104 protein-coding genes and 1 riboswitch (2 of these 105 cut by a window edge) are annotated in these 115,343 nt (G+C 69.4%); of the genes, 46 read left to right on the top strand and 58 right to left on the bottom strand.

Going from position 1 to position 115,343, the window contains the following annotated elements:
- Both AB0I35_RS22255 and AB0I35_RS22250 read right to left on the bottom strand, forming a co-directional pair.
- Window positions 1-1,495 carry the 5' portion of a GMC family oxidoreductase N-terminal domain-containing protein gene (locus tag AB0I35_RS22255; protein ID WP_357398065.1) on the bottom strand. 461 nt of this gene lie to the left of the window's left edge, so 1,495 of the gene's 1,956 nt are visible here — the first part of the coding sequence; its start codon is at window positions 1,493-1,495; its stop codon lies off the left edge, out of view.
- A 104-nt stretch (window positions 1,496-1,599) separates the two neighbouring features.
- On the bottom strand, window positions 1,600-2,019 hold the full coding sequence (locus tag AB0I35_RS22250) for a hypothetical protein (protein ID WP_357398064.1): 420 nt from the start codon (window positions 2,017-2,019) through the stop codon (window positions 1,600-1,602).
- Between the two features lie 199 nt (window positions 2,020-2,218).
- Between AB0I35_RS22250 and msrA the strand changes: the two genes are divergently transcribed.
- Both msrA and AB0I35_RS22240 read left to right on the top strand, forming a co-directional pair.
- Window positions 2,219-2,731, top strand: a complete 513-nt coding sequence (gene msrA / locus AB0I35_RS22245; protein WP_067496036.1) for a peptide-methionine (S)-S-oxide reductase MsrA — start codon at window positions 2,219-2,221, stop codon at window positions 2,729-2,731.
- A gap of 118 nt (window positions 2,732-2,849) precedes the next feature.
- Entirely contained in the window at window positions 2,850-3,959 is a 1,110-nt protein-coding gene (locus tag AB0I35_RS22240; RefSeq protein ID WP_357398062.1) for a hypothetical protein, read from the top strand.
- A 51-nt stretch (window positions 3,960-4,010) separates the two neighbouring features.
- Here the strand turns inward: AB0I35_RS22240 and AB0I35_RS22235 are convergent, their stop codons facing one another.
- Window positions 4,011-4,262, bottom strand: coding sequence for a hypothetical protein (locus AB0I35_RS22235; RefSeq protein WP_067643043.1), 252 nt, complete (start codon window positions 4,260-4,262; stop codon window positions 4,011-4,013).
- A 119-nt stretch (window positions 4,263-4,381) separates the two neighbouring features.
- Between AB0I35_RS22235 and AB0I35_RS22230 the strand changes: the two genes are divergently transcribed.
- Window positions 4,382-5,413 carry a hypothetical protein gene (locus AB0I35_RS22230; RefSeq protein WP_357398061.1) on the top strand — a complete coding sequence of 344 codons (1,032 nt, stop codon included), beginning with the start codon at window positions 4,382-4,384 and terminating at the stop codon, window positions 5,411-5,413.
- On the opposite strand, the gene AB0I35_RS22225 is transcribed toward AB0I35_RS22230, so the two are convergent.
- The 3 genes from AB0I35_RS22225 to AB0I35_RS22215 all read right to left on the bottom strand — a co-directional run bounded on the left by AB0I35_RS22225 (window position 5,403) and on the right by AB0I35_RS22215 (window position 7,955).
- Window positions 5,403-6,047 carry a hypothetical protein gene (locus AB0I35_RS22225; RefSeq protein WP_357398060.1) on the bottom strand — a complete coding sequence of 215 codons (645 nt, stop codon included), beginning with the start codon at window positions 6,045-6,047 and terminating at the stop codon, window positions 5,403-5,405. The two genes, AB0I35_RS22230 and AB0I35_RS22225, sit on opposite strands and share 11 nt — an antisense overlap.
- 89 nt (window positions 6,048-6,136) lie before the next feature.
- The gene (locus tag AB0I35_RS22220) at window positions 6,137-7,687 is read right to left on the bottom strand and encodes a phosphatase PAP2 family protein (RefSeq protein ID WP_357398059.1); all 1,551 of its coding nucleotides are present in this window, start codon (window positions 7,685-7,687) and stop codon (window positions 6,137-6,139) included.
- Window positions 7,688-7,781: 94 nt separating this feature from the next.
- The gene (locus AB0I35_RS22215) at window positions 7,782-7,955 is read right to left on the bottom strand and encodes a hypothetical protein (RefSeq protein ID WP_357398058.1); all 174 of its coding nucleotides are present in this window, start codon (window positions 7,953-7,955) and stop codon (window positions 7,782-7,784) included.
- Window positions 7,956-8,056: 101 nt separating this feature from the next.
- On the opposite strand from AB0I35_RS22215, the gene gcvT reads away from it, so the two are divergent.
- Together gcvT and AB0I35_RS22205 are read left to right on the top strand one after the other, a co-directional pair.
- Complete coding sequence (gene gcvT / locus AB0I35_RS22210) at window positions 8,057-9,157, top strand: glycine cleavage system aminomethyltransferase GcvT (protein WP_357398057.1); 1,101 nt, start codon at window positions 8,057-8,059, stop codon at window positions 9,155-9,157.
- A gap of 26 nt (window positions 9,158-9,183) precedes the next feature.
- On the top strand, window positions 9,184-10,281 hold the full coding sequence (locus AB0I35_RS22205; protein WP_357398056.1) for a branched-chain amino acid aminotransferase: 1,098 nt from the start codon (window positions 9,184-9,186) through the stop codon (window positions 10,279-10,281).
- 50 nt (window positions 10,282-10,331) lie between these two features.
- On the opposite strand, the gene AB0I35_RS22200 is transcribed toward AB0I35_RS22205, so the two are convergent.
- The 6 genes from AB0I35_RS22200 to AB0I35_RS22175 all read right to left on the bottom strand — a co-directional run bounded on the left by AB0I35_RS22200 (window position 10,332) and on the right by AB0I35_RS22175 (window position 16,125).
- Window positions 10,332-11,045, bottom strand: coding sequence for an MBL fold metallo-hydrolase (locus tag AB0I35_RS22200; protein WP_067643314.1), 714 nt, complete (start codon window positions 11,043-11,045; stop codon window positions 10,332-10,334).
- A gap of 135 nt (window positions 11,046-11,180) precedes the next feature.
- Window positions 11,181-11,930, bottom strand: coding sequence for an adenosylcobinamide-GDP ribazoletransferase (locus AB0I35_RS22195; protein WP_357398055.1), 750 nt, complete (start codon window positions 11,928-11,930; stop codon window positions 11,181-11,183).
- Window positions 11,931-12,333: 403 nt separating this feature from the next.
- Window positions 12,334-13,401 carry a nicotinate-nucleotide--dimethylbenzimidazole phosphoribosyltransferase gene (gene cobT / locus AB0I35_RS22190; protein WP_357398054.1) on the bottom strand — a complete coding sequence of 356 codons (1,068 nt, stop codon included), beginning with the start codon at window positions 13,399-13,401 and terminating at the stop codon, window positions 12,334-12,336.
- A gap of 73 nt (window positions 13,402-13,474) precedes the next feature.
- The gene (locus AB0I35_RS22185) at window positions 13,475-14,005 is read right to left on the bottom strand and encodes a bifunctional adenosylcobinamide kinase/adenosylcobinamide-phosphate guanylyltransferase (protein ID WP_357398053.1); all 531 of its coding nucleotides are present in this window, start codon (window positions 14,003-14,005) and stop codon (window positions 13,475-13,477) included.
- A gap of 57 nt (window positions 14,006-14,062) precedes the next feature.
- Window positions 14,063-14,968, bottom strand: coding sequence for an alpha/beta hydrolase family protein (locus AB0I35_RS22180; RefSeq protein WP_357398132.1), 906 nt, complete (start codon window positions 14,966-14,968; stop codon window positions 14,063-14,065).
- A 194-nt stretch (window positions 14,969-15,162) separates the two neighbouring features.
- Window positions 15,163-16,125 carry a helix-turn-helix domain-containing protein gene (locus AB0I35_RS22175; protein ID WP_357398052.1) on the bottom strand — a complete coding sequence of 321 codons (963 nt, stop codon included), beginning with the start codon at window positions 16,123-16,125 and terminating at the stop codon, window positions 15,163-15,165.
- Window positions 16,126-16,210: 85 nt separating this feature from the next.
- Between AB0I35_RS22175 and AB0I35_RS22170 the strand changes: the two genes are divergently transcribed.
- Window positions 16,211-16,378, top strand: coding sequence for a hypothetical protein (locus AB0I35_RS22170; RefSeq protein ID WP_357398051.1), 168 nt, complete (start codon window positions 16,211-16,213; stop codon window positions 16,376-16,378).
- A gap of 57 nt (window positions 16,379-16,435) precedes the next feature.
- Here the strand turns inward: AB0I35_RS22170 and AB0I35_RS22165 are convergent, their stop codons facing one another.
- Window positions 16,436-17,038 (bottom strand): DUF3043 domain-containing protein, encoded by a 603-nt coding sequence (locus AB0I35_RS22165; protein ID WP_357398131.1) that lies wholly within the window; start codon window positions 17,036-17,038, stop codon window positions 16,436-16,438.
- Between the two features lie 314 nt (window positions 17,039-17,352).
- On the opposite strand from AB0I35_RS22165, the gene erpA reads away from it, so the two are divergent.
- Complete coding sequence (erpA, locus tag AB0I35_RS22160; protein WP_067496006.1) at window positions 17,353-17,709, top strand: iron-sulfur cluster insertion protein ErpA; 357 nt, start codon at window positions 17,353-17,355, stop codon at window positions 17,707-17,709.
- A gap of 175 nt (window positions 17,710-17,884) precedes the next feature.
- Window positions 17,885-18,853: a carbohydrate kinase family protein gene (locus tag AB0I35_RS22155; protein ID WP_357398049.1), complete on the top strand. Its 969-nt coding sequence runs from the start codon at window positions 17,885-17,887 to the stop codon at window positions 18,851-18,853.
- A gap of 52 nt (window positions 18,854-18,905) precedes the next feature.
- Here AB0I35_RS22155 and asnB read toward each other — a convergent pair whose 3' ends face one another.
- On the bottom strand, window positions 18,906-20,876 hold the full coding sequence (gene asnB, locus AB0I35_RS22150; protein WP_357398047.1) for an asparagine synthase (glutamine-hydrolyzing): 1,971 nt from the start codon (window positions 20,874-20,876) through the stop codon (window positions 18,906-18,908).
- Between the two features lie 552 nt (window positions 20,877-21,428).
- Here asnB and AB0I35_RS22145 point away from each other — a divergent pair.
- Both AB0I35_RS22145 and AB0I35_RS22140 read left to right on the top strand, forming a co-directional pair.
- Entirely contained in the window at window positions 21,429-22,427 is a 999-nt protein-coding gene (locus AB0I35_RS22145) for a cytochrome c oxidase subunit II (RefSeq protein ID WP_225282223.1), read from the top strand.
- Window positions 22,428-22,437: 10 nt separating this feature from the next.
- On the top strand, window positions 22,438-22,854 hold the full coding sequence (locus AB0I35_RS22140) for a cytochrome c oxidase subunit 4 (protein ID WP_067495990.1): 417 nt from the start codon (window positions 22,438-22,440) through the stop codon (window positions 22,852-22,854).
- A 75-nt stretch (window positions 22,855-22,929) separates the two neighbouring features.
- Here AB0I35_RS22140 and AB0I35_RS22135 read toward each other — a convergent pair whose 3' ends face one another.
- The 7 genes from AB0I35_RS22135 to AB0I35_RS22105 all read right to left on the bottom strand — a co-directional run bounded on the left by AB0I35_RS22135 (window position 22,930) and on the right by AB0I35_RS22105 (window position 34,353).
- A complete protein-coding gene (locus AB0I35_RS22135; protein WP_357398046.1) occupies window positions 22,930-23,076 on the bottom strand; it encodes a hypothetical protein in 147 nt (48 codons plus the stop codon).
- 884 nt (window positions 23,077-23,960) lie between these two features.
- The gene (locus tag AB0I35_RS22130) at window positions 23,961-24,713 is read right to left on the bottom strand and encodes a hypothetical protein (RefSeq protein WP_357398045.1); all 753 of its coding nucleotides are present in this window, start codon (window positions 24,711-24,713) and stop codon (window positions 23,961-23,963) included.
- 3 nt (window positions 24,714-24,716) lie between these two features.
- The gene (locus tag AB0I35_RS22125) at window positions 24,717-25,928 is read right to left on the bottom strand and encodes a cytochrome P450 (protein ID WP_357398044.1); all 1,212 of its coding nucleotides are present in this window, start codon (window positions 25,926-25,928) and stop codon (window positions 24,717-24,719) included.
- The gene (locus tag AB0I35_RS22120; protein ID WP_357398043.1) at window positions 25,925-27,382 is read right to left on the bottom strand and encodes an acyl-CoA reductase; all 1,458 of its coding nucleotides are present in this window, start codon (window positions 27,380-27,382) and stop codon (window positions 25,925-25,927) included. The genes AB0I35_RS22125 and AB0I35_RS22120 overlap by 4 nt, the downstream gene beginning before the upstream one ends.
- Window positions 27,382-28,782 carry a hypothetical protein gene (locus AB0I35_RS22115; RefSeq protein ID WP_357398042.1) on the bottom strand — a complete coding sequence of 467 codons (1,401 nt, stop codon included), beginning with the start codon at window positions 28,780-28,782 and terminating at the stop codon, window positions 27,382-27,384. Before AB0I35_RS22115 ends, AB0I35_RS22120 begins: the two co-directional genes overlap by 1 nt.
- Window positions 28,779-33,716: an SDR family NAD(P)-dependent oxidoreductase gene (locus AB0I35_RS22110; protein WP_357398040.1), complete on the bottom strand. Its 4,938-nt coding sequence runs from the start codon at window positions 33,714-33,716 to the stop codon at window positions 28,779-28,781. The genes AB0I35_RS22115 and AB0I35_RS22110 overlap by 4 nt, the downstream gene beginning before the upstream one ends.
- 70 nt (window positions 33,717-33,786) lie before the next feature.
- A complete protein-coding gene (locus AB0I35_RS22105; protein ID WP_357398039.1) occupies window positions 33,787-34,353 on the bottom strand; it encodes an EF-hand domain-containing protein in 567 nt (188 codons plus the stop codon).
- A gap of 538 nt (window positions 34,354-34,891) precedes the next feature.
- Between AB0I35_RS22105 and AB0I35_RS22100 the strand changes: the two genes are divergently transcribed.
- Window positions 34,892-36,025 carry an AraC family transcriptional regulator gene (locus tag AB0I35_RS22100; protein ID WP_357398037.1) on the top strand — a complete coding sequence of 378 codons (1,134 nt, stop codon included), beginning with the start codon at window positions 34,892-34,894 and terminating at the stop codon, window positions 36,023-36,025.
- Here the strand turns inward: AB0I35_RS22100 and AB0I35_RS22095 are convergent.
- The 14 genes from AB0I35_RS22095 to AB0I35_RS22030 all read right to left on the bottom strand — a co-directional run bounded on the left by AB0I35_RS22095 (window position 35,948) and on the right by AB0I35_RS22030 (window position 50,055).
- Window positions 35,948-37,222, bottom strand: coding sequence for an FAD-binding oxidoreductase (locus tag AB0I35_RS22095; RefSeq protein WP_357398036.1), 1,275 nt, complete (start codon window positions 37,220-37,222; stop codon window positions 35,948-35,950). The genes AB0I35_RS22100 and AB0I35_RS22095 overlap by 78 nt on opposite strands.
- A 51-nt stretch (window positions 37,223-37,273) precedes the next feature.
- Window positions 37,274-38,818: an alkaline phosphatase D family protein gene (locus AB0I35_RS22090; protein WP_357398034.1), complete on the bottom strand. Its 1,545-nt coding sequence runs from the start codon at window positions 38,816-38,818 to the stop codon at window positions 37,274-37,276.
- Window positions 38,819-38,933: 115 nt separating this feature from the next.
- Complete coding sequence (locus AB0I35_RS22085; protein ID WP_357398032.1) at window positions 38,934-40,310, bottom strand: AarF/ABC1/UbiB kinase family protein; 1,377 nt, start codon at window positions 40,308-40,310, stop codon at window positions 38,934-38,936.
- A gap of 56 nt (window positions 40,311-40,366) precedes the next feature.
- Window positions 40,367-41,233: a sporulation protein gene (locus tag AB0I35_RS22080; protein ID WP_357398031.1), complete on the bottom strand. Its 867-nt coding sequence runs from the start codon at window positions 41,231-41,233 to the stop codon at window positions 40,367-40,369.
- 84 nt (window positions 41,234-41,317) lie between these two features.
- The gene (locus AB0I35_RS22075) at window positions 41,318-42,046 is read right to left on the bottom strand and encodes a lysophospholipid acyltransferase family protein (RefSeq protein ID WP_067495956.1); all 729 of its coding nucleotides are present in this window, start codon (window positions 42,044-42,046) and stop codon (window positions 41,318-41,320) included.
- Window positions 42,047-42,163: 117 nt separating this feature from the next.
- On the bottom strand, window positions 42,164-43,153 hold the full coding sequence (locus tag AB0I35_RS22070) for an ROK family protein (RefSeq protein ID WP_357398029.1): 990 nt from the start codon (window positions 43,151-43,153) through the stop codon (window positions 42,164-42,166).
- Window positions 43,150-43,902, bottom strand: coding sequence for a hypothetical protein (locus AB0I35_RS22065; RefSeq protein ID WP_357398028.1), 753 nt, complete (start codon window positions 43,900-43,902; stop codon window positions 43,150-43,152). Before AB0I35_RS22065 ends, AB0I35_RS22070 begins: the two co-directional genes overlap by 4 nt.
- Entirely contained in the window at window positions 43,899-45,143 is a 1,245-nt protein-coding gene (locus AB0I35_RS22060; RefSeq protein WP_357398130.1) for an ArsA family ATPase, read from the bottom strand. The genes AB0I35_RS22065 and AB0I35_RS22060 overlap by 4 nt, the downstream gene beginning before the upstream one ends.
- A 26-nt stretch (window positions 45,144-45,169) precedes the next feature.
- Window positions 45,170-45,610: an SRPBCC family protein gene (locus tag AB0I35_RS22055; protein ID WP_357398027.1), complete on the bottom strand. Its 441-nt coding sequence runs from the start codon at window positions 45,608-45,610 to the stop codon at window positions 45,170-45,172.
- 12 nt (window positions 45,611-45,622) lie between these two features.
- Window positions 45,623-46,012: a polyketide cyclase / dehydrase and lipid transport gene (locus AB0I35_RS22050; RefSeq protein WP_067642979.1), complete on the bottom strand. Its 390-nt coding sequence runs from the start codon at window positions 46,010-46,012 to the stop codon at window positions 45,623-45,625.
- Between the two features lie 43 nt (window positions 46,013-46,055).
- Complete coding sequence (locus AB0I35_RS22045) at window positions 46,056-47,183, bottom strand: glycosyltransferase family 4 protein (protein ID WP_357398026.1); 1,128 nt, start codon at window positions 47,181-47,183, stop codon at window positions 46,056-46,058.
- Between the two features lie 63 nt (window positions 47,184-47,246).
- On the bottom strand, window positions 47,247-48,236 hold the full coding sequence (locus AB0I35_RS22040) for a hypothetical protein (protein ID WP_357398025.1): 990 nt from the start codon (window positions 48,234-48,236) through the stop codon (window positions 47,247-47,249).
- Window positions 48,237-48,240: 4 nt separating this feature from the next.
- Window positions 48,241-49,266, bottom strand: a complete 1,026-nt coding sequence (locus tag AB0I35_RS22035; protein ID WP_357398024.1) for an NlpC/P60 family protein — start codon at window positions 49,264-49,266, stop codon at window positions 48,241-48,243.
- Between the two features lie 219 nt (window positions 49,267-49,485).
- On the bottom strand, window positions 49,486-50,055 hold the full coding sequence (locus AB0I35_RS22030) for a C40 family peptidase (protein ID WP_357398023.1): 570 nt from the start codon (window positions 50,053-50,055) through the stop codon (window positions 49,486-49,488).
- Window positions 50,056-50,717: 662 nt separating this feature from the next.
- Between AB0I35_RS22030 and AB0I35_RS22025 the strand changes: the two genes are divergently transcribed.
- The 5 genes from AB0I35_RS22025 (at window position 50,718) to AB0I35_RS22005 (ending at window position 55,901) form a co-directional block, all read left to right on the top strand.
- On the top strand, window positions 50,718-51,950 hold the full coding sequence (locus AB0I35_RS22025; protein ID WP_357398022.1) for an ATP-binding protein: 1,233 nt from the start codon (window positions 50,718-50,720) through the stop codon (window positions 51,948-51,950).
- A gap of 10 nt (window positions 51,951-51,960) precedes the next feature.
- Entirely contained in the window at window positions 51,961-52,977 is a 1,017-nt protein-coding gene (locus AB0I35_RS22020) for a hypothetical protein (protein WP_357398021.1), read from the top strand.
- 110 nt (window positions 52,978-53,087) lie between these two features.
- Complete coding sequence (locus tag AB0I35_RS22015; RefSeq protein ID WP_357398128.1) at window positions 53,088-54,953, top strand: DEDD exonuclease domain-containing protein; 1,866 nt, start codon at window positions 53,088-53,090, stop codon at window positions 54,951-54,953.
- 137 nt (window positions 54,954-55,090) lie between these two features.
- On the top strand, window positions 55,091-55,621 hold the full coding sequence (locus AB0I35_RS22010) for a hypothetical protein (protein WP_357398020.1): 531 nt from the start codon (window positions 55,091-55,093) through the stop codon (window positions 55,619-55,621).
- Between the two features lie 4 nt (window positions 55,622-55,625).
- Window positions 55,626-55,901, top strand: coding sequence for an Lrp/AsnC ligand binding domain-containing protein (locus AB0I35_RS22005; RefSeq protein ID WP_181699185.1), 276 nt, complete (start codon window positions 55,626-55,628; stop codon window positions 55,899-55,901).
- Window positions 55,902-55,906: 5 nt separating this feature from the next.
- On the opposite strand, the gene trpD is transcribed toward AB0I35_RS22005, so the two are convergent.
- Both trpD and AB0I35_RS21995 read right to left on the bottom strand, forming a co-directional pair.
- Complete coding sequence (gene trpD / locus AB0I35_RS22000) at window positions 55,907-57,016, bottom strand: anthranilate phosphoribosyltransferase (protein ID WP_357398019.1); 1,110 nt, start codon at window positions 57,014-57,016, stop codon at window positions 55,907-55,909.
- A 112-nt stretch (window positions 57,017-57,128) separates the two neighbouring features.
- A complete protein-coding gene (locus AB0I35_RS21995) occupies window positions 57,129-57,548 on the bottom strand; it encodes a hypothetical protein (RefSeq protein WP_357398018.1) in 420 nt (139 codons plus the stop codon).
- 180 nt (window positions 57,549-57,728) lie between these two features.
- On the opposite strand from AB0I35_RS21995, the gene AB0I35_RS21990 reads away from it, so the two are divergent.
- The 4 genes from AB0I35_RS21990 to AB0I35_RS21975 are packed head-to-tail and all read left to right on the top strand — an operon-like array spanning window position 57,729 to window position 62,064.
- A complete protein-coding gene (locus tag AB0I35_RS21990) occupies window positions 57,729-58,340 on the top strand; it encodes a heme-copper oxidase subunit III (protein WP_067497399.1) in 612 nt (203 codons plus the stop codon).
- 58 nt (window positions 58,341-58,398) lie between these two features.
- A complete protein-coding gene (locus AB0I35_RS21985; RefSeq protein ID WP_357398017.1) occupies window positions 58,399-59,256 on the top strand; it encodes a cytochrome c in 858 nt (285 codons plus the stop codon).
- A 40-nt stretch (window positions 59,257-59,296) separates the two neighbouring features.
- On the top strand, window positions 59,297-60,436 hold the full coding sequence (locus AB0I35_RS21980; protein WP_357398016.1) for a ubiquinol-cytochrome c reductase iron-sulfur subunit: 1,140 nt from the start codon (window positions 59,297-59,299) through the stop codon (window positions 60,434-60,436).
- Window positions 60,433-62,064 (top strand): cytochrome bc complex cytochrome b subunit, encoded by a 1,632-nt coding sequence (locus tag AB0I35_RS21975; RefSeq protein WP_357398015.1) that lies wholly within the window; start codon window positions 60,433-60,435, stop codon window positions 62,062-62,064. The genes AB0I35_RS21980 and AB0I35_RS21975 overlap by 4 nt, the downstream gene beginning before the upstream one ends.
- Before the next feature lie 54 nt (window positions 62,065-62,118).
- Here the strand turns inward: AB0I35_RS21975 and AB0I35_RS21970 are convergent, their stop codons facing one another.
- Window positions 62,119-62,616, bottom strand: a complete 498-nt coding sequence (locus AB0I35_RS21970; protein WP_067642942.1) for a polyadenylate-specific 3'-exoribonuclease AS — start codon at window positions 62,614-62,616, stop codon at window positions 62,119-62,121.
- Window positions 62,617-62,809: 193 nt separating this feature from the next.
- Here AB0I35_RS21970 and AB0I35_RS21965 point away from each other — a divergent pair, with 193 nt between their 5' ends.
- Window positions 62,810-64,195: a class II 3-deoxy-7-phosphoheptulonate synthase gene (locus tag AB0I35_RS21965; RefSeq protein ID WP_357152318.1), complete on the top strand. Its 1,386-nt coding sequence runs from the start codon at window positions 62,810-62,812 to the stop codon at window positions 64,193-64,195.
- Window positions 64,196-64,297: 102 nt separating this feature from the next.
- Here AB0I35_RS21965 and pknB read toward each other — a convergent pair whose 3' ends face one another.
- Entirely contained in the window at window positions 64,298-66,217 is a 1,920-nt protein-coding gene (gene pknB / locus AB0I35_RS21960; protein WP_357398127.1) for a Stk1 family PASTA domain-containing Ser/Thr kinase, read from the bottom strand.
- 127 nt (window positions 66,218-66,344) lie between these two features.
- On the opposite strand from pknB, the gene AB0I35_RS21955 reads away from it, so the two are divergent.
- On the top strand, window positions 66,345-66,713 hold the full coding sequence (locus tag AB0I35_RS21955; protein ID WP_357398014.1) for an Rv2175c family DNA-binding protein: 369 nt from the start codon (window positions 66,345-66,347) through the stop codon (window positions 66,711-66,713).
- 226 nt (window positions 66,714-66,939) lie between these two features.
- On the opposite strand, the gene AB0I35_RS21950 is transcribed toward AB0I35_RS21955, so the two are convergent.
- The 4 genes from AB0I35_RS21950 to AB0I35_RS21935 all read right to left on the bottom strand — a co-directional run bounded on the left by AB0I35_RS21950 (window position 66,940) and on the right by AB0I35_RS21935 (window position 72,450).
- Window positions 66,940-67,998 carry a phytoene/squalene synthase family protein gene (locus AB0I35_RS21950; protein ID WP_357398012.1) on the bottom strand — a complete coding sequence of 353 codons (1,059 nt, stop codon included), beginning with the start codon at window positions 67,996-67,998 and terminating at the stop codon, window positions 66,940-66,942.
- A complete protein-coding gene (locus AB0I35_RS21945) occupies window positions 67,995-69,656 on the bottom strand; it encodes an alpha-(1->6)-mannopyranosyltransferase A (protein ID WP_357398011.1) in 1,662 nt (553 codons plus the stop codon). The genes AB0I35_RS21950 and AB0I35_RS21945 overlap by 4 nt, the downstream gene beginning before the upstream one ends.
- A 93-nt stretch (window positions 69,657-69,749) precedes the next feature.
- Window positions 69,750-71,345, bottom strand: a complete 1,596-nt coding sequence (gene crtI, locus AB0I35_RS21940) for a phytoene desaturase family protein (protein WP_357398010.1) — start codon at window positions 71,343-71,345, stop codon at window positions 69,750-69,752.
- Window positions 71,346-71,352: 7 nt separating this feature from the next.
- A complete protein-coding gene (locus AB0I35_RS21935; protein ID WP_067643284.1) occupies window positions 71,353-72,450 on the bottom strand; it encodes a polyprenyl synthetase family protein in 1,098 nt (365 codons plus the stop codon).
- A 431-nt stretch (window positions 72,451-72,881) separates the two neighbouring features.
- Here AB0I35_RS21935 and AB0I35_RS21930 point away from each other — a divergent pair, with 431 nt between their 5' ends.
- Window positions 72,882-73,823: a methylenetetrahydrofolate reductase gene (locus AB0I35_RS21930; RefSeq protein WP_357398126.1), complete on the top strand. Its 942-nt coding sequence runs from the start codon at window positions 72,882-72,884 to the stop codon at window positions 73,821-73,823.
- 33 nt (window positions 73,824-73,856) lie between these two features.
- Here AB0I35_RS21930 and AB0I35_RS21925 read toward each other — a convergent pair whose 3' ends face one another.
- From AB0I35_RS21925 to AB0I35_RS21880, 10 genes are all read right to left on the bottom strand, one after another.
- Window positions 73,857-74,441: a DUF2867 domain-containing protein gene (locus AB0I35_RS21925; RefSeq protein ID WP_357398009.1), complete on the bottom strand. Its 585-nt coding sequence runs from the start codon at window positions 74,439-74,441 to the stop codon at window positions 73,857-73,859.
- 98 nt (window positions 74,442-74,539) lie between these two features.
- A complete protein-coding gene (locus AB0I35_RS21920) occupies window positions 74,540-75,691 on the bottom strand; it encodes an LLM class flavin-dependent oxidoreductase (RefSeq protein WP_357398007.1) in 1,152 nt (383 codons plus the stop codon).
- Window positions 75,688-76,497: a DUF1684 domain-containing protein gene (locus tag AB0I35_RS21915; protein WP_357398005.1), complete on the bottom strand. Its 810-nt coding sequence runs from the start codon at window positions 76,495-76,497 to the stop codon at window positions 75,688-75,690. The genes AB0I35_RS21920 and AB0I35_RS21915 overlap by 4 nt, the downstream gene beginning before the upstream one ends.
- The gene (locus AB0I35_RS21910; protein WP_357398004.1) at window positions 76,494-77,861 is read right to left on the bottom strand and encodes an NtaA/DmoA family FMN-dependent monooxygenase; all 1,368 of its coding nucleotides are present in this window, start codon (window positions 77,859-77,861) and stop codon (window positions 76,494-76,496) included. Before AB0I35_RS21910 ends, AB0I35_RS21915 begins: the two co-directional genes overlap by 4 nt.
- Entirely contained in the window at window positions 77,858-79,018 is a 1,161-nt protein-coding gene (locus AB0I35_RS21905) for an LLM class flavin-dependent oxidoreductase (RefSeq protein WP_357398003.1), read from the bottom strand. The genes AB0I35_RS21910 and AB0I35_RS21905 overlap by 4 nt, the downstream gene beginning before the upstream one ends.
- Window positions 79,015-80,703: an ABC transporter ATP-binding protein gene (locus AB0I35_RS21900; protein WP_357398002.1), complete on the bottom strand. Its 1,689-nt coding sequence runs from the start codon at window positions 80,701-80,703 to the stop codon at window positions 79,015-79,017. Before AB0I35_RS21900 ends, AB0I35_RS21905 begins: the two co-directional genes overlap by 4 nt.
- Window positions 80,700-81,647, bottom strand: a complete 948-nt coding sequence (locus AB0I35_RS21895; RefSeq protein ID WP_357398000.1) for an ABC transporter permease — start codon at window positions 81,645-81,647, stop codon at window positions 80,700-80,702. The genes AB0I35_RS21900 and AB0I35_RS21895 overlap by 4 nt, the downstream gene beginning before the upstream one ends.
- Before the next feature lie 2 nt (window positions 81,648-81,649).
- Entirely contained in the window at window positions 81,650-82,675 is a 1,026-nt protein-coding gene (locus tag AB0I35_RS21890; RefSeq protein WP_357398124.1) for an ABC transporter permease, read from the bottom strand.
- A 16-nt stretch (window positions 82,676-82,691) separates the two neighbouring features.
- Entirely contained in the window at window positions 82,692-84,314 is a 1,623-nt protein-coding gene (locus AB0I35_RS21885; protein ID WP_357397999.1) for an ABC transporter substrate-binding protein, read from the bottom strand.
- Window positions 84,311-85,381, bottom strand: coding sequence for an LLM class flavin-dependent oxidoreductase (locus AB0I35_RS21880; protein ID WP_357397997.1), 1,071 nt, complete (start codon window positions 85,379-85,381; stop codon window positions 84,311-84,313). The genes AB0I35_RS21885 and AB0I35_RS21880 overlap by 4 nt, the downstream gene beginning before the upstream one ends.
- A 6-nt stretch (window positions 85,382-85,387) precedes the next feature.
- A riboswitch (SAM riboswitch) is annotated at window positions 85,388-85,484 on the bottom strand.
- A gap of 258 nt (window positions 85,485-85,742) precedes the next feature.
- On the opposite strand from AB0I35_RS21880, the gene AB0I35_RS21875 reads away from it, so the two are divergent.
- Window positions 85,743-86,450, top strand: coding sequence for a hypothetical protein (locus AB0I35_RS21875; protein ID WP_357397995.1), 708 nt, complete (start codon window positions 85,743-85,745; stop codon window positions 86,448-86,450).
- Window positions 86,451-86,534: 84 nt separating this feature from the next.
- Here AB0I35_RS21875 and AB0I35_RS21870 read toward each other — a convergent pair whose 3' ends face one another.
- From AB0I35_RS21870 to AB0I35_RS21850, 5 genes are all read right to left on the bottom strand, one after another.
- Window positions 86,535-87,707, bottom strand: coding sequence for a glycosyltransferase family 2 protein (locus AB0I35_RS21870; protein ID WP_357397994.1), 1,173 nt, complete (start codon window positions 87,705-87,707; stop codon window positions 86,535-86,537).
- A 1-nt stretch (window position 87,708) separates the two neighbouring features.
- Complete coding sequence (locus AB0I35_RS21865) at window positions 87,709-88,452, bottom strand: DUF3153 domain-containing protein (protein WP_357397992.1); 744 nt, start codon at window positions 88,450-88,452, stop codon at window positions 87,709-87,711.
- A gap of 97 nt (window positions 88,453-88,549) precedes the next feature.
- Window positions 88,550-89,365, bottom strand: coding sequence for a carotenoid biosynthesis protein (locus AB0I35_RS21860; protein ID WP_357398122.1), 816 nt, complete (start codon window positions 89,363-89,365; stop codon window positions 88,550-88,552).
- A 295-nt stretch (window positions 89,366-89,660) separates the two neighbouring features.
- On the bottom strand, window positions 89,661-91,238 hold the full coding sequence (locus AB0I35_RS21855) for an NAD(P)/FAD-dependent oxidoreductase (RefSeq protein ID WP_357397991.1): 1,578 nt from the start codon (window positions 91,236-91,238) through the stop codon (window positions 89,661-89,663).
- Window positions 91,235-91,870 carry an N-acetyltransferase gene (locus tag AB0I35_RS21850; protein ID WP_357152273.1) on the bottom strand — a complete coding sequence of 212 codons (636 nt, stop codon included), beginning with the start codon at window positions 91,868-91,870 and terminating at the stop codon, window positions 91,235-91,237. The genes AB0I35_RS21855 and AB0I35_RS21850 overlap by 4 nt, the downstream gene beginning before the upstream one ends.
- 100 nt (window positions 91,871-91,970) lie before the next feature.
- Here AB0I35_RS21850 and AB0I35_RS21845 point away from each other — a divergent pair, with 100 nt between their 5' ends.
- The 22 genes from AB0I35_RS21845 to ileS all read left to right on the top strand — a co-directional run.
- Window positions 91,971-92,420 (top strand): SAV_6107 family HEPN domain-containing protein, encoded by a 450-nt coding sequence (locus AB0I35_RS21845; RefSeq protein ID WP_067497449.1) that lies wholly within the window; start codon window positions 91,971-91,973, stop codon window positions 92,418-92,420.
- Window positions 92,421-92,545: 125 nt separating this feature from the next.
- Window positions 92,546-92,968 carry a DUF3040 domain-containing protein gene (locus AB0I35_RS21840; RefSeq protein ID WP_357397989.1) on the top strand — a complete coding sequence of 141 codons (423 nt, stop codon included), beginning with the start codon at window positions 92,546-92,548 and terminating at the stop codon, window positions 92,966-92,968.
- 429 nt (window positions 92,969-93,397) lie between these two features.
- Complete coding sequence (gene mraZ, locus AB0I35_RS21835) at window positions 93,398-93,829, top strand: division/cell wall cluster transcriptional repressor MraZ (RefSeq protein ID WP_067497455.1); 432 nt, start codon at window positions 93,398-93,400, stop codon at window positions 93,827-93,829.
- Window positions 93,830-94,021: 192 nt separating this feature from the next.
- The gene (gene rsmH / locus AB0I35_RS21830) at window positions 94,022-95,020 is read left to right on the top strand and encodes a 16S rRNA (cytosine(1402)-N(4))-methyltransferase RsmH (protein WP_357397988.1); all 999 of its coding nucleotides are present in this window, start codon (window positions 94,022-94,024) and stop codon (window positions 95,018-95,020) included.
- Complete coding sequence (locus AB0I35_RS21825) at window positions 95,017-95,925, top strand: hypothetical protein (protein WP_357397987.1); 909 nt, start codon at window positions 95,017-95,019, stop codon at window positions 95,923-95,925. The genes rsmH and AB0I35_RS21825 overlap by 4 nt, the downstream gene beginning before the upstream one ends.
- 119 nt (window positions 95,926-96,044) lie before the next feature.
- Window positions 96,045-97,805 (top strand): penicillin-binding protein 2, encoded by a 1,761-nt coding sequence (locus AB0I35_RS21820; RefSeq protein ID WP_357398121.1) that lies wholly within the window; start codon window positions 96,045-96,047, stop codon window positions 97,803-97,805.
- 57 nt (window positions 97,806-97,862) lie between these two features.
- Window positions 97,863-99,587, top strand: a complete 1,725-nt coding sequence (locus AB0I35_RS21815; RefSeq protein ID WP_357397986.1) for a UDP-N-acetylmuramoyl-L-alanyl-D-glutamate--2,6-diaminopimelate ligase — start codon at window positions 97,863-97,865, stop codon at window positions 99,585-99,587.
- Entirely contained in the window at window positions 99,584-101,083 is a 1,500-nt protein-coding gene (gene murF, locus AB0I35_RS21810; RefSeq protein WP_357397985.1) for a UDP-N-acetylmuramoyl-tripeptide--D-alanyl-D-alanine ligase, read from the top strand. The genes AB0I35_RS21815 and murF overlap by 4 nt, the downstream gene beginning before the upstream one ends.
- Window positions 101,080-102,156: a phospho-N-acetylmuramoyl-pentapeptide-transferase gene (mraY, locus tag AB0I35_RS21805; RefSeq protein WP_067497468.1), complete on the top strand. Its 1,077-nt coding sequence runs from the start codon at window positions 101,080-101,082 to the stop codon at window positions 102,154-102,156. The genes murF and mraY overlap by 4 nt, the downstream gene beginning before the upstream one ends.
- Window positions 102,157-102,206: 50 nt before the next feature.
- Window positions 102,207-103,643 carry a UDP-N-acetylmuramoyl-L-alanine--D-glutamate ligase gene (murD, locus tag AB0I35_RS21800; protein WP_181699293.1) on the top strand — a complete coding sequence of 479 codons (1,437 nt, stop codon included), beginning with the start codon at window positions 102,207-102,209 and terminating at the stop codon, window positions 103,641-103,643.
- Window positions 103,640-105,124: a putative lipid II flippase FtsW gene (ftsW, locus tag AB0I35_RS21795; protein ID WP_357397984.1), complete on the top strand. Its 1,485-nt coding sequence runs from the start codon at window positions 103,640-103,642 to the stop codon at window positions 105,122-105,124. The genes murD and ftsW overlap by 4 nt, the downstream gene beginning before the upstream one ends.
- 55 nt (window positions 105,125-105,179) lie before the next feature.
- The gene (gene murG, locus AB0I35_RS21790; RefSeq protein ID WP_357397983.1) at window positions 105,180-106,289 is read left to right on the top strand and encodes an undecaprenyldiphospho-muramoylpentapeptide beta-N-acetylglucosaminyltransferase; all 1,110 of its coding nucleotides are present in this window, start codon (window positions 105,180-105,182) and stop codon (window positions 106,287-106,289) included.
- Between the two features lie 125 nt (window positions 106,290-106,414).
- Window positions 106,415-107,857 carry a UDP-N-acetylmuramate--L-alanine ligase gene (gene murC, locus AB0I35_RS21785; protein ID WP_357398119.1) on the top strand — a complete coding sequence of 481 codons (1,443 nt, stop codon included), beginning with the start codon at window positions 106,415-106,417 and terminating at the stop codon, window positions 107,855-107,857.
- Between the two features lie 8 nt (window positions 107,858-107,865).
- Entirely contained in the window at window positions 107,866-108,543 is a 678-nt protein-coding gene (locus AB0I35_RS21780) for an FtsQ-type POTRA domain-containing protein (RefSeq protein ID WP_357398118.1), read from the top strand.
- A 131-nt stretch (window positions 108,544-108,674) separates the two neighbouring features.
- On the top strand, window positions 108,675-109,934 hold the full coding sequence (gene ftsZ / locus AB0I35_RS21775) for a cell division protein FtsZ (protein WP_067497477.1): 1,260 nt from the start codon (window positions 108,675-108,677) through the stop codon (window positions 109,932-109,934).
- 173 nt (window positions 109,935-110,107) lie between these two features.
- Window positions 110,108-110,839 (top strand): peptidoglycan editing factor PgeF, encoded by a 732-nt coding sequence (gene pgeF, locus AB0I35_RS21770; RefSeq protein ID WP_357397982.1) that lies wholly within the window; start codon window positions 110,108-110,110, stop codon window positions 110,837-110,839.
- Between the two features lie 37 nt (window positions 110,840-110,876).
- Window positions 110,877-111,614, top strand: a complete 738-nt coding sequence (locus AB0I35_RS21765; RefSeq protein ID WP_357397981.1) for a YggS family pyridoxal phosphate-dependent enzyme — start codon at window positions 110,877-110,879, stop codon at window positions 111,612-111,614.
- A gap of 107 nt (window positions 111,615-111,721) precedes the next feature.
- Entirely contained in the window at window positions 111,722-112,477 is a 756-nt protein-coding gene (locus tag AB0I35_RS21760; protein ID WP_357397980.1) for a cell division protein SepF, read from the top strand.
- Window positions 112,478-112,566: 89 nt separating this feature from the next.
- Entirely contained in the window at window positions 112,567-112,869 is a 303-nt protein-coding gene (locus tag AB0I35_RS21755; RefSeq protein WP_067497489.1) for a YggT family protein, read from the top strand.
- Window positions 112,870-112,929: 60 nt separating this feature from the next.
- A complete protein-coding gene (locus AB0I35_RS21750) occupies window positions 112,930-113,793 on the top strand; it encodes a DivIVA domain-containing protein (RefSeq protein WP_357397979.1) in 864 nt (287 codons plus the stop codon).
- Window positions 113,794-113,879: 86 nt separating this feature from the next.
- Complete coding sequence (locus tag AB0I35_RS21745) at window positions 113,880-114,080, top strand: hypothetical protein (RefSeq protein WP_067497495.1); 201 nt, start codon at window positions 113,880-113,882, stop codon at window positions 114,078-114,080.
- A gap of 269 nt (window positions 114,081-114,349) precedes the next feature.
- Window positions 114,350-115,343 carry the 5' end (the start) of an isoleucine--tRNA ligase gene (gene ileS / locus AB0I35_RS21740; protein WP_357397978.1) on the top strand. It continues 2,141 nt past the right edge of the window, so only the first 994 of its 3,135 coding nucleotides appear in the window; it begins with the start codon at window positions 114,350-114,352; its stop codon lies beyond the right edge, outside the window.

Raw genomic sequence — 115,343 nt, 5'->3', positions numbered from 1 at the left:
CGCGCGTGATGACGCCGATGGAGCTGGTGCGGGCGAATTCGAGCATGGCGTCGCGATGCTGCCGTGCGCCGCGCCAGTTCATGAACCCGGTGGCCAGGCCAGGGTGCACCGGGCCGGTCTCGTAGATGACGCCGAAGCCGTTGCCGTCGAGGTCGGCGTGGTGCCTGCTGATCCGCGCCTGCAGCGCGCCCTCCCAGGGCCGGATCTCGTCCTCGAACACCCCGAACACGGCGGCGGCGGGGTGCAGACGCAGGTGGCGGCCGATGTTCGGGTTGCGTAGACCCGATCGGCGCAGCAGCGCGGGCGTCTGCACGGCACCCGCGGCGACGACGACCGCGCGGGCCCGCACCGTGATCTCGACGCCGTCGGAGGTGCGGGCCGACACCGATTCCGCCCGACCGGCTTTCACCGTGACGGTGCGGACGTCGGCGTCGACGACCAGCCGCGCGCCGTGCTCGGCGGCGTCGCGCAACCAGGTCTTGGTCGTCGACTGCTTGGCGCCGAGGCGGCAGCCGTAGCCGCAGCGACCGCATTCGATCGCCGCGTCACAGGCGTCGCCGACATTGCGTGGCAGGGTGTCGACGTCCCAGCCGAGCGCTCGCGCGCCGCGTTCGAGGATTCCGTCGCGGGCCGAGATCGGCGATTTCGCGCGGGTGACGCCGATCCGCTCACTCACCACATCGAGCGCTGTGCCGAACTCGTCACCGGCGAACTGGGGGACGCCGAGGTCGGCCCATTCCGCGCGCACACGGTCGGGAACCGGCAGCGAGGTACTCCAGTTGACGACGGTTCCGCCACCGAGGCAGCTGCCCGCGACCAGCGTGAGCTGGCCCTCCGCCGTGGTCGCGGGGCCGGCCGCGTAGAGGGTGGTCAGCGCGGCGAGTTCGCCGTCGCCGAAGTCCTTGTCGTCGTAGTAGCGTCCGCGCTCGAGCACGACCACGTCGAGCCCGGCTCGCGCGAGCACGGCGGCCGCGGTGCCACCACCGGCGCCGGATCCGACGACGACCACATCGCAGTCGAGCGTGGTCGGCCGGGTGAACCGCTGCGGCTTCAGCTGCGGTGCCGCGGCGTCGGGTGCGGGCCCGGTCGGTGCCGGGTAGCCGATCCGCTCCCACAGCGGATTCGTGCCGGTCGGGCCGGGGGTGACGTTGTACGCCAGCAGGGAGGCCTGTTTCAGGGCTTGGAAGATCGCGCGGACCGGGGCGAGCCGGGAATCCGCGAGCCGCAGCAGGGCCGCCTCGCGCTGCGCCTGCGACAGGGTGGAGAACCGCCGGAATCCGGTACCGGTGAGCGCGCCGAACGCGCGGGTGTCCCACAGGTCGAGCAGGGTGGCGAACTGTTTGCGGTCGGCCTCGCGCGGGTTACGGCCGAGGATCGCGAGAATGGTCTCCACCGCGCCGAGGTCGGCGGCGCTGGGTAGTCCGGTCTCGTCGCCCGGTATGAACGTGTTGCAGATCGCGGCGAGCGTCGCGCGCTGTGCGGCCGTCGGTTCCATGAGGAAACCACCCCTTTTCCACTTCGGGTGATGTCTATCACGGACGGGGTGAACGCGCTGGGGGTCAACGGTTTTCGGGCCGGACGAATGCCCGGCCCGAACCGTCAGCCTGCGACGAAGCGGACCGTCTTGGTGCTCGGGGTGTCGAGAGCGACCTCGGTGGAGGTGATCGGCGCTACGTCGGAGTCGCGGGTGTAGGCGGTGAGCTGATAGCGGCCGGGCTGTAGGCCGCGGAAACTGGCCTGGCCGGAATTGCCGGTGAACAGGTGGCGGTGGATCGAATCGCCACAGGCGTCGACGCCGATCAACACCACCTTGCCGCCCGCGATCGGTGCGCGCGTGTCCGCGGCGACCAGCACGGCGTCGATCTGGCCGACCGCCGCGCGGGTGTAGCGGTCGTCGTACAGCGTTTCACCGCCGCCCTGCTCGCAGCTGGTCGTGGTCTGGCCGACGGTGTCGTCGGGACCGCCCGGATGGGCGAGGGCACCGCCCGCCGTGCCCGTGAGAAGAGCTGTCGCGATCACTGCGATCGCCGAACACTGTGAAACCCCGAACCGTGGCATTGCGCCGTATTCCTCCTCGAATGTGGGTAACACTGGGGTTGGTGTTGCGTGAACTCTCGGGGCGAGACTGTACTGAGCGGAATTCCGGGGATGAATCCGGCGTTCTACTCCCACGGTTGTGCGCTGTACGTGCGACCACGAGCTCTATCGAGGAGGATCTGTGAGCGAGACCCGCAAGGCGATTCTGGCCGGTGGCTGCTTCTGGGGTATGCAGGACCTGATCCGCCGTCAACCGGGGGTTCTGTCGACTCGCGTCGGTTACACCGGCGGCGAGAACGAGCACCCGACCTACCGCAACCATCCCGGTCACGCGGAGGCCGTCGAGATCGTCTACGACCCCGAGCGGACCGATTACCGCGCGCTGCTCGAATTCCTCTTCCAGATCCACGACCCGACCACCAAGGACCGGCAGGGCAACGACATCGGCTCGAGCTACCGATCGGCGATCTTCTATCTCGACGACGAGCAGCGGCGCATCGCGCTGGACACCATCGCCGACGTGGACGCCTCCGGGCTGTGGCCGGGCAAGGTGGTCACCGAGGTCACCCCGGCGGGGGAATTCTGGGAGGCCGAGCCCGAGCACCAGGACTATCTGGAGCGTTATCCCGACGGCTACACCTGCCATTTTCCGCGTCCGGGATGGAAATTGCCCAAACGTGAGAATGTGAGCTGATAAGCGACGCCGACATATGCCATGATCGGCCATGTCGGCGTGAGCGCGATGACGCCGGATCGGTATGACTCATGACGGCGGCCGCGGTCGCCGCAGACGATGAGGAGATGCGGTTCGGATGACGTATGGACAGCAGCAACCCGGATATCCTCCGGCGAGACCTGATCTCAGCGTAGGCGCCGCTCTCGGGTACGCCTGGGAGAAATACAAGAACAACGTCGTCGTCTGGATCGGTATCGTCCTGATCTTCGCCGTGATCCAGGTGGCGCTCAACTTCATCTTCGGGCTCGGCAATTCCACCGACACCGATTACAGCGGCAACTTCAGCATCGGATTCGGTGTCTGGCAGTTCATCGGCAGTGTGGTGAGCACCGTCGTCGGGTATCTGATCTCCGCGGCGATGGTGCGCGGCGCACTGGACGAAACCGACGGGCGCAAACCTGGATTCGGTGAATTCTTCAAGTTCACCAATGTCGGCGCGGTCATCGTGGCTTCGCTGCTCGTCGGTATCGCCACCGGTATCGGCTTCGTGCTGTGCATCCTGCCCGGCATCGTGATCGCCTTCTTCACCTGGTTCACGCTCTACTTCGTACTCGACCGGAATCAGGACGCGATCACCGCGATCAAATCGAGTTTTTCGGCGATCTCCGCCAATGCGGGGCCGCTGCTGTTGCTGGCGCTCGCGCTGTTCGGCATCAATATCGTCGGCGCGTTGCTGTGTGGTCTCGGTCTGTTGGTGTCGATTCCGCTGTCGGTGCTGGCAACGGCCTACGCCTACCGGGTGATCACCGGTGGGACGGTGGTCGGTCAGAGCGTCGCCGATCCGGGTTACCCGCCGTACGGCGGTCCCGCCGGTGGATTCGGTGAGCAGCCGGGGTACGGCGCTCCGGGTGCGGGTGGCTACGGTGAGCCCGGTTTCGGTGGACAGCAGCCCGGCGGGCCCGGTTACGGTGAGCCCGGTTTCGGTGGACAGCAGCCCGGCGGGCCCGGTTACGGTCAGCCCGGTTTCGGTGGTCAGCAGCCGGGTGGGCCCGGATACGGTGGTCAGCAACCTGGTGGGCCCGGTTATGGTCAGCCCGGTTTCGGTGGGCAACAGCCCGGTTACGGCGGGCCGGGTTCCGGTGACCAGGGTTACGGCGGGACGGGTGGCGGCCACGGCGGCCCGGGTTCGGGGCCCGATCTCGGTAAGCCCGACGACGAGGGCTGGGGCAGGCCCGAGAACCGCTGATCTACGCCGAGGGGCGTGCGACGATCCGTCATCGCACGCCCCTCGTGCTGTCTACTCGCAGCCGTATCCGTCGCCGTCGCGATCGAGGCCGTAGTCGTCGGGGCCGATGACCTTCACCTTGCCGGTGTAGACGGGTCCGTTGCCGCTGCCACCCTCGCAGTCGACGTCGCTGACGATGGGTAGGCAGGGGGAGTACGAGCCGTGGCAGTCCGAGGACTGCTGGGCGCTGGCCACGGCCGGGGTCGCGATCGCGAAGGCGAAAGCCGCGACAGCGGCGGACCCGAGGGTGACGGCGAATTTCATGTGGTGCTCCGTTCAGTTGTACAGCGGCGCACAGTGTTTCACGCGTGGGCGATTTGCCGGAAATTTCCCTGTCGGTACCTGCCGGTAGTATCGGGACGTCGTAGATCGGGGGAGGGACAATGCGGGGGAAGTGGCGGGCGTGGTCGTGGTGGATGCGTGGCGGCGTCGTCGTGCTCGCGCTGGTGGCAGTGGTATCGGTGCCGGTCGCGGGCATACTCACCGCGCTGCTGGTGCACAACGTCGGCGAGCAATCCGAGCAGGCGCGCAGCCGGGGTAAGGACGCGTTCTGGCTCGGCCACGCCTGGGTCGACGGGCGCCGCACCGACGCCGATATCGACGGGCTCGCGAAGTTGCTGGCGGGCACCGGCATCCGTGATCTGTACGTCCACACGGGTCCGCTGGAGCACGACGGGTCGTTGCGCGACGACCTGGCACCCAGGGCGCGCTGGTTCGTCGACGCGGTGCACACGAAGTTGCCCGGTATCCGGGTGCAGTCGTGGCTCGGCGATATCGTGCAGCCCGAATTCGACGGTCTCGACGTGGAATCGGCGTCGTCGCGGGAACGGGTGGTCGCCTCGGCGCGGCGAGTGCTCGGCTACGGGTTCGACGGCGTGCACTACGACCTGGAACCCATCCGATCGGGGTCGCCGGGGTACCTGGCCCTGCTCGAGCAGACCCGCGTGATGACCGCGGCGGCCGGGGTGGTCTTGTCGGTGTCGGCGCCGGTGATCGATCCGCTTCCAGGGTTGCACGCGGTGGGGATCGCGGTGGCCGATCACGGGAAGTGGTGGAGCCAGGCCTATTTCGCGGAGGTGGCGCGGCGGGTCGATCAGGTGGCGGTGATGTCCTACGACACCGCGATGCCGACGCGCGCGCTCTACAGCGGCTACGTCGCGCAGCAGACGGAACTGGCGCTGGAGGTGACGCCCGCGCAGGTCGATCTGCTGATGGGCGCGCCGGCGTTCTGGGCCGACGATCCCGGCCATCACGGGGCGGCGGAGACCGTGGCGGCGGCTGTGCGTGGGATCCGATCAGGACAGACGCGCACCGATGTGGGTCGCGCGAACTTCGGAGTGGCGTTGTATGTGGATTTCGCTGCTACGCCCCAGGATTGGGCCGACTACCGGCAGGAGTGGTGCGTCACTGGGTAGCCGAAGGGGCTGGTAGTTCGACCAGCCAGCGGTGGCCGGGGTGGACCCGGGTCAGCCAGTTGTGCAGCCGGGTCGAACGTTCCGGGGTGAGCAGGGGCAGGACGTGGTGGAAATCGGCGGAATCCTTGGGGCGGTCGGCTTTCGCCTTGAACAGCAGGACCGCTTCGGGGATCAGATAGGGGATACCGGTGGGGGTGGTGCGGATCAGGTCGCGGTAGGGGAGCGTGATGGTGGGGTCGCGTCGGCAGATCCAGGTGTCGCCGTCGTGCGGTTCGCGGAACACGTCCAGGTGGTAGGCGCCGGTGAACGGATCACGCAACCAGGTCTGGTGCAGGTCGGCGTTCTCGGCGGCGGCCGCGAACGACCACAGCGTGCCGTCACCGACGACATCCCACTCGTACTCGGGAAACGCCGCCGCGATCGTCGGGAAAGCCGCTCGGGGAACTGCGATTTCGATGTCGGCGTGAGCCCGGGAGATGGTCCCGGCGAACAGGTCGAGCGCCCACCCGCCTGCCACCGCCCACGGCGCCGTGCAGTCGGCGAGACGGGCGGCGACCACGCTCGGAGTCCAGGGGTCCCAGCGGCGGTCCGCTTCGAACGCGGTGATCGGACGTCCACCGTCCGGAAAGCTCATGATCCATCATGTGCACAGCCCGGCGCGGCAGCGCAAGGTTGTTGTGGGCGATGGTGATCGAGGTGAGACGGGTTCGTGAGAAACCCGGCTCAGCGGCGCCGATCGGTGATCCAGGCCAGCGGGCGACGGTGATGCGGGCGGGCCCGGTTCTCCCAGCGCGGGTTCTCCTCGTCGCGGCGGTACACCGTCACCCGGCCCGCCACCGAGAACCGCAGGGTGCTCGCCGTGCCGACCACCTCACCGTCGGCGGCCACCGCGATCGGCGACTTCGAGGTGATGGTGAGTTCGTGGGTCTGGCGTTCGCCGTACACCCGGCTGTGCCCGATCGCGGCCAGCATCAACGCGATCACCGCGCGGGTCCGGGAGAACCGCACGTCGGCACGGAGCCAGCGCACATCGAGCAGACCCTCGTCGAGGCGGGACCGGAACGCGGGCACCGCGCCGTGCGGGTGATAGGGGCCGTTGCCGATGAACAGGAACCACATGTCGTGCCAGCGGTCGTCGATGCGGATGTGGATCGGTTCGGCCCGGCGCAGGGTGACGACGAGGGCCGCGGCGAACGCGGGCCACTTGCCCCAGCGGTCCTCCCACTTCTCCCGCAACCGGACCAGTTCGGGGTAGGCGCCGACGCTGGCGGTGTTGATGAGGTGATGGGTGTGCGGTCCCTCGGGGGTGTCGAATTCGACCCCGGCGATGTCGACTTCGACGGCCTCGCCCGCACCGGTGGCGTCGGCCACCTCGCGCAGGTCGTAGACACCGAGGTCGCGCGCGAAGTGGTTGAGGGTGCCCGCGGGGACGACGACCAGCGGCAGGTCGTTGCGGATCGCGACGGCGGCGGCCGCGGCGATGGTGCCGTCGCCACCGGCGGCGCCGACCGCGAGCACCGACGGGTCGATCGCCTCCTGCAGTACCTCGGCGGCGTCGCGACCGGGCACGGTGTGCAGCAGTTTCGCGGCGGGCAGGGCCTCGGCGATATCGGGGGTCGGATCGTAGGTGGAGTCACCGGAGCGCGGATTGATCAGCAGCGCAAGGCCTTTGCCGTCGGCCAGGATCGGCGCGTCCTGCACGGCGTGTGCCTCGGCCTCGTCGGATTCGCGGATCGGCCACCAGCGACGGGTGGTGAGCGCGACGGCGGTGCCGACGCTCGCGCCGACCAGCACATCGGAGGGCCAGTGCGCGCCGGTGTGGATGCGCGAGTAGGCGACGGCGGCGGCGACGGGAGCCACGGCGAGCGCGGTGCGCGGGCTCTCCAGCGCGACGGCCGTGGCGAACGCGGCGGCATTGGCGCTGTGCCCGGACGGGAACGACGACGACACCGGCGCGTCGACGAGCCTGCGCCCGTGTGGCATCAGCTCGGCCGGTGGCCTGCGCCGGGGGATCAGCGTCTTGAGGACCAGATTCACCGCGATGCTCGTGCCCGCCAGGGCGATCACACCGCGCAGCGCGGCCCGGCGCGGCGGACCGGGTTTGGCCGCCAGCACCGCCGCCGTCGCCAACCACAGCCCGCCCGTGTTCGCCGAGCGGGTCAGGCGCAGCATGCCGCGATCGATGGCGGTTTCGGGAATGCGGGACACAGCCCGGCTCATGGTCTCGTCCATCCGGGCGACATGACCGAACCGGGCGCGGGGCAGATCACTCACACCGAGAACACTACCGCCGTTGCCCGTCTTCATCTTTCGCTCGCGACCGTCGCGACCCGTGCACCCCTCGAAGCCGGGTCACGACGGTTCCCGGTCAGGGGATCGGGATCGGGCTGCAGTCGGCGGTCGGGCTCTCTCCGGACAGCGACTGCAGGATGCAGCCCACATTGATCTGGCTGCTGCCGGTCTCGGCGTGCGCGACCGGCTGGGTCAGCAGCACCGACGCGCCGGCGAGCATCAGGACGGAGACGGGTCTACGGAGATTCATGGCGTGATCCTCGCACGCTCCGGCGTGCCGAGATGCCTGGTGAGAGCCCCCAAATGCAGGGGCACGCCGCGATGTCGGGACCGCCGGATAAGCTCGCTGGCATGACCGACAACGTCCTGCTCGAAGGCCCCATCCATGCCGTTCATGTCGAACTGGGGGCAACCTTCGCCCCGTTCGGCGGCTGGGAGATGCCGGTGCAGTACGCGGGCACCGTCGGCGAGCACACCGCGGTGCGGACGACCGTCGGCCTGTTCGACGTGAGCCACCTGGGCAAGGCGACGGTGGCGGGACCCGGCGCCGCGCGATTCGTGAACTCGGCGCTGACCAACGACCTCGGCCGCATCCGTCCCGGCAAGGCTCAGTACACACTGTGTTGCGCGCAGGACGGCGGCGTGATCGACGACCTGATCGCCTACTACGTCGGCGACGACGAGGTATTCCTCGTTCCGAACGCGGCGAACACGGCCGCGGTCGTCGCCGAGCTGCGCAAGACCGCACCCGAGGGCGTCACCGTGACCGACGAACACCGTGAGTACGCGGTGTTCGCGGTGCAGGGACCCAAGTCCACCGAGGTGCTCGCCGCGCTCGGCCTGCCCACCGACATGGAGTACATGGCCTACGCCGACGCCGAATGGGACGGTCGGCCCGTGCGCGTGTGCCGCACCGGCTACACCGGTGAACACGGCTACGAGCTGCTGCCGACATGGGACGACGCCGAGCCGGTGTTCCGCGCGCTGGTCGAACAGGTCCGCGCCGCGGGCGGTCAGCCCGCCGGACTCGGCGCCCGCGACACCCTGCGTACCGAGATGGGCTACCCCCTGCACGGCCACGAACTCTCCCTCGACATCACCCCCAACCAGGCCCGCACCGGGTGGGCCGTCGGCTGGCAGAAGCCGCAGTTCTGGGGCAAGGACGCGCTGACCAAGGAGAAGGCCGACGGACCGCGGCGCACCCTGCTCGGCCTCAAAGCGCTCGACCGAGGTGTGCTGCGCCAGGGCCAGACCGTCCTGCGCGACGGCGAACCGGTCGGCGAGACCACCTCGGGCACGTTCTCGCCCTCGCTGAAGGTCGGCATCGCGCTCGCCCTGCTCGACACCGACGCGAAGCTCGCGCCCGGCGACGAGGTGGAGGTCGACGTGCGCGGGCGCAGGTTGCGCTGCGAGGTGGTCAAGCCGCCGTTCGTCGACACCAAGACCAAGTAACAGTTACCGCCCGATAGGATCGCATCATGACAGTCGCTGCACAGTTCACCCGTATTCCGCACCCCGCGCCCATTTCGGCGCAGCAGCGGGAACAGGTACTGGCGGCGCCCGGTTTCGGGCGGTACTTCACCGATCACATGGTGTCGATCGACTACACCGACGGTCGGTGGGGCAACGCGCGGGTCGAGCCGTACGGTCCGTTGTCGATGGATCCGGCCACCATGGTCTTCCATTACGGACAGGCGATCTTCGAGGGCCTCAAGGCCTACCGTCAGCCCGACGGCAGCATCGCCACCTTCCGCATCGACGCCAACGCGGCGCGGTTCCGCCGTTCGGCGGCCCGCATGGCGATGGCGGAGCTGCCAGAGGAGCTGTTCATCGAGTCGGTGCGCCAGCTGCTCGAGGTGGACGCCGACTGGGTGCCCGCCGCCGGTGGTGAGGACTCGCTGTATCTGCGTCCGTTCATGTTCTCGACCGAGGCCGGTCTCGGGGTGAAGCCGGCCGCCGCCTACAAGTACCTGCTGCTCGCCTCGCCCGCGGGCGCGTACTTCCCGCGCGGCGTGAAGCCGGTGCGGGTGTGGTTGTCCACCGAATACGTGCGCGCCGCACCCGGCGGCACCGGTGAGGCGAAGGTGGCGGGCAACTACGCCGCCTCCCTGCTCGCCCAGGCCCAGGCCACCGAGAAGGGTTGCGACCAGGTGGTGTGGCTGGACGCCTGCGAGCGTCGCTACGTCGAGGAGATGGGCACCAACAACCTGTTCTTCGTGTTCGGCACCGGGTCGCAGGCGCGGCTGGTGACCCCGGAACTGTCGGGCTCGCTGCTGCCCGGCATCACCCGTGACTCGCTGCTCGCCCTGGCCGCCGACTCCGGTTACCCGGTGGAGGAGCGCAAGGTCTCGGTGGAGGAATGGCGCAAGGGCGCAGAATCCGGTGAGATCAGTGAGGTTTTCGCGTGCGGAACCGCCGCCGTGATCACCCCCGTCGGTTGGGTGCGTTCCCACGACGGCGAATTCGCGATCGGTGGCGGCGAGCCGGGCGAGGTGACGATGGCGCTGCGCGACACGCTCACCGGTATCCAGCGTGGCACGTTCGCCGACACCCACGGGTGGATGCGCAAGCTGTAATCGGCGAAAAAAGAGCGGGCCCCCGAGTGTGGGCCCGCTCTTCGCGCTTCTCAGCCCGGCATCAGGGCTTGCCACTGCTGCAGGGACTGGGGACGCAGCACGTAGTTGTTGTCGCGCACCGAGGACAGTTCGGCGCTGGGCGCCTCGGAGTACCAGTGGCCCGGGTAGACGACGGGATTGCCGTTCAGCCCGGCCAGGTGACGCAGGCTGCGGAACATCTCGTCGGAGTCACCGCCGGGGAAGTCGGTGCGGCCGCAGCCGTCGACGAACAGGGTGTCGCCGGAGATGAGGCGGCCGTCGAACAGGAAGCACTGGCTGCCGGGGGTGTGGCCGGGAGTGTGGAGCAGTTCGATGTCGAAGGCGCCGACCGAGACGGTGTCGCCGTTGTCGTGGCCCGTCAGTTCACTCGGGGCGATGCCGGTGGTCTTGGCGACCCAGTCCAGTTCGTGCTTGTTCACGTGCACGGGCACGCTGGTCTTCTCGAGTAATTCGCGCACACCGCCGAGGGTGAAGCCGAGCATGGTTCCGCCGACATGGTCGGGATGGTGGTGGGTGGCCAGCACGCCGCTCACGCGCATGCCGTCGGCAGCGGCCACCTCGACGAGGTCGGCGGCCTGGTAGGCGGGGTCGACGAGAAGGGTCTCGCCGGTCTCCCGATCGCCGATGAGATACGCGAAATTGCGCATCTGTGTCGCGATCGGATCGCCGACGGCGTAATCCCGGCCCGACAGCAGCTGACGGAAGTAGAGGCGCTCGGAAGACATGTCTTCCACTGTATTGCCACCGGTGTGCTGGCGATGCACCCGAGTACCGATGACCGGGCGGTCTGTGGGAGCGCACAACCGCCGAGCACCCCATTTGTGAACAGTGCTGGTTTCACATAGTCGCGCGGCGGGGAGTCAGAATGTCAGCGAGAAGCCAAGGGCGGCAAGAGAAGTCGTGATTTCCACCGTCGTGCCGAGAATGTCACCGGACATGCCGCCGAAGCGGCGCACGCAGTGGCGGGTGATCAGGACCGATCCGGCCAGGGCGGTGAGGACCACGACGGGGCCGAGCCAGAAGTTGCCGGGAACGACGAATGCCGAGCAGCAGAGGGCGAGGACAGACCAGACGGCCACTGCGGCGACCGGCTGGGTGCCTGCGACCAGGGTGCCGAAACCCGACCCCGGAGCGGCCGCAACGCCATGTCGGCAGGCGACGACCACCGCGACCCGGCCGAGCGCCACCGCGAGCACGATCGCCGCCCACCGCCGCTCGTCGACGAGCGCGGCGAAGGCGAATGCCTGAACCCCGATCGCGAAGATCAACGCCGCCACCCCGAACGGTCCCGCCGCACCGGACTTCATGATCTCGCGTGCCCGCTCGGGCGGCCCATAGCTGCCGAGCCCGTCGGCGGTATCGGCGAGCCCGTCGAGGTGCATACCGCGCGTGCACAGGGCGAGAAACCCCACGGCGAGCAGGCCGGCGAGCGCGCTGGTGAGCCCGGCCCGCTCGAACACCCACAGCGCGCCGGCCACCCCACCGCCCAGCAGCAGTCCGACCGACGGCGCGAGCGTGATCGCCCGCCCCGCGACGGCACTGTCGACCTGCGCCGGGCCGCGAACGGGTGCGACAGTGAGCCAGGAGATCGCCAATCGCACGGCGTTCACAACGGCCCCACCTTGCCGCTCGATCGGCCTGCGGCCGGTGCCCGAGTGGTGTCGGGGCACACCGTCCTGGTGGAGCGAAAGGTGCCCGTCACGGCAGCGGCGGCATCGGACGCCGGGCGGTGCTCACATGCGCCTGCGCCGCACGGGTGTCGGCGACCGCGTGGTGGAGTAAGGCCCGGTCGGTGGGGTGGACGTCGGGCCCGGTCGTGTGGGTATCGGCAACCACGCGGTGGGCGGCGCGTCGGTCCGGTGCTCCGTGTTGCGCGGTGAGTAGCCGACGGGCGCGGAACCGGTTCGAAAGGTCTTCCCCACCAGCACGATTCGGCCAGGGCTATGGCGTGCCTGTGGCGGGGCCGACGCGGGCTTTCCTCGGACACGCTGGGGTGAACTGTGTTTCGCGGTGTCACTTGACGAGGTCGACAGGTGCTTCGTCGGGTGTGCTCACGCCCGCGTCGGCGAAAGTGGACATCTCCGAGAGGGTGGCGACGGCGGCGCGGAGGAGGGGGAGGGCGGTGAGGGCGCCGGAACCTTCGCCGAGGCGCATGTTCAGGTCCAGAAGTGGTTGCAGGCGGAGGTGTTTCAGGGCCAGGTCGTGGGCGGGCTCGGTGGAGCGGTGGGCCGGGAGCCACCACGCTTTGGCGCCCGCGGCGAGGTCCTCGGCGACCAAGGCGGCCGCGGTGACGACGACACCGTCGAGCAGGACGGGGGTGCGGCGGGTGGCGGCCTGGGCGAGGAACCCGACCATGGCGGCGAAATCGGCACCCGCCGCCACGCGCAGCAGTTCGACGGGGTCGGCGGCGACGGGGCGCGCGCGGCGCATGCCGTCGCGGATGGCGGCGACCTTGCGGATCCAGCCCGCGTCGTCGACACCGGTTCCGCGTCCGACGGCGGCGACCGGTTCGGTGTTGGTGAGGGTGGCGACGAGGACGGTGGCGGGGGTGGTGTTGCCGATGCCCATGTCCCCGGCGACCAGCAGATCCGCGCCCGCGTCGACCTCCTCGTCGGCGATCGCCCGCCCGGCGGCGAGCGCGGCGGCCACCTCGTCGTCGGTGAGCGCGTCCTCGCGGTCGATGGAGCCGGAGCCGCGGCGCACCTTGTGCTGGGAGACCGTCGGATCGGTGTCGCCGTCGACGGAGATGTCGGCGACGCGCACGGTCGCACCCGCGACGGCGGCCAGCGCGTTCACCGCCGCCCCACCGGCCAGGAAATTCGCGACCATCTGCGCGGTGACCTCGCTCGGATACGCCGAGACGCCGTGCTCGGCGACACCGTGATCACCGGCGAACACCACCACACGGGCACGTTCGAACTGCTTCGGCGGACACACACCCTGGCAGGCGGCGATCCAGTTGCCGAGTTCCTCGAGTCGTCCCAGCGATCCGGCCGGTTTCGTCAGCTGCGTCTGGCGCTGCTCGGCCGCGGCACGCACCTGCGCGTCGGGGGCCGCGACCGGGCCGAATCCGTGTGTCACTGGCAAGCCTTTCGACAAAGTGGTTCTTCGCTGCTCATCTTGCCCGGACCACGGTGTGCCGGGCGACCCCGGCTCATTTCAACCGGACCGGCAGCCCGGCCACGATCAGGAACGCCTCGTCGCACACCTGGGCCAGCCGTTGGTTCAGGGTGCCGATCTCGTCCCGGAACAGCCGACCCGACCGCGTCGCCGGAATGACACCCATTCCCACCTCGGGCGACACGATCACCAGCCGCTGCCGGTAGGCCGCGACGGCCGCCACGAGTTCGTCGCAGTCGGGGGTGACGGTGCCGCGCGGTGCATCCCAGGCGGCGCGGGCGTCGAGGCGGGCGGTGAGCCAGGTGCCGATGTCGTCGAGCAGGGTCGCGGGTGCGCCGGTGGTGAGAACCGTTGCCGGTTCGACGTTCTCGACGGTCGACCAGTGCGCCGGGCGCCGATCGCGATGGGCGGCGACGCGCTCGGCGAAGTCGTGGTCGGCGGGATCGAGGACGGCGGTGGCCAGATAGCGCACCTCGGTCGCCTCGGCCAGCAGTCCCTCGGCGAACGCGGACTTGCCCGAGCGGGCGCCACCCAGAACGAGGGTGCGTGAAGCAGTGGCCGACATGGCAGCACGGTAGCAATCGGCGCCATCGCGAGGCTCGGCGGTTGGGCCGCCGGGATCTCAGGCTTCGCCGAGTGCCTGCAGGATCATCGGCCGGGCGTTGGCCAGCGACTGCTGCCAGTACGGCCAGGTGTGGGTGCCCGCGGTGATGTCGACGCGGGCGGGGATGCCGAGGGCGGTGGTTCGTTCCCGGAAGATGCTGGCCGCGATCACGGCCAGCGACTCGATGCCCATCGCATTGACGGTGTTGCCCACCGCGGAACCGGCGTCGAGTGGGCCGGGCACGCCGTTGCCCGAGGTGATGTAGAGCGGCAGGCCGCGTAGCAGTTCGGCCTGGACGGTCGCGTCGTTGCGCCGCCAGGCGGGATCGCCGACCGGGCCCCACATGTCGTCGAGATTGAAGCGGCCCTCGTCGAGCATGGCGGCGCGCATCGTCAGATCCCAGCCGGGGAAGGTCGGGTTGAGGAAACCGGAGAACGCGCCCGCGAACCGGAACTGGTCGCGGTGGTGCGCGGCCAGCGTCAGCGCGGCGTTGCCACCCATGGAGGCGCCGACCACCGCGTTGTTCGTGCGTGAAACACCGTATTCGGCAAGGAAGTTTGGTAGTTCGCGGGTGAGGAACGTTTCCCACCGGTAGGTGGTGGCCTGTCCGTTGGTGCTGCTCGGGCGGTACCAGTCGGTGTAGAAGCTCGAATGCCCCCCGACGGGGAACACCAGAGTGACGTTGTCACCGGCGAATCGGTCGAGCACATCGGTATCGGTCGTCCACTGACTGTGGTCGGCGGGTGCCCGCAAACCGTCGAGCAGATACAGCGCGGCCGAACCGCCCCGCGCCGCCCACCGCACCTGCACCTTGATCGGCCCCATGCTCGACGGAACGAACAGTTCCTCGAAACCGCCTGCGGGCGTACGCGACACCCCAGGCACGGCCGCAGCCGTTGCCGAACCGACCGTCGACACCACCACGGCCGCCGTCACGGCCGCCAGAGCCGTCCTCAACCGCGCGAAACTTCCCCACCCGCTACGTAACACCGTTCCAGGTGACCAGGTTCCCTATCGCAGGTCAAGTCGCTGAGGCTTGTCGATGAACCCACGTGTTCGCAAATTGTGAGGCCTCACAGGCGAATCCGGAGCGAACAGCCCGGTAGTGATCCGGTCGATCAGTTCCCGGAGCCGAAGCGCCTGCGGTACTCGGTGGGGGCCAGGCCGACCTGGCGCTGGAAATGGTGGCGCAGCAGCGCGCCGGATCCGAAACCGCACTGGTCGGCGACGCGTTCCAGCGGCAGTTCGGTGGCTTCGAGCAGGTGTTTGGCGAACAGCACGCGCTGTGTGGTGAGCCATTTGACCGGGGTGGTTCCGGTTTCGGCGGCGAAGCGGCGGGCGAAGGTCCGGGTGGACATGCTGGCGCGGGCGGCGAGTTCGTCGACGGTGTGTGGGTGCGCCAGGTTCTCGCTGAGCCAGGCGAGCAGGTCCGACAGGCCCACCGCGTGGCATTCGGGGATGGGCTGCTCGATGAACTGGCGCTGACCACCGTCGCGCTGGGGCGGTACCACCATGCGGCGGGCGATACCGTTGGCGGCGGCCGTGCCGATCTCCCGGCGGACCAGGTGCAGGCAGGCATCGATGCCTGCCGCGGTGCCCGCGCTCGTGATGAGGTTGCCTTCGTCGACGAACAGCACGTCGGGGTCGACGGTGGCCTCGGGGTACTTCGCGGCGAGGGTGTCGACATAGCGCCAATGGGTTGTGCATTTGCGCCCGTCCAGCAGGCCTGCCTCACCTGCGAGGAACGCCCCGGAGCAGACGGTGAGGATGGTGGCGCCCGCATCGGAGGCCGCGCGGACCGCCTCGACGACGCCGGGCTGGTAGGCGTGCTCGGCGGTGAAGGGGAATGCGGGAATCGCGACGAGATCGGCGTGCAGGAGCTCGTCGAGCCCGTATTCGGGCGTCACGGTGACGCCGGGAGTCGTCGAGCGCAGCGGCTTACCCGGCTCCGCCCCACAGACCCGGAACTCGAAACCGGGCAACCCGTCGGCCGTGCGATCGAGCCCGAAAACCTCACAGACGACACCGAACTCGAACATCGCGAGCTTCTCGTTGAGGACGACCGCAACCCGGGACAACATCACCCCATCCTACTGGCCGAATTTTTACGCACAATGACAGAACAGCCACTTTCGGCTGAAAACCAACGCACGCAAAATTACTGCCATGCTTACTTTTCTGATCGCCCTCGCCGCCATCACCGCACTCGCCGTCTTCGCCGGACGTGGCACCGCGGGCGCCACCGGGGTCATCGACCGGGACGCTCAGCGCATCGATGCCGAGCTCCGCGCGATCGCCGGCTACTCGACCGAGATCCGTCCGGGTCACTTCTGAAACGCCGAATGCCGTCCCATCCGGGTGGATGGAACGGCATTCGCGCAGGTGGGGAAGTTATACCGCGTCGCCCGGGCCGACCCGGGGCTTCGGGGCACGCATCTTGCGGATCTGGGACGCGCGAACGAAGGCGTACCAGCCCAGCTTGAAACCGGTGTCGGTGGTCTCGGGGAACCGCGCGATCACCCGGTTGTTCACGATCTTGCCGAGTACGAAACCCTCGATGATCATGAACAGCATCATCACCAGCATGGCCAGGGTGACGATGCTCTGCAGCTGCGGCGCCACGAACATCGACAGGATGAGCACCAGCGCCATCGGCATGAACAAGCCCACCAGGTTCCGGCGCGCGTCGACCAGATCGCGCACATACGCGCGGACCGGGCCCTGATCACGCGGCAGCAGGTACTTGTCCTCGCCCGCCAGCATCCTGGCGCGCCGCTCCTGCACGGCCGCGCGACGGTCCGCGGCCGCCGCCTTGCGGTCGGCGCGGTTGCCCTTGGCCGCCTTGCGGCGGGCCCGCGCCTCCTTGGCCGTCATCGGGGCGGGCGCCACCGGGCCGCGTCGTTTGCCTTCGGCGTCACGCCTTTTCGGGGTCGGGCGACCCTTACCTGGCGTGGTCGATGCGGGTGCGGCGGCGGTCTTCTCGACGTCGGGCACCGAGGGGTCGACGGACTCGTCGATGGTGCTGGACTCGTCGCGACGGAACAATTTCACGTTCACCAGGCTATTCGATGGGGCCGAGCAGGGGGAAACTCGGTCTCCCCGGCGGTGCCGGTGGTCTCACCGTGGAACCGATGCGAGCTGGATCACACCCGGTAGGCGAGTAGTGTGGGCACGAGCACCCGGGGCGGGTCCACACGCGCCGGCATGGGTGGCAAAATGGAATAACGCAGCCGGTGCGATGTGTTGATTTCAGTCGTGCGCTGTGCACCTGAGGTCCGTTGACGGGCTGAGCCGAACTAGGAGTGTCCATGACTGTGCAGAACGAGACCGCCACCGAAACCCACGGTGCGACGCTGACCGACGCTGCCGCCGCCAAGGCGAAGGCGCTGCTCGACCAGGAAGGTCGCGACGACCTCGCCCTGCGGATCGCCGTGCAGCCGGGTGGCTGTGCCGGCCTGCGGTACCAGCTGTTCTTCGACGACCGTGTCCTCGACGGTGACATCGTCGTCGAGTTCTCCGGCGTGAAGCTGGCGGTCGACCGCATGAGCGCCCCCTACATCCAGGGTGCCTCGATCGACTTCGTCGACACCATCGAGAAGCAGGGCTTCACCATCGACAACCCGAACGCGACGGGCTCCTGCGCCTGCGGCGATTCGTTCAACTGAGGTCGGCTGCCGCGGGTTTGCGGGCTCCGTGAACCCGCGCTCACATGCGCCGCGACGACGTGGCGAGGTGACCAAGAGGTGAACTACCGGCGGTCACGCTTGCTACGGTTGAGGTCCGGGATCTGGTGATCCCGGGCTTCTTTGTTTCCGTCTAGCGCCGAAGGGGCTTCGCCTCGTGTCTGTAGCCGTGTCCGCGTCCATCGCCACCGACCACCTCATGCGTTTCCCCGGCAAATTCGCCGATGCGCTGCTCGCCGATCAGCTCGACCATGTGTCGCTGAGTTTCCTCGTCGACGATCTGCAGATCCGCCGCGGCGGTGTCGCGGGCAATATCGCCTACGCGATGGGCCTGCTGAAGCAGCGTCCGCTGCTCGTCGGCGCGGTCGGCGCCGACTTCGCCGAGTACCGGAAGTGGTTGGAGGACAACGGGGTCGACTGCTCGGCCGTGCACGTGTCGGCCAAGTCCCACACCGCGCGTTTCGTGTGCACCACCGACGAGACGATGGCCCAGATCGCGTCGTTCTACCCCGGCGCCATGAGCGAGGCGCGCGAGATCGACATCGCCGCGATCGCCGCCGATCACGCGGTGGATCTGGTGCTGGTCGGCGCGAACGACCCCGAGGCGATGATCGCCCACACCCGCCAGGCCAAGGCGCAGGGCATTCCGTACGCGGCCGACCCCTCGCAGCAGCTGGCCCGCCTCGACGGCGAGCAGGCCGCCGAACTCGTCGACGGCGCCGCCTACCTGTTCACCAACAAGTACGAGTGGGCGCTGCTGCAGTCCAAGACCGGCCTGAGCGAAGCCGAGATCACCGCGAAGGTCGGCATCCGGGTCACCACCCTCGGCGCCGAGGGTGTGCTCGTGGTCGACACCGACGGCACCGAGGTCCGGGTCGGCGTGGTTCCCGAGCTGAGCAAGGTCGACCCGACCGGCGTCGGCGACGGCTTCCGAGCGGGCTTCCTCACCGCCCACCGCGCGGGCCTGAGCCTGGAACGCGCCGCCCAGCTCGGCTCGCTCATCGCCGTCCTCGTCCTGGAAACCACCGGCACCCAGGAATGGACCCTCGACACCCAGGACGCCCTCGAGCGCCTAGCCAAGGCCTACGGCCCCGAAGCCGCCGACGACCTGGCCGTCCTCCTCTAGCTGATCTTGAAAAGGCGAACGCCCCCGAGATTTCCCGGGGGCGTTCGTGTTGTCAGAGGGAGACCGGGTAGGTCGGTTCCTGGATTTCGGGTTTGATGCGGTCTTCGACGAAGATGCCGTGCCAGACCATGAAGACCAGCAGGGTCCACAGGCGGCGGCTGTGGTCGGAGACGCCTGCCTTGTGGTCACGCAGCATCTGCAGGACGGCCGGCTTGTTCAGCAGGTGGTCGGTCTGGGACTCGGCGATCTGGGATTCGGCCCAGTCGTAGAGTTCGGTGCCGCGCAGCCAGTGGCGCAGGGGGACCGGGAAGCCGAGCTTGGCGCGGTTGAGGACGTGGTCGGGGACGATGCCGTCCAGGGCCTGACGCAGCGCGTACTTCGAGGTTTCCTTGGTGATCTTCTGGTCGTAGGGCAGACCCTGGGCGACCCGCATCACCTCGTTGTCCAGGAACGGCACGCGCAGTTCCAGGGAGTTGGCCATGGTCATCTTGTCGGCCTTGACCAGGATGTCGCCGCGCAACCAGGTGAACAGGTCGAGGTGCTGCATGCGCGCGACCGGGTCCCAGCCCCTGGACTGGGCGTAGATCGGGGCGGTGACGTCCTGGTGGGTCCACTCCGGGCGGAATTCACGCAGCACCGAACGCAGCTGGGCGTCGTTGAAACTGCGGGCATTGCCGTAGTAGCGGTCCTCGAGGGTGAGCGAGCCGCGCTGCAGCAGGGACTTGCCGCGCTTGCCGTCGGGGATACGGTCGCCCAGCTTGCCGACAAGCTTGCGCACTCCGGCGGGCAGGTACTCGAAAGGCTTGAGCGACAACGGTTCCCGGTAGATGGTGTAGCCGCCGAACAGCTCGTCGGCGCCTTCACCGGACAGCACGACCTTGACGTGCTTACGGGCTTCCTTGGCCACGAAGTACAGCGGAACGAGCGCCGGATCGGCGACCGGGTCGTCGAGATACCACACGATCTCGGGGATGGCGGCGGCGAACTCGGCGGGGGAGACCACCTTCACGATGTGACGGGCGCCGATCAGCTCGGCGCTCTCGGCGGCCACGTCGACCTCGGAGTAGCCCTCGCGCTCGAAACCGGTGGTGAAGGTGATGAGCTTCGGGTTGTGTCGCATGGCCAGCGCGGCGATGGCGGTGGAGTCGATACCGCCCGACAGGAACGAACCGACGGTGACATCGGCACGCATGTGCTTGGCGACGGAGTCCTCGAGGGCGGCGGCGATCTCCGCGTAGCGGGCCTGCTCGGCACCCTGCGCGAACGGGCGGACCCGGAAGTCGGGGCGGAAGTAGCGGGTGGCCTCGGGCTCCTGACCCACCCGCACGGTGGCGTAGGTGCCGGACTCGAGGCGGCGGATGTGCTTGTGCAGCGACTCGGGCTCCGGCACGTACTGCAGCACGGTGTAGTGCTCGAGGGCGCGCGGGTCGAGCTCGTCGGACACCCCGAGCGGGCTCAGCAGTTCGAGCACGCTCTTCTTCTCACTGGCGAACGCGGTGCCGCCGGGACCTGTGGCGTAGAACAACGGCTTGATGCCGAACGGGTCGCGCGCGAGGAACAGCTCCTGCTTCTCGGTGTCCCAGATGGCGAACGCGAACATGCCGCGCAGCTTGCGCACGGCCTCGGGGCCCCAGAAGTGGAAGGCGGCGACGATCGACTCGCCGTCGCCGTCGGTGGCGAAGATCTTGCCCTCGGGGAACTCCGCGCCATGTTCGGCGGCCAGCTGCTCGCGCAGTTCGAGGTAGTTGTAGATCTCGCCGTTGAAGGTCATCGCGTAGCGCTGCGGGTTGTCCGCGGGGCCCCAGCGCAGCGGCTGGTGCGAGTGCTCGATATCGATGATCGAGAGGCGGTTGAAGCCGAAGATCATGTGGTCGTCGAGCGGCCCCCGCTCGGAGGCGACACCGTGCCAGGTGCCTTTTTCATCCGGGCCGCGGTGGCGCTGGCAGTGCAGGGCGTCGTAGACCTGATCGACCACCTCGGTCGTCGCCGCATCAGCTGTCAGGAATCCGAGCAGTCCGCACACGTGTCGGCAACCTTCTCTCGTTCGATGTGCGCGTGAGCGACGGTGGTGCGACCACCTGGCAGGCTCGGCGCGTGGACGTCCGGCGCGACGGGATCGACCGGGGTTGCACTGAACTCTACCGACTCCGCCCGCCCGGTACCCAGGCGAGCGGGCATGTGCGCCGCGAAACCCGGTGCGGCGGTTCGCGCGTCCGCCCGAATCACCGGGTGGCGCGGACAGAACCCCAGGTCGTGCGGTCGCGTCCGATCAAGGCGGAGTGTCGAATCCGACCCCGCGACAAGACAGCACCCGCTTTGGTCTACGCTGCGTAGTACTCAGGTCCTTCTCAGGTGAACCGGCGTCGCAGCCGCGATACTCGGGACGGACCGAAACGTGCTGGAAAACGTGTCGGACGGGCGGATCGCGGCCCCGAAGACGCAAAGTGTCGGAATGTGTAGCGACCAGGAAGGCGTGAGCGTGGCGCACAAGGCGAGCGAAGAGATCGGGGCTCGACCCGTTCGGGGTCGGCAGGGCCGTATCCTTCGGCGGGCCGGGCTGGCGGTGTCCTTGGGGATGACTGCTCTCCTGGTCTCGGGCTGCTCGATCGACAATGTTTGGCTGCGGTTCGGCTGGCCCTCGGGCATCACGCCGCAGGCGACCCGGATGCGGGAGCTGTGGACCTGGTCGGTCCTGGCCGCGCTCGCCATGGGCGTGCTGGTCTGGGGTCTGACCTTCTGGACCGTCATCATGCACCGCAAGCGCAAGGACTCCCCGGAGTTCCCGCGCCAGACGGGCTACAACGTGTCGCTGGAGCTGACGTACACCGCGATCCCGTTCGTGATCATCGCGGTGCTGTTCTACTTCACCGTCGTCGTGCAGAACTACGTGCACGAGAAGACCGACAACCCGGACGTCACCGTCGACGTGACCGCCTTCCAGTGGAACTGGAAGTTCGGCTACCGCGACGTGGCCAACGTGGGCGGCCTCACCTGGAACGGCATCGACACCGAGCGGGAGCTGGCCAACGAGGAGCAGCTGCGCGGCTACGAGGAGCGCGAGGGCGACCACGGCAAGAAGCAGCCGGGCCCCCTGCACGGTAAGCCGGCCAACGACATCCTCTCGTACCTGCACTACGACAAGGTCGAGACCGTCGGTTCCAGCACCGAGATCCCGATCCTGGTGCTGCCCACCGGCAAGCGCATCGAGTTCCAGCTCGCCGCCGCCGACGTGATCCACGCCTTCTGGGTGCCGGAGTTCATGTTCAAGCGCGACGTGATGCCGAACCCGAAGGAAAACCAGTCCGACAACGTCTTCCAGATCTCCGAGATCGAGAAGGAAGGCGCGTTCGTCGGCCGCTGCGCCGAGATGTGCGGCACCTACCACTCGATGATGAACTTCGAGGTCCGCGCGGTCTCGCCGGAGAAGTTCGCCCAGTACCTGCAGGCGCGCATCGACGGCAAGACCAACGGTCAGGCCCTCGAGGCGATCGGCGAGTCCCCGGTGGCCACCTCCACGTACCCCTTCAACACCAAGCGCGATATCAAGAGCGCTTCGGTGAACGAGAGCAAGTGAGGATTCTGATATGAGGATCGAAGCACGGATCTTCGAACTGCTCACGGCGTTCTTCATCCTGGTGGGCATCGTCTACGGCTTCTTCACCGCGCAGTCGCGCACCGGCATCGAGTGGGCCGGTACCACCGCGATCGTGCTGACCGCGGGCCTGTCGCTGATCATCGGCACCTACTTCCGGTTCGTCGCCCGCCGCATCGACCTGCGGCCCGAGGACTTCGAGGACGCCGAGATCGTCGACGGCGCGGGCGACCTGGGCTTCTTCTCGCCCGGCAGCTTCTGGCCCATCACCCTGGCCGCCGCCGGTTCGGTGACGGCGCTGGGCCTGGCGTTCTTCCAGTTCTGGTTGATCGGTCTCGGTGTGGTGATGGTTCTCGCCGCTGCCGCGGGCCTGGTCTTCGAGTACTACCTGGGCGTCGAGAAGCACTGACGCGCTACGCACAATCGCCGCAATCCCGTACGGGATTGCGGCGATTGTCGTTTCGGGCCCTTCGGTAGGCCGGGCTCAGGAGCGGCGCGTCGCGGCTCTGGCCGCGCCCGCGCTGCCGATCACGAGCAGCAGGATGGCCAGTGCCCATCGTCGTTGCTCCTCGACGACCGGACGCGCGTCGACGACCTCGGATTCCCGTTCTCGCGAGGCCGGGATCCGCACCGGTGGCCTTGTCGGGACTGTCGAAGGAACCGCGGGCGGGCTGGTCGGTGTGCTGGGTCGGGGTTGTTCGGTGCGAGCCGGTGGTGCGGGGAGTGCGGGAGCCTCCTGGGGTGGAGCGGGCGCAGGCGGCTCCGGCACTGTCGGCGGTTGCGGGGGTATCGGGGCGGGAGCGATCGGCGGCGGGTCCGGGTTGGGCAGCGCCGGGGCCGGTATGTCGAACGGCGCGGGAGCGGGTGGGGGTATGTCGAACGGGGCGGGCGCCGGTGGTGGAAGGTCGGGCGGGACGGGTGCCGCTGGTGGTGGGACATCGGGCGGTGGCACAGGAACGGGAGCCAAGGGCATTCCGGGCTCGGCGTGAGGTGGCTCGGGTGGCACCGGGATTCCCGGCAGGTCGCCATGGCCCGGTGGGTCGGGTGGCGGAAGCAGCGGTGGCTCCGGCGCGGGGCCGGGGAGCCCCGGCTCGGGGACGGCAGGGGTAGGTGTCGTGCTCGGAGTTTCGGGGACCGGCGCGGGTGCGGGAGGCGGCGGTGCGGGAGGTGCGTCGCGCCTGGGGGCTGGTCCTGGGATGATGATCTGGGCGAATGGACCGTTCGCGCCGGGCTGGTTTTGTGAGTCACGGTCTGGTTCCGGGGCGGATACCTCGGGCGGGGCCGGCGTGTTCGGCGTCTGCGGGCGTGACGGCGCCGCGGGCCGCCCATCGATCGGGGCCGGTGGAACCGGGTACTCGTCGATCGGTCGGTCCGGCCGGATCCCACCGCCCGGGATTCCGCCGCCCGGCTCAGCGCCGGGGACGAACGGAAATCCGGGTGCGGCATCGACCGCACCCGGCAAGCACAGGCTGGCACCCACCGCGATCGCGCAGAATCCCGTGCGCATCGGTGTTCTCACGTGAGCTGACCCAGCACAGCGGTGAAGGCGTCCGGGCTGATCTCGGCAGCCCGCCCGTACGGGTTCTGCAACTGATAGATCGTGTAGATCATGAACGTGACCACGGCGGCGAAACTCGCCACGACCACGACGTGCACCCGGGCGCTGGTGCCGGCGAACAACAGCGACAGGCCGATCGACAGCAGCGCGCCGAGCATCAGCGCCACCCACATCATCGGCGACAGCGTGCTGCCCGCGGCTTCCACTCGGGTCTGACGTGCCTCGTAGACCTCCCACAGCCGGTCCGCCGCCGCGATCTGGCGGGAACGTTGCCATTCGTCGGCCGCCGGTGTGGCGGCGATGGCGGTGCGCACCTCACTGAGTTCGGTCCAGGCGGTGTCGTCGACCTCCTTGGCGGCCTTCATGGCGGGCCATTCCACCTCGATCACCTCGCCGGTGTATCGCCGCACCGAGGCGGAGATGGTGCTGCGGGCGGGCTCCGGCAGCGAATCGCCCGCCCATTGCAGGGCGAGTAGCCGGTCCGCTTCGTCCGAGACCGCTTTCTCGGCGGCGGAGTTGGTGTCGAGTACACCGATGAGCAGGAACGAGGCGAGCACCACCTGCAAACCGGCGACGAGGGTGAACACCTGGCCCACCGACTCGTTGACCGATTCGCCCTCATGGCCTTTCCCGCGCCTGCGCAGGTAGTACGCGCACGTGCCGGCCAGGCCGGCGATCAACACGACCCACAGCAGGGCTTCCCACAGCATGTCTCAGACGTCCTTCGTCGGATGATCGAATATGACCGGAAGTGAATCCAGGCAGATATGTCTGCCGTTCTCGAAGTAGCGGGTCGGTGTGCCCGCCAGGTGGTAATTCGGATACCTGGCGAGTTCGGCTAGGACCAAGGCGAATTCCTGCCGGGCGACGTGTGCGCCGAGGCAGAAGTGGATGCCGTGGCCGAAGGTGAGGTGCCGGATCGGACCGCGATCGAGCCGGAAGGTGTCGGGGTCGTCGAACCGGCGTGGGTCGCGGTTGGCGGCGCCGGTGAGCAGTACCACCCGCGCACCCTCGGGAATCACGCTGTCGCCGATGACGACCTCGGTGGTCGTGCGCCGGGTGCCGTGGTCGACCGGCGCCCACAGTCGCAATGTTTCCTCGACCGCGGCCGGGATGAGGGTGGGATCGGCCCGCAACCGGTCCTGCAGATCGGGTCGCCGGGCCAGCTGCCAGAGCAGGTGTGCGAGGGTGTTCATCGATGTTTCGTGGCCCGCGATGGCGAACGCCACCAGCATCACATGAAGTTCGTCGTCGGTGACGGGCCTGCCGTCGAACTCCGCACGGACCAGAGTGGAGAGGTAGTCGTCACCGGGTTCGTTTCTCGCCCTGGCGATCTCCTGCCGGAAGAGTGCGGCGAACGGCGGCCAGAACCCGTCGGCGTTGGGGTCGGCCGCCATCCGGTCCCAGGTGTTGGCGGTGAGATCGCGGATGCGCCGCTGTGCGTCGGGGGAGAAGCCGACGGCCATGCCGACCACCGCCAGCGGTAGCGGGACCGCCAGTTCACCCACCAGATCGGCGGACCCGCGCCGGGCCGCCGGCCGGATCAGTTCGGACACCGTGGCCTCGATGCGTGGCCGCAGTCTCTGTGCGGCCGCGAGCAGGAACGGTGGGCGCATCAGCGACCGGTAGTTGCCGTGCTCCGGCGGGTCGTACTCCAGCGGCGCGAAGCGTGGCGTGCCGTCGGCTTTCGGGAAGAAGACCCCTGCGGCCGAACTGTAGGTCTCGTGGTCGGTGAGGGCCGCGGCCACGTCGTCGTAGCGGGCGAGCAACCACATCCCGCCGTAGGCGGGGGAGTAGGTGACCCGGCTCTGTTCGCGGATCGTCCGATGCACCTCGATCGCCACATCGGGGGTGAAGGCCGGATCGTGATGATCGAATCGCTGGGCCAGACGGGCGAATTCGGACTCGGGAAGCAATGTGGTCATCGCGGCACCGCTTCCACAGCCGGGGCGAGCTGGGAGAAGGGGTGGATGCGGTGGGGGTCGTAGGTCTCGTCGACGACCCATTTGACCAGTCGGCGCATCGGTTCGATCCCGTCCTGCGGGGTGTCGGAGCGGAAGTGCGTGGCGAAACCGAGTGAGACCAACCGCTGCGCGCCCGCGTGTGGCGCCAGGTCACGCAGGGTGCGTTTGAGCGATTCCGGCCATACCCCGACGGTCTGGGTGTAGGCGTTCATCGCCTCCAGTGCTCGTTCCGGATGATCGATCGGGACGACATTGGCCACCCGACCGCTGAGCGAGACGTGGAAGTCGACCGGCTCGTCGGACAGCGAGACCAGCACCGCGCCTTCGTCGTTCGTTCCGCCGAAGACGCGGAAGAAGGCCGGGCTGGTGCGCAGGGCGGCGATATCGCGACGCAGCCCGGGGTCGAATCGGGTACCGGCCGTACTGACCGCCGGAGGCAGGGCCTGGATCTGTTCGTGGAGCAGTTCGCCCCACCGCACCGCTTGTGCGATGCCCGCCGTGTCCGTGCCGGTGCAGACGTAGACGACCCGGGCGTTGAAGCACGCGTCCTGATTGAGCAGGCCGACATCGGCGGCGGCGAGTGCCGCGGTCTCGTGCAGGGCGTCGTCGTCGGTGAACGCCTCGGGCCCGATGACCGTCGCGCTGAGCTTCGGATCGAGGGTGACCAGTTCCAGCCCCGGCTGCTGATAGCGGGTGAGGTGCCGGAGGGCCGCGAATCCGCCCCAGGCGATGAGCTTTTCGACATGAGTCGGCCGGTAGAGCTCATTTTCGAACCGCTCGTCCCCGCCGCGCCAATAGGCGACTGCCAGGTGGCGCACCAGCGGATGCGCCGGATCGACCTCGGCCATCGTCCGCGCGAGCGCGACGGCGGTGTAGGGGTCGTTGGCAGGCAGTTTCACCACCGCGTCGCCCCGGGTGAGGGCGTTGCGCACCAGGGTGATCGCGGCGATGATCGGGTTGTTGCCCGCGATGACGTGCACGGTCCTCGCCCCGAAGGCCCGCACCCGCGCCGGGCCCCATTCGGCCCAGCCGTCGAGATACCGGATGCCGATGGTGTTCTCGGCCAGGTCGAGGGTGGTCTCGCGGGCGAACAGTCCGGCCAGCTGAGCGTAGGTGGAGCGAAGCACCGGCTCGGTGAGCCCGGAGCACCCGACGAGATTGCCGAGGGCTTCCCGCAGGTAGGGGTTCTCGTCGGGGTGTAGCCGCTGTCCGACCTCGTCGAGGAAGTCGATGATGTCGGCGGTCGGGAGTTCGTGGATGTCGCGCATGCTCGTTGGGCCGGGGCAGACCAGGCCGGGAAGCAGGCGGTGTGCGTCGGGTGCCCGGAAGGCTGCGCTCCCGGCGCCGAATTCGGGGCCGTCGTCGTGCACGGTTCGCCCGCGCACGAACGCGGGAGCCGACGGTGTCCCCGTCATCAGAGCTCCCCGTTGAGGAAGGTCAGCGCCTCGTCGAGCGCTTCTGCGGTGGCGGCGCAGGTGATCTTGTCGTCCCCACCGGGACCGGCGAAGCGGCTGATGGCCGCGCCGATCCGCGGGGTGGTCCGACCGCAGACGCACGGTTCCCAGTCCACTGTCACCAGGTCTCCGGTGACGATGCCGCCCCAGTTCAGGTCCGCGGTCAGGTCGTAGAGGGCGACGCGGCCGGTCCTTGTTCCGGTGCGCGGCAGGACCGCACCCGTTTCCGGGTCGAGCAGGTACAGCACGAGCCACGGTTCGAGGTGATAGCCACCGGCACCGCACTGCAGGTTCAGCGACATCACCTCGACCATGGCGTAGACGAATCGCAGGGCGGGCACGCCCGCGAACCGGGCGGTGCGTTCGGCCCAATCCTGTGGCAGCGCACCGGCTTTGGACCCGCCACCGGCGAAGATCACCGAGTCCGGCGCGAAGACACCGGTGAGTCCCTGTTCGGTCGCGCTGTCGGCCATGCCGGACAGCACATCCCAGGTCGACAGGGCAGCTACCCGGGAACCGGCCAGATCGTCGGCGAGGCGCCGCACGAACGCGGTCATTCCCGGTCCGGTGGCGCGCAGCGCCTCGGTGAACTCGGCCCGTCGCAGCGCGAGCGCGGGCGGCACCTCCACGCGGCCCGCTTCGCCGCGGGCGGCGGCTGCCCGGAGCCTGCCCGCCAGGAACATGACATCGGCGGAGAGTAGTCCCGGGTGCAGGCAGTGCATGCGTTCGGGCGTCAACGCGATCTGTTCGGCCATGGCGGTCGCGTGCCGGGCGATGCCGCTGCGGCCGGTCCGGAAACTCGGCCACACCACGTCGATGCCGGTGTGGTCGTCGTCGGGGAGCACGTCCAGGCGCACGATGCGGTACAACCGGTCGTACTGGATCTGGGAGTGCGGGATGAACGACATGGTTCCGGTGGTGCCCGACGAATGTGCCAGGCGCAGTTCGGTTCGCTCGTCCACCGTCGCGAGCCAGTCGTCGATCGAGGTGCATCCCGCGACGTCGAGGCCGGTCAGGTCGACGGTGGTGAGGCGCGACATCCACGTGTTCATCCGGTCGAAGCGGTTGTCGACGAGCAGGCGTGTCGGGTACGCCTTGTAGACCGTGTGGGGGAACAGCAGGGGTGCCGCGTCGTCGATGGTGTCGATACCGTCGATGTGCTGTTCGGTGGCGAGCGCGTCGAGAACCGGTATGCGTGGCCGCAATTCGTCGAAGCGCAGGCGTAGCGCGTCCAGTTGGAGCGCGGTCAGCTCGGTGGGATCCATGGTGTGCATGGCGATGCGTGACCGGTCGAAGTAGGTGGCGGCGTCCTCGGCGAAGGTGCGCAGGTCGGCGGTGGTGGTAACGGGAGTCGCGGTCATCGATGGCTCCTCGAGAGCAGGTCGGCGAGCGCCCCGGCGGCGGCGTCGATCGTGGGGTGATGCCACAGCAGCGTGGCCGGAATCTGGTGTCCGAGTTGCACGGTCAGTTCGCGACGCAGGATCGCCGAGAGCAGCGAGTCGAAACCCAGCTCTGTCAGGGCGATTCCGAGCGGAACCTCCGCAGGGGATACGCCGAGCAGGGTCGCCACGGACGATCGCAGCAGGGTGACGAGCGCGGCCGGCAGATCGGCCGGGTCGAGCGCTGTCCACCCGGCACCCGGACTGCGGGCGGGGGCCGGGGCGAGGTCTGCCAGCAGCGGTGGGTGGGCCGGGTGCGGGACCACGCGCAGCACAGCGACATTCGCGCCGCCTGCCGTGATCGGGCCGTCGAGGGCGCGCAACGCCTGCTCCGGCGAGATGTCGGCGGTGCCGTGGACGGCGAGTTCGGCGGTGATCGCCGTCGAGGACGTCGACATGCCGAGCCCACGCCAGCTGGTCCAGGCGATGGCCCGGCAACCGCTGTCGCCGAGGGCGCGGCGATGGCGGGCGAAGCCGTCGACGAAGGCGTTGGCCGCGCTGTAGACCGGTTGACCCGGCAGGTGGAGCAGTTGGCCCGCCGAGGAGAACAGAATCAGGAAGTCGAGATCGCCGGGCGCGAACAGCGCACCGAGAGCGAGGGTTCCGGCTACCTTGGCGGCCAATCCCTGCTCGACGAGGTCGGGCCGCAGGTCCGTGACCGGCACGTTCGCCACGGTGCCTGCCGCATGGACCACGCCGCGCAGCGGTGGCAGACCGTGGGCGTCGGTGTCGAGGGCGGCGGCGAGCGCGGGCCGGTCGGCGAGGTCGGCGGCCACGGTTCGCACGGTGACCCCGTGAGCTTCCAAAGAACGTTGCAGGCGGTTCGACCGCCGTGGCGCCGCCCGCCTGCTCACGAGAATCAGCCGGCGGGCGCCGCGCTGGACCAACCACTGGGCGGTGATCGCACCCAGGGCGCCCGAGGCCCCGAGGACCGCGTAGGACGCTGCCGGATCGCAGCGCACACCCGATGTGCCGGAGTTCGACGGGACCGGTACCGCGCGCAGATGGTGCACATGGCCATCGATGACGGCGGCGATGTCTTCGCCGGAACCCGGTGGTGTGCGCAGGTGCCCGCGCAGCGCGGCCAGGTCGTCGGCGGTCGCGCGGGCGGGTAGGTCGACGACCCCGGCGAAACTGTCCGGGTATTCGGCGAGCAGAGCCCGGCCCGCGCCCCACAGCGCGGTCTGCGCGAGGTCGGCGGGAGTGACGGCTGTGGCTGCCCCGCGCGTGACGCACCACCACGGTCCGCGCCGGGTCCGTGCGGTCTCGAACAGTTCGGTGACCATTCGCCGCACCGACTCCTCGACGGATTCATGTGTTCGCGGCCTCGGCGCGTAGACCATGATCTCGGCACCATCGCGGCCTGAAAAGGCTTGTCTCAGTGTCGGATCGTCTCCGGTGACTGTGACGCCGGGGACCGTGGTGGTGCCGGGATCCGGCTCGGAGATCCGCCAGCACAGATCAAGAGTGGCGGCAGGCGACTCGGCGACGGTATCCGGCTCGGCGTAGCGAACTCCTGTCAGGCAGGCAAGCGATCTGCCGTCGGGGTCGGACAGATCGGCATCGACCCGCTGTCCCGCCCGGACGGTGACGGTGAGCACCACTTCCGCCGGTGGCGGTCCCGAGGGGAAGCGGCACTCGGTGATGTGAGCGGGCATGCGGAGCACAGGTGCCCCGGGGAAGACCACCGACGCCGCCGACAGGGCCGCATCCAGAAATGTCGCCCACGAATCAGGCGCGGCGGCAGTGCTTTTCACGCGGGCGGACAAACCCTGGTCGTTGCGCTCGGCCTCGATGATCTGCCAGTGCAAACCCATCGATGTCACGCCAAGCGCGGCGAGCCGGTCGATGACGAAGTCGGCGGGCAGGTGCTCGCCGCGGTACCACAGCACGGGAGATCGTCGGGTCCGGCCCGTCGCGCGCCGGTAGTGGGCCGTGGTGTGGGTTTGCCACGCGCCGTCGGTCCGGGAGGACAGGGTGAGCCTGCCCGCCGAAGCGGTGACCTGGATGCGTCGTGGCGGCTCCACGGTGACCGGTACCCGAAGGGCGATGTCGTAGAGCCGCCGGCCGGGCACCGCCGCGGCGAACGTGTGCAGCAGGATCGCGGCGGGCACGATCTCGCTGCCGCACACCGGGTGGTCACCCGGATAGGGTCGGACGGTTCGGTCCAGGTAGGTGTGCCAGACGCGGACCGGCGGTGTGGTGTCGACGACAGTCGGCTCGCCGCCGAGCAGGGTGGCGGAGGACGGGTCGTGGCAGGTGGTCGCGGTGGCCACGTCGTTTGTGCGCCGCCAGAAGTGCCGGTGCTGCCAGCGGGTGGTCGGCAGGTCGACCAGTGTGCCTTCGGGATATATGGCCGCCCAGTCGATCCGGGTGCCGAGGCGATACAGCTCCCCGGTCGCGGCGTGGAAGGCGGCGAGCTGGGGACGTTGTCTGCGCAGGGTCGGAACAGCCCGGAAGGTCTCGTCGATCTCGGCGAGGGAATGGGCGACGACCGGATGGGCCGAGATCTCGAGGAAGGTGCGGTGCCCGTCGGCCCCGGCAGCGGCGACGGCGTCGGCGAAGCGCACCGGTGCGGCCAGATTCGCCGCCCAATACGCGGCGTCGCGAGGCCGTGGATCGCGTGGATCGGTGAGGGCGGTTGTGTACAGCGGTATCCGGGCCGGGCGAGGCTCGAGATCGGTGAGTTCGCGCGTGAGCCGCTCGGCGATCGGGGCCAGCGAAGGGGTGTGGAAGGCGAGGTCGGATTCGACCCGGCGGATCGGGATTCCGCGTGCGGCCCATTCGTCGGCCAGCGCGTCGACCGCGCGGCGGGTGCCGGAGACCACCGTGCTGCCGAACGACGACCGAACGGCCGCACACACATCGTCGTAGCCGGCCAGTTCGGCTGCCACTTCGTCGAAAGCACGTGTCACCATGATCATGGCACCCCGGCCGGTGGCCGATTCGAGCAACCGGGATCGCACGCAGACCAGGCGCGCACCGGCCGCCGGATCGAGCACGCCCGCGACGACGGCCGCCGCGATCTCGCCGACCGAATGGCCGAGGACCGCAGCCGGCCGCACCCCGTGCGCCCGCCACATCGCCGCGAGCCCCAGCTGCGTCAGGAAGATCGCGCACTGTGCCGTCGGGGTGTGGGAGAGGTCTCCCTGGCGCAGCAGATCTTCGGCGCTGCACCCCCATTCGCTACGGAACACCGGTGACACCTCGGCTACGGCGGCTGCGAAAGCCGGGTCCGCGTCGATCAGCTCGGTACCCATTCCCGCCCACTGTGATCCGTGCCCGGAGAACACCCACACTGGATCGTGCGGCGGTGTCGAGCGGTCGTGCTCGGCCGTGACGGCGGCGTCGAGGCCTGCGAGGAGTTCGGCGGTATCCGCGGCGCGCACCGCCACCCGGTACGGGAGATGACTGCGATGCCGGGCCCGGGTGAAGCACACGTCGGCCGCATCGATATCGGGATTCGATCGCACGGCGGTGGCCAGCGCCCGCAGTTCGTCGCGCAGTCCCTCGGCCGAGGCCGCGCTGACAGCACAGAGGTGTTCGGCACGAGGGGAAGTCGTCGCAGGCGACACGGACGGCGCGGCATCGACGATGAGGTGACACAGTGTGCCGCCGTAGCCGTAACTCGCCACACCCGCGCGTGCCGGGTGCTCGGTCGACGGCCAGTCGAGGGTGGCGGTGGACAGGGCGATTCCGTTGCGGTGCCAGTCGATATCGGATCGAGGTCCGCTCGTGGTCCGCGTGGGCGGGATGGTCCGATGATGCAGTGCGAGAACGACTTTGACCAGACCGGCGATGCCCGCGGCGGCTTCGAGGTGGCCGATGTTCGGTTTGACGGAACCGATGAGGCACGGTTTCCCCGACGGACGCCCGGTGCCGAACACCTCGGCCAGCGCGGCCGCCTCGGCCGGATCGCCTGCCCTGGTCCCCGTCCCGTGCGCCTCGACATAGTCGACCGACCCCGGTGCCACTCCGGCGTCCGCGCACGCGGCCCTGGCCAGATGACGCTGGGCGGGACCGCTCGGCGTCATGATGCCGCTGGTTCGCCCGTCCTGACGGATCGCGCCGCCGCGTAGTACCGCGAGCACGCGTCGCCCGGCGGCGAGCGCGTCGTCGAGCCGCTCCAGGACGACGAAGGCACACCCCTCACCGCGACCATATCCGTCCGCGGCGTCGTCGAACGACTTGGACACCCCGTCGTCCGCGAGCACACCGGCCTCGGCAAGCGTGACCGACAGCGCGGCATCGCCCATCAGCATCACGCCACCGGCGAGCGCGAGCGGAACGGAACCGTCGCGCAGCGCCGACATCGCCTGATGCACCGCGACCAGCGACGATGAGCAGGCGGTATCGACGGCCACACTCGGGCCGCGCAGGTCGAGCGTGTGCGAGATGCGATTCGCCGCACCGCACAGCGCGGCACCGATACCGGTCCACGCGGTGACGGTCGACGGGTCGCCGAGCAGTCTGCGCCCGTAATCGTCGGAGCCGATCCCGGCGTACACCGCGGTATCTGTCCCCGTCAACGTGGTCGGGTCGATTCCGCTGTGCTGCACGGCTTCCCAGGCGACTTCGAGTGCAAGCCGGTGCTGGGGGTCCATGTGCTCGGCCTCGGCGGCCGGAATACCGAAGAACGCAGCGTCGAATCCCGCGATGTCGTCGAAATAGGCGCCGGGACGCAGCGCCCGCCGAACTGCGGGCACGTCACGATTGTCCGGCAGGCGTCCCGGTGGCTGCTCGCCGACGACGGTGCCGCCGCCGGTGATGAGCCGCCAATACGCCGACGGGGAGTCGATGCCCCCGGCGAACCGGCAACCCATGCCGATCACCGCCACCGGTGTGTGTCGTGTCATGCGTCCTCCCGAGCCGGGCGCCGACCGGAAGGTGTCCCGGCCGGCGCGAAAGAGCCTGTGCCGCCGACGATCAGGCCAGCGGGCCGATGTCTCCGTAGAGCCAGTTGCCGGGCGCCTGCGGATCGGGGCTGGTGTAGTACTCGTGCCACGCATCGAGCAGTTCTTCGACCGACAGCGAACCGCTGCCGTCGCGGTCGAGCCGCTCGAAAGCCAGCCGGCTGTTCTCGGGCGAGGTTCCGAAGGCACGCTGGTACTGGAAGAACTCCTCGGGGGAGACCTTGCCGTTGCCGTCGGCGTCGCACAGCGCGAACAGGGCCTCGGCGAGCGGACGGAAGCCCTCGCGGTACACGTCGCCATTGGCGGCGAACTTGCGCAGGCCTTCGCGCCATTCGGTCTTGCTGATCAGGCCGTCGCCGTTGGTATCGAACTCGGTCGACACGTTCTCCCAGAAGTTCTGGAAGGCGACGAGCAGCGCCTGGGCCTTGGGGGAGTCGAACGGCGCGTCGAGATAGGCGATGATGCGAGCCGCCAGGGCGATCACGTCCGCCCGTTCCATCACCCCGTCGCCGTTCTGGTCGCCGTGGCCGAAGCACACGTCGAACTTGCGGTCGAGAATTTCGGATACCACTGAAGTCATTGCTGACACCACCTCGTGAGTAAGGGGAGGGACACGAACTGTGGAATCCCGCGGCGAAATCGCAAGGGAAGCGGGCGATCTCGAAGTTAGACCGCGCCGATCAGTCGGTGCAATGGTCCAGTTAACGCCTCGAACGCGGGTCGCGACGTGCTCGTGACACCTAATCGCCAGGCCGCGGCGGGGTTGCCGAACTCGGGGCGGCGCTCCCGGGCGATCGGGTTTGGCACGGTTTTCTGGTGAAGATGGCACGGAAAATTGGGCTCGGCCGCTCGCGGTCCGAATGCGGCGAAAGCCCTCGAGAAGTAGCGAGTTCCCCTGTTATGCTTGTGTTTTCGCAGCTTGTGAGTTGTCGGCACAGTCGAGCTATCGGGGACAGGCGCGGAGGTGGGGTATGCGGATCTATGCGGGTGTGCGCGAAACCGATGAGCGGCAACACGATGGGCGAGATGCGCCCGGTGGACGCCGGGCGGGCCATCCGTCCGGCCGAACCGGCGATGCGGAGCCCGTCTCGTCTGGTTTGTCTGATTCTGGGCAATCGATGGGCGAACCCCCGCACCGGGAATTCGCGTGCCTGCTCGACACGGCAGGCCGCGGCGGCGGCGGGGGGATCGCCCTGCGCGGGCCGCGGGACCTGAACCGCGTGGCCTTCGGGTGCCGCGTGCGCGCCGACGAGGACTTCACCGCCACCCTCTGGACTTTGAGCACGGGCTCGGTGCTCATCGCCCGGCTGCGCACCTCGGGAATCACCGCCGAGCGCGACGGTGGCGCCGCCCATGATCATTACGGCCAGTACCTGCAGTTGAGCCTGGTGATCGATGGCCGGGTCGCCCTCGAACAACGGGGCGTTCGCTCCGTCGCGGCGTCGGGGCAGGCGTTCGCGGTCTGCCTGGACTCGCCGTTCCGGTCGGTGCTGTCGCGGGGTGAGGCGTGCGCCGTCGACGTGCTGCACCTGTACGTGTCGACGGGTGCGCTGACCGCCTGGGGTCTGGAGCACGCCGCGGCGGGCGGTCAGGTGTGGGCGCTGTCCGGTGCCGCGGTGTCGGCACTGCTGTTCGCGCGCGATCTCGCCTGTGGCGCAACGAGTCCCGCGCATCTGGGCATCGCCGCCCGGATCGACGAGATCGTCTTCCGTTCGGCCGTGGTCGCGCTGCTGGAACGTGACCTGGCCGGGGCCGCGATCCAGATATCGACCGAAGAGATGCTGCGCCGCCGCGCGATCGACGTGATCGACCGCGGTTTCACCGACCCGGCCATGAACCCCGACGCGGTGGCGCGACGACTGCACGTGAGCAGAAGGACGCTGTTCCGCGCCTTCGAGCTGCAGGGCCTGTCCGTCGCCGGACTCATCCGTACCCGCAGACTGGTCGCCGCGGCGACCGCGCTCGGCGAAAGCTCACGCAGTATCCGCGCGATCGCGGAGACCTGCGGATTCCGCACCGCCGACCAGCTCTCCCGCGCATTCCGGGCCGAATACGGCGTGCCACCCGCCGCGTACCGCACCGCACGACGCGCCGACACGCTCACCGCCCGGTGTGCGCCAACCGTTCGTGCACACCACCAGAACCGCGTTCTGATGCGGCAACGCGCGGAGGTGTCAGACGCTGTAGCGCAGCGCCTGCTCCGAACGGCAGATGTCGTCGATACCCGCGACGATCTCCCGGAGCTGCTCTGAGGGCAGGGCCGACGGACGCAGCCGACAGGTGAAGGTGATGAGGCCGTAGTCGGCGGGGGTCAGGCCGCGGGCGGCGGCCTCGGCCCGCAGGTACGGCGAACGCACACCGTAGGTCATCGCGGAGATGACGGTGAAGCATCCGGAGCGTTCGCGGTGCTCGGAGAACAGGTCGTGCAGACCATAGAACACCGAACCGTAGTTGGCCAGCGGTGCGAACACACCCACCCGGTAGGCGGGGCCGCGCTCGGAGGAGTTGATGACGGTGTCGGCCAGGTACTCGGCATCGCGCATGGTGAGCACCTTCGGCGCGAACATCAGCGCGCCCGCCGCCGCGTTGCGCACCGGCATACCGGCTCGTCCGCCCGCCGCCGAGGCGATGGCGCCCAACGACTTACGGGTGCGGGTGCCGACCTCGCGCCGCGCGCGCAGGCCACGGGTGGGAGCGGTGGGGTACAGGCTCGACCACTGCCCGAACCGGACCGCGCCGAGGGTGACCTGTCCGGTGCCGACAGGGCGGGTGACCTTCAGCGGCGCGGTGTCGACCCAGCGTCCCACCTGCAGCGCCGCGCTGCCGGGGTTGGTGATCTCGGCGGTCGCGTGCTCAACGAAGGAATCGAAGTCGAGGAAGCGGTCGGCGTCGGTGGTGAGCCAGGTGTGGTCCTTGTCGACCTCGACCACATCGAGGGTGAGGGCGGTGATGATCCCCGCGCGCCCGCCCGCGCCGAGGATGCGCTGGAACCGTTCGGTGTGGTGGCCGCGCCCGCAGGTGCCGATCCGCCCGTCGGGGTCGACGTACTCGAGATCGACGATCTGATCGATGAACATGCCGTAGCGGTGCGAGGCGGTGCTCACGCCACCGACGGAGGCGAAACCGCCCGCGGTGATGTCGCGGTGGTCGCCGACCACGGGCAGGCCGAGGCCGTGCGCGCCGAGGCGCCGGTCGATCTCCGACAGCTTCGCGCCGGCCTGCACCCGCACCGTGCGGCGACCGAGATTGATGTCGAGGACCGAGTTCATCTTGCGCAACGACAGCACGGCGCGCTGATCGGCCAGCCCGAACGCGGACTCTTCGGTCGGTTCGCCGCCACGTACCGTCAGACGTTCGGCTCGATCACGCGAATCACGCACGGTGCGAACGACATCCGCAGTGTCGGTGGGGAGATATTCTTCAGAGGTGACGGTATGCGGCGTGCCCATGACCGCATAGCTAACCACAGCGCGGCGATTCTGGCGACGGGTAGTTCCCACCTATTTCCCCGACGGCGGAAGTTGCTTGCTGAACAGGACTTTCCCGGTCGCGTCGCACAGGTCGACCGTCAATTCGCCGGTGCCACCGTCGATGCGGACCTCGCCGAAATGCTGGTACTCGAGATCGAGCGGCGAGGCGTTCGGCGCCGGGGGCGCGTGCACGAAAACGGCCTCGGGTCCGAAGGTCGGGTCGAGCGGGTTGGGGCCGAAAGCACCCGCGTTGAGTGGGCCGGAGACGAACTCCCAGAACTCGTCGAAGTCGGTGAAGTTCGCGCGCGCGGGCGAGTAGTGGTGTGCGGCGGTGTAGTGCACGTCGGCGGTGAGCCAGACGACGTCGCGCACCTTGTTCGCCTTGATCGCCGACAGCACCCGGGCGATCTCGGATTCGCGGCCCGACGGTGCGCCCGGCGCGGCATTGGCGACGCCTTCGAACGCGGTCTTGCCGTCGGGGACAACCACGCCGATCGGCAGATCGGCGGCGACGATCTTCCAGGTCGCCGTGGACTGCTTCAAACCATCGATGAGCCATGCCGTCTGGGCTGCGCCCAGCACCTGGCCCCCGGGTCCGGTGTTGGCGGTGTTGGCGTCTTTGTAGGCGCGCATGTCGAGGACGAACACGTCGAGCAGCGGGCCGTAGGAGATCTTGCGGTAGAGCCGCCCGTCGACGGCTTCGCGCGGTTCGAGCGGCATCCACTCGTGGAACGCCTGCCAGGACCGGGTGGCGAGGGTGTCCATGTCGCGCTCGGTGTAGCCCTTGTCGGCGGCGACCGTGCCGCCGGGCGACCAGTTGTTGGTGGTCTCGTGGTCGTCCCACTGCACGATCTGGGCGACCGAGGCGTTGAAGCGACGGTAGTTCTCGTCGGTGAGGTTGTAGGCGTAGTTGCCCCGGAACTGGTCGAGAGTCTCGGCGGGCTGGTTCTTGGCGTCGGCGGTGATATTGCGCCACACTCGGCCGTCGGGCAGCGTCACCGATTCCTTCAGCGCGTTGTCGGCGTAGATGACGTCACCGGAATGCAGGAACAGGTGCGGCTCGCGTGCGGCCATGGTCGCGAAGACCTTCATGCCGCCGACTTCGGGGTTGATGCCGAACCCCTGACCCGCCACGTCGCCGGACCACACCAGCGAGAGATCGGCGGGCGCGGTCGGTGCGGTGCGGAACACGCCGCTCAGCGTTTCCGAGTTCGCGCCGTCCTCGCCTTCCAGCCGCACCCGGTAGTGCACGAGCCGACCGGCGGGCAGGCCGTTCACCCGCACGCGACCGGTGCCGTCGGAGGCGGGAGTGAGCAGCGGGCCGGTGAAACGTCGTACGTCGTTGAACTTCTCGGTGGCCGCCGTTTCGACGACCAGCGTGGCGGGACGATCCGAGCGGGCCCAGATCAGCGCGCCGTCGCTACGCGGGTCGCCGACCGCGATGCCGTGGGTGAGGGTCGGCCTGGCCCGTACCAATCCGGGTCCGTCACCGCAGGCGGCCAGCGCGGGGCCGGTGAGCAGACCGAGAGCGGAGGCGCGCAGCAGCGTACGCCGGGACATCGCGAAGTCGACCATGTCCTGCACCGTGCCCGGACGAATCGAACGGCCGGTCGTGTGTACGGCAACAGCCGGTGAACGCTGCCGGACGGAAAGACGCACGTCCACCTGGGCGAAAAGGACTGTTCAGCGATCAAAGACCGACGGCGGCAGCGGTTTCGGGGTACCAGCGGGTGCATTCCGCACGGAGCGGGACGGCCGTCTGTAATTGGCACAGGATGGCGACGCCGCCGAGGAACGACCGCAGTAACGGCGTGTCGGCGGGCGGCATGGTGAGTTGGCGCAGGATGTTCGACAGGCTCAGATCGGTGGCCAAGCGGACCTGCTCGCGCAACCAGTCCGCCGACAGCGGGTAGGTGGGGGACATGAGCGCCTCGCGTACGGGACGCAGACGTTCGGCGACGGTCGCGATGTCGAGATCGCCGCCGGGGGCGACATAACCGTGGCGGCGCAGGGCGGTTTCGAGGTCGGCCACCGATTCGGCGACGACAGCGGCGCCCACGTCACCGGCGACGGTGAGGAACGCGGGCGTCCAGGGCGTGCACGCGCCGAAGTCGACCACTCCGAGCCGCCCGTCGGGCATGCGCAGGAAGTTGCCGGGGTGCGGGTCGCCGTAGATGAGCGAGGCGCGCGCGGGCGCGGAGAACAGGAAGCGCAGGATGAGTACGCCCAGGCGGTCGAGTTCGGCCGGGTCGGCACGAGTGATCAAGCGTGACAGCGGGATTCCGTCGAGCCACTCGGTGACCAGCACGTCACCGCGCTGCGCGATCACCCGGCCGACCACCACGTCCGGGTCGTGGCGCAGGGCGGTGCGGAAGTGCTCGAGGTTGGCGGCTTCGCGGGCATAGTCGAGTTCGGCGCCGATCTCCTCGCACAGTGCCTCGATCACCGGCCGGGTCTCGGCACCCGGCAGCAAGGCGGTGAACAGGGGAGTGGCACGGCGCAGGACGCTCAGATCCGCCAGCACCGCCCGGCGCGCACCGGGGTACATGACCTTCACCGCCACCGGTGTGCCGTCGTGCCAGCGCGCCCGGTGCACCTGACCCACCGACGCGGCCGCCGCGGCGCGGTCGTCGAATTCCAGGAACAGCGAACGCCAGTGCGGGCCCAGATGGTCGGCGAGTTCGGTGTGTACGGCCGTGGGCAGCATGGCGGGCGCCGAATCGTGCAGGCGCGCGAGGGCTTGGCGATACGGCTCGGCGAGATCGGAGGGCAGTCCCAGTTCCAACAAGCCGAGCAGCTGACCCAGTTTGGCCACGCAGCCTTTGAGTTCGCCCAGGACCTGGAAGAGGTGTTCGGCTGTGCGGGTGCGGATCTCGCGTTCCACGGTGGCCGGATCACGGCCCGCCACCCGCCTGCCGATGCCCGCGACGCGCCTGCCCGCGTAGGCGACGGGCACCGCGGCCAGCCGGGTGCCGCGGGCGATCCGGCCGGTCGGCGGGGTGCCTTCGCTTGCGGGTTTGCGGCGGGGGAAACGCACGACACGGCCGTCGGACTCGTCTGCGGCCATCTCCCACCTCCCCGTCGACGCCATCCGCACCCGTCGGCCTACATTTCCGGCACACGTTACCAACCGGGCGCAGCAGCGTCCCCCCAACCAGACGTGGGCCGCGGATGAAGCCTGGACGTCCCGCAATTCCTGCGGCTGGTGCAGGCGGGATCAGCCGAGGGCGCCGAGCCGGTGCAGGCTCTGGTGGATCTCCCGGGTCCAATCCTGGTGTGCCAGCTGGGCGTAATCGACCCAGAACATCCCGATCCCGTCGCGGGTTCCACGGAGCAAACCGCCCTGGATATCGGCTTCCAGACCACCGCCATGCCCTGTTCGGCGGCGACGAAGGTGACCTCGAGCTGGTTCACCCGGGGGAAATGCGGGGAGCGGCCGAATTCGAGTTCCTGATAGAACGGCAGCCGCTGCGGTGTGCGGTTGATCCGGCCCGCCTCCACATCGGTGCGCAGCAGCGGAAAACCCATGCGCCGCACCGCGTCGAGCACCACGTGCTGAGCGGGCAGCGCGCCGATGCCGATCGGATCGGTATCGGTGGAATCGACCGCACCGTGCAGATCGACCACGGTGCGCAGGGCCACCGCCGCGCCGGGCAGGTGGTGGCCGTCGAAGAAGGTGATCGGGGTTTCCAGCGGAACTGGTGCGGCGAAACGGAATTCGGCGGTCCGGCCGGCGCCGAGCGTGAACGGCCCGGTGACGGCTACGCGGCCGAACGCCTGATCGGCGACGCGCTCCTCACCGTCGGAGTATTCGCGCTCGACACGGGTGATGAACTCGACGGCCACCTGCCCGACCGTCTGGTCGACACGCCCGCCGCGCAACCGGATGACACCCTCGACGAGACCACCCGGCTGCACACCGGGAGTGAACAATTCGGTGTCGACCTCGGCGCCGCCGACACCGGCCGCGGCCAGCATTTGCTTGAACATGCGACCAGTCTGGCCGACGGCCCTTACGAGATGCTTATCAGGCGCGGCGGTGCCGAGCCGGCCTGCGGCACAGGAGGATCGGCGTCAGCTGGCGGCGCGGTCGGGGATGCGGGTGGCCTCGATCTGGTGATCGGTGGGCTTCACACCCTTCTTGAGGCTGTGGGCGTACACGTCGACGTATTCCTGACCGGTCAGGCGCATCAGCTCGTACATCACCTCGTCGGTGACGGCGCGCTCGACGAAACGGTTGCCGCTCATGCCCTCGTAACGCGAGAAGTCCAGCGGCGCACCGAACTTCAGCGTGACCCGGTGACGACGCCACTTGAACGGTCCGGGCGGGGACACCTTGTCGGTGCCGATCACCGCGACCGGGATCACCGGGACACCGGTCTCGAGCGCGAGCCGAGCCATGCCGGTCTTGCCCTTGTAGAGGCGGCCGTCGGGGGAACGGGTGCCCTCCGGGTACAGCCCGACCAGGCGGCCTTCGTCGAGCAGCTTCTTGGCCGCGTTGAGCGCGTCCTCGGCGGCGGTGGCGCCGCTGCGGTCGATCGGGTACTGGCCGGTGCCCGAGAAGAAGAACTTCTGCAGCCGGCCCTTGAAACCGGGGGTGGTGAAGTACTCCGCCTTGGCCAGGTAGTTGATGCGGCGCGGGCTCAGCAGCGGCGCGAACAACCAGTCGGCGAAGGAGAGGTGGTTACCCGCCATGATGGCCGGCCCGTCGGTCGGGATGTTCTCCACACCTTCCACAACGGGTCGGTTGTACAGGTGCATGAACGGTCCCACGAGTACGAACTTGAGCAGCCAGTAGAACATGGCGTCCTTTCCCCGGGGACCGGGATGGTCGTGTGCAGCCTCGTCGGAAACCGACTTTACCGCTGGTCGCAGGTCACAACCAACCAGGACGGTAGCCGACGGGCATGGGTGTGACCCTCATCTCCCGGTAGTACCCGCCAGTGGCGTTCCAATCGCCGCCCGGGCCAATTCGGCGGCCCCGATCATGCCCGCCGCCTCGCCGAGCTGGGTCGTGCGCAACCGCACGAGGGGGCGATGACCCGAGCCGGTGACGGCGCTCGCGTAATGCTCGCGGGCCTCGTCGAGGAACAGCGGGGCCGAACTGCTCACCCCACCGGCGATCACCACGAGGTCGGGGTCGAAGATGTCGCTGACGAAGGCGAGGCCGAGCCCGAGCCAGCGCGCGAAGTCCGACATCACCCGCACCGCGAGCGGGTCACCGTCCTGGGCGGCACCGGCCACCCGCCGGCCGGTGAGCGAACCAGGATCGCGGATCACATCGCGCGCGAGCACCGAACGCACGGGGTCGGTGGCGAGCATTTCGATCGCGGTGTCGGCCAGCGCGGTTCCGCTGCAATAGCGCTCCCAGCAGCCGCGTTTGCCGCACGCGCAGGCGCGGCCGTCGGGGACCACCTGCAGGTGGCCGAGTTCGGGTGCGACGCCGTGGCTGCCGCGGTAGAGCCGGCCGTCGATGAGCAGGGCCGCGCCGATGCCGGTGCCGATCGCCACGAGGACGACGGTGTGCCCTCCTGCTGCCGCGCCGAAGCGGTACTCGGCCCAGCCCGCCGCATTGGCGTCGTGCTCGAGGATCACCGGCAGTTCCAGGCGGGTGGTGAGCCGCTGGGCCACGGGCGCGTCCTGCCAGGGCAGGTGCGGGGCGAACCGGACGGTGGTGCGGTCGGCGGAGATGAACCCGGCCACCGCGAGCCCGACCGCCGCGACGGGATGTCTGCGGGCCAGTTCGCGCACGGATCGGTCGATGGCGGCCTCGAGCGCGCGGGCCGAATGCGGTGTCGGTGCCTGCACGGTGTCGAGCACCTCACCGTCGGCGTCGACCACGGAGGCGCGGATATTCGTGCCGCCCACGTCGACCCCGACGGTCAGTGGGTGGGTACTCGCCTGGCTCATCCCCGGATCGTGACCGGAATATCGACATAACGCGAGCGTGGCGCGCGGGCACCCGCGGGCCGCTCCTCGCCGTGTGCCGGACGTGTGCCGGAGCCTGCGGTGAACCGCCCTGTGCCCGACGCGGTTTCGTCCGGCGGTTCCGGGGTGATGTGCGGGGTGCGTGCGCTGAATTCGTCGACCCGGCGTGGACGGGGGGTCGGCTGTTCACCGAGACCGGTGGCCCGAGGGGAATCCTTGGGCGCGGCGGGCCTGTCCGACCGCGGCGAGGCGGGTCGATCGCCACGCGGGCCCGGGCCGCCCGGCGCGTGCGGGTTCCGCTGATCGCCGTGTGTGGCACCGGCACCGCTCGTCGGATGCGCCCCGGGCGCTTCGTCGGTCGGCTGGTATCGCTGTGCTCCCGTGGCATTCTCGCGCGTGTGACCGGGGTGGCCCGCGGCGTGATCTGCCCATTCCGGGGGCAGGACCGGTTCGACGGGGACGCCGGCGAGGGCTTCACGCAGGACCGTCACCATCGAGGTGCCGTGTTCGGCGAGGGCGGCGACGACGTCGTGGTGGTCGCCGCGGACCAGGGCCGCGGCCGCGCACACCGGGCACCAGGCGCAGCCGCCGAGGTCGGCCGCGCCGTCGGCGGCGGTGCGGCGCAGCACCGGTTCGACGCGGGCGAGCAGCACCTCGGCGAGCAGGCGCAGCTCCTCGGCGAACTCGGCGAAACCGTCGTGGTGGCGATCGGACTGCCTGTCACTGCTCATGTGCGCCTGGCCTTCGTGTAGTTCGGATCGGCGGGCCACACCTGCGGATCGGGCCGGAACCGGACAACGAGATGACCGTCGTCGAGCTCGGCGCCCGCCACCGTGCAGCGGCGAAGCACCGGCGCGAGGCGCACCCTGGTGCGCACCCCGTCAGCTCCCACGATCAGATCGTCCTCCACTCGGCCCAGCCGCAAGGTGCCGGGATCGACCACCGGCAGCCGCATCCGCATCGCGTACACGGAGTCGACGCCGGAGCCCGACTCCCATCGAACCATCGGTTCCCCCGATTCCGCAGCCCCGAGCGACGGGCGGGGCAGCGTGTCGACCGAATAGGAGAACGCGGACAGCGCGCTCAGCCCCACCGGTTCGGCCCCGGCGTGCTTGGCGACGATGATCGGGACATCGGTGAGCTGCTCGTGCAACCGCGCGACCACCTCGAGCTGTTCGGCGCGCCGATTCAGATACCAGTGCACCGCCGGGTGCGCGTTCTCGCCGGGCGGCGGGACGGGTGCGAGCACCTTGTTCACCACCACCGCGTCCAACCGCAAGCCGAGCAGTGCGGCGGCCGAACGCACCCGCCGCGCCTCGGCCACCGCGACCTGCTCCGGTCCGGTGATCAGGCGGGCACTGGTGCGGGCGCGGTCGGCGAGCAGGTCACGGACCTGGGTCACGGCGTTCACCACCCGCTCCACGGCCGCGGCGAGTACCGCTTTGCGCAGGTCGGTGCCGATCGCGCTCATCGTGCGAGCGTGCTTGGGCCAGAGCCGTTCCAGGTAGTTGAGCAGGGTGTCGGGGGCGGTGACGATCCGCAGCATGTCGGCCGAGGGCGGACAGTCGACCACGATGACATCCCAGTCGTTCTCCTCGGCGAACTGCCCGATCTCCACCAGCATCAGCAGTTCCTGCACCCCGGGCAGCCCGGTGAGCTCGGCGGGATCGAGTGCGGCCAGGTCGATGCCGTGATCGTGGCCGCTGCCCTTGTCCATCATCCGCACCACATCGCGGAACCGGTCCTCGAGCAGGGCGAGGGAATCGATCTCGATCACCTCGATACCCGGCGCAACCCGGGCGACCCCGGCCACCGTGCCCGGGTCGTGCGGGAAACGGAAACCCAGCGCGTCGCCGAGGGAATGCGCCTGGTCGAGCGAGGCGATGAGTACCCGCTCACCGGCGCGCGCGTAGGACATGCCCGTCGCGCAGGCCAGCGTCGTCTTCCCGACCCCGCCCTTGCCGACGAACAGTTCGACGCGGGTGATGCCCGGGGCGCTCAGCCCTCGACCCGCTTCTTCAGTTCGTTCAGCGCCGTATCGGTGATCACCTTCTCGGCCTTGCGCTTGAACATGCCGATCATCGGGATGGTCAAGTCGACGGTGAGCTCGTAGGTCACCTCGGTGCTGCCGTCGGGACGGTCGAGCAGCTCGTAGCTGCCGTCCTGGGCTTTCTGCAGGTCCCCCTCGAGCAGGTGCCAGCTCACCGCCTTGCCGTCGGCTCGCCAGGTGTAGCTGAGGGTGTAGGTGTCCTTGACGACGCCCGCGTCGAGCACGAAGCGCGCGGTCGCGGCCCGGCCCGCCGCATCGGTGCCGAGCACCTCGACCGATTTCGCCGCGGCCACCCATTCCGGGTAGGACTCCAGATCGGCGATTACGGCCATCACCTGCTGCGACGGCGCCTCGATGACGATCGATCTCTTGGTCCGGTCGGGGGCCATGGATTCCTTTCGTTACAGCGCCGAGGCGGGTGCGACGCCCGCGGGGCGGCCCGCTTCCAGCCGTGCCTTCAGTTCGAACGACATGTCCTTGCCCGCGACCCGCCGCGCGCGGTTGGCGGCGGCCAGCGCCCGCGGCGTGAGCGGCTTGCTCGCGGTGGGCTCGGCGTGCAGGAAGTAGTGCAGGATCGCGCCGTCGGCGACGGCCTCGAGCCACACCTCCATGGTGCCGGTCAGCGGGCCCGCGACCGTCCAGCGGATGCCCTTGTCGCCCCGGTCCTCCCGCACGTCGAGGTGCAGGTCGGGCCACCAGCGGCGCCAATTGTTCGGGGCGCCGAGCACCTCGGCGATCGCGGCGGGCGGCGCGGCGAGAAAGGTCTGATCGGCGACCTGGATACTGCTCACCTCGCTGAGAGTAATGGACGCGCCACCGCGACAGTCCGGGGTGTCATCCGAGCAGTTGCCGCAGACGGGCTCCCTGGCGATCCCAATGCCAGTCCCGCTGCACCCATTCGCGGCCCGCGGCACCCATGCGCGCGGCGTTGTCGCGGTCGGTGAGCAGCTCGACGATGGCATCGCTGATCTGCGGCAGCGAACGACCGTGCACCACCAGACCGGTCTCGCCCTCGCGCACCGTCTCCGGCGCCCCGCCGGAATCACCTGCCACCACCGGCACCCCGGTCGCGGACGCCTCGAGGAACACGATGCCGAGGCCCTCCACGTCCAGCCCGGCGCCGCGGGTGCGGCACGGCATGGCGAACACATCGGCGATGGTGTGGTGGGCGGCGAGCTCACCGGAGGGGACGCGGCCGGTGAACACCACGCTGTCACCGAGGTCGAGAGCCTCGGCCAAACCGCGCAACCGGTTCTCGTACGGTCCGCCGCCCGCGATGACCAGCACCGCGCCGTCGACCCGTTCCCTGATCTCGTTCATCGCGACGATGAGCATGTCCTGGCCCTTGCGTGGCACCAGCCGCGACAGGCACAGGACGGTCGGCCGATCGCCGAGGCCGTAGCGGGCGCGCAGCTCGGCGCGGGCACCCGGGTCGGGGCGGAATTCGGACGGATCGACGCCCGGGGGCAGATGTTCCAGCGCCGCGCGCGGGCCGAACGCCGAGGCGAACCGGCCACGGGTGTACTTGCTGACGTAGGTGACCACATCGGTGTTCTCGCCGATCGCGCGCAGCACCTGCCGCGAACCGGGCAGCATCGACCAGCCGACCTCGTGCCCGTGGGTGCTGGCCAGGATGCGTTCGGCTCCCGCTCGCCGCAGTGCGGGCGCCATCGCGGCCAGTGGCGCGGCGGCACCGAACCAGACTGTGTCGCAATCGTTTTCGCGCAGCAGTGCGCTTGCTCGCTTGATCACGGCTGGTGTGGGAAGCATGAGTGTGGTCGGGTGGCGGACCACGCGGAACTTCTGGGTGGCGTCGAACTTCTCGTGACTGTCACCGCGCCAGCGGGGGGCGTAGACGACGAGATCCTCGGGGGGCAGCTGCTGGGTCAGTGCCTGCAGATAGGACTGGATACCACCCGGCCGAGGTGGGAAATCGTTGGTAACCAGGAGAGTTCGGGCCATAGTGAACAACCTAATGTGTCGGTGCCTCGACGAGGGGCGGCGGTCGGGCGAGGTGGCCGGTGGTCAGACAGCGTGGGCGCGCAGCCAGGAGCGCCAGCCGTCGAGCAGCTGGGATCGGGAGGCACCGAGCACGGTGGTGAACGCCGCGTCCTGTGCGGCGGTCGACTGCGGGCCCTGCGCGAGCTGCCGGTACAGCTGGGTGAGCGCGGCGAGCCCGTGCTGGTCGGCGATGTAGGAGCACGCGCTCCACGCCGATTCGTAGGCGAAGGCGGCGTCGGTCCCGGTGAACTCGGCGTCGGTGACCAGGTCGGCAGGCAGCGTGCCCGCTCGTAATCGAGTGGTGAGTGTCGGGGCGATCTGCGAGAAGGTCTGACCGCTCGCGCGCTGGGCCACGTACTCGGCGAAACCCTCGAGCATCCACTGCGGCGCACCGTCGACGGTCACCGCACGGGTAGCGACGTGGGTGAGTTCGTGGCGCAACAGGGTGGCCATGCCTTCGTCACCGACGCGGCGACGGGCATCGGGGTTGAACACGATGCGCTGCTCGGTGGGTTCGGTACCGGGCGCGTAGGAGCCGGTCAACGACACCGCGGCCACGTCGGCGGTGGTCGACGCCCCCGCCCGGCGGGTCAACGCGGTGAACTCGGCGCTGTTGCTCGCGACCACGATGACCGGTGCCCGGTTCCACTCGGTGCCCCACACGGCGCTGACGTCGGCGATCGCGGGCGCGAGCTGCGCCTCGAGCACCTCGAGATCGGCTTCGTGGCCCGGATGGGCGACCACCAGCGCGGTGTCGATACCACCGGCCTCGACCTGACGCACCAGGATCGGGCCGAACGGCTGCACGTCGCGGCGCACCGGGGCCAGGCGCGGATCGTCGATACCGACGGTCGTGCCGAGCACCTCGGCCTGATCGGTGGCCAACTGCAGCGGTCCGGCGTTGCGCGGCACCAGGATCAGGGCGACGCACGCGCCGGTCAGCAGGGTGACCGAGGCCAACGTGAGACAGAATTCCAGTCGGCCACGCGCCGACAGCCAGGTGCGCACGTTCACGGCTTCAGTATCGCCGGGCCGAGTGATAGGGGGTGGTGTCGATGGGCGCGACGGCGACCGGCACACCGAAGGTGGAGGCGTGCACCATCATTCCGTTGCCCGCGTAGATCCCGACGTGCGAGATCTCCGGATAGAACAGCACCACGTCACCGGGTTGCAGATCTTCCTTGGCGACGGGCGTGCCGTACCCGGCCTGCGCGGAACTGGTGCGCGGAACGTTCTTGCCGACCTGCTTGAAGGCCCACTGCACGAGACCGGAGCAGTCGAACTGGTCGGGGCCCGTGGCACCCCACACATACGGGTCGCCGACCCGGGTGAGGGCGGCGGCCAGCGCGCTCGTTCCGCTCCCGGGAACGAGGCCCGCGAGCAGGCTGTCGCGATCGAAGCCGGGCGGGAAGGGGGAGCCGGCGAGCGTGGACTTGTCGCGCGCCGACAGCGCACCCCACGCCTCGACGACCTGGGTGGTCGCGGCCGCGAGGTCGGCACGTTTGCGGTCGACATCGGCGCGCACGGCCTCGGCGGCCGCGGTCGCGGCGCGGGCGGCATCGGCGGCGGTGCGGGCGGTGGTCTCGGCGGCGGTCGCCGCATGGGCGGCCTTCTCGAATTCGCGGACCGAGTCGGCGGTCTGCTGGGACAGCACGTCGAGGGTCGACATCTTGTCCAGCAGTTGCTGGGGGGAGTTGCTCGACAGCACGGCGAACATGCGGTCGGTGCGCGCGCCGGTGTAAGCGGCGACGGCGGCGCGGTCGATCATCGGCTGGAACTTGCGCACCTCGGCGCGGGCGGCGTCGGCGACGGCCGTCGCGGCGGCGAGCTTGGCGTCGACGTCGCGCTGGACGGCCAGTTTCGCGTCGAGTTCGGTTTGCGCCGTGAGCGATTCCTGGTTGACCACTTCGGCTTGCCGGGACAGGTCGACCATGCGGGCGATCGCGTCGCCGGCGGTGGTGGGGAGAGCGACCGGGTCGGCCGAGGAGGGGCCGGCTACGGCGGCGGTGCATACCAGAACGGTCGCGGACAGGGCTCCGGCCAATCCACGCGCTGCGTGAAATCTCCGGTGTTGTGATCTCACAGTGCCCCGTGCCCCGTTCTCTCGATATCCGACGATGCAAGCGCCTTACCTGAACCCGGACTTCCCCGTCCGCCACGAAGGTCTCGATCAGATTACGGAACGGCGAGGGTTCGTGTCCAGTGGGGCACGAAAGGGTCACGGTGCGCCCTTCCCCGAGAACGACGCACCGTGCCGGTTGGATCAGAAGCGGCGCGCACCCGCGAACGGCATCGAGTCGAGCGACGCGACGTGCACCGGCGAACCCGAGGTGGCGGCGTGGACGACATTGCCGTCACCGGCGTAGAGGCCCGAGTGGCCGCCGCCGTAGAACGACACCAGGTCGCCGGGGCGCAGGTCGCCGAGCGCGACCGGGGTGCCCGCGCCGAGCTGGGCGTCGCTGGTGCGGGGCAGCTCGATGCCCGCCTGGCGGTAGGCCCACTGGACCAGGCCCGAGCAGTCGAAGGCGTCCGGGCCCGCGGCACCGTAGACGTAGGGGGAGCCGACCTTGCTCAGCGCGGCATCGAGGGCGATGTCGGCGGCGGTGGCGGTGGGCGCGGTGAACACGTGCGGCGCGGCCGGGGCCTCGATGCCGGGGATGCCCGCCGGGATCGGGATCTCGTTGGGCACCTCGAAGGTGCCGATGCCGGGCACGGTGACGGGCGTCGCCGACGCGGGAGCGGCCGGCAGGAGGAACGCGCCGATGGTGGCAGCGCCGACGGCTCCGGCGGCAACGGCACGCTGCGCCTGACGCTTGACGGTGTTGGTCGCCATGATGCGGTACTTCCAATCTGCCCCACGACGCCCCATCCGTATGACGGGGCGGACTCCTCGCGCCGAGCCGGTGCCGGCCTGGCGGACTCCGTGAGGTCTCGAAAAGGTTACGAACCAATCACGGTGGTTTGTAAAGTCGGACATGCGTCCTGGAAGGGAATTCGTCGATTCGACCGGAACGAATGTGCGACGTGAGTCACACCTAATCACGAAAAGATAACGCCAGGTCGAATTTCTCGAGCGGGCCGACTGTCGCCGGGCGCGGCGCCGGGTCGGTGTGTCCATGCGACACGCCGAGGATTCTCAGTGAAGTCCCAGGTTGGGTCAGTGCGGCGCCGAGGCGACCCGCCCGTTGACGTCGAGTCGACACGCCGGGCGCGCCGTCCGCTGTCGCGGTCTGAATCTGGAAACGTCACTTATCCAATCGTTTCGACCGCAGTAATGCATAACTGCGATATCTGTGATGCCGGTCTCAATCGGGTTTGCTCGCGGTCATTTTGTTCGCATCGGTGCGAAATATTCGCGGCGAATGATCGGCATCGGGTCGGGCACCGGGCCGGCGGACCTGGTCCCGGTGGGTGGGACCGATCCTCGGCCGATTCAGCGAAACCCGTTGGGGCGGTTACGGTACGGTCGAATGTTCGCGGTTCGAAGGGGGAGAGGTGGCCGACGACCAGGTACTCACCGACATGCTGACGATGCTCGACCGCAGTCCGGGGGTGCTCGCGCTGCGCGTGTGCGTCATCGAGCTGCTGATCGAGCGGGAGCGGTACGCCGATGCGCTGACCCATTGCGGCATCGCCCTCGGACACGAACCCGGCAACGCGCAGGTCCTCGGCCTCATGACGCGGTGCACCACGGCGCTTGCCGGAGGCGCGCCAGATCCGGCGCCGGTGGCGGTGGCGCGGAAGCCGCAGGCGGAGTTCGACTGGGTGGCCGCCGAGAACGAGGTCGGCGACATCATCGCGCCGCCCTTCGTCGAAGGCGCCCCGCCCGAGTACGTCACCGACGACGACGCCGCCACGGTCGAACGGCCCCGCATCGGTCTCGCCGATGTGGGTGGCATGGACGAGGTGAAGCGGCAGCTCGATCTCACCCTGCTCGGCCCGCTGCGCAATCCCGAACTCGCCACGGCGTTCGGCACCTCCGCGCGCGGCGGCCTGTTGCTCTACGGCCCGCCCGGCTGTGGCAAGACGTTCATCGCCTCGGCGGTCGCGGGGGAACTCGGCGCCAACTTCTATCCGATCGAGATCGCCGACATCCTCGACATCTACACCGGGTCCAGTGAGCGCAATGTGCACAGCATCTTCGAGCTGGCCCGGCGCAACGCGCCGTGCGTGCTGTTCCTCGACGAGGTCGACGCGCTCGGGCACAAACGCAGCCAGATGCACGGGTCCTCGACCATGCGCACCGTGGTGAACCAGCTGCTCACCGAGATGGATTCGGCGACCCACAGCAACGAGGGCGTCTTCGTGCTCGGCGCGACCAACCACCCGTGGGACGTGGACGTGGCCCTGCGCAGGCCGGGCCGGTTCGACCGGATGATCTTCGTCGGCCTGCCGGACGCGGCCGCACGGCGCTCGATCCTGCACTACCACCTGCGTGACCGTCCGATCGCGGGCATCGACCTCACTGCTCTCGCCGCGCACACCGAGGGCCTGTCCGGCGCCGACCTCGCCCACATCTGCACCTCGGCCACCCAGCTGGCGATGGCGGACTCGATGCGCACGGGCGAGGTGCGACCGGTCGGCATGCCAGATGTGCAGGCCGCGCTGGCCCAGGTGCGGCCGAGCACCGGTGCCTGGTTCGAATCCGCCCGCAATGTGGTCGAATTCGCCAACGGCGACGGCAGCTATGACGATCTCGCCCGGTATCTCAAGCGCGTCAAGCGCTGAATCGACACCGATGAGCGAACCGCGGCTCGACCGGGCCGTCGTACTGGTCGAGTTGGACCGACTCGAGGCGGCCCGCGCCGAGCTGGCCGCTGTGCTGGCCGTCGAGCCCGACAACGCCGATGCCCACGCACACGTCGCGCACACGTGGCTGAGGTCCGCGGATTTCGCCACCGCGAGCGCGGCGGCACGCACGGCGCTGCGCCACGACCCCGAGCACCTGTTCGCGTGGGTCCTGCTCGCGCTCAGCGAACAAGGATTGTTCGACCGGCTGGCCGACACCGACCGGATCGCGGCGCTCGTCCATCAGGACGAGGCGGTGCGCGCGGCGTACACCTGCGTGGACCTGAACCCCTGGTCGGCCGAGTGTCATCGGGTACTCGCGGTCGTGCTGGCGCCCCGGGACCGCGAGGCGGCCTTGGCCGCCGTCGACGCCGGCATCGAACTCGACCCGCAGGAACCCCTGCTCTACCTCACGCGTGCCCGCGTGCTGTGGCACGGCGCCGAGGCCGACGCCCGGCGCGCCGTGGCGTTCCGCGCGGCACTCGAGCAGGCGTTGCGGCTGGAACCCGACAATGCCGAGGCCATGTATCTGCTCGGCGCGGACGCCGCGCGGTCGGGCAGGCGGGCGAATGCCGAGCGGTGGCTGTTGCGGGCCGCCGAACTCGAACCGGCCCACGGGCCCGCGGCGCGGGAACTGCTGCGGCAGGTACCCGATCCTTCCGGGTCGTTGCGAGACCCGGCGGTGCGCCGCGAGTACCTCGGCGGTCCGAGCGCCGGTGTCGCCGGACGATCGAGCACACGCGTGATCGCCATACTCGGCTTTTTGTTCGTCGTCGGACTGGCCCGCGCTGTGTCGGGAGTCGACACCGACGACGCCTCCACCCGCCCCACTACGACCCTGCGCCCACCGCTCACCTACTACAAGCCGCAGCCGCTGCCCACCTTCCCGCAGTGGAGCCGCTACTTGACGGCTCGTCCCACCCCACCCCTGCACATCCCCGACTGGCCACAACACGTGCCCCGCTGAACCCGCACGAGGCGCCGAGTCATGCCACTCGAGTTCGCCACTTCTGGTGCACAAACACCAAGGCGGTCCCATCACCACTTCGAAACCTGTCGGTCCCCAGCTCTACGCTCCTGCCCGTGCCCGACCCTGTACTCCCGGCCGCGCGGCAGCTGGCCTTCGACGAGCTCGATACGCCGTTGTATGCCACCACTTTCGTCGTCGTCGACTTGGAGACCACCGGGACCAGCCCCGAAGGTGACGCGATCACCGAGATCGGGGCGGTGAAGGTGCGTGGCGGAGAGGTGTTGGGGGAGTTCGCGACACTGGTGAATCCGGGCTACGAGATCCCGCCCGCGATCGTGCAGATCACCGGGATCACCACGGCGATGGTGTATGCCGCGCCGCGCATCGAGGCGGTGTTGCCGGGGTTTCTCGAGTTCGCGGCGGGGGCGGTGCTGGTGGCGCACAATGCCCGGTTCGACACGGCTTTCCTGAAAGCCGCTGCCGCACGCCAGGACATTCCGTGGCCCAATCCTCAGGTGTTGTGCACGGTGAAGCTCGCGCGTCGCGTGCTCACTCGCGACGAGGCGCCGTCGGCCCGGCTCGGGGTGCTGGCACAGATCCTCGGTGCGTCGACGACGCCCACACACCGAGCTCTCGACGACGCCCGTGCCACTGTCGACGTGTTGCACGCGCTGATCGCCCGGGTCGGTAACCAGGGTGTACAGAGCCTGACCGAACTGCTCGACTACCTGCCCGGTGTCACCGGAACCCAGCGCGCCAAAAGGACTTTCGCCAACGATCTGCCCGCCGCCCCAGGTGTGTATCTGTTCCGCGGCCCGTCCGATGAAGTCCTCTATATAGGGACGGCGGTGAATCTGCGCCGCCGCGTGCGCAACTACTTCACCGGTTCGGAGACGCGTGGCCGCATGAAAGAGATGGTCGCGCTGGCACAACGGGTCGACCACGTGGTCTGCGCGCACGGACTCGAAGCCGGCGTTCGCGAGCTGCGACTCCTCGCCGCCCACGCACCGCCCTACAACCGCCGCTCGAAGTTCCCCAAGCGTGGCTGGTGGCTCACGCTCACCGCCGAACCCTTCCCGCGCCTGGTTGCTGTTCGCACGCCGACCCGAACTGGTCTGGGCCCGTTCAGTTCTCGCGCCGATGCCGTGGATGTCGGCCTGACCATCGCCGAATTCGCGGGTCTGCGCACCTGTGCCACCCGGCTCACCCGCACCGCGAAACACACATGTCAACCGGCGATCGTCGGCGGATGCCCGGCCGCCTGCGACGACGGCTCGGATGCCGCCACCTACGCACCCGCCGCGCATTCGGTCCGCGATCTGCTCACGGGTCGCTCCGACAGCCTCCTGCGCGCCATGCTCGACCGCATCGAAACCTACTCCACGGCTGAGCATTTCGAGGCGGCTGCCCGCCTGCGTGATCGCACCGCCGCCGTGGTCACCAAACTGGCTCGCACCCAGCGACTCGCTGCCCTGGCCCGCCTCGCCGAACTGATCATCGCCCTTCCCGACGGCGCGGGCGGCTGGGAATTCTCCGTCATCCGCCACGGCCGCCTCGCCGCCGCAGGCGTCGCCCGCCGCGGCACCCCACCCATGGCTGTCGTCGATCACATCGTGGCGGCCGCGGAAACGGTCGTGCCCGATCTCGGCGACGCGGCCACGAGCAACGGTCGCGCACTGCAACGACACGCGATGCCGATCCCGGGAATTCCGGACGCCGCGATGGCAACCACGGACAGCGCGGAGCGACAGCTCGTGTTCTCCGACGACGTACCTCCCTTTCTCGGTGCGCCGCCGGAGGAGGTAGGGGTGATCGCGCGCTGGCTCGCCAAACCCGGCGCCCGGATCGTCCGGACCAGCGACGGGTACTGCGAACCGCTGCACGGTGCCGCCCGCTGGGTCGCTTGGGCGCAGCTGGCCAGGGAGGCGGCGGATGTACGGTCCGAGCAGGAGCAGTATCTGGCGGAGCGCTGAGCGCCTACCGGTGAACGACGGGAGCGGACCCGCCTGCTCCACCGCCCTGGCCGACACACCTCCGGCCCGTCCTGGATCATGGTTGGTGGCGTTCACGGTGGAAAGGACTGGTGGCGGTGTTCGTGAAGGTGTGTGGGTTGACCACCGAGGAACAGATCGACTGGGCGGTCGAGCTGGGCTATTCGGCGATCGGTGTCATGGTCACGCCCAGGAGCAAGCGGTACCGCACTCCCGGCCAGGCCCGTGCCCTCGCCGACTACGCGCGCGGCCGCATCACCACCTTCGCGGTCGCCCTGGAACACGCCGAAGTCGCCGAGGTGGCCGACGCCTTCGACGTCGTCCAGCTCTACCGGTGGGCCGACCTGCCGAACCTGGCCTTCTGCTCCTCGACCCCGCCCGCACCCGAGCAGACCAGCGAATACTTCTTCTACGACGCCAGCGCGGGCAGCGGCGTCTTCGAGGAGTTCCCCGACTGGGTGCGCGCCCAGCCAGGGCGGGTGGTGCTGGCCGGTGGCCTCGACCCGGACAATGTCGCCGACGTCATCGCCCGCCACCGTCCCTACGGCGTCGACGTGTCGAGTTCGCTGGAAACAGCACCGGGTGTGAAGAGCTACGACCTCATGCGACGGTTCAAAGCGGCCACCGAGCGGCCCGAAGTTCTAGGCTGATCCCATGATTACCGCGATCGTGCTGATCCAGGCCGAGAACTCTCGCATCCCCGAGACCGCACAGGCGCTCGCCGACACCGCAGGAGTCGCCGAGGTGTACTCCTGCGCCGGCGATGTGGACCTGATCGCGATCGTGCGGGTGCGCGATCACGAGCGCATCGCCGAGGTCGTCACCGAGGGCATCGACAAGGTCGAAGGGGTGGTCCGCACCACCACCCACATCGCCTTCAAGTCGTACTCCAGTGCCGACGTGGAAGCCGGATTCTCCCTGGGGGAGTAGGGCTTTCAGTTGTCGTCGAGGACCTGGGTGAGTTCGGCCCAGGTCTGCAGCAACTTCGCGGACGCGCCGCTGTCCACCGCGGCGGCGGCGCGTTCCATCGCCGCCGAGAGCGTGGCATCCAGGTCGAGATCGACATCGCCCACGCCACGTGACAGGTCGTAGGCGACGATCGCCGCGGCCGAATTCAGCAGCACCGCGTCGCGCACCGGACCCGGCGTCCCGGCGAAGACCTCCCGCGCGATCCGCGCGTTCTCGGCCGCATCGCCGCCACGCAGCTCGTCGAGATCGACGCGGGGGATGCCGAGCGCCGTCGGGTCGAGCACGGTCTGGCGGACGCGCCCACCGCTGACCACCCACACATCGGTCAGATCCGAAGTGGTGATCTCGTCGAGCCCGTCGCGCCCGCGCACCACCAGCGCGCTGGCGCTGTACTCGTCCGGGGTCCCCGTCGCGCCGGGCACCGGTGCGGCGAAGCGGCGCTGCGCGAACACCCCGGCGATCACCGGCGCGAGATCCGCGAACGCGCACCCGATCAGGCCCGCGCGCGGCTGAGCCGGATTGGTCAGCGGGCCGAGCACATTGAAGACCGTCGGAATGCCGATCTCCTTACGCGCCGCCCCCGCGAAACGCAGCCCCGAGTGGAACAGCGGCGCGAAGCAGAACCCGATCCCGGCCTCGCGCACCGAACGCGCCACCGATCGCGGTCCCAGCGCCAACTTCACCCCGAGCGCCTCGAGCACATCGGCGCCACCGGCTTTCGACGAAGCGGCCCGGTTGCCGTGCTTGACCACCGGAACACCCGCCGACGCGACGACCACCGAGGACATGGTCGAGATGTTCACCGACCCCGACCGGTCGCCACCGGTGCCGACGATGTCGACCGCGTCCCCGTCGACGTGCACCAGCCGGGCGTGCCCGAGCATCCCCGACACCATGCCCGCCAGCTCGGCGGGGGTGGGGCCCTTGATCTTCATGGCGACACCGAAAGCCGCGATCTGGGCGGCAGTGGCGTTGTCGGTGAAGATCTCGTCGATCACCCAGGCGGTGTCGTCGGCGCCGAGGTCGCCGCCGTCGGCGAGGGTTCCGAGCACCTGGGGCCAGCTGCGCACGCTCATCTGCTCTGCATCTCCGTTTCGATGACGGGCGCAACGAGGTTGCGCATACAACTTGCGCAACCGAATCAAGCGCAACCGAGTTGCGCAACCGAGTTGCGCTCGATCGGCAAGTTTAGGCGGCCGGACGTGGCGGCTGCAGCGCGTCCCACCCATCGGCGACCCCGTCGTGGCGTTGCGCGAGGCCCGCCATCCGCGAACGTTCCTGCGAGATCGTCAGCGGGTCGAGCAGCTGTACCCGCTGCAGCAGCACGGGCACGAGATCGTCGCAGACCCCGCGCACCGCCTCCGCGCGCTCGTATCCGTCGTATCCGGCGATCTCACAGGCCTCGTCGATGCGATCGGCGGGCAGCCGCAGATGGTGCCGCAACACCGCCTGCGCGCCACGATCGAGGTCGACGGCCCGGTCGAGCGCCACCGAGGACGCCTCGGCGTCGTCGAAGCTCGACGCGACGACGACCAGATCCTCGCGCGTGGGATCGAGCCCACCGGGTTGCCCACCGAAGAGCCGCCGCCACATCCGCACTACGACCATCGTCGCCTCCTCGTCTCAGCCTATCCACATCCAACGCTGTCACAATGGGTTGTCACGCGAAGAGTCGCCAACACGCCGACGGTTGCTTCGGACCCCCTCTGTACGTGGGTTTTCCGGTCCGCGCGACAAACTTTCGTACCCGGGTACAGCTGTCGTACTACGAAGAGTCATACTTACCCCGTGACGACCGCAGTAGGCACCCCAGGATCGGCCATTACTCAGCGTGTGCATTCGCTGAACCGGCCCAACATGGTCAGCGTCGGAACCATCATCTGGCTGTCGAGCGAGCTGATGTTCTTCGCCGGCCTCTTCGCCATGTACTTCGTTGCGCGCGCGCAAGCGCACGGCAACTGGCCCCCGGAGCCCACCGAGCTGAACCTGGCGCTGGCTGTTCCGGTGACGGCCGTGCTGATCGCATCGTCGTTCACCTGCCAGATGGGCGTGTTCGCCGCGGAGAAGGGCGACGTGTTCGGCCTGCGCCGCTGGTACACGATCACCCTGCTGATGGGTGCCTTCTTCGTCGCCGGTCAGGCGTACGAGTACTACCACCTGGCGCATGAGGGCACGACCATCGCGGGCAGCTCCTACGGCTCGGTCTTCTACATCACCACCGGCTTCCACGGTCTGCACGTGATCGGCGGTCTGATCGCGTTCGTGTTCCTGCTCATCCGCACCACGCTGAGCAAGTTCACCCCCGCTCAGGCCACCGCCGCCATCGTGGTGTCCTACTACTGGCATTTCGTCGACATCGTCTGGATCGGGCTGTTCGCCACGATCTACTTCGTCAGCTAGCCCGCGGGCACACAAGCTTTTGCACAAGTCGGTTCCGTCTACTCCAAAGGGACTACAGATGAGTTCATCTCCCCCGTCGGCCCCCGAGCCCGCAGGCGCCGGTCAGGCTGCCAAGACGCGCAAGCAGCGTCGCGCCCGCCGTCGTATCGCGGGTGCGCTCGCGCTGATGGTCGGCCTCGTCGGAGCCGGCTTCCTGGCGAGCGCGCTCACCCCCGAGCCGCAGATCGCCACCGCGAACGAGGACCAGTCCGCGCTGATCCGTGAGGGCAAGCAGCTCTACGAGACCTCGTGCATCACCTGCCACGGTGCGAACCTGCAGGGTGTGCCCGATCGCGGTCCGAGCCTGATCGGTGTCGGTGAGGCCGCCGTCTACTTCCAGGTCTCCTCCGGCCGTATGCCGATGGTGCGCAACGAGGCCCAGGCCATGCGCAAGCCGGAGAAGTTCGACGCGCATCAGACCGACGCGCTCGGCGCCTACGTCGCCGCCAACGGCGGTGGCCCCTCGGTGATCCGCGACGCCAACGGCGAGATCGCCCAGGAATCGCTGCGCGGCGACGACATCGGCCGCGGCTCGGAGCTGTTCCGCATGAACTGCGCGTCCTGCCACAACTTCACCGGTCGTGGTGGCGCGCTGTCGGGCGGTAAGTTCGCTCCGCCGCTCGAGCCGGCCAACGAGCAGCAGATCTACGACGCGATGCTCACCGGCCCGCAGAACATGCCCAAGTTCTCCGACCGGCAGCTGACGCCGGAAGAGAAGCGCGACATCGTCGCCTACGTCAAGAACGCCGCGGAGGAGAAGTCGCCCGGCGGGTGGGACCTCGGCGGTTTCGGTCCGGCGACCGAAGGTCTCGCCATCTGGGTCATCGGCATCACCGCCACCGTCGGTGCGGCCATGTGGATCGGTTCCCGCACGTGATCGGGCAGGTCGCGCTCGGCGCGTCGGATAGGACACAGTCATGAGTGGACAGGAGCGAAGCGACATGGGTCGCGAACCCACCGAAGACGAACTGGACGCGATGTCGCGTGACGAGCTCGTCGAACTCGGTACCGCGCGAGACGACGTCGAGGTCGTGTATCGCAGCGAGCGCTGGCCGGTGGCCGGCACCCGGGCCGAGAAGCGTGCCGAGCGTGCCGTCACGTTCTGGTTCGCCATCTCCGGTCTCGCGGCCGCCGCGCTGATCGGTGTCTTCCTGTTCTGGCCGTGGGAGTGGAAGGGCAAGGGCGACGAGGGCCACGAGGCCTACTCGCTGTTCACCCCGCTGATCGGTCTGACCTTCGGTATCTCGGTGCTGGTCATCGGTATCGCCGTGGTGCTGATCCGCAAGCGGTTCATCCCCGCCGAGATCTCCATCCAGCAGCGCCACGACGGCCCGTCCGACGAGGTCGAGCGCCGTACCCTGGCCGCCGAGCTGCAGGACGCGCTCGAGACCTCCACGCTCGGTCGCCGCAAGATGATGCTCGGCACCGCCGGTGCCGGTGTCGGTGTGCTCGGCCTGGGTGCCGCGATGGTGTTCATCGGCGGCATGATCAAGAACCCGTGGGCCAAGCGCGACAAGTCGCCGCTGTGGGTCTCGGGCTGGACCCCGGACTACCCGGGTGAGACCGTCTACATCCGCCGCGACACCGGCCGCCCCGACGACATCGTCCTGGTGCGCCCGGAGGATCTCGATGCGGGTGCGATGGAAACCGTCTTCCCCTGGAAAGAGAAGTGGCGCGGCGATTCGCACGCCACCCTGCAGTCGCTGCGCGGCATCCGTAACGCCGTCATGCTGATCCGGCTGCGCACCGAGGACGCCGAGAAGGCGATCAAGCGCAAGGGCCAGGAGAGCTTCAACTACGGCGACTACTTCGCCTACTCGAAGATCTGCACCCACCTCGGCTGCCCGACCTCGCTGTTCGAGCAGCAGACCAACCGGATCCTGTGCCCGTGCCACCAGTCGCAGTTCTCGGCGACCGAGTGGGGTAAGCCGGTCTTCGGTCCGGCCGCCCGCGCGCTGCCTCAGCTGCCGATCACCGTCAACTCCGAGGGCTTCCTGGTCGCCGCGGGCGACTTCATCGAGCCGCTCGGCCCGGCCTTCTGGGAGCGTCGTTCATGAGTGCTGGAACTATCATGGCCAACCAGGCCGATGAGATGGACGAGCGGTATCGCGCCGCCGCGTTCGTGAAGCGGTCGATCAACAAGGTCTTCCCGACCCACTGGTCGTTCCTGCTCGGTGAGATCGCGCTGTACGCGTTCATCATCCTGCTGCTGTCGGGTATCTACCTGACGCTGTACTTCGACCCGTCGATGGCGCACGTCGTGTACGACGGCGCCTACCAGCCGCTGCGCGGTGTCGGCATGTCGCGGGCCTACGAGACGACGCTGAACATCTCCTTCGAGGTGCGCGGTGGTCTGTTCGTCCGCCAGATCCACCACTGGGCGGCACTGCTGTTCGCGGCGTCGATCATCATCCACCTGTTCCGCATCTTCTTCACCGGCGCGTTCCGCAAGCCGCGTGAGGCGAACTGGGTGATCGGTTCGCTGCTGCTGATCCTGGCGATGTTCGAGGGCTTCTTCGGCTACTCGCTGCCCGACGACCTGCTCTCGGGCACCGGTCTTCGTGCCGCGTTCTCCGGCATCACCATCGGTGTCCCGGTGGTCGGTACCTGGCTGCACTGGCTGATGTTCGGCGGCGACTTCCCCGGCGACATCATCATCCCGCGCCTCTACATCGCGCACGTGCTGCTGCTGCCCGGCATCATCCTGGCGCTGATCGGTGCCCACGTGGCGCTGGTCTGGTACCAGAAGCACACCCAGTTCCCCGGCCCGGCCCGCACGGAGACCAACGTGGTCGGTGCCCGGATCGTCCCGGTGTTCGCCGCCGACCAGGGCGCGTTCTTCGCCTTCACCCTCGGCATCGTCGGCATCATGGGTGGTGTCCTGCAGATCAACCCGGTGTGGAACCTCGGTCCGTACAACCCGTCGCAGGTGTCGGCGGGTTCGCAGCCCGACTTCTACATGATGTGGACCGACGGTATGGCGCGTCTGATGCCTGCCTGGGAGCTCTACCTCGGCCGATACACGATTCCGGCGGCGTTCTGGGTCGCGCTGGTCATGGGCCTGGTGTTCACGCTGCTGATCGCCTACCCGTGGATCGAGAAGCGCCTCACCAACGACCACACCGCGCATCACAACCTGCTGCAGCGTCCGCGCGACGTGCCGGTGCGCACGGCGATCGGTGCGATGGCCATCGCGTTCTACGTGGTCCTCACGCTGTCGTGTGTCAACGACATTATCGCGCTGAAGTTCGACATCTCGCTCAACGCGACCACCTGGATCGGTCGTATCGGCCTGCTGCTGCTGCCGCCGCTGGCGTACTTCATCACCTACCGGTTCTGCATCGGCCTGCAGCGCAGCGACCGCTCGGTGCTCGAGCACGGCATCGAGACCGGTGTGATCAAGCGTCTGCCGCACGGTGAGTACATCGAGGTGCACCAGCCGCTTGGTGGGGTCGACGCACACGGCCACGCCATCCCGCTGGAGTACCAGGGTGCCCCGGTGCCCAAGAAGATGAACCGCCTCGGTTCGGCGGGCAAGCCGGGTACGGGCAGCTTCCTTCGCCCCGACCCGCGCGCCGAGGGCCAGGCCTGGGCCGAGATCGAGGAGGCCGAGGAGCACAAGATGCTCGGCGCCCTCGCCGAGCACCAGGCTCGCACCGGCAACGGTGACCACAGCGGTCACTGATTCCGCGAACGACGAAGGCCCCGAGTCGGTTTCGACTCGGGGCCTTCGTCGTTTTCAGAGGCGCGGCGTGCGGCGGTGGGATTCGATGGCCTCGAACTTGGCCAGGTTGTGGCGGGCGTCGGCCAGGGCGTCGTGCGCGTCGTCGGGGATGGGCGGCAGTTCGGGGCTGCCGTGGGCCACCCAGTGCTGGCGCAGTTCGTTGGTGTAGCGGGGCATGTTCTTGGGCAGGGCGGTCATGTCACCCCACAGCTGGCACAGCGCCACGTGGTCGTAGGCGCCGACCCAGGCCCACAGCTCCGGGTACACGCCGGGCCGGGGCAGGAAGAACTTGAACAGGTCGTCACGGATCTGTGCCCGGGTGCGATACAGCGGCGAACCGGCCGGTGGCAGCTTCGGCAGCACATTGCGGCGCACCCAAGGCCCGGCCCGTCCGGCGTCGAATTCGGTGGAGACGGCGTAGTACTCGCGTCCGTCCTCGCAGACGACACCGATCGAGATCAGATCGATCGTCACGCCGTCCTCGACGAATTCCGAATCGTAGAAATATCGCAGGGAGATCGCCTCTTCGTGCCGGTGGGCGCCCGTCCCGTCCGGCGCGACGAGGCAGGCGGACCCACGATGAATTGAGTGAAACCCTATGCGGGCACTTCGCGCGTGGTGCGCAGGGGTCGCCGCCGGGGTCCCGTCGGCCCGTCGCAGGTACGCCGGATATTCGCCCGCTTCGTTGAGTCCGTATTCTGATCTGGTGACCTGGACCGTCGACGTACCGATTGACCGCCTGCCGGAACTGCCGCCGCTGCCTGACGATCTGCGCAGGCGACTGGACGCCGCTCTGGCTCGCCCCGCCCTGCAGCAGCCGTCCTGGGACGCCGACGAGGCCACCACGATGCGCACCGTGCTCGAGAGCGTGCCGCCGATCTGCCTGCCCGCCGAGGTCGAGGACCTCAAGGCGCAGCTGGCGCAGGTGGCGCGCGGCGAGGCCTTCCTGATGCAGGGCGGAGACTGCGCGGAAACCTTCGCCGACAACACCGAACCCCACATCAAGGGCAATATCCGCACCCTGCTGCAGATGGCTGTCGTGCTCACCTACGGCGCCAGCATGCCGGTGGTGAAGGTGGCGCGCATCGCCGGTCAGTACGCCAAGCCGCGCTCGGCCGACATCGACGCGCTCGGCCTGAAGTCCTACCGGGGCGACATGGTCAACTCCCTGGTCGCCGACGAGCAGCTGCGCCGCCACGACCCGTCACGCCTGGTCCGCGCCTACGCCAACGCGAGTGCCGCGATGAACCTGGTTCGTGCCCTCACCAGCGCGGGCACCGCCGACCTGCACCGCCTGCACGACTGGAACCGTGACTTCGTCGCCCAGTCGCCCGCGGGTGCGCGCTACGAGACCCTGGCCGAGGAGATCGACAAGGGTCTGCGGTTCATGGCGGCGTGTCAGGTCAACGACCCGAGCCTCAAGACCGCCCGCATCTACGCCTCGCACGAGGCGCTCGTCCTCGACTACGAGCGCGCGATGCTGCGCCTCAGTGAGAGCGAGACGGGCGAACCGCTGCTCTACGACCTCTCGGCGCACTTCCTGTGGATCGGTGAGCGCACCCGTCAGCTCGACGGTGCCCACATCGCCTTCGCCGAGTTGCTGGCCAACCCCATCGGCCTCAAGATCGGCCCGACCACCACCCCCGACCAGGCGGTGGAATACGTGGAGCGGCTCGACCCGAACAACGAACCCGGCCGGCTCACCCTGGTGGCACGCATGGGCAACGGCAAGGTGCGCGATGTGCTGCCTCCGATCATCGAGAAGGTGCAGGCCACCGGCCACCAGGTGATCTGGCAGTGCGACCCGATGCACGGCAACACCCACGAGTCGTCCACCGGATTCAAGACCCGCCACTTCGATCGCATCGTCGACGAGGTGCAGGGCTTCTTCGAGGTCCACCACGCGCTCGGCACCCACCCCGGCGGCATGCACATCGAGCTGACCGGCGAGAACGTCACCGAATGCCTGGGTGGTGCGCAGGACATCTCCGACCTGGATCTCGGTGGTCGGTACGAGACCGCCTGCGATCCTCGGCTCAACACTCAGCAGTCGCTGGAACTGTCGTTCCTGGTGGCGGAGATGCTGCGCTGAGCTGGTTTCGGTAGAGCCCGGTCAGCGGTTACCGCCGCGGCCGGGCTTTTCCTTGTCGTCGTCCTTGTCGGGCTTGTCGTCCTTTTCCGGGGCGCGATCTCTTCAAGGTAGGGCGGTGAGCGATACGACGCTGCCCGCCTCCACGTTCGTGTTGATGCCGGGGACCTGGCCGATCACCAGGGAGCTGTCGGAGTCGGTGAGGGATTTGACCTCTACCCGCAGGCCTAGTTGCTGGAGTTTGGCGCGGGCGTTGCCGACGTTCTGACCCATCACGTTGGGGACTTTGATCGCGTTGGAGACGAGCAGGGTGACGCTGTCGCCGGACTGCAGGGTGGTGCCGACGGCGGGGTCGGTGCCGATGGCCTTGTCGGCCTCGATGCTCTTGTCGAACTGCACCTTCACCTCGCGCACGGTGAGTCCGGCCTTGGTGAGCGCCTGGGTTGCTTCCTCGGTGGTCTTGCCGCGCACATCGGGCACGTTCACGGGCTGGGAGCCCTTGCTGCGGTACACCTTCACCTGCGCGCCCATCGGCAGCACGGTGCCGGGGGCGGGCTCGACCCTGGCCAGTGAGCCCTTGGGGGCGGTGCTGGCCGCTTCGCCGCTGTCGATGGGTTGCAGGCCCATGTCGCGGATGGCGGCGTTCACGGCACTGATCTGGTCGCCCGGCTCGATGTCCTCGGGTACGCGCGGTTTGCCGTTGGAGATCAGCACGGCGATGGTGGAGCTCTTGGTGACTCGTGAGCCCGCCGACGGGTCGGTGCCGACCACGCCGCCAACCGGGATCGTGTCGGACGCCTTCTGCCGCAGTACCGTCTCGAATCCGGCCTGTTCCAGCACGGCGACGGCCCGCTCGCTGTCCATGCCCGCGATCGGCGGCACCGCGGTGTAGCGGCCGACGCCGAGCCACCAGCCGCCGATGCCGACCAGCAGCGTCAGCGCGGTGACGATACCCACCCACACCAGGCCGGTGCGGCGGGTATGGGTCTCCGCCGGGACGAAAGGATTGTGCAGGGGCGCGGGCGGGTTGGCGTGCTCGTCGAGCCGCGGCCGTTGCGCGGTGACCACCCGGGTGTGCTGCGGCTGGGCGACCGGACGCGGCGGTGCGGGTTCATGCGGGGGCGCGACGGGACTCGCCGCGGCCACGGGTGCGCGAAAGGCCTCGCTGAGATGCTCGGCCGAATCACGGGGTGCCGGAACGCGATACGGCGGCAGGTTCAAGGTCATCGCGACGGCTTGCAGGTTGGCCGCCATCTGATTGGCGTCGGCGAAGCGCTTCGCGGGGTCGCGGGAGGTGGCCTCGGCGACGAGGGCGTCGAATTCGGCGGGCACACCGTCGATGAACTGACTCGGCGCCGGTACGTCGTTCTCCACGCGCTGATACGCCACCGACAGCGAATTGTCGCCGGTGAACGGCACGCGGCCGGTGAGCAGTTCGAAGATCAGGATGCCGAAGGAGTACACGTCCGAGCGCGCGTCGGCGGTGCCGGTGGTGACCTGCTCCGGCGACAGGTAGGCGGCGGTGCCGAGGATCACGCTGGCGGAGGTGGTGTTGGCGGCGGCCACGGCGCGGACCAGGCCGAAGTCGGCGATCTTCACCTCGCCCGCGTCGGAGATCAGCACGTTCTCCGGCTTGATGTCGCGGTGCACCAGGCCCGCGTCGTGCGCGGTGCCGATGGCGCGCAGCACCGGTTCGGCGACGGCACGCACGGCGTGCGGCGGCATCGGGCCGCGTTCGCGCAACAGCTCACGCAGGGTGCCGCCCTCGACCAATTCCATGATGAGGAAGGGGTGTTCGCCGTCGACACCCTGGTCGTACACCGCGACGAGCGACGGGTGCTTGAGTTTGGCCACCGCGCGCGCCTCGAACTCGAAGCGGCTCAGGAACTGTGGGTCGCTCGCGAACTTGGGGTCCATCACCTTGATGGCGACGGGACGGTCGAGCCGGGTGTCGGTTCCGCGGAACACCATCGACATTCCGCCGCGCGCGATCGGCGCGTCGATGCGATAGCGCCCTTCCAGCATCTGGCCGATCACAGGTTCCTCCGGCGTACGACAAACTGGCCACGGTGGTGCGGCCCCCACGATCGTAACCGGGTGCGACGGCATGCCCGCCGATGGATGCGCCACGTCACGTACTACCGTTGTGCGGGTGAGTGCCTTCCCCTGCAGCGACGACGTGCTGCCCGACACCGAAACCCTCGTCTCCCTGCCCGAGGCCGCCGACATACTCGGCGTCCCGGTGACCGCGGTGCACCAGATGCTGCGCGATCACCAGCTCATCGCGGTGCGCCGGGGCGGTGTCGCGGGCATTCCGTCCCGCTTCTTCGACGACAACGACGAGATCGTCCGCATGCTGCCCGGCCTGATCACGGTGATGCGCGACGGCAAGTACAGCGACGAGGACATCCTGCGCTGGATCTACACCGAAGACGACTCGCTGCCCGGCCGCCCGGTCGATGCCCTGCACGGCCCGCTGGCGCGCGAGGTCGTCCGTCGCGCCGCCGCAGAGCCTTTCTGAGGATTCGCCGACGGGGCCGCGCGTCGTGGGCAGGCTGAGCGGAGCGTGCCCGGCTGAACGGGCGGACAGGTGCGAATCGGCGTCGAGAGCACAGAACCAGCCATGACGACCAGGTCAGGGGCGGTGATGGCCGACCGATTCAGGCCCTACATCGGCCCTGCCACCCGTCGGACCGGATGTTCGGTGCGCCCATGCCGGGCGTCGGCTTGGTGGTGCGTCCACCGAGTTACCTCACGCGGGTGCGGAGCCTCGGCCCGTGGCGGCGCCGAGTCGCGAAACCCTTGGCGGCGACCACGATTCGGCGGTGGTTCGGGACCGTCGCGCGGACGGCGAAGACCTGGTAGTCGGCCGCTTCGATCTGATCGAGGATCTCGGCGTAGAGGACGGCGGCGGTGCGGATCGCCGGACGGACCCGGGGTGTCAGCAGGTCGATGCCGGGGACCGCACGGCGGTAGATGTCGCGGTTGACGGCGATCAGGTGGGCCAGAGCCCGGCGCGTCGGCTGATCGGTATGCTCCGCGGCCCGGCAGGCCCGCAGCCGCGCTTCGTCGACGCCGAACGCGGCCAGCTCGTCGGCGGGCAGGTAGATGCGATCGCGATCGAGATCCTCGGCCACGTCACGCAGGAAGTTGGTGACCTGGAACGCTTCGCCCAACGCGGCGGCAGCGGGCTCGGCTTCCGCGACCGGGACAACGGTGCCGAGCACCGGCAGCAACTGCAGACCGATGGCGGCGGCCGACCCACGCATGTACTCGCCCAGCTCGCCCATGCTCGCGTAGCGCCTGCGGTGGACGTTCGTGCCGGGGACGTCCATGCGCATGGCATCGAGGAACGTCCAGATGTGGTCGTGCGCGATGTCGTAGCAGGCGATGGTGTCGGCCGTCGCGGTGATGATCTGGCGGCGCCGCAGGTCGGTGGTGTCGAGGTCGCTCTGCTCGATGGCCAGCCGGAGCTGCTTCTCGACCAGATCGAGGTGCTGAGCGGGGGAGATGCCGTCGCTGCCGTGGGCGAGACGGCGATCAGGATCGTGTGCGCCCGGTGCGATGCTCGACGGGAGGGCTTGCGGCCGCGCCGGGGGACGGTCGGACGGGTCCAGGATCCACGCTGGGTCGTCGGCATGGTCGACGATGTCGTCCACCATCCGCGCGAACGCGTACAGCGCGTGCACGGCCCGGCGCCGCTGTGGGCTCAGTAAGGCCGTGGCGAGGTAGTAGGTGCGTCCGTGCTCGGCGGCGATGCGGCGACAGGTCGCGTAGGCGTTGTCCAGCGCGGTGGGAACACTCATGCCGCGACGGGCGGTGCGTGTTCCTTGGCTATCGCGCGGGAACTCGCCGAACGCAGGTGCAGCGGGTCGACGTGGCGCAGCGACACCGCGGCCACCACGGCGGCGAACGTCGCCAGCGCCACGTGCCAGAAGTTGTAGAGGCCGATCGAGCCGTCCGGCTGGAACACCAGCATCAGCCAGGTGCAGATACCGACCAGCCACTGCAGGGTCACCGTCGACAGCGCGAAACCGGCGGCCAGCGCCAGCGGCCACGAGTAGTACCAGGGCAGGGCGGCGGGGGAGAGCAGCACGATCGCCACGAACGCGACGATGATGCCCATCACGGCCTCACGCTCGCTGTGGCGGAACCGCCACCAGGTCGCCACGAGCAGGACCACCAGCGCGACCTTGCACAGTTCGCGGGTGACGGACAGGACCGAATCCAGCGACCACGGCGACACCCAGGTGACCATGTGCGCGAGGATCGTCGGCAGCGACAGCCAGTTGATGATCTTGTTCGAGCCCTGCAACGCGGTCACCCAGCCGAAGCCGACCCCCGCGATCACCGATGCCGCCCCGAAGACCAGTGCGAAGACACCGATGCCGATGCCGGCGATCTTGGTGAACACGAGCAGTGGATGCGGCATATCGGCCGAGGGCCGGGCCGCGTCGGGATGCTTCAGTTCCTCGGCGAGACCGGCATCGGAGTCCGCGCGGGCCCGGCGTTCGGCCGCCCGCCGCTCCTTCTCGTGCAGGATCCAGATCCACACCAGGAACGGCAACGCCACGCCTGCCGTCGCCTTGATCGCGACGCCGATGGCGACCACGACGATGCCCGCCACATGATGACGTTCCAGCACGAGCGCGATACCCGCGCACATCAGCCCGACCATCAGCATCTCGTTGTGCACGCCGCCGATGAGGTGCACGAGCACCAGCGGATTGAGCACCGCCAGCCACAGCGCCACGGTCGGTTTGCCGCCGAGGTGCTTGGTCAGATAGGGCACCGCCCACACCATCAGTGCCAGGCCGGGCAGCATGACGAAGCGCAGCGCGATGGTCCCGGCGATCACATTGTCACCGGTGAGCGTGGTGATCGCGCGGCCCATCAGCAGGAACACCGGGCCGTACGGCGCGGTGGTGGTGGTCCACACGGGGCTCACGTTGTCCAGCAGCACACCGGGATTGGCGACGGGACCCACCTGGTAAGGGTCGAAACCGTCGCGCAGGAGCGCACCCTGGGCGAGATAGGAGTAGGCGTCGCGGCTGAACATCGGAGCCGCGAAAAGCAGTGGGGTGATCCAGATTCCGACGATCACCCGCAGCTCGTTGAGCGTGACCTTCGGTTCACCGTTGCCGATGAGCGTGCGGCCGAGGCGCACCCACGCGGTGATCATCAGCAGCACACCGGCCCAGATGACGATCATGGACAGGGCGTAGCCGTGGCCGAATCGCAGCCACGACAGGTGCAGCGCCTCGAGCAGCGGATCGCGTTTACGGACGGCGCCCGCACCGAAACCGCCGAAGGTGATCATGATGGCGCCGAAGAATCCCATGAAGGCCGCGTGGCCTTCGGGGCTCCGGGCGAAATCGCCTGCAGTGCGCAGCCGCGACCGGACGCCGGGATCGGTCCCGGCGGGCAGATGGCGCTGCGGTTCGAGGGTGCGCGTGGTGTCCATGGGGCCTACGGTCGTCTCGGGGGGCGGCATCTTCGGTCGGTCCCCCCGGATGGTCGGCGGTCGCAACCGCGAGCTGATAAGTCGGCCGTCAGTTTACGGCTTGTAGTTCCGAACACTAACCCGGTGGTCGCTACCGGTGTGCGCCCGGCTGCCGGTGATTCGCGCCGCCGCCAGTTCGCCCGACAGCAGTGTGGTGGGCACACCGACCCCCGGAGTGGTGCCGCAACCTGCGAGAACGACATTGTCTACGCCCCTTGGCAGGTTGCGTGGACGCAGTGGCCCGGTCTGCCGGAAAAGGTGCGCCACCGAGAACGGTGTGCCCGCGATCATGCCCTGGGCCGCCCAGGTCGCCGGGGTGTCGAGGTGATCGACGCGGAAGTACCCACCGATACCGGTGTAGCCGCGCTGCTCGAGCGTCGCGAGCAGTTCGCGCAGGTAGGCCGGGCCGATGCGATCCCAGTCCAGCGGCGCGGAGGTCAGGTTGGGGCACGGCGCGAGCAGTGAGAGCGGCTCCCAGCGGCCGTCGGCGCGGTCGACGAACTGGCCCGCGTCGGTGAGCGCGGGGCGGGTGAGCAGCAGCGACGGGTCGCTCATCAGTGTGCCCCGGCCCTTGCCCGCGGCGATCTCGCGGAAGGTCTGCTCCCAGGCGGCCCCGAACTCGATCGTGTGATGGGCCTGCACCGGCCACCGCGCGGCAACCTCGGTGGGCACGGTGCCGTGCGCGACGACGGCCGACGGTGAGGCCCGCAGCCCGCGCCGGTTGCGCAGCCCGAAGCGCCGGATCGCGCCCAGGTCGGCGGTGATGACCACCGCGTCGCAGGCGAGGTTTCGCCCGTCGACCGTGCGGACGGCCTCGGCGTGGCGGGCACCCGGTGACGCGGTGCCCTTGCGGGTGGCGTACTCGATGCCGGTGACCTCGGTGCCGAGCTCGAGGCGCCCGCCCGCGGTGGTGAAGGCCTCGGCCAGCGCGGCGGTGACGGCCCGCATGCCGCCCTCGGGGAAGTACACCCCGAGGCAGGTGTCCATATTCGGGATGGCGCCGTAGACGGCGAGGGCCTGGTCCGGCGTCGTCCCCGCGTAGAGCGCCTGGAAGGTGAAAAGCCTGGTCAGCCGCTCGTCGCGGAGGTACGAGCGCACCCGCGGCCCGAGTTTGCCCAGCCCGCCGAGGCGCACCACCCGGGCCAGCGCCGACCGGGCGGCCGGTGTGCGGACCATGTCGAGGGGCGAATCGAAATCGGCGTTCATGAATTCGTCGAACTCGGCCTCGTACATCCGGCCGAGCCAGTCACGCAGACGCCGATAGCCGCGTGCCTCGCGGGGACCGCAGGCGCGGGTCACCTCGGCCGCCATCTGCTCGGCGTCGTCGAAGACCCGGATGTCGCTGCCGTCGGCGAAGCGCGCGTGATAGGCCGGTGTCAGGCGATGGATGCGCAGCCCGACGTCCTCCCGGGTCTGCCCGACCGCCGCGAGGGCGTCGTCGATCGTCTCGGGCAGGGTGAGCACCGTTGCGCCGCTGTCGATCTCGTAGTCGGCGAAGCGGTAGCGGCCCACCCGGCCGCCGGGGTGATCGGCGCGCTCGAGCACGGTCACCTCGAGCCCGGCACCACGCAGATGCAGCGCGGCGCCGAGCCCGGCCAGCCCGGCCCCCACGACGACGACATGATTCGCTTGTCCCACAACAGTTTTCACAACGTCCTCAGGCGGTACGGCGAGTGGCGGCCAACGCCATATCGTGCAGCAGATGCTTGGCGGCGGGGGTGGCGGCGCTGTGCGCGATCGCGGCCAGACCCGTTTCGGTGAGCTCGGTGATGCGGCGCTCCACGTCGTCGACGGCGCCCAGGTCGATCAGCACCGCGCGCAACCGGTCGACGGCCTCGTCGTCGAGGTCGGTGCCGAGTCCGGTGCGGATCAGCGCGGCCGACTCCGGATCGGCCCGGCGCAGTGCCTCGGCGATGAGCACGGTGCGCTTGCCCTCGCGCAGATCGTCGCCCGACGGTTTGCCGGTGACGGCCGGGTCGCCGAACACCCCGAGCAGGTCGTCGCGCAGCTGGAAGGCGATACCCACATCGGTTCCATAGGTGCGCAAGGCCGCGACCAGGGCGTCGTCGGCGCCGGCCAGTGCGGCACCCAGGTGCAGCGGCCGTTCGATGGTGTAGGCGGCGGTCTTGTAGCGGTTGATGCGCAGCGCGGCCTCGACCGACTCGTCGCCACCGGCTTCGCCGTTGATGTCGAGCAGTTGCCCGCCGAGCACTTCGGTGCGCATACGCGCCCACACCGGGGCGAACCGGGCGAAGGACGCGGTGTCGAGTCCGGCCGCGTTCACCAGGTCGTCGGCCCAGGCCAGGGCCAGATCGCCGATCAGAATGGCGACCGCCGACCCGTATGCCTCGCCGTCACCGGACCAACCGGCCGTGCGGTGCCGGTCGGTGAAGTCGATGTGCACCGTCGGGAAGCCACGCCGGGTGCGGGAGGAGTCGATGATGTCGTCGTGCACCAGCGCGCAGGCCTGCACCAGTTCCAGTGCGGCACACGCGGTGAGCACCGAGGCCGCCTCGGGGGCGGACGGGTCGCCACCGGCGCCGAGCCAGCCGGTCCAGGCGAAGCCCGGCCTGGTGCGTTTACCGCCGCGCACCACGAACTGTTCCAGCGCCTCGGCCGCGTCGACGAACACCGGACCGAGCGGTTCGACGATCTCGCGCCTGCTCGCGAAGAACTCCGTGAGCACCTGCTCGACCGCCGCGACGAAGGCCGGTGTGCCGGGGGTGAGCGCGACTAGGTCGACCGAGGTCAGCACGTCGGCGGCGGACCGGGAGAGCGGGGTACCGATTCCGGCGGACAGGGCGGCCTCCAAATGGCAAGCGTCAGGATCCGATGACGCACCCTCGCGGTGCGTGCACAGCGTCGTCTCGACGATACGCGGGCCCCGCGGAGCGTCGGCGGGCGCACAGGGCCGCTGCGACCGATCCCACACCAGGCGTTTCCTCGGGCCAGGGGGTCCCCGGCCCGTGTGTCCATCCGACTTGACATTCTCCGCTCCGAACAGGGGATTTCCCCTCGGCGGGTGCCGGGGCCTGCGGGGTTGTGCCCGGCGGGGACGTGTCGTGACCGGTATCGGAGTTCCCCGGTCGGCGCCGTAGGCCCGGAACGTCCCACTAGACTGAGCCGGTGAGTTTCGACAGTGGACGGGGACGTTCGACCCCCGATCGGCCCGCCGAGCGGCAGTCGATCGTCTCGAACACGCCCTCGGTGGTGCAGAGTCTGCGCACCCATTCGGGCACGGGCGTGCCGTTTTCGGTCGAGTTCAACCCGCCCCGCGACGCGGCCGGTGAGGCCAGGCTGTGGCGCGCGGTGCGCGAGTTCGAACGCATGCACCCCGCCTTCGTGTCGATGACCTACGGCGCGGGTGGCTCCACCCGTGACCGCACGGTCCGCATCACCGGCGCGCTGGCGCAGGAGACCACCCTGCTGCCGGTCGCCCACCTGACCGCCGTCGGCCACAGCATCGCCGAACTGCGCTCGCTGGTCGGTTCCTACGCCGACTCCGGCATCTGCAACGTCCTCGTGCTGCGCGGCGACCCGCCCGGCGACCCGCTGGGTGAGTGGCGCAAGCACCCCGAGGGGGTCGAGTACGCCGAGGAACTCGTGCGCATCGTCCGCGATCTCGGCGACTTCCACGTCGGCGTCGCGTCGTTCCCGCAGGGCCACCACCGCTCACCCGACCTGGACCACGACACCCGTCACCTGTGCGCGAAACTGCGTGCGGGCGCGGAGTATTCGATCACCCAGATGTTCTTCGACGTCGAGCACTACCTGCGCCTGCGCGACCGCGTGATCGCCATGGACCCCGTCGAGGGTGCCAAGCCCATCATCCCCGAGCTGATGCCCATCACCTCGCTGCGCACCGTCGCGCGCGCCGAGGAGCTGTCCGGTCGCCCGGTGCCCGCCGACATCGTCGCCCGCCTCACCCGCGCCGCGGGCACGGGCCCCGAGGAGGACCGCGCCGCCGTGCGCGCCGAAGGCATCCAGATCGCGACCGAGATGGCCCAGCGCCTCATCGATGAAGACGCGCCCTGCCTGCACTTCATCACCCTCAACTTCGCCAAGGCCACCAGCGAGGTCCTCACCAATCTCGGCTACGGCGTCACCGCCGCCCCTCTCAGCGCCTGACCGGCAGCTGGACGAGCGGCTTTCGGCGCGTTGTCACCGCCTCGTGGCGGCGAGGGCCTGCCAGGTTCGTTCCCAGTTGCGGGTCATGGCCGGATAGACGATGAGGTAGCGGAAAGGCTTGATGAGGGCCATGTAGAGGCGCCCGAGGCGGCCGTTGGGTTTGACCAGGACGGCCATCCGCAGGTGGTATCCGGTCTCGTCGGGGACCCAGCCCAGGTGGGCGATGCCGTGCATGGTGCCGTTGGCGATTTCGGCGGCGTACTCGTTGTCGAGGACGTAGAGGCTGGTCAGCGGGCTGTCGCTGTCGTCGGGGGTCGGGGTGTCGCGCAGGTCGGCGGGGAGGCGGTCGCGCAGGGAGCCGACGCGGGTGCCGGTGCCCGCCGCTTCGTCGTCCCAGCCGAAGATCTCGCCCAGTTTCCAGCGGATCTTGAACAGCACGCCGCTGATGCCCGAGCTCTCGGATGCCTTCTCCGCCTGGAGTGCCGCGAGGAAGGCGGGGAAATCGTCGGGGCCCGCGCCGGGTGTGCGGAACTGCCAGACGTCTTCGGTGTCGAAGTCGGGCGCGATCTCATGGATGCGCCACGGCTGGGCGGCGTGTGCGGAGGCGGGAAGTCGCATGACATGACCTCGATCTGTACGGGGGCGTATAACAACTGAGGCTACCGCTGTTATACGCACCCGTACAGTGCTGCTCGCCGTGCCGTCGCCCACTCCGGCTACGCGGCCCGCGACTCCCGCAAACCCCACGCGCCGGCCAGCAACCGATGCGATTCGAGCCGATCGGCGTGCGCGTGGGTGATGGTGGTGACCAGCAGCTCGTCGGCGTCGCTCACCCGGCGCAGGGCGTCGAGCCGTGCGACCACAGTGGCGGGTGAGCCGACGATCTGTGCGGCCAACCGGTCCTCGACCAAGCGGAACTGGTCGTCGGTGAGCGGTGCGGCGGTGGCGGGATCGAGGTACTCGCCCGCGCCCGCTCCGCTGCGCACACTGTGCACCCAGTGCCCGTAGGTGCTCGCGTGCCTGCGGGCGGCGTCGTCGTCGGCGGCCACCACCACGTCGGCCGACACGATGACGTACGGCGCGGCGAGCACCCGCGACGGCCGGAACGCCGCCCGATACGCCGCCACCGCGTCCAGCGCGGTCCCCGGTGCCACGTGGTAGGCCGCCGCGAACGGCAATCCCAGCCGGCCTGCCAGTTCCGCGCTCTCCCCGGCGGAACTGCCGAAGATCCACAGCTCGGTATCGATGCCTTCGCCCGGAACCGCGTGCAGCGCTACCCCGTCGGAGGTGGCGTAGGTGCCGTCGAGCAGGGCTCTGATCTCGGCGACCTGGTCCGCGAAATCCAGTGATCGCGCGCCGGGCTGCTGCAGCGCCTCCAGCGAGGCGAGGAATTTCGACCGATCGAGGACCCGTCGCGGGTCGAACGGTGGTGGCACGACCACTCCCTCACGCACCTGGGTGCGTCCGACGACCGCGTCGAGCACCGGTCGCCCGCCCTTCGCGGTGGTGGTCGCGGCGCCGTACTGGGTGCGCCGATGTCCGGACCTCCCGAGACCGAGATCGAGCCGACCCGGGTGCAGTGCGTCGACGGTACCGAACGCCTCGACGATCGAGGCCGAGGTGTGCTGACCCACCTGCACCGCGCCCGTGCCGACCCGAATCCGGTCGGTGGCCGCCGCGACCAGACCCAGCAGCGTGAGCGAGGCGGAACTGGCCACCGACGCGAAATGGTGCTCCGCCAACCAGAATCGGTGATAACCCCACTGCTCGGCATGCCTGGCCAGATCGATGCTGTTGCGCACCGCCGCCGCGGCACTCGACCCCTCGCTGATCGGTGCCAGATCCAGGATCGAGAGCGGCACACTCATGATCTCGGGTCCTGTTCTCCCGCTTCCACCGCCACCCGCAGCCGGTTCTCCCGCGGGGCCACCGGGCAGGTGGCGTAGTCGGTGAAGGCGCACGGCAGGTTCACCGCCCGGTTGAAGTCGAGGGTGACGGTTCCGTCGGCGGCCACCGCGCCGATCGCGAGCGAACGCGCCGCCGGGTAGGTGGTGATCCCGCTGGTGGCGTCGGTGAACAGCACCTTCAGATCGTCCGGCGTGCCGAAGGCCAGCAACGCCTCATGGCTGTCGCCGAGGCGGAACTCGATGATGCCCGCCGCCGGGTGGTGGTGCTCGAGCCCCTCGACCACCGCACCGGTGGTGACGGTGCGTGGCTGCTCGAACGGAGTGAAGCGGCCGCTCACCACCCAGCGCGGGTCGGCGGGATAGGCGGGCACGCCGGTGAACGCGACCAGGGTCGGTGCGGCCGGATCGTGCACGCGGACCGCGAATTGCCCGGAGCGCCGGATCACTTCGAGGACGCGCTCCTCGTTGAACACGCTCACCCCGGGCGCGCCCTCGCCGGGTTCGAGGATGCGGACCCCGGCGATCCGGTCGCCCTCCACATCGAGCCGGTCGGCGGGCTGGGCGGTGACGAACACCTTCTCGTCGGTGACCCACCAGGTGCCGGGCACGCCGTCGAGGCGTTCGGGACGGTCGGTGAGCCAGTGCAGTCCGGCGAGGCTGAGCCAGCCGAGCGGGTCGCGCAGCCCGTCCTCGCGGGCGTGGTGCCAGCGCGCCCAGTCGTCGGCGAAAGTGGTTGTGATGTCGAGGTTGTCGATGGTGACGGTCATGACGCGCGGGCTCCTTCGGTGACGGTGCGGTGACGGGGATGGCGCAGACCGAGGTGGTCGCGCAGGGTCGTGCCGGTGTAGGTGGTGCGGAAACTGCCTCTGTTCTGCAGTTCCGGCACCACGGAGTCGACGAACTCGTCGAGTCCGCCGGGGGTCAGGTGGGGGACGAGGATGAATCCGTCGGCCGCGTCGGACTGCACGTAGTGGTCGATCTGCTCGGCCACCTGGGCGGCGGTGCCGACGAACTGCTGACGGGCGGTGACCTCGATGACGAGCTCGCGGATGCTGAGGTTGTCCGCCTCGGCACGTTCACGCCAGGCCTTGGCAACGGCCAGTGGGTCTTTCGCGTGCCTGACGCGGCCACGGGTGATCTCGGTGGCGGGGTCGGGTTCCACGTCAGGCAACGGGCCGTCGGGGTCGTATCCGGAAAGCTCTCGGCCCCAGACCTGTTCGAGGAAGGCGATGGCGGTAGCCGGGCTCACCTGCTGGTAGCGGATGTGGCGGGCCCGCTCGTGTGCTTCGTCGGCGGTGTCGCCGAGGACGAAGGTCGCGGCGGGGAAGACCAGCAGCTCGTCGGGTGTGCGCCCGTATTTCGCGAGCCGCCCCTTGATGTCGGCGTAGAACCGCTGACCCGCCTCGAGGGTGCCGTGCGCGGTGAAGATGGCGTCGGCCGTCTTCGCACCGAACTCACGTCCTTCGTCGGAATCGCCCGCCTGCAGCAGTACCGGGTGACCCTGCGGTGCGGGTGGGACGACGAACGGCGCGCGGATGTCGAATTGCGAGCTCCGGTACGAGGTTTCGGGGATCTCGCGAGCGAACACACCGCGCTCACGGTCGACCACCAGGGTGTCGGTGGGCCAGCTGTCCCACAGCGCCCGGGTCGCCTCGACCACTTCGGCGGCGCGCTGGTATCGGGCGCCGTGCTCGAGATAGCCACCGCGCCGGAAGTTCTCGCCGGTGAACGCGTCGGAGGAGGTGACCACATTCCAGGCCGCCCGGCCACCGGAGAGGTGATCCAGCGCGGCGAACTGCTTGGCCAGCTCGAACGGTTCGTTGTAGGTGCTGTTGATGGTGCCCGCCAGCCCGAGCCGCTCGGTGACCGCCGCCACCGCGTTGAGCACGGTGAACGTGTCGGGACGGCCCACCACGTCCAGGTCGTGGATCCGGCCGCGATGCTCGCGCAGCCGCAGCCCCTCGGCCAGGAAGAAGAAGTCGAACAGGCCGCGCTCGGCGGTGCGGGCCAGGTGCTCGAACGAGGCGAACTCGACCTGCGATCGCGAGGCCGGGTCGGCCCAGACGGTGGTGTTGTTCACGCCGGGAAAATGCGCGGCGAGATGGATCTGTTTGCGCGGTTTCGAGGTCACAGCGCTGCTCCTGCGGCGTATCGGCTGACGGGGCGGGGAAGACCGAGGCGGTCACGGAGGGTGAGTTGCGCCGCCGACGTAGCGGTCGGTGCGCGATGGGCGGTGAGCGCCGACAACGTGGCGTGGAGGGCCAGCGGTCGCAGCACCACTCCGTCGATCCCGGATCGCGCGATCTCACCGAGCAGGTGGTCGAGTTCGATGACGGTGCCCACGTGCCGCAGCTCGACCGCCGAAACACCCGCTGCCGAGCGATCGGTTCCAGCGGCCGCCCGCTGACCGATCCCGGCGGCCCATCGATCGAGCTCGGCCACGTCGGCCAGTGCGCCGGCTATCGAATCAGCGAGGTGGACAGGGAGATCCAGCAGAACCCGCACCGCGTCCGGGTCGCGTCCGGTGTCCGCCAGTGCGGCCCGCAGGGCGAACCGGTGGGTGGCAGCGGTGGCGAGATCGGGTGCGGTGATGCGGATGAGGTCGGCGCGGTGGACGGCGATCCCGTTCGAGGACGGGTCGTCGGCGCGCACCGTGACGATCGGTTGACCCTGGGGTGAGCGCGGGGTGATCGCCGGGCCCTTCACCGAGAAGTTGTCACCCTCGAAGTCGATGTAGTGCAGGCGGTCGCGGTCGATGAACCGGCCGGTCGGCACATCGCGGATCTCGGCGTCGTCCTCCCAGCTGTCCCACAGCCGCGTCACCACCTCGACCGCTTCGTCGGCCTCGTGCCAGAGTGCGGCCGCGTCCTGAATCTCCTTGCGGCCGAACGCGGCCGCCTCCGTGTCCCGGGTGGAGACGGTGACTTCCCAGCCCGCGCGACCGAGACTCGCGAAGTCGAGCGCGGCGATCGCCTTGGACACGTGGAAGGGCTCGGTGTGAGTCACCGGCACCTGCGGGACCAGGCCGATGCGGCGGGTCAGCGGGGCGGTGCGGGCGGCGACGGCCACCGCGTCGAGCCGCCCCCGCACCACTTCGGGTCCGCCTTCCTGGAGGGCGAACGAGTCCGGCAGGAACACCGCGTCGAACCCGAGTGTCTCGGCGGTGGTGACCACCTCGGTCCAGTACTTCGCGGTGAACAGGTCTTCGGCGCGGGAATCGGGACGCCGCCAGGACGCGGGGTGGGTTCCGGTGCCCGGTGTCTCGATGCCGAGGAACAGCGCGCTCATCGGGTCTCCTTTCCGTCGATGTCGAAGGCCGGTGCGGGGATGGCCGCGAGCAGTTCCCTCGTGTAGGGGTGCTGCGGGGTGGTGAACAGCGACGCGGTCGGGCCGGTTTCGACGATGCGCCCGTGCCGCATCACCGCCACCCGGTCGCTGATGCGCCGCACCACGGCCAGGTCGTGGGAGATGAACAGGTAGCCCAGGTCGAGTTCGGATTGCAGGCCGTCGAGCAGGTCGAGGATCTGGGCTTGCACCGAGGCGTCGAGCGCGGACACCGGTTCGTCGAGGACGAGCAGGTCGGGTCGTAGGGCGAGGGCGCGGGCGATCGCGACCCGTTGCCGTTGTCCGCCGGACAGTTCGGCGGGTTTGCGGCGGGTGAAATCGGTGGGAAGCGCCACCTGGTCGAGCAACTCGCGCACCCGCTGGGAGCGGTCGCCGATGCCGAAGGCGCGCAACGGTTCGGCGATGATGTCGCCCACATCCCAGCGCGGATCGAGGGAGGAATACGGGTTCTGGTACACCACCTGGAACCGTCTGCGCAACGCGCGCAAGCGTTTCCGGCGGGCGCCGGTGAGATCGTGACCGTCGAAGGTCACCGTTCCGCTGTCGGCGTCGATGAGCCGCAGGGCGATACGCGCGGTGGTCGACTTGCCGGAACCGGATTCGCCTACCAGCGCGAGGGTTTCGCCCCGGTCCAGGGAGAACTCGACATTGTCGACCGCGGTGATACCCGCCTGGTGAAAGCGTTTGTGCAGCGCGTGCACCGACAGCAACCGTGTGGCCGCCCTGGCACGGGTCGGCCGGAAAGGGGTGGGGGCCAGCGCGGGTGAGGCCGCGAGCAGACGCCGGGTGTAGGGGTGCGCCGGGTCGGCGAGAACCCGAGCGATCGGTCCCGCCTCGACGACCTCACCACCTTCCAGCACCACCAGCCGGTCGGCCCGTTCGGCGGCCACGGCCAGATCGTGCGTGATGAGCAGCACCGCGGTCCCACGCGCGGCGATCCGTTCGGCCAACCGGTCGAGCACCTGCCTGGCGACGGTGGCGTCCAGTGCGCTGGTCGGTTCGTCGGCGATGATCAGGTCCGGCCCGCAGGCCAGCGCGATCGCGATCAGCACGCGCTGTCGCTGCCCACCGGACAGTTCGTGCGGGTACTGGCGCGCTCGTTGTTCGGGCCGGTCCAGCCCCACTTCCTCGAGCAGGTCAAGAGCCCGCAGCCGTGCGGTGCGCTTGTCGGCGAGGTGGTGTACGAGCAGGGCCTCGGCCACCTGGTCGCCCACGCGCAGAACGGGATTCAGCGACAAGCCGGGATCCTGCGGGACGAAGCCCACCCGTCGCCCGCGCAACCGCCGCAGCGACTTCTCGTCAGCGGGACTCACGTGCTCGCCCGCGAATTCGATACGACCGGAATCGATCCGCGCACTGTCACCGAGCAGGCCGATCACCGCATGGGCCAATGTCGACTTCCCCGAACCGGATTCGCCGACGAGCGCGACGACTTCACCCGCAGCCACCTCGATGGACGCACCGCGCAGCGCGGCCACGGGACCTGCTCCCGAGCGGTAGGAGACGCGCAGATCCTCGACACGCAGCAGCGGTCGGTTCCGCGCCCCGCCGTCCGAGACCGGCACTGTCGGCGGCGAGGTGTCCGCCGCCGAACCCGACGTCGTGATCGTCACGGCCGACTCGTTCATCGCTGATCGCTCCTTCCGGCGAATCGGCCGACCCGTTGGGCGGCCAGCACCACGGCGACGATGACGAGGCCGGGCAGGGTGGTGAGCCACCATGCGGTGGCGAGGAAGTTGCGGCCCTCCGAGATCAGCGAACCCCATTCGGGTGTAGGCGGTTTCGTGCCGTAACCGAGGAAACTCAGCGACGAGACCGCGAGCACCGCCATCCCGAACTCGACGGCGGCCAAGGCCAGCACCGGCTGGACCGAGTTGGGCAGCACATGTCGTAGCAGGACCGCGTACCAGCGCACCCCCGACGCGTGCGCCGCCTCGACGTAGGGCGCGTGGCGCACCCGCAGCACCTCTGAACGCATCACCCTGGCGAAGTTCGCGATCAGCGAGATACCCACGGCGAGAGCGACATTGCGCGTGCCGAAGCCCAGCGCGGTCACCAGCGCCAAGGCCATCAGCAGCGACGGGATCGACAGCAGCACGTCTACCACCCGCATGATCGCGGTATCGACGATCCCACCTGCCGCTCCCGACAGCAGCCCGAGCAGCGAACCGACCACCAGCGCGATCCCGACCGCGGTGAGGGTGGCGGTGAGGGACAGCCCCGCACCGTGCACCATTCGCGTGTACAGGTCGCGCCCGAGATTGTCGGTGCCGAACCAGTGTGCCGCGCTGGGCGCCTGGAACTTCTCGCCGGGCACTCCGGCCAACGGATCACCCGGCGCGAACGCCGACGGCACCACCGCCCACCCGACCGCGATCACCAGCACGACGGCGGACAGCGCGAGTCCGAGGTGCCCGCGGAGCCGGCCGCCGATCCGCGCCCCACGGCGGACCTCGCCGTCCCCACGGCGGGCGATGCCGACCTTCGCCGCGGGCAGCTGGGTGACCGGCTGTGCCGGCGGATCGGCGGACGTCGTGTCACTCTGTCGATCGGCGCGCTGCAGTATCGCCATCGTCATTCCTCTCGCCCGCCGTGCGGGACAGATCGCGGCGAACCGATCGAGCTCTCTGCTGCCGGTACGAGGTCCCGGGTTCGCCGGGCGGCACCGGCGCCGGTGATCCGCGGATCGAGCAGCGGGTACAGCAGGTCGACGGCCAGGTTCACGACGACGAAGACCAGCGCCGACAACAGCACCACCCCCTGTACGACGGGGATGTCCTGATTGAGCACCGAGGTCTGGGTGAGCCGCCCGACGCCCGCCCGGGCGAACACCGACTCCACCACCACCGAGCCGGCCAGCATGGTGCCCACCAGTACTCCGGCGATGGTGAAGGCGGGCACGCTCGCCAACCGCGCCACGTGCCTGCGCTGCACCCACCAGCGCGAAGCGCCCTTGGCCAGCGCCACCTCGGTGAACGGCTGGCGCCACGTCTGGGTGAGCCCGGCGGCGAGCACCTGCGCGATCACCGCGCCGATCGGGAGGGCGAGGGTCAGCGCGGGCAGGATCGTGCCGCGCAACCCCGTGCCGCCGAAGGCCGGGAACCAGCGCAGCTGAAACGAGAACAGCTGCAGCAGCAACAGCCCGGTCCAGAAGGTCGGCACCGAAACACCCAGCGGCGGTAGTGCACTCAAGGCGTTGCGCAGCCACGGCCGACGCGTGTAGGTGGCGGCGAACGCCAGGGCCGTTCCACCGATCACGGCGAAGAACAATGCGAGCGAGGCCAACCCGAGGGTGGCGGGCAGCGCGTCACCCAGCGCCTCGGTGACCGGCTGTCCGGTGTTGACCGAACGGCCGAGATCACCGGTGAGGGCATTGCCGAGCGCGGTGACGTACTGCTCCCACAGCGGCTTGTCCAACCCGTAGCGGGCCTGCAGCTCCGCGATCGCCGCCTTGTCGACGGGTGTGCCGGAACCGGAACTGTCGGCCGCCATCGAGACCGGGTCGGCGGGCAGCAGATACAGCACCACGAACGACACCGTGAACGCCGCCCACAGCACCCAAATCGCTTGCAGTACTCGCGAACCCACGTATCGCACGATGGGCCGCCGGATCAGCTCAGTCATCGCCGTGACCGCTCAGCCAGGTGTCGAAGAACTGCAGCCGCGCCGAGGCCTCGAACTTCAGGTCCTGAGTGTGGGCGGCGGCACCGATCGCCTGCGACAACTCGATCGTCGGCACGTAGAGCCCGTTGTCGAGGATCTCCCGCTGAGCGGTCGCGATGAGTGCCGCCCGCGCCACCGGATCGTTGGTGGCCAGCTGCTGATCGAGGGCGGTGTCGAGAGCCGGAACCGGCCCGCGCACCGACAGATTGCGGCCGGTGAGGGCGAACGAGGTGCGCAGGATGTCACCGTCGGCGCGGGTGGAGTTGCCGTAGACGGCGTCGTAGTCCTTGCTGTTCTGCCGGGCCGTCTGCTCCGAGAACGACACCAGGTCGAGTCGCAGATCCACCCCGACCTGCCGCAACTGCTGCTGCACCAGCTCCAGAATCGCCTGGTTACCCGCGAACACTTGACTGAAGGTCACCCCGAAGCTCAGGCGCTCACCGCCCTTCACCCGGATACCGTCGGCGCCGGGCAGCCAGCCCGCCTGATCCAGAATCGACTTCGCCTTCGCCGGGTCGTAGCCGAGCCGGGCCGAGAGGTCGGTATAGGCCGGGGTCGACGCGGCCAGCACCGAGGTGGCGGGTTGGAACTGTGGGCTCAGGACGGTGTCGATCAGCTGACGCCGGTCCAGCGCGGGCAGCAATGCCTGCCGCACTGCCGGATCACGCAACGGCCCACGCGTCACATTGGGGTGGAAACCGAAGACCAGGCCCGGGTTCGATGTCGAGAGCACCCGTCCGCCGACCGCCTCGATCTGCGGCGCGTCCTGCGGCAGGGCATCACTGATCGCGTCGAGCTGACCGGAAGCCAGACTGCCCGTACGCACCCCCGACTCGGGCACGACGGTGAACTCGATCCGGTCGAGATAGGCCTCACCCTCGTGGGCGAAAACATCTGAGCCCCAGCGGTATCCGGCGCGTTTGGCCAACGTCACCGAGACGTCCTGCTGGTACTCGGCATAGGTGAACGGTCCGCTGCCGATGTTGTCGCCCGCGCAGCGCGCCTCCGCCGGCTTCGCGTTGGTCGACGGGGCGAGGATCCCCAGCTGCGAGGTCGAGGACGCCTGCAGGAATTGCGCGTTCGGTGTGCTGAATTCGACCCGGGCCGTGAGCTTGTCGACCACGGTGGTGCCGATGTAGTTGGCGAGGTAGCTCACGCCGAGCGGCGCTTTGGCCCCACCGAGCCGGACCACGGCGTCGAAGGTGTCGCGCACCGATTCGGCGGTGAGCGGCGAGCCGTCGCTGAAGGTCACCCCGTCTGTGAGGGTGAAGGTGAAGACCTTCGCATCGGGGCTGACCTCCCAGCTGCGTGCCAGCCACGGGGTGATCGCCCCGGTCGCCGGATCCTGATCGGTGAGCGAGTCCACGATCTGCCGGGTCACGTAGATGGTCTGATTGCTCCCGGCCTGGGCGGGATCCGAGCACGACGGTGCCTGCGAGAGCCCGTAGCGCAGGGTGCCGCCGGGTTGCGGGGGACCGGCTGGTCCGCCGCCTGCGGTGTCCCCGCCGCCGCAGGCGACCACCGTCGCGGTGGCGGCGAGAACACCGGCGAACGCGGCGATGCGATGTCGAATCACGAAACAACTCCAGCGAATTCACGGCCTGCGGCCAGGGGACGGCTCGGGATGCGGCGGCGCAACTCCGGCGCCACCTCGGCCTGGAACAGTTCGAGACTGTCCAGATAGTCGGACTCGGCTCGGCCCTCACGATCGGCGGACAGGTGGATCACCTCGTGCCCGAACTGCTCGTGGTACCGGCCGACCTTGTCGATCACCTGCTCCGGACTGCCGACCAGGGCGGAGGAACGGGCGAGGAAATCCTCGAGGGTCTCGAAGACCACCGGATTGCCCACCTGCCGCTGCAACGCGGTGCGCGCCTCGTAGAGCGGGCGATACACCTCGACGGCCTCCTGGGAGGTCCGCGCCACGTGCAGACCGGCCGTGCCCGCACCGACCAGGGCGTCGGCGGGGTCGCGCCCGTAGTCCACCCAGCGCTGCCGGTAGTGGCGGATCAGCTCGGCGTACGGCTCGATCGGGTGCGTGACGTTCGCCGAGAAGACCGGGTCGCCATGGCGCGCCGCCAGCTCCACCGATTCCCGGCTCGTCGCGCTGCCGTGCCAGATCCGCAGCTTCGGCTGCAACGGGCGCGGCAATGCTCGTGCGTCGGTGAGCGGCGGCCGGAATCGGCCCGACCACGTCACCTCGTCGCGGTCCCACAGTGCCCGCAGCAGTTCGTAACCTTCGCGGTTACGGTCCCACTGATCCTCGGTCGTCACGTGGTAGAGCTGCGCCTGGGCGGTGCCGTTGCCCTTGCCGATGATCAGCTCGAGCCGTCCGTCGGACAGGTTGTCGAGCGTGGCGTAGTCCTCGAAGGCGCGCACCGGGTCGAGCAGGCTCAAGGTGGTGACCGCGGTGAACAGGGTGATCCGCGAGGTGACCGCCGCCAAATGGCTGAGCACCACCGGGGGCGCGGCGGACAGGAACGGGTCTTCGTGCCGTTCGCCGACCGCGAACCCGTCGAAGCCCAATTCCTCAGCGCGCCTGGCCTGTTCGACCACGTCACGGAAACGGTCACGGGTGCTCGGCACGACGCCGGTCACCGGATCGGGAACCCGGGTGATCAGCGTCATGAGCAGGAATTTCATCGATCTCCTCCATCGAACCCGGCAGAAGCACCCACACCCGGACAGACCGGGCGGGTTGCTGCGACGTCGTAGAGCCAGGTCTCTCAGTCGCTCTGGATGGTGCGCCCGCTGCCGAAGCGTCGAGCCGGATCAGCATGTGGCACAGCTGTGATGACGCACAACGGTAGAAATCAGCGTGAGCGCAGCGGTTGGAATCGGATGCGGGTGCGGGCACAATCGCCGACGTCGGGCCCGGTCGACCCACCCCAGGCCCCCGCTGTGGCGGTACGCGACGCGCCGAATACCCGGTCACTTCACCTGCGCGGATTCACCGGATCGCGGGAGTAATCTCGGCCTTCTCAGCGTCGATGAGGAGTTCGCCGTGACTGTTGCGCGTCGTCTGACCACACTGACCTCGCTGACGGCCTGCGCCGCCGCCGTGCTGCTTGCCGCCCCCGTCGCCGCCGACCCACCGGTGCGGCCCGCCGTCACCCGCGACGCCCCGGCCACACCCGCAGCGGGCCCCGGCGATCTCCTCGCCGCCTATCAGACGGTCGTCGAAACCCTCGAGGCCCTCGGCATCCAGCCCTTCCTGTACCCGACGGTCGCCGCGAACTGTTCCGGTGACGGTCTCGGCCTGGTCCCGGCTGTCGCGGGTGCGGTTCCCGGCCCGTGGCCGACGAACACCCTGCCGATCCCCGGACTCGATCTCACGGCCGTGAAATCAGGCCAGACGCTGTTCACCTTCCTCCCGTACGGCCTGGAACCGGACACGGCCGCCACCAAGACTTCCGGTATGCAGGTGGCCTGGCTCAATATCAGCACCGGGCGCGGTGGGCTGGCCTCGATGGGGACGATCGCCGACATCGTCCGGGCGATGGTGCCGCCCGAGGTTCCCGTCGAACTCCGGCCGCTCGCCGAGAACGTCATCCGCGATTTCCTGCGCACCGCGATCCCGGTCGGCGGTGTGCGCGCGGTCCCCGTCGACACCGGGAAGGGCACCGTCCTCGCCGCCGTCTTCGGTACCACCGACAACGCGGGCCGCTCGTGCTTCTTCTTCCCGACCGTCGGCATCACCGAGGTCGCCTGATCCGGTGTCCGCGAGGGGCGGACCGTCGACAGCGCACGTCTTCCGGTGGGCACACCGAGCGGTGTTGGATACCTGGGCCGTGGGTCAGCCGTGACGAGCGAGCGGCGTTTCCGGTGCGACGAGGGGTCGCTGCTTCCAGCGCAGCCGCCCCGTGCGATGCAGGCGGTGCGAGCGGGCCCACAGGGTGAGGTAGTAGCCGACGGACACCGGATGGGCCAACGCCGAGCCGAGGTCGGCACCGGTGGGTGGGCGCCGGGTTTCGACGGCTCGGGCCGTGAGCCGCCCGGTGACGGCGGCGAGGTAGCCGAGCAGACCCGCCCGGCGCACCCGGCCACGACCGGCGAGAACCGCCAGCGGCGGAATCCAATAGGCAAGGGCGGCAAGGACACCGATGGCCGCACCGGTGTCGACCCGGCCGCCGTAGGCCGACCACAACCAGCGGGTGTAGCCGCCGGCGAGGTCGTCGGCGCCGGTGTACATGCGGGTGCGGGCGGCGGGTCCGGCGGTGACGAGCGCGGTCCGATGACCCGCCCGGCGCAGCGCCCGCGCGAGATCGAGGTCCTCGGTGGCACTCGCCGCCACACCGGCGTGACCCCCACCCGCCCGATACGCCGCGGCGTCCACGGCGAGGAACTGCCCGCACGCCACCGCCGTCGACGGCCGCAAGCTGTGGTTGGCCGGACCCACCGGGAGCGTCGACGCCCACGACCAGGCGAGCAGCGGCTGAACCAGCTGCTCGGCGACCGAACCCGAATCCTGCGCCGGCCACGCCGACACCAAACCCGCACCGCGCTTGCGCAATTCGGTCACCGCGGCGGCGATCGCCTCCGGTTGGAGGCGCACATCGGCATCGACGAAGACCAGTGCCGCCGCATCGGTCCTGGCGGCCAGTCGCGCACAGGCGGCGGCCTTCCCGGTCCATCCCGGCGCCGGGTGGGCGGCCGAGCGGAGCACGGTGAATCGTTCGTCGCCGCCGATCGCGGCGAGTGCGGCCTCGTAGGTGCCGTCGGTGGAGGCGTCGTCGAGGATCAGCACTCGCAGCCGCGGCACCCCGGTCTGGGCGCGCAGGTCGGCGATGAGCTCGGGGAGCCGCAGGGCTTCGTCACGGGCGGGCACGCACACGGTGACCGGTTCGATCACTCCCGACACCTGCCGGGGCAGGGTGCGCAGGGTGGCGAGGTTGTAGGCGGCGGTGCCGGCGCCGAGCACGGCGAGACCGGTGCCCGCCCAGGTCAGGTAGCGTCCCGCCGCGCCCATGTCAGCGGCCCAGCCTGCGCTGGGTGATCTCGCGCCACATCTCCGACGGCGAGAAGTTGGGGCGCGGCGCGTTCGGCGGGCGCGGGTTGCGATCGCGGTAGGCGAGACCGGCGATCATCGCGGCCACGGCCAGGGTGATGCCGCCCATGATGCCCGCCCAGCCGGCGAACGAACGGGTATTGGGGTCGGCGTATTTGACCTCGGCGCGCAGGGTCGAGGACTCACCGGCGGGCAGCTTCCACGACACGGTGTTGTCACCCTCGCGGGTGCCGTTGGTCTTGGCGACACGCGAGGGGAACGCGATGGAGAACTGCACGTCCGACCCGTGCGGCGGCACCGACTCGAGGTCGACGCGGCCGGTGAGACTCACCAGGTCGCCGTTGCGTTTGAACTCGAGGGTGAACATGCCCTGGGTCTGATCCGACAGGCTGCCGAGCTGGCTGACCTCACCGAAGGTCAGGTCGTCGAAGAACACCTGCGTGCCGACGTAACCGTCCTGGTTGTACGGGTCGATGCGCACCTTGGCGGCCAGCGATTCGGGCGCCTTCAGCTGCGGGCCCTTGTCGTCGGGGCCCTGCGGGGCCACGGCGGCGACGATCCGTCCCGATACCCGGTCGTTGGACGACACTCCCATCGACACCTGCACCCGCAGGCATCCGGTCAGCGCGGGCACCAGCAGGGCCAGCAGAACGGCGACCGCCGCGACGCGCCGGGCGGGCCCGGAACGGCGCGAAGGGGAAGGCATGTCGGCGACGAGACTCGGCTGCACGGTTGACATCGTGCCAGGCCCGGGCCGCAGAACCCACACGACGGGCCCAACCGCCTCCCGCCACCCGCCGCGATCAGGTGTTTCGCCACCGAGCGGCAGCCTGGCGAGCCAACGGGATGCCCAGTGATCCCATCCCGGCGAAACCCCAGGCAGCCGATGCGGGAAGGCCGAGGAACACCGCGTGTGCGAGGGCCGAGCCGAGCCAGGTCCACGCGAACACCGCGAGCGGCACCGCCACCGACGGATCATGGGCGCGGGGGAGCAGCCGGTCGAGTGCGGTGAGCAGCGCCGCCATCAGCGACGCGACGAGCATCCAGCCCAGATAGTTGGTATAGGGGATCTGCGCCAGCCCCGGCAGACCGGCGTCGGTGACCGACCACGTCCACTGCCCGTCGGCGACCATCTGCGGATCGAGGAACAGATCCCATCCCACCGCCCCGATAACGAGCAGTGCGGCACGTATGACGCAGGCCCGCCCGCTGACCCTGTTCACGGCGCCTCCCGCGCCGTGGCCACCGGTGCTTGCCGCATCGATCCCCGCGAGCAGGCCCGCGACGACCCAGATCGGATACAGGCCGCCGGTCCACGCCAGCGGCACCACCAGCGGCACATCGGCGAGCGCTGGGCCGAGCCGATCTGTCGCATAGGCATAGGCGCCGTAGGGCACCCCGGTCGCCGTACCCACGATCTCGGAGGCGAGGCCGACCCCGGAGACGATGACGAAAAATCCGACTGCCCAACGCCATCCGCGAGTCGTCACGGCATGCAGCAGAGCGGTCGACACCGACAGCACCACTACGCCAACCGTGATCCGGTCACGCAACGTCCCCGCGCTCAGCGGATAGGTGATCTGCACGAGTACGAGTGCCACCGCGGCGAACGCCGGAATCGCCCGCTGACGACCGGCACCGAGCCAGTTCCGGGCAGTGGCAGCGATTCGGCTGAGCGCGCGGTCGGTGGTCACGAGGACTGCCGCCCGGTCTCGGCGCCACACGAAATGATCGAGCACCGGGCTACCACACCTCGTGTCCTGCGCAGCGCGCCCCGACCGCGTCCGTGCCGCGGTGCCGACGAGAACGCGACGGTGCCGCGTGGGTGCGCCGGTATCCGCGAGGTGCCTGCAGCCGACGATTCGTCGGCGCCCTGCGGATGGCGGCTCCACGGGGCACGCGGATCGCGCGCTGTCATCGCCTACGCGACATGGGGAATCGGCGGGTGCGGCGGTCGCCCAGCACAAGGCGGGCGGCGCTGCGTCCGCTGGCACCGGACACCCCGCCACCGGGGTGGGTCGACGCGCCCGTGAGGTAGAGACCGGGCGCACCCGGCACCCGCTGACCCGACAGCTCGGGCAACGGCCGCCACAGCATCATCTGGTCCAGGGACATCTCGACGTGCATCACATTGCCGCCGCGCAGCCCCATCTCCCGTTCCAGGTCGACCGGTGTCTGCACGAACCGCCGCAGGACCGAATCGGCGAAGCCCGGCGCGTACCGGTCGACTTCGGCGATGATCCGATCGGCCTCCCGCTCGGCGTGCGCCGACCAGTCGCTGCCGTCGGCGAGTTCGTAGGGATGCCACTGCGCCCACAGCGACAACTGGTGTTCACCGGGTGGGGCGATGGTCGGGTCGAGCGCGCTGAAACTCATGGCCAACACCACCGGCCGTGGCGGCAGTGCGCCGGCCGAGGCAGCGCCGTGCGCCGCCCGCAGCTGCCTGCGATCCGACACGAGGAACTGCAGACCGTGTGCGGACTCGGCGGCCGATGCGCCGGGGTAGGACGGCAGCCGGTCGGTGGCCAGGCGCACCACCATGCCGATGCCGGGGCCGACCCGGATGCGGCGCTGCCAGTCGTCGAGCACCGCCTCGTCGAAACCGCCCGCGCGCAACAGGTCGAGGGTGGCGAGGATATGAGAGCCCGCGATCACGGTGTCGGCGCGCAGCTCACGCCCCGATTCTGTGCGCGCCTGCCACCCGCGCCCCGACCGCCGCAGCTCCGTGACGGCGTCACCGGTGTGGACTTGACCGCCGTCGGCACGCAGCCGCGCGATCAAGGCCGCGCTGAGCGCCCCACTTCCCCCCACGGCCCGCCCGGGCGGCAAGGTGTGCATGAGCGCGGCGAATCCGGCCATCGGCGCGGTCCCCGGTTCCGACATCGGCGGACCCGACTGCACACCGAACCACGCCAGCGACGCCTTGAGCCGTTCGTCGTCGAACCAGTAGTCCAGCAGCGCGTCGCCGGTCTGCAGAAACTCCCGCGACAGCGCCGACCCGCCGTCGCGCGCGTCCAGCCCCCAGAACGCGCGAACCAGCCTCCCCGGCGTCGGCGGACCACCGAACGCCCGCATCACCCGCGCGCTTCGCTCACCCCACACCGCGACGAAACGGCGGTAGGCCTCGGCGTCTTTCGCCCCGCACGCCGCCGCGATCGACGCGCATGTGGCGTCGAGATCGCGGTGGAAGACGATCGGTGGGCGTACACCGTCGGACGGTGTGAATCCCCACGGATCACAGTCGAGGTAGCGCAACCCGAACCGCTCGAGCTCGAGTTCCTCGATGATCCCGGTGTGCCGGACCATGATGTGCGCCGAGGAACCGCGATCCACAAGGTGGCCAGGGAACCGTTCGACCGTCGACACCGCGCCGCCGGGCACCGTGTCCCGTTCGAGCACCTCGACCCGCTGCCCGGCCCGCGCCAGATAGCAGGCGGCGACCAGCGCGTTGTGCCCCGATCCGACGACGACCGTTGTCTCGCTACGGCTCACGCCCGTTCGCCCGCCGGTGGCATCGGCAGCCTGCGGCCGAGGATCGCGAACGGCCGGGTATCACCCGCGAAGACGAAATTGCGGATCACATCGGTGAATCCCGCGCGCCGGTACAACCGCCAGGCTCGGTTGTCCTCCTCGGGAACCTCCGGCGTCGACAGCAGCACCGCCGCCTCGGGACGGTCGGCGAGCAACCGCTCGAGCAGCGTCGCCCCGATCCCGCGACCCTGCGCGGCCGGATGTACGTGCAGCTCGGTGAGCTCGAAGTAGTCGGCGAGCAGCTCGCGCGCGGCCGCCTCCGGCCAGCCGCACCGGCGCATCCCGGTGTGTACCTGCTGATGCCACCACTGCCGCGGCGCGCCGCTGTATCCATAGGCGATGGCGAGCAGCGGGGCGGTTCGCAGGTCGACCGCGCCCGCGTCGTCGGGCAGCACGGCGGCCACCGCCCGCCAGCCCGCCCGGGTGGTGTGCTCGTTCCACATCGGGGCACGGTGATGTTCGGTGCCGCGCGGATAGTCCATCGCGGCCACATACACCGAGAGGGCGTCGTGCAGGCGGGCCCGCAGGGCGGCGACGCTCAGGTCGACGACCACAGGTGCTGGAGTGTGGTGATTGGGCTTGACGGCTGTCATCGCTCTCGTCGGAACTTGTCGGTGGGTGTCCCTATATTCAATCTCAATTCAAACGTTCGAATGGTTGTTCGATCTGTGCGAGGGGCGAAAGGGGCAGCAGATGCCTGGTCACAACGATGGTCGAGCGCACGCGGGCCACGACGGCCGCGCCGGCGGGCTGCTACGACAGGCCGACGCGCTGCTCACCGATTCGGCCTGGGAGCACGAGCCGGGGGAGCGGTTCCGCACCGCCTATCTGGCCGCGCTGCGCGGCGCGGGTGCGATGATCGCGCTCACCGGCGCCGATCGCGCGCCGCGGGCTCGTTCGCGCAGCGCCTGGGTATTACTGAGACGCGCCACGCCGGAGTTCGCGATGTGGGCCGACTACTTCGAGGCGCACTCGCCGTTGCGGGCCGCCCTGGAGGCCGGATTGGACCGCACGATCACCGACACACAAGCCGACGAGTTCTGTTCGCGGGTGGGCGCGTTCCTCTATGACGTCGACGATGCGCTGGTCGCCGCCGCCAAGACACGCCCGCAGCCGAGTCGCGACCGGGACATGACCGCTTAGTTATCACCGAGTAGGTGGTACGGCCTCGATCGAACTCGTATCATGGGGAGCAGATAGCCGCCAAGGTCGGCTACCCGTCGCCTACCCGGAGGCGACCAGCCACGCCTAGTGCCGGGGGAGGTACCGTGCCACTCTCCGAGCACGAGCAGCGCATGCTCGAACAGATCGAGAGCGCTCTCTATGCTGAGGACCCGAAGTTCGCCTCGTCCGTCCGCGGCGGACGACTTCGCTCCACGTCGAGTCGACGCAGGCTCCAAGCTGCGGCGTTGTTCGCCGTCGGCCTGTTCCTGCTCGTCGCTGGCATCGCCGCCCCGTTCAAGCCGGGCGGGTTTCCGATCATCAGTCTTGTGGGCTTCATCGCCATGTTCGGCGCGGGTGTCCTCCTGATGATCGGCAGCTCGCGTCGGCCGGGTGCGGCAGACGCCCCTGGTGAACCGCCGGCGGCCGCCGGCCCGTCGGGCGGGCGCGGTGGCCAGCGGCCGCGCAAGTCGGGCGGCTTCTCGGAGCGGATGGAAGACCGATTCCGCCGCAGATTCGAGCAGGAGTAGCCCTGCTCCGACCGTGAGGTCGAGCACAACGGCATAGCAAGCGGTGTCGCACCCGGTCGCGGGTGCGACACCGCTTTCGCATGCCCTCGTCCGGGTCGGCCCGGATCGCGCTCGCAGGGCGGTTCCCCCACCTTCCCCACCATCCCCCACCAGGGCGGTCTCGTACGCCGTCGAACGGTAGGGCCGCCGATGGCACCTGGGAAGTTTGCTGAACGTTGTCGGAACCGGGGCTTGCCGACCCGCGCGGGTTGTCCTAACACGCGATAATCCCGAATCTCATTGATAGCTGACATGACCTGCGGAATTGTGTTGGCGGGGAGCAGGATCACCCAGGGTTTCGATTGAAAGTGGGGGAAAGTGGGGTAATGTGGGTCGCGCACTACAGGAGAGGCCGTACGGCCAGGTGATCCAGTAGGGAGGTGGCCGGGAATGTTTCTCGGTACCTACACCCCCCGATTGGACGACAAAGGGCGACTGACGTTGCCTGCGAAGTTTCGAGACGATCTGGCGGGAGGGTTGATGGTCACGAAGGGTCAAGACCACAGCCTTGCCGTGTATCCGAAAGAAGAGTTCACCGCGCTCGCCCGGCGGGCCGCGGCGGCGTCTCGAAGCAACCCGCAGGCAAGGGCTTTCGTCCGGGCACTGGCGGCAGGAACCGACGAGCAGCGTCCGGACGCACAGGGCCGGATCACGTTGTCGCCGGACCACAAACGCTATGCCGGACTCACCCGGGATTGCGTGGTGATCGGTTCGGTCGACTTCCTCGAGATATGGGACAAGCAGGCGTGGGAGTCCTACCTCGCCGAGCACGAGGAGGACTACGCGCAAGCCAGAGACGAGTCGCTGGGCGGGATCTTCTGACCCCGCAGCACGCGAGTGCTGCGAGGCCTCTGCCCGGGCGTGGACCCTGACGTACTTCCCCGACGCCAGGTGCCGCGCCCCGGTCAGAGACCTCGACGCATTCGCACTCATCCGAGTAAGCAACTCATTCCAAAAGCACTGTGTGGCAAGGCGACCCGTCTGCGACGCGAGGCAGTATCCCGGGAGGTCGAGGTGAACCATGACACCGAGAACCCCCGTCATGTGCCGGTGCTGCTCGAGCGCGCCGACGACCTGCTCGGTCCGGCCCTCGACGAGCCGGGCGCGGTCTACCTCGACGCGACCCTCGGCCTCGGCGGGCACGCCGAACACTTCCTGCGCACCTATCCGAACGCGCGGCTGGTCGGGCTCGATCGCGACACCAACGCGCTGAAACTGGCCGGCGAGCGCCTGGCGCCCTACGCCGACCGGATCACCCTGGTGCACACCCGCTACGACGGCATCCCCGAGGCGCTCGCCGAGGCGGGACTGGCCGAAACCGGTTCGGTGTCAGCGATTCTCATGGACCTCGGCGTGTCATCGATGCAGCTGGACGAGGCCGAACGCGGCTTCGCCTACTCCGTCGACGCACCGCTGGACATGCGGATGGACCCCACCACCGGCATCACCGCCGCCGACGTGCTCAACACCTACAGCCACGGCGACCTGGCCCGGGTGCTGAAAAACTATGGCGACGAACGGTTCGCGGGCAAGATCGCCTCGGAGGTGTTGCGCCGCCGCGCCGTCAAGCCGTTCAGGACCAGCGCCGAACTGGTCGAGGTGCTGTACGCCACCATCCCGGCCGCCGCGCGGCGCACCGGCGGGCATCCCGCCAAGCGCACGTTCCAGGCGCTGCGGGTGGAGGTCAACGGAGAACTCGATTCGCTGCGGGCCGCGCTGCCCGCGGCGCTCGACGCGCTGCGCGTGGGCGGGCGGATCTGCGTGATGTCGTACCAGTCGCTCGAAGACCGGCTGGTGAAGCAGGAATTCGCGCCACGGATCGTGTCCCGGTCCCCGATGGACCTGCCGGTCGAACTGCCCGGCATGGGACCGGAGTTCAGGATGCTCACCCGCGGCGCGGAAAAGGCGACCGAGTCCGAGATCGAGGCCAACCCGAGGTCCGCTCCGGTGCGGATGCGTGCGGCCGAACGGATCACGGAGAGGTCAGGGAGGACACAGGAGGGGACACGATGAGCGTGCGGACGAGCACCGTTGCCGTGCCGGGGCGTACCGCCCGGCGCGTACAGGCGGCCGAACGAGTCAAGTCCGGTGCCGCGCAGCGGGCCTACGCGCGCAAACGCACCCGCCAGCAGCTGCTCGACGGGATATCGCTGCCCGATCGTTCCTCGACCATGGCCGGGCGCATCCCGTTCGTCACCGCGATCATCGGTCTGCTCGGTTGCGGTCTCGCGCTCACCCTGCTGCTCACCACCCGTGCCGCCGAGGACAGCTATCTGCTCGGCGACATGCGCGCGGACAACCGAACGCTCGCCGACGAGCGGGCCGCGCTGCAGCGCGAGGTCGCGGCCGCCGACTCGGCTCCCGAACTGGCCGCGCGCGCACGCGAACTCGGCATGATCCCGGCCAAAGACCCGGCGCGTCTGGTGATCGGTCCCGGCGGGGAGGTGACCGTGATCGGCACACCGACGCCCGCCCAGGGGGCACCCGCGCCGCCGTTGAACGGGCCGCCGACGACCACACAGAACCCGGCGCCGGGTCACCAGGCACAGGGCGAGCGGGTGGTTCCGGTGCAGCCGGGTACCCCGGCCACCGATCCGGCGGCCCCGACCAACACTCCGCCCGCCGTGCTCGCGGCACCGGGTGGCCAGGCCGGAGCGGCGGGTGCACCCGTGGTGGATCCGCCGCAGGCCCAGCCCGAAGCGCCGCAGGCACAGGTCCCGCCCGCGGGCGAGGGTGCGCCCGTGGCACCGTCGGAGTCGCCGGTTCAGGCACCGGCACCCCAACTGGTCCCCGATCGGGTGGAGGTGGCCGCGGCACCGGCCGACACGCCGCCCCCGGCACCGGATGTCGCGCCGTTACCGGACGCGGGGCCGCCGAGCGAGACGCCGCAGATCGTCGCTCCCGAGGCAGGCCGATGAGGCAGAGCGGGCCCGCGTCGCAACAGCGACGCGGGCCGGTCTCGTCGAGGGCCCGGCGCAGTGGGTCGCTCTCGCCGGACCGGCCGATCCGGCTGCGCCTCGGCGTCGGCCGGGTCACCATGCTGGCCACTCTCGCCGTGGTCGCGCTGCAACTGCTCTACATCCAGAGCATCGCCGCACCGGGACTCTCCGCGCAGGCCGCCTCGCAGCGCACAACCAAGGAGACCGAGGCCGCTGTGCGCGGCCCGATCACCGACCGCTACGGCAACCCGCTGGCCTTCACCATCACGGCGAAAGCGCTGACGTTCCAACCGGTCCGGGTGCGCCAGCAGCTCGCCGACGCGAAGAAGACCAAGGAGAACGCGCCCGACCCCGAGCAGCGCCTGAAGGACATCGCGAAGTTCGTGCACGACAAGCTCGGCGCGAGCGGCCCGAAAGAGGAAGAGCTGCTCGACAAGCTGCGCAGCGACAAGCCCTTCCACTATCTGGCTCGCAATGTCGATCCCCGGATCGCCTCCGAGATCACCACCAAGTTCCCGGAAGTCGGTTCCGAACGTCAGGACCTGCGCGAATATCCCGGCGGGGCGCTGGCGGCCAATGTGGTCGGTGCGACCGGCTGGGACGGGCACGGCCAGATCGGCCTCGAATCGGCGCTCGACTCGGTACTCGCCGGAACCGACGGTTCCCGCACCTACGATCGTGGCTCCGACGGCGCGGTGATCCCCGGCAGCTACCGCGACCAGCAGCCCGCGGTGAACGGGCACGGCGTGGAGCTCACCCTCGACGAGGACATGCAGTACTTCGTCCAGCAGCAAGTGCAGCAGGCCAAACAGCTCTCCGGCGCGGCCTCGGCCTCGGCGGTCGTGCTCGACGCCAAGACCGGCCAGGTGCTGGCCATGGCCAACGACAACACCTTCAATCCCGCACTGGGACCCCAGCACTGGGCCTCGGCGAACATGAGCAACCCGTCGGTGTCGGAGCCCTTCGAACCCGGCTCGGTGAACAAGATCGTCACCGCCGCCGCCGCGCTCGAATACGGGCTGACCGACCCCGACGAAGTGCTGCAGGTACCCGGTTCGATCCGGATGTCGGGCGTCACCGTCAACGACGCCTGGCAGCACGACGTGGCGCCCTACACCACCACGGGCATCTTCGGTAAGTCGTCCAACGTCGGCACCCTCATGCTCGCGCAACGGGTGGGGGAGGACCGCTTCGCCGACATGATCGACCGCTTCGGTCTCGGCAAGCGCACCGGCATCGGCCTGCCCGGCGAGAGCCCGGGACAGGTGCCCGCCCGCGACCAGTGGTCCGGCGGCACCTTCGCCAACCTGCCCATCGGCCAGGGCCTTTCGATGACGACGTTGCAGATGACCGGCATGTACCAGGCCATCGCCAACGACGGCCTGCGCATCCCGCCGCGCATCGTGAAGGCCAGAATCGCCCCCGACGGCACCCGCACCGAGGAACTGCAGCCCGAGCCCGTGCGCGTGGTCAGCCCGCAGACCGCCGCCACCTTGCGCACGGTTTTCCAGGCGACCGTGCAGAAGGACCCGATGGGTGTGCAGATGGGCACCGGGCCGCAGGCCGCGGTGGAGGGCTACCAGGTGGCGGGCAAGACCGGCACCGCGCAGAAGGTCGACCCGGCGTGCCGCTGCTATTCGACCTCGTCGTTCTACATCACCTTCGCCGGGATGGCGCCCGCCGACAATCCGCGCTACGTGATCGGCATGATGCTCGACGCGCCGGTACGCAGCTCCGACGGGTCCGGTGGCGGGTCGGCCGCGCCGCTGTTCCACACCATCGCTTCCTGGGCGTTGCAGCGCGACCGGGTGCCACCGTCGCCGGAGCCTAGGCCGCTGGTGCTGGAGGCCGGGCTCTGACGGTAACCTGACTCGTCGTCTTGCCCACGCGCTCGATCACTCTCAGAGAGGAGCCTTGTGCCCGCGCAGTCCAGCCCGCACGCGCTCCGGCCGAACACCCCGCCGTCGACGCCGCTGCAGGCCCTGCTGGAGCTCACCGGCGCCACCACGCTCACCCCGGTCCCGACCGAGGTGACCGTCACCGGCATCGAGCAACGATCCAACGCCGTCCGCCCAGGTGACCTGTTCGCCGGCTTGCCCGGTGCGACCTCGCACGGCGCCCGTTTCGCCGCCGACGCCGTCGCGCGCGGAGCGGTCGCGGTGTTCACCGACACGGCCGGTGCCGAACTGATCGGCGAGGTGGCGGTGCCCGTGCTGGTGCGCGAGGACCCGCGTGCCGTGCTCGGCGAGCTGTCCGCCGAGATCTACGGTCACCCCAGCGACCGCCTGCGCATCGTCGGCATCACCGGCACCTCCGGCAAGACCACCACGTCGTACCTGGTGGAGGCGGGTCTGGTCGCGGCGGGCCTGTCGACCGGGCTGATCGGCACCATCGAAACCCGCATCGGCGGGCAGCGGGTGCCGAGCGCGCTCACCACCCCCGAGGCGCCGCAACTGCACGCGATGTTCGCAGCCATGGTCGAGCAGGGTGTGCAGGCGGTGGTCATGGAGGTGTCGAGCCACGCGCTGGCTCTCGGCCGGGTCGACGGTGTGCGCTTCGCCGTCGGCGCGTTCACCAACCTCTCCCAGGACCACCTCGACTTCCACAAGGACTTCGAGGACTACTTCGCCGCGAAACGCCGCCTGTTCGAACCGGATTCGCCGATCGCCGCGCGCACCTCGGTGATCTGCGTGGACGACGAGTGGGGCAGGCGCCTTGCCGTGGACCTCGCGGCCCCGATCACGGTCTCGACCGGCGACCCCGCGAACACCTCCCGGAGCCGCATGGTCGGCAGCTCTGATCGCGCGGCGGGCACCGACTCCGAGCAGCCCGGGCGCACCGGCGCATCCGGCGAGGCAGGTGCGGGTGCACCCGCCCACGCCGCGTCGACCCGTGCGGACTGGCAGGTTGTCGGTGAGGTGAAAACCACCGGCGGCGAACAGGAGTTCACCGCGGTCGGCCCGAGCGGCGAGCTGACCGTCCGCCTGCGCCTGCCGGGCCGTTACAACGTCGCCAACGCCCTGCTCGCCGTCGCCACCTGCGCGGCCGCGGGAGTCGATCCGGCGATCGCCGCGCCCGCGCTGGCCACCGTCGACGTGCCCGGCCGCATGCAGCGCGTCGAACGCGGACAGGACTTCCTCGCCGTCGTCGACTACGCGCACAAGCCCGCCGCGATCGAATCGGTGGTCGCCACCCTGCGCGCGCACCTCACCGACGCGGGCCGAGGCAGGCTCGCGGTGGTCGTCGGCGCCGGTGGCGACCGGGACGCGGCCAAACGCCCGCTCATGGGCGCGGCGGCGGCACGCGGTGCCGACCTGGTTATCGTCACCGACGACAATCCACGCACCGAGGACCCGGCGGCCATCCGCGCCGCCGTGGTCGCCGGTGCGCACGAACTCCCGGCCACCGACCGCGGCGAGATCCGCGAGATCGGTGACCGCGCGGCGGCCATCGCCGCCGCACTCGCCTGGGCGCGTTCCGGCGACGTGGTGCTCATCGCGGGCAAGGGCCACGAGGCGGGTCAGGAGATCCAGGGCGTCAAGCATCCCTTCGACGACCGTGAGGTCCTCGCCGCGGAGCTGGATTCTCTACTGGCACAACACAGTCCGCACACGGACTCGGAGGACTTGACGGTTTCATGATCGAGATGACACTGCGGGAGATCGCGGACGTCGTCGGCGGCGAGCTGCACGACGTACCCGACCCCCAGGCACTGGTGACCGGGTCGGTCGAATTCGATTCGCGCCGAGTCGGTCCCGGTGATCTGTTCCTCGCACTACCCGGCGCCAACTCCGACGGACACGACTACGCGGCGAACGCGGTCGAGGCCGGAGCTGTCGCCGTGCTGGCGGCACGCCCGGTCGGCGTGCCCGCCATCGTCGTCGCGCCGGACGCGGGCACCGTGCCCGCCACCTCGGTGGCCCTGAGCCACGACGGCGACGGCTCCGGTGCCGCCGTGCTCGCAGCCCTGGCCGAACTGGCACGCGTGAGTACCGAGCGGCTGGCCGAGCGCACCGGTCTCACCGTCGTCGGTGTCACCGGGTCGTCGGGCAAGACCTCGACCAAGGACCTGCTGGCCGCGGTGCTCGCACCGCTGGGTCCCGTGGTCGCCCCGCCCGGTTCGTTCAACAACGAACTCGGCCACCCGTGGACGGCCCTGCGCGCCGACGCCGATACCAAGTTCCTCGCCCTCGAGATGTCGGCGCGCGGCGTCGGCCACATCGCCGCCCTGGCCCGCATCGCGCCCCCGCGCATCGGTGTGGTGCTCAACGTCGGCACCGCCCACCTCGGTGAGTTCGGTAGCCGCGAGGCCATCGCGCAGGCCAAGGGCGAACTGGTCGAGGCACTCCCGGCCGAGGGCCTGGCCGTGCTCAACGCCGACGACCCGAACGTCGCCGCCATGGCCTCGCGCACGAAGGCCCGAGTGGTGATGGTCGGCCTGTCCGGTGACGCCGATATCCGTGCCACCGACGTGACCACCGACGAGCAGGCCCGCGCCCGCTTCACGCTGCACGCGGGTGGCGCATCGGTGCCGGTGCAGCTGGCCGTGCACGGTGAGCACCAAGTGGGCAACGCGCTCTCGGCCGCCGCTGTCGCCCTGGAATGCGGCGCCGACCTGGCGACCGTCGCCCAGGCACTGTCCGGGGCGACGGCCGCCTCGGTGCGCCGGATGGACGTGCGGACCACGCCCGACGGCATCACCGTCATCAACGACTCCTACAACGCCAACCCCGACTCGGTGCGGGCCGCGCTCAAGGCGCTGGTCACCCTCGCCAAGTCGGGTCCCGAACCGCGCCGCAGCTGGGCCGTGCTCGGGGAGATGGGCGAACTCGGCGACACCTCGGTCATCGAACACGACGCGATCGGACGGCTCGCCGTGCGCCTCGACGTCGACCGATTGATCGTGGTCGGCACCGGACGACCCTCCCGGGGAATGCACCAGGGAGCGGTGATGGAAGGCTCATGGGGCGAGGAGTCGATCCTCGTACCCGATATCTCGGCGGCCATCGCGCTGCTCGACGACGAAATCGCCGCCGGCGATGTGGTACTGGTCAAGGCGTCGAAAGCGGTCGGTCTGTGGGCCGTCGCCGAACACCTGACCAGGGCAGGGGAAGGTAGCTCGGAGGCAGCTCGATGAGGCAGATTTTGTTCGCGGCGGGGATCGCGCTCGCGGTGTCGATCCTGTTGACGCCGTTCCTGATCCGGGTCTTCGCCAAACAGGGCTTCGGCCAGGAGATCCGGGTCGACGGCCCGGCCAGCCATCAGGCCAAACGCGGCACCCCGACGATGGGTGGCGTCGCCATCCTCATCGGCATGTGGGCCGGGTACCTCGGTTCGCACCTGATCGGCCTCGGCTACGACGCCGAGGGTCCGACGGCCTCGGGCCTGCTCGTGCTCGGGCTCACCACCGCACTCGGTGTGGTCGGGTTCCTCGACGACTTCATCAAGCTGCGCAAACAGCGCAACCTCGGGTTGTCGGCGGCCGGGAAGTACATCGGCCAGATCAGTGCCGCGGTGATCTTCGCGGTGCTGGTGCTGCAGTTCCGGGCCGACAACGGGCTCACCCCCGGCAGCAAGCACATCTCGTACGTGCGTGACTGGTCGACGGTGTCGATGGGCGCGCTGGTGTTCGTGATCATGGTGTGTCTGCTGGTCGTGGCCTGGTCCAACGCGGTCAACCTGACCGACGGTCTCGACGGTCTGGCCGCCGGATCGATGAGCCTGGTGCTCGGCGCCTACGTCATCATCACCTTCTGGCAGTACCGCAATGCCTGCGCCACCAGCCCCGGACCCGGGTGCTACAACGTGCGCGACCCCCTCGACCTCGCCCTGGTCTGCGCGGCGGCCGCCGCCGCCTGCATCGGCTTCCTGTGGTGGAACGCCGCGCCCGCCAAGATCTTCATGGGCGACACCGGTTCGCTTGCCCTCGGCGGCATGCTGGCCGGTCTGTCCATCACCACCCGCACCGAGTTGCTGATGGTCGTCATCGGCGCGCTGTTCGTCGCCGAGGCGGCGTCGGTGGTGCTGCAGGTGGCGGTGTACCGCACCACCCGCAACCGATTGTTCAAGATGGCGCCGTTCCACCACCACTTCGAATTGAGCAAGTGGGCGGAGACTACGGTGATCATCCGGTTCTGGATCCTGGCGGGCATCGCGGCCGCCGTGGGTCTCGGACTGTTCTACAGCGAATACCTGTCCCAGGTCGGGTGAGAGCGGAAATGGTAGAACACTCGCCCCGTGCCCTGCGTTCCCCGGGCCCCATGCTCGAATTCCTGCGTGGCCGCGACGTTCTCGTCGCCGGCTGGGGTGTCTCCGGACGCTCCCTGATCGAACCGCTGCGCGATATCGGCGCGCATCCCGTCGTCACCGACGGCGGTGCCAAGGCCCTGGCCGAGGCCGCCGAACTCGGGCTCGAGATCGCCACCACCGTGGAACTCGAGCACGCCGACCTCACCCGGTTCGCCCTCGTCATCACCAGCCCCGGCTGGCGGCCCGACTCGCCGGTGCTCGTCTCGGCGGTCACCGAGGGCATCCCGGTCTGGGGTGACGTCGAATTCGCCTGGTGGGTCGATCAGGCCCGCATCTACGGCCCGGTCCGCAAGTGGCTGGTGGTCACCGGAACCAACGGCAAGACCACGACCACCCAGATGACGCACTCGATCCTGCGCGCCGCGGGCATCGCCAGCGTGGCCTGCGGCAATATCGGCCTGCCCATCCTCGACGCCCTGCGCCGTAACCCCGGACCGCAGGTGCTCGCGGTCGAGTTGTCGTCGTTCCAGCTGCACTGGGCGCCGTCGGTACGGCCCGAGGCCGGTGTGGTGCTCAATGTCGCCGAGGACCACCTCGACTGGCACGGTGGGCTCGACGCCTACGCCGCCGCCAAGGCGCGCGCCCTCACCGGCCGCATCGGCGTGGTCGGCCTCGACGATCCGGTCGCCGGTGCGCTGGCGCGCAAGTCCAAGGCGCGGCGCACGGTCGGGTTCCGCGTGGGCGTGCCCGCCGACGGCGAACTCGGCGTGGTCGACGGCAAACTCCTCGACCGCGCCTTCACCAAGGCCGCGATCCTCGCCGAGACCTCCGACATCAGCCCACAGGGGCCCGCGGGCATCGCCGACGCGCTCGCCGCCTCGGCGCTGACCAGGGCCATCGACGTGGCACCCCAGTTCGTGAAAGAGGGCCTGGCCGAACACAAGGTCGGCCCGCACCGCACCGCGTTCGTGCGGGAACTGGGCGGCGTCGATTTCATCGACGACTCCAAGGCGACCAACCCGCATGCCGCGCGCGCGTCGATCCTCGCGCACCCGCACGTGGTGTGGGTCGCGGGTGGCCTGCTCAAGGGCGCGACCATCGACGACCTCGTCGAGGAGGTCGCCGACCGGCTCGTGGGCGCGGTTCTGTTCGGGGCCGACGCGCCGGTGATCGCCGCCGCATTGGCGCGACACGCGCCCGAAGTCCCGGTCATCGCACTGGACGCGGGAGACGATGCAGACATGGAGTCGTCGAGATCGCAGCGTGCCGAAGCGGTGATGGGCCGCGCCGTGCGCGCCGCGGCGGGTATGGCGCGGGCGGGAGACACCGTGCTGCTGGCACCCGCGGCCGCGTCCCTGGACATGTACGACGACTACACCCACCGCGGACGCTGCTTCGTCGACGCGGTCACGGCACTGGAAGACGGTGACATCGGGCGGGCGCTATGACATCGCGGGCGGGCCCGGGGACATCGACGGGCCAGACCGCCCCGACCGGGGGGCGCCGGAAACGGATCGCCCCGCAGCCGGGATGGGCGGGGGAGCGTTTCGGCGCATGGCTGGCCCGTCCGCTCGCCTCGTTCCACCTCGTCGTCACCATCGCGACCCTGCTGACCGTGCTCGGCCTGGTGATGGTGCTCTCGGCGTCGAGCGTCGAGGCCTATGCCGGTGGGGGATCGGCGTATTCGCTGTTCATCCAGCAGGCCATGTTCGCCGGGCTGGGCGCCGTCGCGTTCTACATCGCGCTGCGGTTGCCGCTGCGGGTCCTGCGGCAGTGGTCGTTCCCGGCGTTCAGCATCTCGGTGATCGCGCTGGTACTCGTGCTCATTCCGGGCATCGGCGCGGTGCACGGTGGCGCGCGGCGCTGGTTCGACATCGGACCCATCTCGATCCAGCCGTCCGAGGTCGTCAAGGTGACCCTGGTGGTGTGGGGCGCGCACCTGCTCGCGTCGCGGCGCGGGGCACACCTCAAGGACATCCTGGTACCGCTGGTGCCCGCCGGTCTGCTGGTGTGTCTGCTCGTGGTGCTCGAGCCGAACCTGTCGACCACGATCGCGCTCGGCATCGTGCTGATGGCGCTGCTGTGGTTCGGTGGGCTGCCGGTGCGGTTGTTCGTCGGGATCATGGTCAGCGGCTTGGTCGTCGCGTCGGTGCTGGCGCTGTCGGCCGGGTACCGGTCCGACCGGGTGCGCGCGTTCTTCAATCCCGGTGACGATCCCCAGGGCGCCAATTACCAGGCACGCCAGGCCAAGTACTCGCTGGCCGACGGCGGCATCCTCGGTCGCGGGCTCGGCCAGAGCCGCGCCAAGTGGAGTTACCTGCCCAACTCGCACAACGACTTCATCTTCGCCATCATCGGCGAGGAACTCGGCTTCCTCGGCTGCATGGCGGTGCTCGCCCTGCTGGCGATGTTCGTCTACACCGGCATCCGCATCGCGCTGCGCTCGGTCGACCCGTTCCTGCGCCTGCTCACCGCCACCGCGACCACCTGGATCACCGCCCAGGCCCTGATCAATATCGGCTACGTCGTCGGCCTGCTGCCGGTGACCGGTCTGCAGCTGCCGCTGGTGTCGGCCGGTGGTTCGTCGCTGGCGATCACGCTGTTCATGTTCGGCATCATCGCCAGTGCGGCCAGGCACGAGCCCGAGGCGGTCTCGGCGCTCAAAGCGGGCCAGGACGGCAGGCTCAGCAGGCTGCTGCGGCTTCCCGTGCCCGAGGTGTACACCCCGGCACCACGCAAGCCCGCGCCGCGCGCGAAAACCGAACGCCCACGTCAGGCCCCACGCCGGCAACCCGATGCCCCGCGCAGGCGACGTGCGCCGGAAAGCCGCGGCACGAGTTCGCTACGGTCGACCAGAGCATGGGAACCGACCTATCCGATGCCACACCGCCCGGTGAAGCGGCGGACCGGAGGAGGAAGCGGAGCGTGACCACGCAGGTCCTCGTGAACCGGGCAATCAAACACAGAGAACGAGGTAGATCCAAGTGAGTAGCCCGCGATCCGGGTTGTCGGTGATCGTCGCAGGCGGGGGAACCGCAGGCCACATCGAACCCGCGCTGGCGGTGGCCGACGCCTTGCGCAGACTCGACGATTCGATCCGGGTGACAGCACTCGGCACCGAGCGCGGACTCGAGACGAAACTGGTGCCCGACCGTGGGTACCCGCTCGAGCTGATCCCGCCGGTTCCCTTGCCCCGCAAGCCGTCGGCCGACCTGCTTCGCCTGCCGGGTCGGGTGTTCTCCTCGGTGCGCGCCACCCGCGCGGTGATCGACCGGGTGCAGGCCGATGTCGTCATCGGCTTCGGCGGCTACGTCGCCCTGCCCGCCTACCTCGCCGCGCGCGGCATCGGCAGGCAGCGCCGGGTGCCGGTCGTCGTGCACGAGGCCAACGCCAAGGCTGGCATCGCCAACAAGGTCGGCGCCAAGCTGGCCACGAAAGTGCTTGCCGCCGTCCCCGACTCCGGCCTGGCCGGGGCCGAGGTCGTCGGCATCCCGGTGCGTGCCGCCATCACCGAGCTCGACCGTCCCGCGCTGCGCGCGCAGGCCCGTGCGCACTTCGGTCTGCCCGCCGAGGGCCCGGTGCTGCTGGTGTTCGGCGGTTCACAGGGCGCGCGCAGCCTCAACGAGGCGATCTCCGGCGCCGCACCGCAACTGGCCGCCGCCGGGATCTCGGTGCTGCACGCGCACGGCCCCAAGAACAGCGTCGAGGTGAGTACCGCCGACGCACCGGCACCGTACGTGGCGGTGCCGTACCTGTCGCGGATGGACCTGGCCTACGCCGCGGCCGACGCGGTGGTCTGCCGCTCGGGCGCCATGACCGTCGCCGAGGTGTCGGCCGTCGGCCTGCCCGCGTTCTATGTGCCCCTGCCGCACGGCAACGGCGAGCAGGAGTTCAACGCGCGCCCCGTGGTGACCAAGGGCGGTGGCAGAATCGTCCCCGACGCCGAGCTGACCCCGAAATTCGTGATGGACGAGGTGATTCCGCTGCTGCTCGACCCCGCCCGACTCGCCGAGATGAGCCGCGCCGCCGCAGGCGCGGGTCACCGCGACGCCGCCGACACCGTGGCCCGCATCGTCGCCGGGCTCGCCCGATGAGCGGTCAGCGGCCGGAGGAGGCGGCGAAGCCCGACCAGGCAGGCCGCCCGAGCGCGATCACCGCGACGAACGCCGCGGGCGAACCGGTGGGGTCGGCGTTGCCCGCCGAGCTCGCGCGGGTGCACATGGTCGGGATCGGCGGTGCCGGCATGTCCGGTATCGCGCGAATCCTGTTGGCCCGCGGCGGTGCGGTGTCGGGGTCCGATGCCAGGGAGAGCCGCGGGGTGCTGTCGCTGCGGGCGCGTGGCGCACAGGTCCGCATCGGGCACGACGCCGACGCGCTCGACCTGCTGCCCGGCGGACCGACCGTCGTCGTCACCACCTACGCCGCCATCCCGAAGACCAATCCCGAACTGGTCGAAGCGCATCGGCGCGACATCCCCGTGCTGATGCGTCCCACCGTGCTCGCCGCCCTGATGCGCGGGCACAAGACCCTGCTCGTCTCGGGCACCCACGGCAAGACCTCGACCACCTCGATGCTGATCGTGTCGCTGCAGCACTGCGGCGCCGACCCCTCGTTCGCGGTCGGTGGCGAACTCAACGAGGCGGGCACCAACGCCCACCACGGCAGCGGTGACATCTTCGTCGCCGAGGCCGACGAATCCGACGGTTCACTGCTGCAATACGACCCCGACGTCGCCGTGGTCACCAATATCGAATCCGACCACCTCGACTACTTCGGCACCGACGAGGCCTACATCCAGGTCTTCGACGACTTCGCCGACCGGCTCGCCCCCGGCGGGCTGCTGGTGGTCTGCCTCGACGATCCCGGCTCGCTCGCCCTGGCCGAACGGGTCGCCCCCCGGCTCACCGAACGCGGTGTGCAGGTGCTCGGCTACGGCTCCGGTGACCTGACCGACTCGCCCGTGCCCGTCGGTGCCCGGCTGCTCGACTGGCAGCCGCGCGATGTCGGCGGCATCGTCGAGTTCCAGCTCGGCGGCGAGACGACGCCGCGCACGGTCCGCCTGTCGGTGCCCGGCAGGCACATGGCCCTCAATGCCCTCGCCGCGCTGCTCGCGGCCCGGGCGACCGGTGCCGACATCGACGAGATCGTGCAGGGCCTGGAAGGTTTCGGTGGCGTGCACCGCCGGTTCCAGTTCACCGGTCGCGAGAACGGCGTGCGCGTCTTCGACGACTACGCCCACCATCCCACCGAGGTGCGGGCCGTGCTCGAGGCCGCCGCGCAGCTCGTCGCGCAGGAGGCGCGCGACGGAGCGCGCATCGAACGGGGCCGGGTGATCGTGGTCTTCCAGCCGCATCTCTACAGCCGTACCGCCACGTTCGCGGCCGAGTTCGGCACCGCGCTGAGCCTGGCCGACGAGGTGGTCGTGCTCGATGTCTACGGCGCGCGTGAGGAACCGCTGCCCGGCGTGAACGGTGCGCTGGTGGCCCAGTCGGTGACCAAACCCGTGCACTATCAGCCCGATATGTCGAAGGTCGGCCGTCAGGTCGCGGCGCTCGCGCAGCCCGGTGATGTCGTCATCACCATGGGCGCGGGCGATGTCACCATGCTCGGCAACCAGATCCTCGACGGCTTGCGGGCCCGTCCGCAGCAGGGCGGCCGGTGAGATTGCCGATGCCCGCCGCGCGCGGGTGGCACGGCTACCGGCTCTGGACGGCGATCGGGCTGGTCGTCGTCACCGTGCTCGCGGTGCTCGCGTGGTTCACCCCGGCGTTGTCGGTACGGACCGTGCGGATCGACGGCCTGACGGCCGTGCCCGAGGAACAGGTGCGCGAGCGGCTCGAAATCCCGGACGGGCGTTCGATGTTGCGCATCGACACCACCGAGATCGCCCGCCGCGTGGCCGCGATCCCCACGGTGCGCTCGGTCCGGGTGCAGCGGAAGTTCCCGTCGACGGTGCTGGTCACGGTCGTGGAGCGAACTCCGGTGGTGTACATCGACGCTCCCGACGGCGCCCACCTGATCGACGCCGAGAGTGTGGAATTCGCGATCGAGGCCGCACCGCCGATCGGTGTGCCGAAATTGGTCACCGAGGGACCGATGTCCGGGCCGGACGCGGCCCGCGCCGCCGTCGCCGTGCTGGTCACGCTGCCGCCCGCGTTGTCGGTGCAGGTGGGTGAGGTTGTCGCACGGTCGGTTTCGGATGTCTCGCTCAACCTGCGCGACGGAAGAAAGGTAGTGTGGGGCGGCACGGGCGACGGGGAGCGCAAAGCTGCCGTCGTAATGCCGCTGCTCACCCGGGAAGGCACCGTGTTCGACGTTTCGAGTCCGAATCTGGTCACGGTAAAGTGAGCGAAACTTCGGCGCGCCTGCGCCGGGATCGCGGTGGCTGCGAATAGCGTTCCGCAGCAGTCGGATACTTGACATAACGCCAACCCTATGGTTGAGGTTGAGGGTTTTAGATCGAAGGAAGGCGAGAGCCCATGACGCCCCCGCACAACTACCTTGCCGTGATCAAGGTCGTCGGTATCGGCGGCGGCGGCGTGAACGCCGTCAACCGGATGATCGAACAGGGACTCAAGGGAGTCGAGTTCATCGCGGTCAATACCGACGCACAGGCCCTGCTGATGAGCGACGCCGATGTGAAGCTCGATGTCGGCCGCGAACTCACCCGAGGACTAGGCGCCGGAGCCGATCCGGAAGTCGGTCGCAAAGCGGCCGAAGACCACAAGGACGAGATCGAAGAGGTGCTCAAGGGCGCCGACATGGTCTTCGTCACCGCAGGCGAAGGCGGTGGTACCGGAACCGGTGGCGCCCCTGTCGTCGCCAGCATCGCCCGCAAGCTGGGCGCGCTGACTATAGGCGTCGTGACCCGGCCGTTCTCCTTCGAGGGAAAACGGCGTGGGAACCAGGCCGAAGTGGGCATCAACCTGCTTCGCGAGTCGTGCGACACCCTCATCGTCATTCCGAACGACCGGCTGCTGCAGCTGGGCGACGCGGCGGTGAGTCTGATGGATGCCTTCCGGTCGGCAGACGAAGTGCTGCTCAACGGTGTTCAGGGTATTACCGACCTGATCACCACCCCCGGCCTGATCAACGTCGACTTCGCCGACGTGAAGAGCGTGATGTCGGGTGCCGGTTCGGCCCTCATGGGCATCGGTTCGGCGCGCGGTGAGGGCCGGTCGGTGAAAGCGGCCGAGACGGCGATCAATTCGCCGCTGCTCGAGGCATCGATGGACGGTGCGCACGGCGTGCTGCTCTCGATCGCGGGTGGTTCCGATCTCGGTCTGTTCGAGATCAACGAGGCCGCCTCGCTGGTGCAGGAGGCCGCCCACATCGAGGCCAACATCATCTTCGGTACGGTGATCGACGATTCGCTCGGCGACGAAGTGCGCGTCACCGTGATCGCCGCCGGATTCGACGGCGGCGGCCCCTCGCGGCGCGCGGTCGAGAACACCATGCAGACGGGCCGGTCCTCCTCCAACCCCATCGGCTCCGGTCGTGCGGGCGAGGTCGGGCAGAGCCGAAGCACGGAGGCCCCGGCCCGGCCCACCGAGCCCGCCACCGCGGGCATGTCGAGCGGCCGGGCGGCGGCGCCCAACTACCGCGACACCGAGCGGTACCGGGAGTCGGAGCGGCAGCGGGTCACCGAGCAGGCGCTCAACCGCGTCAACAACCCCGAACCGCGCGACGACGGCGACGATGACGACGACATCGAGGTGCCGATCTTCATGCGCCGCTAGCAGCACCGTCGACCGAGCGCCCGAACTCATCGAGTTCGGGCGCTTTTCGCGTCTTCGACCAGCACACCCACACCGGCGCAGCCGCGACTCGGTTGCGGCGGCGCGCCTGGGCTTGACCGACGTCACCCTGTCCGCGCACCGATGCGGCCCGTCACCGCACTACCCTCGAAGCCATGACTTCCGCACCCTCCACCGTGACCGTTCGCCGGGTGACGACCACCCGCTCCGGTGGTTTCTCCGTCGCCCCCTATGACTCGTTCAACCTGGGCGACCACGTCGGCGACGACCCGGAGGCTGTGCGCCGCAACAGGGTTCGACTGGCCGAGGGCATCGGACTCACCCCCGAGCGTCTCGTCTGGATGGAGCAGGTGCACGGGCGCAATGTCGAGATCGTCGACGGACCGCGCGCCGAGCCCGTCCCGGTCACCGACGCGCTGGTCACCACCGTGCCCGGGCTCGCGCTGGTCTGCCTCACCGCCGACTGCGTGCCGATTCTGCTCTCCGACGACGAGGCGGGCGTGATCGCCGCCGTGCACGCGGGCCGTATCGGCGCCAGGATCGGCATCGTGCCCCGCGTCCTCGAGGCCATGGTCTCGGTCGGCGCGCGCGTGGAGCGCATCGGTGCCTTCCTCGGCCCGGCCGCGTCGGGTCGCCAGTACGAGGTGCCCGCCGCGATGCGCGCCGACGTGGAGGCTCACCTGCCCGGCAGCGCGACGACCACCGTTCGCAAGACTCCGGGTCTCGACCTGCGGGCGGGGATCAGCAGGCAGCTCACCGAAGCCGGCGTCGGGGGAATCGCGCTCGACCCGCGCTGCACCATCGAGGACAAGACCCTGTTCAGCCACCGCCGCGGCGCGCCGACCGGGCGTCTCGCGAGCGTCATCTGGATGGACTCGCGCGCATGATCGCCACCACCCGAGGAACCGGACGAGGGGAGACCACATGACCTCGGAGACATCGGTCGGCACCGACCGCGCCACCGAACTCTCGACCCGCCTGGGAGGCCTGCTGGCTCGCCTCGATGCCGCCGTCGCCGCGGCGGGCCGCCCCGCCGGCTCGGTGCGCCTGCTTCCGGTGACCAAGTTCTTCCCCGCCACCGACGTCGACATCCTCTACCGGCTCGGCAGGCGCGAATTCGGTGAATCGCGCGAGCAGGAAGCCTCGGCCAAGGTCGCCGAACTCGGCTACGACGACGTCGAGTGGCACATGATCGGCCGTTTGCAGCGCAATAAGGCCCGCGCCGTGGCCCGATGGGCACACACCGTGCACTCGGTCGACAGCGAACGGCTGGCAAACGCGTTGGACCGGGCGGCGACCGACGCACAGGCAGCCGGTGAGCGTACCGCGCCCCTGCGTGTGCTGCTGCAGGTGAGCCTGGACGCCGACCCCGGACGCGGGGGTGTCGAACCGGCCGATCTGCCCGCCCTGGCCGACCTGGTAGCGAAGGCCCCCGGACTGCATCTGGCCGGTCTGATGGCGATTCCACCCCTTGACGCCGACATTCATGCGTCCTTTGCGAAGCTTGCGACTTTGCACACTTCGCTGCTCTCGCAACACGCCGATGCCACCGAACTTTCTGCAGGTATGTCGGGTGATTTGGAGATCGCGGTCGAACACGGTTCGACGTGTGTGCGTGTCGGTACCGCCTTGATGGGCGCCCGACCGATAACCTCGGCGTAGCAAAGAAACCTCATCAGTCACATTCGACACATACGATTGGCCGACGAGGCGCTGAGCAAGAACTTCAACACCCGGCCGCCACCGGGGCCGAAGGAAGGTCGTCCAGGATGAGCACGCTGCACAAGTTCAAGGCGTACTTCGGCATGGTTCCGCTCGATGAGTACGAAGACGACTACGTCGACGATCACGCCTCGCGCGGCCCCGAGGAGCGCGTCGCCCGTACTCGCCCGCGCAGCTACGACCGCTACGCCGAAGATCGTTACGGCCCCGAGCGTTTCGGCGACGAGGCCGACGACTTCCCCCAGCCCGCCTACAAGCCGGCTTATCAGGCGCGTCGCGACGACTACGTCGACGACGCCTACGCCGAGGACCGTTACGAGCCGCCGCGGCGCCCGACCAGGATCGAGACGGCGCCCTCCTCGGGTCGGACGTTTCGCCCGGGCGGGGTCGCGCCGGGAATGCGCGGCTCGACCCGTGGCGCGCTCGCGGTCGATCCCGACGCCGAGGAGCGCAGGTTGGAGGAGCGCTTGCGCCCCGAGCCCGCGCCCGTGCGGCGGCCCGGGATCTTCGAGGACGGAGGTCCCTTGTCCAAGATCACCACGCTGCGTCCGCGCGATTACAGCGAGGCCAGGATCATCGGTGAGCGTTTCCGCGAGGGAAACCCGGTCATCATGGACCTGGTCGACCTGAGCAACGCCGATGCCAAGCGGCTGGTCGATTTCGCGGCCGGGCTGGCGTTCGCGCTGCGTGGTTCGTTCGACAAGGTGGCCACGAAGGTGTTCCTGCTCTCACCGGCCGATGTCGACGTATCGGCCGAAGAGCGTCGCCGGATCGCCGAAAACGGCTTCTACAACCAGAAATAGCGACAATCCACGAACTGCCGTGATGGCCGCCCGCGCATTGCGCGGCGCGGCCATTTTGCACGTCGCCGATTTTGCGGCAGAGTGAAGCCGTGGCCCTGTTCGCGGTTCTGTACCTCGTGCTTTTCATCTTCTGGCTGTTGTTGATCAGCCGGGTGATCGTGGAGTTCATCCGCAGTTTCGCGCGTGACTGGCGCCCGACCGGCGTGGTGGTGATCGTGTTGGAGTTCATCTTCACCGTCACCGATCCACCGGTGAAACTGTTGAGACGCTTGATACCTCCTGTGAATCTGGGCGGTATTCGGCTCGATCTGTCGATTATGGTTCTGCTCTTCGTCGTGTTCATCCTGATGTCCATCGTGGGTAGGCTCGGGCAGCCCGTGACCTCCGTGTGACACAATGAGTCGAGAAGACCGCTTGCTAGTTCTCCAAAGACCGCGTGAAGGGATCCTTCGATGCCGCTGACTCCCGCCGATGTGCACAACGTCGCGTTCAGCAAACCGCCGATCGGTAAGCGCGGCTACAACGAGGACGAGGTCGATGCCTTCCTGGATCTCGTCGAGCAGGAGCTTTCGCGCCTGATCGAGGAGAACGCCGACCTGCGTCAGCGGGTCGCCGAACTCGACACCGAGCTAGCCGACGCCAAGAAGAATCGCGGGTCGGCCCCGGTCGCCGCCGTGAAGGCCCCGATCCAACAGGCACCGCCGCCGGCCCCAGAACCTATTCCGGCGCCGGTCCCGGCGGCGCCGCCCGCGCCGATGCCGGTGGCCGCGCCCGTCCGCGACAACTCGGGCCCCGACGCCAACATGCAGGCCGCGAAGGTCCTCACCCTGGCGCAGGAGATGGCCGACCGCCTCACCACCGACGCCAAGACCGAGGCCGAGAGCCTGCTGTCGAACGCGCGAGCAAACTCCGAGCGTCTGGTGGGCGACGCCCGTACCCGCTCCGAGGCGATGATCGCCGACGCGCGGCAGAAGTCCGACGCGATGCTCGCCGACGCGCAGAACCGCTCCGAGACCCAGATCCGCCAGGCCAAGGACAAGGCGGAGGCTCTCACCGCCGACGCCGAGCGTCAGCACGCCGAGATCATGGCGACCATCACCCAGCAGCGCACGGTGCTGGAAAGCCGGATCGAGCAGCTCAAGACCTTCGAGCGCGAATACCGCGTCCGCCTGAAGTCCTACCTGGAGTCGCAGCTCGAGGAGCTGGAGAACCGTGGCTCGGCCGTTCCGGTCGACGGCGGCGAGTTCGCGGGCGATACCAACGGTTCGGCCAACAGTTTGGCTCCGGCCTCCTCCTTCGCCAAGGGCGCCAAGTAAACTGGAACCCGGGTCGCGCGGCGCAGCGCGTCGCGTGATTCGGGAACGCCCAGTTCGTCGGGCTGCTCGGTTGCTTGGGAGTCAGCATGCTCGTCTTGACGCTCGTTCTGGCCGCGATCGGATTCGCACTGCTCGTGGCGGCACTCGCCACCGGCTCGGTGGCGTGGGCGTGGGGCTGCATCCTGATCTGCGTCATCGGCGCGGGCACCCTGCTGGTGAGCGCGCTCGCCGGTGGGCGACCCGAGAACGACCCGGTCCCGCCGGGACGACATGCCCGCAAGGATTGACCGCGCGGAAATGGGCTGGACGAGCCCGGGTAGAATCGACACACACACGGCGTTGATCCGGCCATCACCGGGGAGCCTTCGGAAGAACGGCGCACTCCGCGCTCAGTAGAACCGAACGGGTGAGCCCGTCACAGCTCGCAACGAGAGGCTCGCGTGCTTTCCGGCGCGGGCAAACGGGGTGGTACCGCGGTTTCGGCGCACCTGCGTCGGCATCGTCCCCGTGCCACGGATCCGCGCCGGCGGCGCGGCGGCACGAGGAGCATTCCGCAATGGCGGACGAGACAACCACCGGTGGCGCATACCCCCGGGTCGATTTCGGTGCCGGTTCCGGCGCGACGTTCCCGGAACTCGAAACCACGGTGCTCGACTACTGGGCCCGCGACGACACCTTCCGCGCCAGCATCGACAACCGCGACGGGAATTCCGAATTCGTCTTCTACGACGGGCCCCCCTTCGCCAACGGCCTGCCGCACTACGGCCACCTGCTCACCGGCTACGTCAAGGACCTGATCCCGCGCTTCCAGACCATGCGCGGCAAGAAGGTCGACCGGCGCTTCGGCTGGGACACCCACGGCCTGCCCGCCGAGATCGAGGCCGAGAAGCAGCTCGGCATCACCGACAAGTCGCAGATCGACGCGATGGGGCTGGCCGAGTTCAACGCCGCCTGCAAGTCCTCGGTGCTGCGCTACACCGGCGAGTGGCGTGACTACGTCACCCGCCAGGCGCGCTGGGTCGACTTCGACAACGACTACAAAACCCTCGATCTCGACTTCATGGAGTCGGTGATGTGGGCGTTCAAGTCCCTCTACGACAAGGGGCTGATCTACCAGGGCTTCCGGGTGCTGCCCTACAGCTGGTACGAGCAGACGCCGCTGTCGAACCAGGAGACCCGCCTCGACGACGCGTACAAGATGCGCCAGGACCCGGCGGTCACCGTCGACATGGTGCTGTCGGTCCCCGCCGAACACCCCCTCGCCGCACTCGACGGCGCCAACGCGCTGATCTGGACCACCACGCCGTGGACCCTGCCGTCCAACCTGGCGATCGCCGTGCACCCCGACGTGCGCTACGTGCACCTGCAGGCCGCCGGCGGCAAGCGCTATCTGCTTGCCGCCGAACGGGTTTCGCACTACGCCCGCGAATTCGGCGAGGAGCCGACGGTGCTCGGCGAGTACGACGGCGCCGCGCTGGCGGGGTTGTCCTACCAGCCGCCGTTCGACTTCTTCCTCGGTCACCCGAACGCGCACAGGGTACTCACCGCCG

The sequence above is a fragment of the Nocardia sp. NPDC050378 genome (genome assembly GCF_040655675.1).
Taxonomy (GTDB): Bacteria; Actinomycetota; Actinomycetes; order Mycobacteriales; family Mycobacteriaceae; genus Nocardia; species Nocardia coubleae.
The sequence above is the reverse complement of the archived record's forward strand: the minus strand, read 5'-3'. Positions and strand labels throughout refer to the sequence as shown.

Bases quoted from the DNA above. Each gene is read 5' to 3' on its own strand.
- AB0I35_RS22145 (WP_225282223.1), top strand. From the start codon at position 21,429: ATGACTGCTCTCCTGGTCTCGGGCTGCTCGATCGACAATGTTTGGCTG.
- AB0I35_RS22100 (WP_357398037.1), top strand. From the start codon at position 34,892: ATGGGCGAACCCCCGCACCGGGAATTCGCGTGCCTGCTCGACACGGCA.
- ftsW (WP_357397984.1), top strand. From the start codon at position 103,640: ATGACATCGCGGGCGGGCCCGGGGACATCGACGGGCCAGACCGCCCCG.
- AB0I35_RS21905 (WP_357398003.1), bottom strand. From the start codon at position 79,018: ATGAGCGCGCTGTTCCTCGGCATCGAGACACCGGGCACCGGAACCCAC.
- AB0I35_RS22130 (WP_357398045.1), bottom strand. From the start codon at position 24,713: ATGCTGTGGGAAGCCCTGCTGTGGGTCGTGTTGATCGCCGGCCTGGCC.
- AB0I35_RS22125 (WP_357398044.1), bottom strand. From the start codon at position 25,928: ATGACCACATTGCTTCCCGAGTCCGAATTCGCCCGTCTGGCCCAGCGA.
- AB0I35_RS21745 (WP_067497495.1), top strand. From the start codon at position 113,880: ATGCTCGTCTTGACGCTCGTTCTGGCCGCGATCGGATTCGCACTGCTC.
- trpD (WP_357398019.1), bottom strand. From the start codon at position 57,016: ATGAGCGTGCGCAGCTGGCCCCAGGTGCTCGGAACCCTCGCCGACGGC.
- AB0I35_RS21985 (WP_357398017.1), top strand. From the start codon at position 58,399: ATGAGTTCATCTCCCCCGTCGGCCCCCGAGCCCGCAGGCGCCGGTCAG.
- AB0I35_RS21865 (WP_357397992.1), bottom strand. From the start codon at position 88,452: ATGCCTTCCCCTTCGCGCCGTTCCGGGCCCGCCCGGCGCGTCGCGGCG.
- AB0I35_RS22055 (WP_357398027.1), bottom strand. From the start codon at position 45,610: ATGGCCCCCGACCGGACCAAGAGATCGATCGTCATCGAGGCGCCGTCG.
- murD (WP_181699293.1), top strand. From the start codon at position 102,207: ATGCTCGAATTCCTGCGTGGCCGCGACGTTCTCGTCGCCGGCTGGGGT.
- AB0I35_RS22020 (WP_357398021.1), top strand. From the start codon at position 51,961: ATGAGCGAACCGCGGCTCGACCGGGCCGTCGTACTGGTCGAGTTGGAC.
- AB0I35_RS21945 (WP_357398011.1), bottom strand. From the start codon at position 69,656: ATGGACACCACGCGCACCCTCGAACCGCAGCGCCATCTGCCCGCCGGG.
- pgeF (WP_357397982.1), top strand. From the start codon at position 110,108: ATGACTTCCGCACCCTCCACCGTGACCGTTCGCCGGGTGACGACCACC.
- AB0I35_RS22090 (WP_357398034.1), bottom strand. From the start codon at position 38,818: ATGGTCGACTTCGCGATGTCCCGGCGTACGCTGCTGCGCGCCTCCGCT.
- AB0I35_RS22120 (WP_357398043.1), bottom strand. From the start codon at position 27,382: ATGACGGGGACACCGTCGGCTCCCGCGTTCGTGCGCGGGCGAACCGTG.
- AB0I35_RS22045 (WP_357398026.1), bottom strand. From the start codon at position 47,183: ATGGCCCGAACTCTCCTGGTTACCAACGATTTCCCACCTCGGCCGGGT.
- AB0I35_RS22225 (WP_357398060.1), bottom strand. From the start codon at position 6,047: ATGAGCTTTCCGGACGGTGGACGTCCGATCACCGCGTTCGAAGCGGAC.
- AB0I35_RS22185 (WP_357398053.1), bottom strand. From the start codon at position 14,005: ATGTCGGCCACTGCTTCACGCACCCTCGTTCTGGGTGGCGCCCGCTCG.
- pknB (WP_357398127.1), bottom strand. From the start codon at position 66,217: ATGCTGGAAGGGCGCTATCGCATCGACGCGCCGATCGCGCGCGGCGGA.
- ftsZ (WP_067497477.1), top strand. From the start codon at position 108,675: ATGACGCCCCCGCACAACTACCTTGCCGTGATCAAGGTCGTCGGTATC.
- AB0I35_RS22105 (WP_357398039.1), bottom strand. From the start codon at position 34,353: ATGACTTCAGTGGTATCCGAAATTCTCGACCGCAAGTTCGACGTGTGC.
- AB0I35_RS22065 (WP_357398028.1), bottom strand. From the start codon at position 43,902: ATGAGCAGTGACAGGCAGTCCGATCGCCACCACGACGGTTTCGCCGAG.
- AB0I35_RS21980 (WP_357398016.1), top strand. From the start codon at position 59,297: ATGAGTGGACAGGAGCGAAGCGACATGGGTCGCGAACCCACCGAAGAC.
- AB0I35_RS21765 (WP_357397981.1), top strand. From the start codon at position 110,877: ATGACCTCGGAGACATCGGTCGGCACCGACCGCGCCACCGAACTCTCG.
- AB0I35_RS21845 (WP_067497449.1), top strand. From the start codon at position 91,971: ATGCCTGGTCACAACGATGGTCGAGCGCACGCGGGCCACGACGGCCGC.
- AB0I35_RS22235 (WP_067643043.1), bottom strand. From the start codon at position 4,262: ATGAAATTCGCCGTCACCCTCGGGTCCGCCGCTGTCGCGGCTTTCGCC.
- murC (WP_357398119.1), top strand. From the start codon at position 106,415: ATGGTCGGGATCGGCGGTGCCGGCATGTCCGGTATCGCGCGAATCCTG.
- AB0I35_RS22085 (WP_357398032.1), bottom strand. From the start codon at position 40,310: ATGGCCGCAGACGAGTCCGACGGCCGTGTCGTGCGTTTCCCCCGCCGC.
- AB0I35_RS21900 (WP_357398002.1), bottom strand. From the start codon at position 80,703: ATGAACGAGTCGGCCGTGACGATCACGACGTCGGGTTCGGCGGCGGAC.
- AB0I35_RS22115 (WP_357398042.1), bottom strand. From the start codon at position 28,782: ATGACCGCGACTCCCGTTACCACCACCGCCGACCTGCGCACCTTCGCC.
- AB0I35_RS21915 (WP_357398005.1), bottom strand. From the start codon at position 76,497: ATGACCGTCACCATCGACAACCTCGACATCACAACCACTTTCGCCGAC.
- erpA (WP_067496006.1), top strand. From the start codon at position 17,353: ATGACTGTGCAGAACGAGACCGCCACCGAAACCCACGGTGCGACGCTG.
- AB0I35_RS21975 (WP_357398015.1), top strand. From the start codon at position 60,433: ATGAGTGCTGGAACTATCATGGCCAACCAGGCCGATGAGATGGACGAG.
- AB0I35_RS22170 (WP_357398051.1), top strand. From the start codon at position 16,211: ATGCTTACTTTTCTGATCGCCCTCGCCGCCATCACCGCACTCGCCGTC.
- AB0I35_RS21895 (WP_357398000.1), bottom strand. From the start codon at position 81,647: ATGGCGATACTGCAGCGCGCCGATCGACAGAGTGACACGACGTCCGCC.
- AB0I35_RS22240 (WP_357398062.1), top strand. From the start codon at position 2,850: ATGACGTATGGACAGCAGCAACCCGGATATCCTCCGGCGAGACCTGAT.
- mraZ (WP_067497455.1), top strand. From the start codon at position 93,398: ATGTTTCTCGGTACCTACACCCCCCGATTGGACGACAAAGGGCGACTG.
- AB0I35_RS22005 (WP_181699185.1), top strand. From the start codon at position 55,626: ATGATTACCGCGATCGTGCTGATCCAGGCCGAGAACTCTCGCATCCCC.
- AB0I35_RS22110 (WP_357398040.1), bottom strand. From the start codon at position 33,716: ATGACACGACACACACCGGTGGCGGTGATCGGCATGGGTTGCCGGTTC.
- AB0I35_RS21870 (WP_357397994.1), bottom strand. From the start codon at position 87,707: ATGGGCGCGGCGGGACGCTACCTGACCTGGGCGGGCACCGGTCTCGCC.
- AB0I35_RS22030 (WP_357398023.1), bottom strand. From the start codon at position 50,055: ATGGCGACCAACACCGTCAAGCGTCAGGCGCAGCGTGCCGTTGCCGCC.
- AB0I35_RS22205 (WP_357398056.1), top strand. From the start codon at position 9,184: ATGACAGTCGCTGCACAGTTCACCCGTATTCCGCACCCCGCGCCCATT.
- AB0I35_RS21995 (WP_357398018.1), bottom strand. From the start codon at position 57,548: ATGGTCGTAGTGCGGATGTGGCGGCGGCTCTTCGGTGGGCAACCCGGT.
- AB0I35_RS22075 (WP_067495956.1), bottom strand. From the start codon at position 42,046: ATGTTCTACTGGCTGCTCAAGTTCGTACTCGTGGGACCGTTCATGCAC.
- AB0I35_RS22095 (WP_357398036.1), bottom strand. From the start codon at position 37,222: ATGGGCACGCCGCATACCGTCACCTCTGAAGAATATCTCCCCACCGAC.
- AB0I35_RS21920 (WP_357398007.1), bottom strand. From the start codon at position 75,691: ATGAGTGTGCCGCTCTCGATCCTGGATCTGGCACCGATCAGCGAGGGG.
- AB0I35_RS22200 (WP_067643314.1), bottom strand. From the start codon at position 11,045: ATGTCTTCCGAGCGCCTCTACTTCCGTCAGCTGCTGTCGGGCCGGGAT.
- AB0I35_RS21825 (WP_357397987.1), top strand. From the start codon at position 95,017: ATGAGCGTGCGGACGAGCACCGTTGCCGTGCCGGGGCGTACCGCCCGG.
- AB0I35_RS22070 (WP_357398029.1), bottom strand. From the start codon at position 43,153: ATGAGCCAGGCGAGTACCCACCCACTGACCGTCGGGGTCGACGTGGGC.
- AB0I35_RS21880 (WP_357397997.1), bottom strand. From the start codon at position 85,381: ATGAAATTCCTGCTCATGACGCTGATCACCCGGGTTCCCGATCCGGTG.
- AB0I35_RS22175 (WP_357398052.1), bottom strand. From the start codon at position 16,125: ATGTTGTCCCGGGTTGCGGTCGTCCTCAACGAGAAGCTCGCGATGTTC.
- AB0I35_RS21780 (WP_357398118.1), top strand. From the start codon at position 107,866: ATGCCCGCCGCGCGCGGGTGGCACGGCTACCGGCTCTGGACGGCGATC.
- gcvT (WP_357398057.1), top strand. From the start codon at position 8,057: ATGACCGACAACGTCCTGCTCGAAGGCCCCATCCATGCCGTTCATGTC.
- AB0I35_RS21850 (WP_357152273.1), bottom strand. From the start codon at position 91,870: ATGACAGCCGTCAAGCCCAATCACCACACTCCAGCACCTGTGGTCGTC.
- AB0I35_RS21820 (WP_357398121.1), top strand. From the start codon at position 96,045: ATGCTGGCCACTCTCGCCGTGGTCGCGCTGCAACTGCTCTACATCCAG.
- AB0I35_RS22230 (WP_357398061.1), top strand. From the start codon at position 4,382: ATGCGGGGGAAGTGGCGGGCGTGGTCGTGGTGGATGCGTGGCGGCGTC.
- AB0I35_RS22215 (WP_357398058.1), bottom strand. From the start codon at position 7,955: ATGAATCTCCGTAGACCCGTCTCCGTCCTGATGCTCGCCGGCGCGTCG.
- mraY (WP_067497468.1), top strand. From the start codon at position 101,080: ATGAGGCAGATTTTGTTCGCGGCGGGGATCGCGCTCGCGGTGTCGATC.
- AB0I35_RS21760 (WP_357397980.1), top strand. From the start codon at position 111,722: ATGAGCACGCTGCACAAGTTCAAGGCGTACTTCGGCATGGTTCCGCTC.
- murF (WP_357397985.1), top strand. From the start codon at position 99,584: ATGATCGAGATGACACTGCGGGAGATCGCGGACGTCGTCGGCGGCGAG.
- AB0I35_RS21950 (WP_357398012.1), bottom strand. From the start codon at position 67,998: ATGAGTGTTCCCACCGCGCTGGACAACGCCTACGCGACCTGTCGCCGC.
- AB0I35_RS22140 (WP_067495990.1), top strand. From the start codon at position 22,438: ATGAGGATCGAAGCACGGATCTTCGAACTGCTCACGGCGTTCTTCATC.
- AB0I35_RS21750 (WP_357397979.1), top strand. From the start codon at position 112,930: ATGCCGCTGACTCCCGCCGATGTGCACAACGTCGCGTTCAGCAAACCG.
- AB0I35_RS22080 (WP_357398031.1), bottom strand. From the start codon at position 41,233: ATGTTCAAGCAAATGCTGGCCGCGGCCGGTGTCGGCGGCGCCGAGGTC.
- AB0I35_RS21925 (WP_357398009.1), bottom strand. From the start codon at position 74,441: ATGCGACTTCCCGCCTCCGCACACGCCGCCCAGCCGTGGCGCATCCAT.